Genomic DNA, 111,469 nt, shown 5'->3' on the forward strand with positions numbered 1-111,469 from the left:
CGTTCTGGCGGGTTCATGGGCATTTCGTTTGCCATTCCCATGGACGAAGCCACGCGGGTCAGCGATCAGCTGCGTGTCAACGGCCGCGTCACGCGGGGCCGGATCGGTGTGCAGATCGGTCCTGTCACCAAAGACGTGGCGGAGTCCATCGGGTTGGGCAAGCCCCAGGGAGCGCTCGTCACGGGCGTCGAATCGGGCTCGCCTGCAGACAAGGCCGGCGTCGAGGCGGGGGATATCATCACGCGCTTCGACGGCAAGCCGATTGACAAAGTAGCGGACCTCCCGCGTGCCGTCGGGAACACCAAGCCGGGCAACCGCAGCACGATCACCGTGTTTCGTCGGGGAGCCAGCAAAGACCTGAGCCTGACGGTGGCCGAAGTCGAACCCGACAAGCCGGTGGCCAAAGCGGCTGAGCGGGATGAGAAGCCCAAGGCCTCTGCCGCCGCGCAGCAACTGGGGCTGGCCGTTACGGAGTTGACCGAGGCTCAGCGCAAGGAACTCAAGATCCGCGGCGGTGTGGTGGTCTCGGCGGCGACCGAGGCTGCGGCACGGGCGGGCTTGCGTGAGGGCGATGTCATTCTCGGGATTGCCAACACTGAGATCGCCAACGTGAAGGAATTTGAGGCAGTGCTGGCCAAGGTGGATCGGAGCAAGCCCATCAACGTCTTGTTCCGCCGCGGGGACTGGGCGCAGTACGCCCTGATCCGGCCGTCGCGTTAAAGGGCTGCCTGCAGACCGGGCTTCAATCGATTCGATAGAATGATGCCCGGTCTTCCGACTAGCGGCTATTAGCGAGGCTTGATGCTTCGCATGGCGAAATGCAGTACGACGATTCACAGGTCTTGCACAGCGGGTCCACAAAGTCGTCCACAATTTGCTCTGTGTAGTGTGGATAAGTTGTGGATGATGCGGCAGGGCGATGCCTCGCGTTCCTTTCGCCAGCAGTTTCCAGAGCCTTGGGCGATCGGGCTTTTTGCCTACAATGAAGTCCCAACCATCGCAGTTGCCTCTGATTGTTGGTTCAGGGCGCGTCGCCACTCGACGCGCCCTTTTTTCTTGTGGAACGGCGCAGTTTTCTCTTTGTTTGAAGCGGTTTGCGGATGAAGCACATCAGAAACTTTTCCATCATTGCGCACATCGACCACGGCAAGTCGACGCTCGCCGATCGGCTGATCCAGCGTTGCGGGGGCCTGGCCGAGCGTGAGATGGAAGCCCAGGTTCTTGACTCGATGGACATTGAGAAAGAGCGTGGGATCACCATCAAGGCGCAGACAGCCGCGCTGCAATACAAGGCGCGGGATGGTCAGGTGTACAACCTCAACCTCATTGACACCCCGGGCCACGTCGACTTCTCTTATGAAGTGAGCCGATCCCTGTCGGCCTGCGAGGGTGCGCTTTTGGTGGTGGATGCGAGTCAGGGTGTGGAAGCTCAGACGGTCGCCAACTGCTACACCGCGCTGGACCTGGGTGTGGAAGTGCTCCCCGTACTCAACAAGATGGATCTGCCGCAGGCGGACCCTGACCGCGCCAAGGAAGAAGTGGAAGACGTCATCGGCATCGATGCGTCGGAAGCTGTGCCTTGCTCCGCCAAGACGGGCATGGGGATTGAGGAAATTCTCGAGCTGATTGTGGCCAAGGTACCCGCCCCGCGGGGCAACGCGCAAGCGCCGCTGCGCGCGATGATCATCGACAGCTGGTTCGACAGCTATGTGGGCGTGGTCATGTTGGTGCGCGTGGTGGATGGCAGCCTGCACAAAGGCGAACGCATCAAGCTCATGGCCACGGGGGCTGCGTACGAGGCGGGCAGTCTTGGCGTTTTCACGCCGGCGAACCAGCCGCGCGACGTGCTGCATGCGGGCGAGGTGGGCTACGTCATTGCCGGTATCAAGGAGCTCAAGGCCGCGAAGGTAGGCGACACCATCACCTTGGAGAAAAAACTCCCCAACAACCTGGGGCCTGCGTCCGAAGCGCTGCCGGGTTTCAAGGAGGTGCAACCGCAGGTGTTTGCCGGTTTGTATCCCACCGAGGCGAACCAATACGACGCATTGCGTGACAGTCTGGAGAAACTCCAGCTCAACGATGCGGCGCTGCGTTTTGAACCCGAGGTTTCGCAGGCGCTGGGCTTTGGTTTCCGCTGCGGCTTCCTGGGCTTGTTGCACATGGAGATCGTGCAAGAGCGCCTCGAGCGCGAGTTCGACCAGGACCTGATTACCACGGCTCCCAGCGTGGTGTACCAAGTGGTGCGCGGCGACGGCGAAGTCATCATGGTGGAGAACCCCTCCAAGATGCCGGAGCAAGGGCGGATCCAAGAGATTCGCGAGCCCATTGTGACGGTGCACCTGTACATGCCGCAGGACTACGTTGGCCCCGTGATGACGCTGTGCAACCAGAAGCGCGGGGTACAGCTCAACATGGCGTACCACGGTCGGCAGGTGATGCTGACCTATGAGCTCCCGCTGGGCGAGATCGTGCTCGACTTCTTTGACAAGCTCAAATCGGTGAGCCGCGGTTACGCCTCGATGGACTACGAGTTCAAGGAGTACCGTCCATCGGATGTTGTGAAAGTCGACATGCTGCTCAACGGCGAGAAGGTCGATGCGCTGTCGATCATCGTGCATCGTACGCAGGCCCAGTACCGCGGCCGCGCGGTGGCCTCCAAGATGCGCGAGATCATCTCGCGGCAAATGTTTGACGTGGCCATCCAGGCTGCGATTGGCGGCAATGTGATCGCGCGCGAGACCATCAAGGCGCTGCGAAAGAACGTGCTTGCCAAGTGCTACGGCGGTGACATCACCCGTAAGCGCAAACTGCTTGAAAAGCAGAAGGCGGGCAAGAAACGCATGAAGCAGATCGGGTCGGTCGAGGTACCGCAAGAGGCGTTCTTGGCCATCCTGCAGGTGGAGGATTGATGCAAGCAATGCAATGGTTGACGGCTGCCCTGCTGGCGGCTTTCGCGGGCTATCTGGGTGCCTGGTATCTCGGGATGCTGGAAGGCAACTTCGCGCTGCTGCTGTTCCTCGCAACCGTGGTCACTGGGGTTTACTGGCTGGCCGAGCGCTTGTACTTTTTGCCGCAGCGGCGCCGCGCCGCGCAGGCCTTGGTGGATGCGGCGGCCCAGCGCCGCGCAGAGCTGGACCGGATGGGCATCCAGAAAGTGGATGTGGATGTGGAGGATGGCCGTGCGCGTCTTCTTGCGCAGCCGTGGTGGCTTGACTGGACGGCGGGGTTGTTTCCGGTCATCGCCGCTGTGTTTGTGCTACGGTCGTTCCTGTTCGAGCCGTTCAAGATCCCGTCGGGCTCGATGATTCCCACCTTGCTGGTCGGTGACTTGATCCTGGTGAACAAGTTCACCTATGGGGTGCGTCTGCCGGTGATTCACACCCGCATCACGGAAGGCACGGCCCCAGAGCGTGGAGACGTGATGGTGTTCCGCTATCCGCCGCAGCCCAATATGGACTACATCAAGCGCGTGATTGGCGTGCCAGGCGATGAGGTGGCTTACCTGAACAAACGGCTCACCGTCAATGGCAAGCCGGTCGAAACCCAGGCACTGCCCGACTTCCTGGACGAGGGGACCATGCGTTACTTCAAGCAGTATGAAGAGCGTTTGGGTGACCGTACGCACCGCATCATCGTGAACCCCGAAGCACCGGCGTTTGTGCAAGGCGTGGCAGAGCACCCCCACCGCAATCTGTGCCGCTACAGCGTCGAGGGTGTGGTGTGCAGGGTGCCGGAAGGCCACTATTTCATGATGGGCGATAACCGGGATAATTCGCTGGACTCGCGCTACTGGGGCTTCGTGCCCGAGAAGAACATCGTGGGCAAGGCGTTTTTCGTGTGGATGAATTTCGGGGACCTGCGCCGCATCGGCCCGTTCAATTGATGGGCACCAGCGTCGCTTCCGGGGACGACATTCAAGGAGAGGGTTGAGGCATGACGATCAATCAATGGGGCAGCCGCGCGCGCCAGCGCGGCCTTTCTTTCATTGGCCTGGTGCTCATCGGCGTGGCTGCCGTTGCAGTGTTCGCCATCGGTGGGCAGTCGGTGCCCATGTTCATTGAATTCAACGCAGCCAAACGGGCCATCGAGAAGGCCAAACTGGCCGGTTCGGTACCTGAGATTCGCGCCCAGTTTGATCGCTCGGCTGCCATCGACGACATCAACTCCATTCGGGGGGCCGATCTTGAAATCGGTAAGGCTGGCGACAAGGTGATCGTCAAGTTCAAGTACTCGCGCGAGATCGCGCTGGCGGGGCCTGCGTTCCTGGTCTACCGCTTTGAAGCGCAGACGAAGTAGGTGCCTGTTCCTCCTACCCATGCCGAGCTGCAGCGCCGTCTGCAGCATGTCTTTGGCAGCACGGCTCTGTTGCAGCGTGCGTTGACGCACCGCAGTTTCTCTGCGGACCACAACGAACGGCTGGAGTTTCTGGGCGATTCGGTGCTCAACCTGGCGGTATCGGCCTTGCTGTACCAGCGGCTGACCAGCTTGTCGGAGGGCGAGCTCTCGCGTGTGCGTGCCAATCTGGTCAAGCAGGATACGTTGCACCAAATCGCCTTGCGACTGCAGTTGCCATCTCTGTTGCGGCTGGGCGAAGGGGAGACCCGTTCCGGCGGCGCGCAGCGGCCTTCCATCCTGGCCGATGCGCTGGAGGCCGTGATCGGTGCTGTCTACCTGGACGCCGGATACGCCGCCGCCGAGGCACTGGTCCACCGCCTGTACGACGGTGTGGACATCAACCCGCAGATGCAGGCGGCCACCAAAGATCCCAAAACGGCGCTGCAGGAATGGCTGCAGGGCCGCCGCCTGAAATTGCCGCAGTACCGCGTGGCCGCCACTGCGGGGGCGGCGCATCGCCAGACCTTCGAGGTCGAATGCGAGATCCCGGAGCTAGGCCTGTCCCAGCGCGGTAGCGGCGGCTCGCGCCGCGCAGGCGAGCAGGCGGCGGCAGCCGCCATGCTCGAAACCTTGAAAGCACAGCATCCATGAGCACCCAGCCCACCGACCCTCAGCCCGGCCCTGCGCCGGCCCAGACGCCCGACGAGATTGGCGCGATGCTGGCCGCCGCGAGCGGGCGCGTGGCACCTGTCGCCAGCGCTGCAGCGGCAGCCACCGGGCCGCAGCGTTGCGGCCTGATCGCCATTGTGGGCAAGCCCAACGTGGGCAAGTCCACACTGCTCAATGCGCTGGTGGGGCAGAAGATCAGCATCACCTCGCGCAAGGCGCAGACGACGCGCCACCGCATCACTGGCATTCGCACGCTGGGCGACACGCAGTTCGTATTCGTCGACACGCCGGGCTTCCAGACGCGGCATGCTACGGCGCTGAACAAGTCGCTCAACAAGACGGTCATGGGCGCGATCGGTGATGTGGACCTGATCCTGTTTGTGGTGGAGGCCGGCAACTTCACGCTGGCCGATGCGAAGGTGCTGTCGCTGTTCAAGCCCGGTATTCCCACGCTGCTGATTGCGAACAAGCTCGACACCGTGCACCGGCGCGCCGAGATCGCGCCCTGGCTCAAAAGCATGCAGGAGCGTCACCCGTTTGCCGAATTCGTGCCGATGTCGGCCAAGAACAAGGCCGACGTGGAGCGCCTGTACGCCATCTGCGCCAAGTACCTGCCCGAGCAGGCCTGGTGGTACGCCGAAGACGAACTCACCGACCGCAGCGAGAAGTTTCTGGCCAGCGAGACGGTGCGCGAGAAGCTGTTCCGCTTCACCGGCGACGAACTGCCCTACACCTCGACCGTGGTGATCGAAAAGTTCGAGGAAGAAGCGAGCAAGACGCATGCGCGCATGTTGCGCATTGCCGCGACCATCGTGGTCGAGCGCGACAGCCACAAGGCCATGGTGATCGGTGAGAAGGGCGAGCGCCTCAAGCGCATCGGCACCGAGGCGCGGCAGGAACTCGAAAAGCTCATGGGCGCGAAGGTGTTCCTGGAGCTGTGGGTCAAGGTGCGTTCGGGCTGGGCCGACGACGAAGCGCGCGTGCGCTCCTTCGGCTACGAGTGAGCCGCCAATCCGCGGGCGAATATGCAGCGCGCACGGTGCCCGGCATGAGCGCGGCGCGCATCGCACCGCGCCGTGTGGCCGACGAACCGGCTTTTGTGCTCCACAGCTACGACTGGAGCGAGACCAGTCTCATCGTCGAAGCCTTCACCCGCGCCCACGGCCGTGTGGCGCTGGTGGCCAAGGGGGCCAAGCGGCCCAGCTCGGGTTTTCGCCCTGTGCTGCTGCCGCTGCAGCCGGTACGGCTGGGTTACACCCCGGCACGCGACGAGTCCGCTGACATCCACACCCTCAAATCGGCGGATTGGGCTGGTGGCCATGTGATGCCTTCGGGCGAAGCCTTGCTCTCGGGCCTGTACCTCAACGAACTGCTGCTGCGCCTGCTGGCGCGCGGTGACCCACATCCCGTGCTGTTCGATGCCTACGCGGCCGTGGTGCGCGTGCTGGCGGATCACCAAGCGGCTGCGCTGGAGCCCGTGCTGCGCAGTTTCGAGCTGGTGCTGCTGCGTGAGGTCGGGCTGCTGCCCAGCCTAGACGTGCAGACGCTGACGCTCGCCCCTTTGCGCGGTGCCCAGCCCTATGTGCTGGTGCCCGAAGGCGGTCTGCGCGAGGCTGCCCCCAGCGACCGCGTGGCCTTGCCCGGCACGCAGTGGCACGCCCTGCAGCAGGCGCTGGACGCGCCCGAGGGCGGCTTTGCGGCCGTGCTGCGTGCCTGCGCGCCGGTGTCGGCCGAACTCAAACCCCTGCTGCGCACGCTGCTGCAATACCATTGCGGCCCGGCCCTGCTGCGCACGCGGCAGCTCATGAAAGACCTTCAAAGCCTATGACCCCGTCTTCCTCTGCGTCCGCGGCCTCCACCGCGCTGTCGGTCAACGTGAACAAGGTGGCGCTGGTGCGCAACACCCGGCACCTGGGCATTCCGGACGTGGTACGCGCCGCGCGCCTGTGCCTAGAGGCGGGCGCGCACGGTATTACCGTGCACCCGCGGCCTGATGAGCGCCACATCCGCTCGGGCGACGTGTACGACCTGGCGGCCCTGCTTGCGCAGTGGCCCGGGCGCGAATACAACATCGAAGGCAATCCGTTCCACAACCTCATGGACTTTGTGCGCGCCGTGCGGCCACAGCAGGCCACCTTTGTGCCCGACAGCACCGACCAGTTCACAAGCGACCACGGCTGGAACCTTGCGCAGGACAGCGAACGCCTGCGCCCGCTGATCGACGAATGCCATGCGCTCGGCGTGCGCGTGAGCCTGTTCATGGACCCGCTGCCCGACACCATGGCCGCGGCCCGCGCCGTGGGGGCTGACCGGGTGGAGCTGTACACCGAGCCCTACGCCGCCGCCTGGGGCACCCCGCAGGCCGCCGCCGAACTGGCCCGCTACCGCGCCGCCGCGCTGGCCGCGCAGGTCGTGGGCCTGGGTGTGAACGCCGGGCACGATCTCAACCGCGACAACCTGGGGCCCTTTGTGCACGAGGTGCCCGGTGTGCTGGAGGTCTCCATCGGCCACGCGCTGGTGGCCGACGCGCTGGAGTTGGGTTACGCCGCCACCGTGCGCGCCTACCTGGCCTGCCTGCCACCCTCGCCGCAGGCTGCCGCCTGACTTCTGCACTGCGCCACCCAGGCCCCATGATCTACGGTATCGGCACCGACATCTGCGACGTGCGGCGCATCCGCGCGAGCCTGGAGCGGCACGGCGAGCGCTTTGCCGCCCGCGTGCTGGCCGAGGGCGAATACCGCACCTGGCAGCAGCGCAGCGCGCGCTGGCCCGAACGCGGCGTGCGCTTTCTGGCCACGCGCTTCTCGGCCAAAGAAGCCTTCAGCAAAGCCATTGGCCTGGGTATGCGCATGCCCATGACCTGGCGGCATTGCGAAGTCGTCAACCTGCCCAGCGGCAAGCCGGGTGTGCGCCTGCACGGCGAATTGCAGCGCTGGTGCGAAGCCCGTGGCCTGCAGATCCACCTGAGCGTGACCGACGAAAGCGACTACGCGGCCAGCTTCTGCGTGGTAGAGACCATGCATCAAAATGGCAGCTCGTGCTTATCTCCGCTTGTTGAATAGCTATCAAATTAGTAGCAAATGACTGTGAACACCCCCCTGGAGCACGCCCCCGTCATCCTGGATGTGGCCGGCACCCAACTGACCGACACCGACCGCCGTCGCCTCCAGCACCCGCTGACCGGCGGCGTGATCCTGTTTGCGCGCAACTGGCAGCACCGCGCACAACTGCTGGAGCTGACCAGCAGCATCAAGGCCGTGCGCGACGACCTGCTGATCTGCGTGGACCACGAAGGCGGCCGCGTGCAGCGCTTTCGCACCGATGGCTTCACGCACCTGCCGCCCATGCGCGCTTTGGGTGCGCTGTGGGCCGACGACGGCCGTGGCAGCCGCGCCCGCGAGGGCAGTGGCGCCCTGCGTGCCACCAACGCCGCCACGGCGCTGGGCTACGTGCTGGGGGCCGAGCTGCGGGCCTGCGGGGTGGACTTCAGCTTCACGCCGGTGCTCGACCTCGACTGGCGGGACGGCACCACGTCGCGCAGCGGCGTGATCGGCGATCGCGCCTTCCATGCCGACCCCCGCGTGGTCGCCCTGCTGGCCAAGAGCGTGATGCACGGCCTGCTGCAGGCGGGCATGGCCAATTGCGGCAAGCACTTTCCGGGGCATGGCCACGTGCGGGCCGACTCGCACACCGAGGTGCCGGTGGACCCGCGCAGCCTGCGCGCCATCCTGCACGACGACGCAGCCCCGTACGGCTGGCTGCACACCAGCCTGACCAGCGTCATGCCCGCACACGTGATCTACCCCAAGGTGGATGCGCTGCCTGCCGGTTTTTCGCGCCGCTGGCTGCAGGACATCCTGCGCGAGCAACTGCGCTTTGACGGCGCCATCTTCAGCGACGACCTGAGCATGGAGGGCGCGCGCCGCCTGGGCGGCCGTGTGGTCAGCTACACCGAGGCCGCGGTGGCCGCGCTGGACGCCGGTTGTGACCTGGTGCTGCTGTGCAACCAGAGCCTGGGCGAGGGACGTGCGGTCGATGAACTGCTCGACGGCCTGGCGAAGGCCCAGGACGCAGGCCGCTGGAGCGCATCGCCCGCCAGCGAATCGCGTCGCCTGGCACTGCTGCCGCAGACCTTGCCCATGGCCTGGGACGACCTGATGGTGCATCCGGCGTATCTGCAGGCGCTGGAGTTGCTGCCCTCCGGCGGCTGAGGGGCGCGGTGGGTGCCTCCGGCAGGGGCAAGCACCGGGCCTGAATCGGGCTCAAGGGGTGCCACGGCAGGGCGCCCGCAGGCACCTTTGGCGGCCCGGGCAAGGCAGGCTGTTTGCGCATTCAGCAGCAGGTGGCCCTGGCTGGGCCGCCCCGATGCTGCTCTCGGAGTCGTCAGCCGCGCGGCGGCGGAGTGGGTGAATCGGCTGGCAGGGCAGGGCCGCCGCCCACCGGAGCGGCTACAGCCGGCGAAGTCGTTGCCGTGGGGGCCGCTGCCGCAGCGTCTGGCCCGCCCCCAGGGCCCGCCGTCTCGGAGGCTGCCGGGGTGGCGGCATTCGCCATGCCTGCCGCTTCAGGGCTGGGCCAGCGTCGCACCACGCGCTGGAAGATCAGCGCATTCGGAATCTGCAGCATGGGCGTGCCCGGGATTCCCATGTCCTGCAGTGTGGTGTAGAGCAGGTTGATGTCCACCACCAGGCCCTTGGCACCGGGCTTTTCGGCGGTGTCCAGCACCTCCACCACATCCCCGATGCGGTAGGGACGCACCGTGAGAATGAGCAGCGCGCAGAACAGGTTGGAGAGCACGCTCCAGGCCGCGAAGAAAGCCACGGCCGCCACGGTGGCAAAGCCGGTGAAGGCCGTCCACAACACGGTGGCCGACACGCCCAGGCGTTCGAGCACCAGCAGCACGGCCGCGGCCAGAATCGCCCAGCGCAGCACGGCCGACAGCGGCGCCAGCAGTTCGGTGGGCAGCTGGTAGCGGCCATTGACGCGGTCCATCACGCGCACCAGCAGGCGCTGCAGCAGCCAGGCGGCGATCAGAATGACCAGGATCTGCGTGCCGGGCACGATGATCTCCAGCCATTCCTGCAGCCAGTCGGGCAAACGGGTTTTCCACATGGCCATGAAACAGCTCGGTGGGCGGCAGAGCGGCAGCGTGCACGGCCGCTGCCGCCCAGGGTATCAAGCCTCGCGGCGCAGCGCGGGGAACAGGATCACGTCGCGGATGCTGGGGCTGTCGGTCAGCAGCATCATGAAACGGTCGATGCCGATGCCGCAGCCGCCGGCCGGCGGCATGCCGTATTCGAGCGCGCGCACAAAGTCGTGGTCGTAGAACATGGCCTCGTCGTCGCCGCCGTCCTTGGCGGCCACCTGGGCGTGAAAGCGTGCGGCCTGGTCCTCGGCGTCGTTGAGCTCCGAGAAGCCGTTGCCGAACTCGCGGCCCGTGATGTAGAGCTCGAAACGCTCCGTCACCTCGGGGCGCGCGTCGTTGGCACGCGCCAGTGGCGAAATCTCGGTCGGGTGCTCCATGATGAAGGTCGGCTGCCAGAGTTTGTCTTCCACTGTCTCTTCGAAATAGAGCACCTGCAGCCCAGCCAGCGTGCGGGTGGACAGGCGGTCTTTTTCTTCCGACAGGCCCAGCTTCTTGAGCGCGCCGATCAGCCAGGCTGCGTCGTCCACATGGGCGCCTGCTTCGGTGTACTGGTAGATGGCTTCGCGGATGGTCAGCCGCGCAAACGGCTGGGCCAGGTCCACCTCGCGGCCCTGGTAGGTGAGCTGCAGCGTGCCCACGGCCTTCATGGCGGCGTCGCGGATCAACTGCTCAGTGAAGCCCATCAGGTCCTGGTAGTTCCAGTAGGCCGCATAGAACTCCATCATGGTGAACTCGGGGTTGTGGCGGACCGAGATGCCTTCGTTGCGGAAGTTGCGGTTGATCTCGAACACGCGCTCGAAGCCGCCCACCAGGAGGCGCTTGAGGTACAGCTCGGGCGCAATGCGCAGGTACATCTCCTGCTCCAGCGCGTTGTGGTGCGTGACGAACGGCTTGGCGTTGGCGCCGCCTGGAATCGGATGGAGCATGGGCGTTTCCACCTCCAGGAAGCCATGGTCCACCATGAACTCGCGAATGCCGCTCACGGCGCGGCTGCGAGCCATGAAGCGCTTGCGTGCGGCCTCATCGGTCATCAGGTCCACGTAGCGCTGGCGGTACTTCACTTCCTGGTCGTGCACGCCATGGAACTTGTCCGGCATGGGCCGCAGGCTCTTGGTCAGCAGCCGCAACTGCGTGACCTTGACCGACAACTCGCCCGTCTTGGTCTTCATCAATGTGCCCTCGGCCCCCACGATGTCGCCCAGGTCCCAGTGCTTGAAAGCTGCGTACACGTCTTCGCCCAGCGCATCGCGCGTCACATACAGCTGAATGCGGCCCACGGCATCCTGCACCGTGGCAAAGCTCGCCTTGCCCATCACGCGCTTGAGCATCATGCGCCCGGCCACGCTGACCACGATGGTGGCGGCCTCCAGATCTTCGGCAGCGCGTTCCCCATAGGCCTGCTGCAATGCATCCGACCGGTGGTGTGGCTTGAAATCGTTGGGAAAGGCCACCGGGCCACCGTCCGCCTGCCGGGCGCGCAACGCCTTGAGTTTCTCGCGGCGCTCGGCGATGAGTTGGTTGTCGTCGTGGGCGGTCGAGCCCTGGGGAAGCGCGTTGGAGATGGTTTGTGCGGATTCGGACATACGAAGGGCGGGGCGCTTGTGGGTAAAGCCGCCGATTTTAGTTTCCTGGTTTGACTGCAGCTGAAAACCAGATAATTGACGCAATGTTCCTCAAGGCCGGCCTACTCTCACTCGGATTGCTGCTCGCGAGCCGAGTCCTCGGCCTGGCACGCGAATCGGCGCAGGCCGCTGCCTTTGGAACCACGGGCATGGCAGATGTGGCCGTGCTGATGCTGACGTTGCCGGACTGGATTGCCGGTCTTGCTCTTTCAGGCGCCATGGCCTATGTGCTGGTGCCGGCATGGGCCGGGCGGCCTGCCGAGGCGGTGCGGCGCCACCAGCGGGAGCTGGCCCGGCGGCTCCTGATTGGGGGGCTGGTGGCTGCGGTGGCCTTGGGCTGGTGGCGTGAGCCGCTGCGTGTCGTGCTGGCCGAAGGCCTGTCTACATCTTGGCACCAGGCGGCTTCGCAAGCCTTGCTGTGGAGTGCTGCCGCCCTGCCTTTGGCATTGCTGGCCTCGTTGTGGGCGACCCGTCTGCAACACGAGCGCGACTTCGTCGGGCTCTACGGTGCCAATCTGGTGGTGAATGCGGTGTTGATCGGCGGCATTGCCACTGCAGCCTATTCGGCTGATGCGGCTTGGGCGCTGTGCATGCTGGGGGGTGGGTTGGTGACAGCCATGTTGGCCCGGCTGTGGTGGCAATCTGTGCGCATCGACAAGGCTGTTGCGGCCGTTTCAACGGCTGATGTGGTCGCCCCACTGCCCACTGCGCATGAGCTTCGGCCTGGGCTGTCTGATTGGCTCTGGGCGATGGCCGCGGCAGGGCTGCCGCTGGCGCTGCCAGTGGTGGCCCGCTCGGTGGCGTCTGCACAGGGAGAAGGCGCACTGGCAGCCTTCAGCTACGCCTGGAAGCTGGTGGAGCTACCGCTCGTGCTGGCGATTCAGCTGGTGGCGGCGATGGCTTTTCCGCATGTGGCTGCGGCGGTCAAAAACGATGTGACGTCCGTCCGCACTGCCGAGACAGTCCGATCGGCACTGGCCTTGGCGTGGACGCTGGCGTGTGCGGCAGCCACCGCGTTGCTGGTCGCGTCGCCAGCCATCGCCCAGTTGCTGTTTGGGTGGGGGCGCATGGACGCCGCTGGTCTGGAGCGCATCGCCGCCTGGAGCGCAGCCGCGGCGTGGAGCTTGTTGCCGCAGGCACTCACCGCTGTCGCACTGACGGTGCTGGCCACCCAGAACCGCCTCAAACCCGTTGTCTTGGCGTACACCGCCGGCTTGCTGGCGGTCTTGTTGTTGCCGCGCCTCGGCCTGGACGATGGTCAGCAACTCATGTGGTCGCTCAATGCGGTGTACGGCCTGGTGGGCCTGGTGGCCTGGTGGCAACTGGGGAGGCCCGGCCTGGCATGGCTGCCCGTCAAGGAAATGGCGACGCCCATGCTGGTCATGCTCCTGGCGTGGGCATCGCGACAAGTCTGGCAGCCTGCGGCCGGCGCTCCGCTATCGCTTGCCTTGCTTGTGGGCTGTGCCGCCGCACTGGTGGTTGCAGGTGCTGGCTGGTTGGCCAGTGCCACCCTTCGCAAGGCTGTACGCGCATAATCCTCCGCGCATGATCGAACTCATTCAGATCACCAACGATCCAGACTTTGCGGCACGCTGCGATCGTCTGCCAGGCATGCGGCTGTTCGTGGACCTAGAGCGCCACGGAAAGGCCGAGCGCCAGGCCGGGCGGAGTACCTTTATCAGCAGCCATGTATTGGAGGATGTTGGGCGTGTCCGCGCGGTACTGCGCCAGTCACGCCTGATGGTGCGCGTCAATCCTTTGCACGAGCGCACAGCGGACGAGGTGGATGCCGTGCTGGAGCAGGGGTGTGATCTGCTGATGCTGCCTATGTTCGAACGGGCGGCTGCCCTGCAGGAGTTCTGCCGGATCGTCGATGGCCGCCGCCCTGTGGTGGCTTTGTTGGAAACGGCTGGGGCGCTGCATAGTCTGAACGATTGGATCGATGCCCGCGGGGTCGAAGAAGTGTTCATCGGATTGAACGATCTTCACTTATCGCTAGGACTTCGTTTCATGTTCGAGCCACTCGCTTCGGGCGTGGTCGAATCCGTTGCGCGGGCCGTCCACGCTGCAGGGCTCCGGTTGGGTTTTGGTGGGGTTGCGCGGCTTGATGAGGGGCTGCTGCCGGGTCGGCTGGTTCTGGCTGAGCACGTTCGTCTTGGCTCTCGGTCAGTGATCTTGTCGCGCACGTTTCATCGCGCTGACAGCGGTGAGTCCTTCGAGCAACAGGTGCGTAGCCTGCGAGAGGCAGAGCGCGTACTGGCAGCGCGCAGTACGCCACAAGTGCAGTTAGATACCAAGACCATGATTGCCAGCGTAGAACGTATCCGCGCTGAAATTGGGCTAGCGGCGTAATGGCTAAGCGCTTGGTGGACATCGCCGTAGCCCTGGCACTGCTTGCTATGCTGTCGCCCCTGCTGCTGGCGACCGCAGTGGCTGTCATGCTGGAAGATGGGCGGCCAGTGTTCTTCCGTCAGCAGCGCGTCGGTCGGTCGGGGCACGTATTCGGCATGTTCAAGTTTCGAAGCATGGTGAAGAACGCCGCTACGATCGGCCCTTACTTCACCGTCGATCACGATCCCCGTATCACCCGCATCGGTCGGGTTTTGCGCCGCACCAGCATTGACGAACTTCCGCAACTGATCAATGTTGTGCTGGGCGATATGAGTTTGGTGGGTCCGAGGCCGGACGTGCCAGCGCAGCGCAGCTTGTACACCGACGCTCAGTGGGCGCTACGCTGCTCAGTACGGCCAGGGATCACCGGCCTGGCACAGGCGCTGTTGCGGTCGGAGGGCACACAGCAGCAGCGCCTTGAACTAGACCTCCGCTACGTGCGCGAACACAATTTGCGCATGGATCTTCAGATCATGTACTGGACCGTGGGTCGTCTGTCAGGTAAGGGAGCCAACTGAGCCATGTGCGGAATCTTCGGTTATTGGGATCGCACGCTGAATGCCTTGTCGGACGATGTGCTCGGAGATATGGCGCGCACGCTCGTGCATCGGGGGCCAGATGACGAGGGAATTCACCATGACCGCGCGCGCGGTGTGGCGGTGGGCAACCGGCGGCTCTCGATCATCGACATTGCGGGCGGGCACCAGCCTTTTTTGTCGGACGACGGTCGGATCCGCGTGGTGCAAAACGGTGAGATCTTCAACCATGTCGAACTGGCAGCAGAGTTGCGCGCGCAGGGCATACGGCTGAACACGCAATCTGACACCGAGGTGATCCTGCGGCTTTACGAGCGAGAGGGGATCGCCTGCCTCAAGCGACTGAACGGCATGTTTGCGATTGCCATCGATGACGCGCGCGAGGATGCGTTGTTCTTGGCTCGCGACCGTATCGGCGTCAAGCCGCTGTACGTGCATGACGACGGACGTCGCATGGCGTTCGGTTCCGAAATGAAGGCGCTATGGCCCGCCTTGCGCCGCAAGCCAGACATGGATCTGGAAGCGATCCATCATTACCTGACCTTCAATTATGTTCCGCCGCCGTGGACCGCTTTCGAAGGCGTACGCCACGTCATGCCTGGAACCTGGCAGCGTTACACGCGATCGGGGCATGTGCATGTCCAGCGGTGGTGGACTTTGGCAGCGCAACGCGAGCAGGATCAGACTTATGAAGACTGGGCCGAGGAGTTCATGGCCTTGCTCGACGATGCGACGCGCATCCGTTTGCGTGCTGATGTGCCGTTTGGCGCCTTCCTCTCAGGGGGGGTCGATTCCAGCACTATCGTGGGCTTGATGGCGCGGCATGTGAAAGAGCCTGTCAAGACGTTCTGTATCGGTTTTGAAGATCCGCGCTACGATGAATCGGCTCACGCAGCGCAGGCGGCGCGGCGCTTTGGTTGCACCCACACAATGGAGGTTGCTGAGCTCAACATGCTGGGCCGTTGGCCTGAGGTGCTCTACCACCTGGACCAACCGCACGGCGACGCATCGTTCATGCCGACAATAAGGGTGAGCGAACTTGCTGCCCAACATGTCAAGGTGGTGCTGACCGGCGATGGCGGGGATGAGCTGTTTGCAGGCTATGACAAGTATGCGCAGTTCTTTGCGCGGCTCGATGCTGCCACCCTGTCGCAACACGCGTTTGAACGCGCCTATTTCGACAGCATCTCGCTTTTCACCCCTGCGGCAAAGATGGCGCTGTATCGGCCTGAAGTGCGCGCACAACTCATGCATATCGACAGCTTCAGTGCGGCGGCTGCGCCCTGGTTTGACGAGGCACGTCACTTCGATCGCATCAACCAGGCGCTTTATCTGGATATGCAACTGCTGCTGCCCGGGAACAATTTGGTCAAACCCGACCGGATGGGCATGGCGGTTGGGTTGGAGGCGCGAACACCGTTTCTGGACTGGCGGATGATGGAATTCGCCTTCCGCTCGCGCGGTGCTACAAAGCTTGCTGCCGATGGCGATAGGAAGCACTGGTTCAAGCGCGCCGCGGTGCCATTGATCGGCGAGGGTCTGGCCTATCGCAAAAAGCAGATGTTTACGGTGCCGATCGGCGAGTGGTTCCGTAAGGACAGGCACCTCTGGCTGGCGCAGGTGCTTGCACACGACGGCCTACAGCGGCTGTTCGACGCACGCGGTATCCAGGTCATGCTGTACGCGCACCGCGGTGGCGCCGCCAACCACACCCGCGAACTTCGCGCCCTGGCCGCGCTGGGCCTGTGGCTGCTGGATAATGCCTAATGGCCCAAGGAAAGCGGGTACTGTTCGTGAGCTACGGGGGCGGGCATGTCAGCATGGTCGTACCCGCAGCCTTGGCCTGTCGACGGCTCGGCATCGAGGATGTGCACGTGTTGGCGCTGACAAGCGCGGCGCCTGCTGTGCGTGCCGCAGGGCTGCGCACCTGGCAGTTCCGTGATTTCGTGACGACTGATGACGCCCAGGCACTGGCGTGGGGGGACGAGCTGGCCAATACGCTCGAACCCGGCGGCACTGTGGAGCCGGCCGAGACCCGTGCTTACTTGGGCCTGTCCTTTGCCGAGATGGTTCAGGACTTGGGTGAGGCCGCTGCGCGCGAGCGCTACCGCTTGTTTGGCAGGCACCAGTTCCTACCGGTGCGCGCGCTTGAACGCGTCCTGCACCGGCTCGCACCGGATGTGGTAGTGATTACCAACTCGCCGCGTGCCGAGCGGGCGGCCGGCATCGCAGCAGGTCGGCTGGGCATCCCGGCCCTGTGCATCAACAGCATGTTTGCCATCGACGAGATCGCGTGGCTGGGTGAGCCGGGCTTTTGCGACCGGTTGTGTGTACTCAATGAGGATGTGCGCCAACGCTTCATCGCTGCCGGTCGGGCGCCGCATGACGTGGTGGTAACGGGCAACCCCTCGTTCGACACGTTGTTCGCGCCTGAGCTGCGCGAGGCCGGACTGGCGCTGCGGGCGCGTTTGCCTGAGGGCACACGGCATGTCGTGCTGTGGGCATCTCAGCCCGAGTATGTGTCTCATCCTACAGCTCCAGGGCTGGTCGGCGACCCGGCGCTGCCGTTGCACATCCTGCGCGAGATGCTGGCCTGGGCCCAAGCGGGAGTCGGGCGCCACTTGATCGTTCGGCCGCATCCCAACGAACGGATCGAGGATCCGGGGCTGGCTTGCGCGACGCTGGTCACCGTCCGCGATTGCGACGTGGCCGTGACGCTGCATGCCTGCGATATCGTTTCGACTATGACCTCGACTGTGGCGTTGCAGGCCCATGCCCTGCGCTTGCCAGTGCTGCAGGTGCGAGGATCGATTTTCGACCATTCCATGCCGCTGGCGGCCATGGGCATCGCCACCGAATGTGCGGTGCCCGCCGTGGTGCCGACTCTGGAGCGGATGGTCGCCACGCCCGGCTTGCTGCGCGCGCTTGGTCCGTCGCCGGGCGGCGGCGCCGCCGACGCGGTCGCCGCCCAGGTTCTGCGGTTGCTCGCGGGGCAGGAGGCTGCGAGCTGCTAGTCTTGTAGGCCGCCCGTCAATTCATGGTACGTCCATTTTTCCCCTGTCCGTCATGAGTCCTGTTCTCGACACGTTGCGCTGGTGCTCCACCTGCCTGGCCATGTCCACCCGTCCGCGCATCTCGTTCGACAGCCGCGGTCTGTGCAACGCCTGCGTCTGGGCCGAGAAGAAAAAGTCGCTCGACTGGCTCGCGCGGCAGCGCGAGCTCGAGCGCCTGTTGGATAAGCATCGCGGCAGCGGCCCGTTCGACTGCGTGGTTCCGGTCAGCGGCGGCAAGGACGGCTCTTACGTGGCCTGGAACCTCAAGCACAAGTACGGCATGAACCCGCTGGCGATTACGGTGACGCCTGCTTTGTCACTGCCGCTGGGGGACCGCAACCTGCGTGCCTTCGTTGAGAGCGGCTATAACCACATGTCGATCAATCCGGCGCACGAAGCGATGCGCCGGCTCAACCGCGTGGGGCTGGTTGACATGGGCTTTCCATACTACGGCTGGCTTATCGCGATCCAGGCGGGCGTGGTCCGCATGGCGCAAAAGATGGGCATCGGCCTGATCTTCTATGGTGAGGACGGCGAGGTCGAGTACGGCGGCACCACCGAAACCGACAAAAACCCGATTTACGACACGCAGTACATGCGCCGCATCTACCTGGAGGGCGGCTACGATAAGGTGCTGGACGCCAGCGGCCTGTCCGAGAGTGACCTGTTCTTCTTCCGATTTCCCTCGGACGAGGAACTGCGCCGCAACCCGATCGAGATCACCCACTGGTCCTATTTCGAGAACTGGGATCCTTATCGCAACTACCTGGTCGCCAAGGAGCACTGTGGTCTGCAGGAGGCGGAGTCGTCCAACCACGGTACGTTCACCAACTTCGCGCAGAACGATCAGGCTCTGTACGCGCTGCATACCTACCTGATGTACCTGAAGTTCGGCTTCGGCCGCGCCAACCAGGATGCGTCCATCGAGGTTCGGCGCGGCGCCATGGACAGGGATCAGGCGGTGAATCTGGTGCGCCTGTACGACGGCCAGTATCCGCACGAGTTCCTGGAAACCTACCTCGACTATTACCGCATGGACCGCGCGACCTTCGACGCGGCACTGGACCGCTGGGCCAACCGCGAGCTGTTCGAAAAGCGGGATGGCTATTGGACGCCGCGATTCCAGGTGCGCTGACGGCCATGTACAGCGCTTACAGCGTCACCATCGTCGACTACGGCATGGGCAACCTCTGGTCGGTGGCTAACGCGCTGCGTTTCCTGGGGTGCGAGCCACGCATGTGTGGCGATCCGCAGCAGGTGTGCACCGCGCCGGTGTTGGTGCTGCCCGGCGTGGGCTCGTTCCGCCGGGCCATGCAGGCGCTGGACAGCCGCGGCCTGAGCGATGCGCTGCGTGAGGCGGTGCAGAAGCGCGACGCCAAGTTGCTTGGCATCTGCTTGGGCATGCAATTGCTGGCCGAGCGCGGCAGCGAGGATGGTGTGAGCGCCGGCCTGGGTCTGGTGCCCGGTCAGGTGGACCGCTTTGAGGCGGCTGGTATCAAGGTGCCGCATGTTGGCTTCAACAGCGTGCATCATTCCCCGGGCTCGCGCCTGTTTGCCGGCGTGGATAACCCTGCCGACTTCTACTTCGTGCATTCCTTCCGGCTGAGCGAGCGCAGCGGCCCCGGTCTGTATGCCAGAACAATTCATGGCGAAGAGTTCGTCTCCGCCTACGAACACGGTAACGTGTTCGGCACTCAGTTCCACCCCGAAAAGAGTCAGACCAATGGGTTGCGCCTGCTGCGCAACTTCCTGGCTGCCTGACCCGGCGCTTTCCGACATGCTCAAGAAGCGCCTGGTTTTCACGCTCCTATACGACGGTGGCTCGTTCATGCTCAGCCGCAACTTCCGGCTTCAGAAGGTGGGCGACCTGCGTTGGCTGCAGCGGCACTATGACTTCTCGCGCATCGCCTTCCACATCGACGAGCTGATTGTGTTGGACGTGACCCGCGGCGTGCGCGACCCGGTCCGCTTCTGCGACACGCTTAAGGCCCTGACTGAGGGCTGCTTCGTCCCGATCGCAGCCGGTGGGGGTGTTCGCAGCCTGGAGCATGCGCGGCAGCTGCTGCGCAGCGGCGCCGACAAGGTGGTAATTAACACCGCGCTGCACGAGCAGCCCGACCTGGCCGTTGAGCTGGCCGAGGACTTTGGTCAGCAGTGTGTCGTCGGTGCAGTCGACTTGCGTCGCGATGCCGACGGTCAGCCACGCGCATGGGTCGATAGAGGTATGCGGGCCTTGCCTGGCAGCGCACTGGATGCGATGGCATGGTTGCGCAAACCGCATATAGGTGAGCTCTATCTCAATTCGATGGACCGCGACGGCACCGGGCAGGGCTATGACATGGGCCTTCTCGACCTTGTCGCCCCGCATTGCAGCGTGCCGATCATCCTAGCCGGCGGCGTGGGCAACGCGTTGCACCTGCTGGCCGGTCTTGCCGACGCTCGGGTGGACGCCGCCGCCACGGCGCACCTGTTCAACTTCATCGGTGACGGGCTGGCGCGCGCCCGCCAGCAGATCGTCGCGGCCGGGCAAACCATGGCCAGTTGGCCGCCAGCATCGTCCCTCGGAGCCGCCGCATGAAGCGCGTGCTGGTGCATGGCCTTGGCAGCATCGGGCGGCGTCACCTGCGCGTGATCCGCGCCGCTGACGCTACCATCGAACTGGCGGCCCTGAGCGAGCATGGCAGCCAGTTGCACCCCGGCGAGAGCGGCGTGCCTGTGTTCCGGTCCATGGCGCAGGCGCAGGCATTCCGCCCTGAGGCCGTGGTGGTGGCCAATGCGGCTGTCGGGCATGTTGAATCGGCGATGGCTTGGTTGCGTGCCGGAGCTCATGTGCTGATTGAAAAACCGCTGGCCGCTGCGTTGGACGGTACGGCGGATCTGGCAGCGCTGGCGCAGGTCTGCGGGCATGTGGTCCAGGTGGGCTATAACCTGCGCCATTCACCGGGCCTGCAGCAGATGCGCGCCTGGTGTGGCGCGCGTCGTCTGGGGCGCGTCCATTCGGTGCGGGCCGAGGTGGGCCAACACCTGGCCACCTGGCGGCATGGTGCCGATCCGTTGCGCAGCGTGTCGGCCCGGCGGGCACTTGGCGGCGGCGTGCTGCTGGAACTGAGCCATGAGATCGATTACCTGCAATGGCTGCTGGGCCCGGTGGCGTGGGTTTCGGCACACCTGATGTGCCAGGGCGGATGGGACATCGATGTTGAAGACAGCGCGCTGCTCACGCTGGGCTTTGCCGGTACGGACGGCTGTGTCGCTGCGCTGCAGATGGATTTCGTGCGGCATGACGCCACGCGGCGCTGCACGTTGATTGGCGACGCGGGTAGCCTCCAGTGGGACGCACTGGCAGGCCGCCTGCAGGCGCGCCTGGCTGGGTCGGCCGACTGGGATCTGTTGCCGACGGAACCGGGCGGACGCGACGCCACCTACGCGGCGCAATGGGCTGGGTTTGTCACAGCGTGTGCCGGCCAAGGGGCGCCCGCGGTCACGCTGGCCGAAGGCGTTAGGGTGCTACGTGTGGTCGAGGCCGTGCGCCACTCCTCGATGCTCGGTGGACAGCGGGTGCCGGTGGAGGCTGCGCCATGAGTGGCGATGCGGTCGCTTTCATCTTCGCCCGGGGTGGCTCCAAGGGGCTACCGGGCAAGAACATCCGCCCGCTGTGCGGCAAGCCCCTGCTGGCCTGGTCCATCGGCCATGCAAAGGCGTGCCCAGGCATCCGCCGTGTGATCGTTTCCACCGATGACGTTGAGATTGCCGCCGTCGCGCGTGAGCATGGTGCTGAGGTTCCGTTCATGCGGCCGGTCGAACTGGCCCTTGATGCCGCACCCGAATGGCTGGCCTGGCAGCACGCGCTGCGCTGGCTGCAGGCGGACGAGGGTGACCTCCCTTATGCGATGCTATCGGTGCCAGCGACAGCGCCGCTGCGCACGCCACAGGACCTCGCGCAATGCCTGAACCGCTTCGCTGCGGGCGATGCCGACGTGGTGGTCACGGTGAGCGAGGCGCACCGTAATCCCTACTTCAACATGGTCACTCGCGGCACAGACGGTCTAGTGCAGGTCGTCACGCCTCTGCCAGCTGGCGTTTCGCGGCGACAGGATGCGCCTGCTGTGTTCGATATGGCGACCGTCGCCTACGTGGCACGGCCGGCCTATGTGCTGCAGGCCATGCGCCTATTCGACGGGCGTGTGGCGGCCGTCGAGTTGCCGCGCAGCCACTGTGTGGACATCGACACCCTTGAGGATTTCGAGTGGGCCGAGTACCTGATGCATCGGCGCCTGGAGGTAGCTTCATGAGTTGGATCGACGCGTTGCGGTTTGATGGTGGGCGTGTGCTGATCACCGGCGCCGCCGGTGGCATCGGCAGGTGTCTGGCCCGTGGCTTTGCCGAGCTGGACGCGCAACTTCTGCTGATCGATCGGCCCGGCAGCGACTGGGCGCCAGTGCATGCGGCGCTGGTGACGACCGGTGGCCGCGCACCGCAGATTATCGAGTGCGATCTCGAGGACCAGGCCGCGCGCCAACGCCTGATCGACGCTCAGTTCGCTGAGCCGGCGCCGCTGTCGGCACTGGTCAACAACGCCGCGTTTGTGGGCACTTCCGGCCTGCGCGGATGGGCGGTTCCCTTGGGGCAGCAGAGTGTGGACACGTTCCGCCGTGCGCTGGAGGTCAACCTGACTGCGGTCTTCCACCTGTGCCAAGGCCTGGCGCCTGCGCTGGCGCGCGCGCCGGAGGGTGGCGCCATCGTCAACATCGGCTCGATCTATGGTGCGCTCGGTCCGGACTGGAGCCTCTACGAAGGCACCACGATGAGCAACCCGGCCGCCTATGGCGCTTCCAAGGGGGGAGTGATCCAGCTCACGCGCTGGCTTGCGACCACGCTGGCGCCGGCGGTACGGGTCAACGCGGTGTCGCCCGGCGGCATCCTGCGCGGCCAGCCAGAATCGTTCGTGCGGCGCTACGAGCGGCGCACACCTCTGGGCCGCATGGGCACCGAGGACGACATTGTTGGGGCAGTGCTACATCTTGCGAGCGGCTGGGCGCGCTACACCACTGGCCAGCACCTGCTGGTCGATGGTGGCTGGAGCGCCTGGTAGGCCCGTCTGTGCCCCGAAACGACGCAAACACGAAAGGACCCGCCATGACCCGTCTGGACACAGAGAATGCCGCCTCGCTGCACCAGCAGCGCCAGCAGATGTACGAGGCCATCGACCGCTATCGCAATTCCTTCGTGGATCCGCTCACCGGACTGCTTCGCGCCGACCGGTTGGAGCAACGCGCGTGCCCGGTCTGTGGCGGCACTGCGCAGCAGCGGCTGTTCATCAAGAACGGCGGGCAGTACATGCGCTGTGGCGACTGCGCGATGGTATTCCTCAACCCGGTGTTCACGGATGCGGCGCTAGCCGACTACTACCGCCACAATAACGCTGCGCAGGCGATAGCGCACGAATCGGAGGCGGCCTTCTATCGCCGCATCTACGGTGTAGGTTTGGACTTGGTACAGCGTTATGTCGGCACCGGTGATGTGCTGGACATCGGTTGCTCGGGCGGTTTATTCCTGGACGTCGCCCGCGAACGCGGCTGGAAAACCTTTGGCATTGAGCTTAACGAACAGGAGGTTGTGATCGCACAAGGCAAGGACCATCAGGTTTGGAACTGCGAGATCGCCGATCTGCCCGTGGACCGCCGCTTTGCCTTGATCAGCCTGTGGGATGTTTTCGAACACATCAAGGACGGGGTGGGTTACTTGCGCATGCTGGCGGGCCTGCTAGCACCTGGAGGCCTGGTATTCATGCAGATCCCCAGCGCCGACTCGCTGGCCGCGCGCATCATGCGCGAGCAGTGCAACGTATTCGATGGCTTAGAGCATGTGAACCTGTATGGCGAGGTCACCATTGGCCGGACAGCCGAGCGCGCGGGCTATGAGATCGTGGCGGTCGAATCCGTGATCGACGAGCTGAAGCCGCTCATGAACTTCCTAGGCTATGAGCATCCCTATCAGGGCTCGTTCCAGCCGCAGCCTAGGCTGGATTTCCTCACGCCGGAAGTGCTCCATCACCGTAAGTTGGGTTACAAGTTACAGGTGCTGATGTGCCTACGATGACCGTTGCTACCCTATCAGCGGAGATCGAGTGCCGAAAGTTTTTGTAATCGCAGAGGCTGGCGTCAACCACAACGGCGATCTGTCCAAGGCCTTCGCGCTGTGCGATGTGGCCCGGGCCGCAGGCGCCGACGCGGTGAAGTTCCAGACCTTCCGCGCCGCCGATTTGGTGGTGCCCGGCGCGCCGATGGCCGAGTACCAGTCGCGCCAGACCGACGAACAGGACCAGTTCGCCATGCTGGAAAAACTGGAGCTCAGCGAGGTCCAGCACGAACAGATCCGCGACCACTGCGGGCGCATCGGCATCGAGTTCTTCTCAACGCCGTTCTCGGTTCCCGCGGTGGACCTGCTGCTGCGCCTGGGTGTGCGCCGGCTCAAGCTGTCGTCTGGCGAGCTCACCCACCGCCAGTTGGTGGAACACGCCGCAGCTACGCAACTGCCGCTGTTGTTGTCCACCGGCATGGCCACACTCGATGAGACCGCTGAGGCACTGGCCTGGGTGCGCGCCGCGCGCGGCCATCTGGATGAGGTGACCGTGCTGCACTGCACCTCGGCCTACCCGGCCGAGGACGCCGCCCTCAACCTGCGCGCCATGCAGCACATGGCCGATGTGCTGGGCGTGCCCATCGGCTACTCCGACCACAGCCTGGGCATCGAAGCGGCGCTGGCCGCCGTGGCCCTGGGCGCCACCGTGATCGAAAAACACCTTACGCTCGACTGCGGCCTGCCCGGCCCCGACCATGCCGCCTCGCTCGACCCCGCCGGCTTCGTGCAGATGGTGCAGGGCATCCGCCGCGTGGAGGCCATGCGGGGCGATGGCATCAAGGCGCCGCGCCCCGAAGAACGCGACACCGCCCGCGTAGCACGCCGCAGCGTGGTGGTGCAGGCCGACCTGCCCGCCGGGGCCACGCTGCAGGCAACGCAGCTGGCCTGCCGCCGCCCGGGCACCGGCATCGCGCCGCGCGATCTGGATGCACTGCCCGGACGCCGCTTGCGCCACGCGGTGACAGCCGGCACCGTGCTGCAGTGGTCCGACCTGGAACCGGAGAGCGGTGCATGAGCGCGGTGCGCCGCATCGCCTACCTCAGCGGTACGCGCGCCGACTTCGGCCTGATGTGCGAAACCCTGCGGCGCATCCACACCGACCCGGCGCTGGCGCTGTCCGTGATCGCCACCGGCACCCACCTCAGCGCCGCCCACGGCCACACGGTGGACGAAATCCGAGCCGCGGGCCTGACGGTGGCGGCTGAGATACCGGTGGATGTGCTGACCCGCACCCCCGCCAGCATGTCGCAGGCGATTGCGACTTGCCTGCAGCACATAAGCATCTGGCTGGAAGCCGAACGCCCGGACCTGCTTTTGCTGCTGGGCGACCGCGGCGAGATGCTGGCCGGCGCTCTGGCCGCGTTGAACCAGGGTGTGCCCACGGTGCACCTGCACGGCGGTGAACGCTCGGGCACGGTGGACGAACCGGTGCGCCACGCCATCAGCAAGCTCTGCAACCACCACCTGGTGGCCACCGAAGGCTCGCGCGAACGGCTGATCCGCATGGGCGAAGCGCCCGAACGCATCCATGTGGTCGGCGCCCCCGGGCTTGACGGTCTGACCGCACTGGCCGCAGGCGAACGCGCGGACGCCCTGCAGGCGCTGGGCCTGCCGGCCGGCCGGGCCTTTGTGCTGGTGGTGTTCCACCCGGTGGTGCAGCAGGCGGCCCAGGCCCGCGACCAGACCCTGGCCCTGCTGGACGCCGTGCAACGGCTGGCGCTGCCGGTGCTATGGCTCGAACCCAATGCCGATGCCGGCGCCCATGGCGTGCTGCAAGCGCTCGACGAACACCCCTTGCCCGCCGGCTCGCGGCGCATTGCTCACCTCGGACGACCGCTGTTCTCGCAGGCCATGCGCCACGCCGCGGTGATGCTGGGCAATTCCTCGTCGGGCATCATCGAAGCGGCGAGCTTCGGCACCCCGGTGGTCAACGTCGGCGACCGCCAGCGCCTGCGCGAGCGCAACCCCAACACCACCGATGTGCCGGTGGAGGCGAACGCCATCGCGACCGCACTGAAGCAGGCGCTGGACCACGGACACCACCCGCCCGACAACCGCTATGGCGATGGCCAGAGCGCTGCGCGCATCGTGCGCCTGCTGCGCGAGCTGCCGCTCTCGGCCGATGTGCTGGAGAAATGCAATGCCTACTGATGCCCTGCTGATCTTCGGCGCCGGTGGCCACGGCCGGGTGGTGGCGGACGCCGCACGGGCTGCGGGCGCCACCGGCCTGCTGGCGTCGGACCGCAACCCGGCTCTGTGCCAGGGCGAGCTGCTTCCGGGCATCCCGCTCCATCGGCCAGACGCCCCGACCCCCGCACAGGCCACGGCACTGCACGTAGCCATTGGCCACAACGCCGCCCGCGAACGCGAGAGCCTGGCGCTGGGCCTGCAGCGGTTGCACACAGTCTGCCACCCCGCGGCCTGTGTGTCACCCTTCGCGCAACTGGGCGCGGGTTGCTTCGTCGCGGCACAGGCCGTGGTGGCGCCGGGCGCGCGGCTGGGCCTGGGCGTCATCGTCAACCACGGCGCCGTGGTTGACCACGACTGCCGAATCGGCGACTTCGCCCACATCGCGCCCGGTGCAGTGCTCGGCGGCGACGTGCAAATTGGTCCTGGCGTTCTGATTGGTGCAGGCGCCGTGGTGCTGCCGGGCCGCTCGGTGGCCGCCGGCGCCGTCGTCGGTGCGGGCGCCGTGGTTTGCGACAACATCGATTTGCCGGGCTCCTGGGTGGGTGTGCCGGCCAGGAGGAAGGCATGAACCCCACCGATTTCCAGGCCCTGATGGTGGCTCCCGAACAGCCCTTGCACGAGGCGCTGCGGCGCTTGGACGGCACCGGGCGTGGGCTGCTGCTGGTGGTCGATCCCGAAGGCCGGCTGCTGCGCACCGTCACCGACGGTGACCTGCGCCGCGCCCGCCTGCAGGGTCTGCCCGACAGCGTCCCCGTTAGCCAGCTGCCGGGTCACCCCCCTCACGTGGTGTACGAAGACGCAACCGCTGCCGCCGTGCTTGCATTGATGGACCAGCACCAGATCGACCATATCCCTGTGCTCGACGCTACGCAGCGGCCGGTTGACCTGGTGTTCCGGCGCGAACTCACGCAGCGCATCTGGCTGTCCTCGCCCCACCTGGGCGAGGAAGAGACCGCCTTCGTCGAAGAGGCCTTTCGCACCAACTGGATCGCGCCACTGGGCCCGCACGTGGACGCTTTCGAGCGCGAGGTTGCGGCGGAGGTGGGTGTGGGCCATGCGGCAGCCCTGAGCTCGGGTACCGCCGCCATCCACCTGGGGCTGCAACTGCTGGGCGTGCAGCCCGGTGACACGGTGTTCTGTTCCTCGCTGACCTTCGTGGGCAGTTGTAACCCCATCCTGTACTGCGGCGCACGGCCGGTCTTCATCGATTCCGAGCCCGCGACCTGGAATATGTCGCCGGCCGCCCTGGAACGCGCCTTCGCCTGGGCCCAGGCCCAGGGCCGACTGCCGCGTTGCGTGATCATCGTCAACCTGTACGGCCAGAGCGCTGACATGGACGCGCTGCTGCCAATCTGCGAGCACTACGGAGTGCCGGTGCTGGAAGACGCGGCCGAGTCGCTGGGCGCCCGCTACAAGGGGCGTGCTAGCGGCAGCTTCGGCCACCTGGCGGTCTATTCTTTCAACGGCAACAAGATCATCACCACCTCGGGCGGCGGCATGCTGGTGGCCAACGACCCCACGCTGGTAGCGCGGGCACGCCACCTCTCAACCCAGGCGCGCGAACCGGCGCGCCACTACGAGCACACCGAGGTGGGCTACAACTACCGCATGAGCAATGTGCTGGCCGGCATCGGACGCGGCCAGCTGCGCGTGCTGCAGCAGCGCGTGATCCAGCGCCGCGCGGTGTTCGAGCGTTATCGCGACGCCCTGGCCGACCTGCCCGCCGTTCGCTGGATGCCCGAACCCGAAGGCCACCACGCGACCCGCTGGCTGACCTGCTTCACCCTGGTCGGCCCGCGCGCCAGCCAACGCTGCAATGCGCTTATGCGCTCTATGGAGCGGCACCAGATAGAGGCACGTCCCGTATGGAAGCCCATGCACCTGCAGCCCCTGTTCGCTGCGGCTCCCTACTTCGAGCACGCACTCGGCCACGATGTCTCGCGCCAACTGTTCGAGACCGGCATCTGCCTGCCCTCGGGCTCCAACCTAAGTCCTGAGCAGCAGGACCGGGTGATCGCCCACCTGCGCTTGGTGTTGGAGAAGGACGAGGTGAACCGTGCACTGGTCTAGGCAGGCCCTTCTCGCCGCGCTGATCGACTTGGCTCTGCTCGCCACCGCCTGGTGGCTCGCCTTCTGGCTGCGTTTTAACCTCGACATGCCCGATGATTTTCAGGCGATGATGGTGCACGCCCTACCGGTACCACTGCTGGCCTACTTCTTCAGTCTGCTTGGCTGGCGCGTGTATCGCCACATCTGGCGCTACACCAGCGTAGCGGAGCTGATTCGCTTGGTCTTTGGTGTTGCCATGGGTGGTTTGCTCGTTGCCGCTACCGTTCTCATGCTGCGCGTGCCAAATTTCCCGCGATCGGTGCTGCTCTTGCATCCCATGCTGGTGCTGCTGGCGCTTGGGGCCGTGCGGATACTTGCACGACTGCTGTTGAGTGGGGGTACTCAGAGCGCAGCGCAGGGCAAGCCGCTATTGCTCGTGGGGTCTGTCCAGGATGCTGCCATCGCATTGCCCGCTTTGCGCAGCGCTCACCAGTGGTCGGTGGTGGGTATCGTGAGTCCACTCGCAGTGGAGCGTGGGCGCTCGCTACAGACGGTCGAAGTGCTGGGTGCACTGGACGAGTTAGCCCGTATCGCGCGTGAGACTGAAGCTTCGGCCGCCTTGGTGGTCAGTGCGCCCGGTTCAGTTGCACGACGCGAGGCTTTGGTGGGCGCTAGCGAAGCAGGTTTGCCCTTGCTTACCATGCCTCGCCCGGATGAATGGCTCAGGGCGGAGGCAGGAACCCTGCGCAAGCTGGAGCTGGACGATCTGCTAGGCCGTGCTCCTGTGGCATTGGACGAAAAAGGTCTTTCGCAGTTGCTCGCCGGGCAGACGGTACTCATCACCGGTGCTGGGGGGTCCATAGGCTCCGAACTGTGCCGGCAGGTCGCCCGCTTTGGCGTTGCAAAACTGGTGTGCCTGGATGTTTCAGAGTACGCGGTCTACCAGTTGGAGCAGGAATTGCGCGCAGCCCACCCGCAGATGCGGGGGCTGTACTACACCGCCAACGTGCGTGAGCCGCAGCGGTTGCTGGCCATTGCGCAGGCGCATCTCCCAAAGGTGGTGTTCCATGCAGCGGCCTACAAGCATGTGCCCTTGATGGAAGACCTCAACGAGGTGGAGGCTCTGCGCACCAACGTGGAGGGTACGCTGAACGCGGCCCGTGTGGCAGGGCAGGTGGGTGCGTCGCGTTTCGTTCTGGTGTCCACTGACAAGGCGGTCAATCCGACGAATGTGATGGGGGCCAGCAAGCGTCTGGCAGAGCTTGTCATGCAGGGCGTTGCACGCATGCATGGCACGACGCAGTACGTGGCCGTTCGCTTCGGGAACGTCCTCGGATCGAGCGGCTCTGTCGTCCCGCTGTTCACGCAGCAGATTGCCCGTGGCGGTCCTGTGACCGTCACGCATCCGGACATCGTGCGCTACTTCATGACCATTCCGGAGGCGGCGCAGCTCGTGCTGCAGGCTGGCTTGATGGGGCAGTCGCGGCAGATTTTTGTGCTGGACATGGGCGATCCAGTCAAGATTGTGGACCTGGCGCGCATGATGATCCGGCTGTCGGGCAAGACGGAGGGGGAGATTCCGATCAGCTTCACGGGCTTGCGGCCCGGCGAAAAGCTGTTTGAAGAACTGCTGGCCGACGACGAAACGACGGAGCCGACGCCGCACCCGAAACTGCGGGTGGCCAAGGTGTCAGGGCTGCAGTCGGTTGATGTCGAGGCCGTGTGCCGCTGGATCGACAATGCGGGACCGGCCCCGGATGGAGCCGCCCTGCGCCAGTGGTTGCAGTCGCAGGTGCCCGAGTACCGGCCGCGCTAAGACCGATCTCTCCAGGCGTTCAAGCGGCCCGGGTCATGCTGAGATGCCCGACTGTGTCAGCACATCGCCGACCAGTTCCAGTCGCAGCAGGGGATTATCGAGTTCCAGCAACTGCTGCTTGATGGCCACGGGCAGGGGCAGCAGTTCGCACCATCGGTTGGCAAGCCAGCCGCAATCGCTCCACTGTGGGGGCGCGGTCGAAAGGGCAGTACTGGCCGCCTCAGCCGATTCCAGCTTCTTGAACAGATGGGCGAGCGCTTGGGCGGCGTTTTGCAGATCCTGCGGCACCGCGACGGATGCGTCGGCTGGCAGCAGTTCCACATCCGCCACCCACAGCCCGTGCTTGAGCTGCTCACTGCGCTGGATGCGAAAGCGCTGCCCACCGGCCACACGCACGAGCATCAGTCCGGGCTGGGGTGTTTCGGCGCTGGCGATCTGGGCCAGCGTTCCCACCGAGGCGATGCTCTCGGGTGCCGAGCCCGCCTGCCGCACCTCGTGGCCCTGGGTCAGTGCGACCACGCCGAACGGTGCGCCTGCCTTCAGACAGCGGCGGATCATGTCGAGATAACGCACCTCGAATACGCGCAAAGGCAGTACGCCGCCAGGAAAGAGCACGGTACCCAGCGGAAACAGCGGAAGGGATTGGAGCGTCAAAGGCACAGTCACGGTAGGGCCCAGAGATGTGGCCGCTATGATCGCATGAGCTCTCTTGCGCTTCAGGCCGCCAGTCATGTTTCAACAGATATTCACTCTGCTTCTCGATGTCGCCGGCGGCTTGCTCACCGGTGCCTGCCTGCTGCGTTTGTACATGCAGCGCCAGCGCATTCCATTTGCCAACCCCATCGGGCAGTTCGTCTTTGCGCTCACCGACTGGGTGATTCTGCCGCTGCGCAAGCTGGTGCCGCCGCTCGGGGCCTGGGATGTGGCCAGTCTGGTCGCAGCGCTGCTGGTGCAATTGCTGCAGTATCTGCTGCTGGCTTTGGTAATTGGTCTGGGTGTGGGGGGCTGGACCTGGCTGCCCTGGCTGGCCGTGTTTGGCATGGCACGGGTGGCGCTGTCGGGGATGATCGGGCTCATGATCGTGTATGCGGTCATCTCCTGGCTGCAGTCGCAGTCCCCGCTGGCCGATGTGATCGAGCGCTTGGTGGCCCCGGTGCTCAAGCCGTTTCGGCGCTTCATCCCACTGGTCGGTGGTATTGACTTATCGCCCCTGGCAGCGCTGCTGCTGATGCAGGTGCTGATGATCGTGCTGGGGCATCTGCAGGCGAGCGTGCTGGGCGCTGGCTTCTGAGCCTGACCCTGGCACCCGCACCGGCGGGCCTGGACGGACAGGCTCGCATGGTGACTGGCTCGCAGTGGGTTTGGATGTCAAAATGGCTGCTCGTGCTTGAAAGTCAAGCACGAGCAGCTATAAATTTGATAGCAAATTCGCGTGGTGCCGGCGCGCCCGTCATCCCTCGTAGGGCGCCGCCGCACTCCCTTGGCACCCTCGCTGCAGGCGAGGGCGTTGGAGCGATGGTGCTTTTTTAGCGTGCGGTCTGCCGCGAGCCCAGCAGCGCAGGGCCCTGTTGGCAGTGCGCCCGATCAGATCACCGCGTCGGCCGGCAGGCGCTGCAGCATGGCCAGGCTGCGTGCGACGGTGTTGCGCAGTTCACGGCGGTCGCAGATGAAATCGACGGCGCCTTTTTGTTGCAGGAATTCAGCGCGCTGGAAGCCCTCGGGCAGGGTCACGCGCACGGTGGATTCGATCACGCGGGGCCCGGCGAAGCCGATCAGCGCCTTGGGCTCGGCAATCACGATGTCGCCCATGAAAGCGAAGCCCGCGCTCACACCGCCCATGGTGGGATCGGTGAGCACGCTCACATAGGGCAGGCCTTTTTTGGCCAGCCGGGTGAGGGCGGCGTTGGTCTTGGCCATCTGCATCAGCGACAGCAGGCCTTCCTGCATGCGAGCGCCACCCGTGGCAGTAAAGCAGATGAAGGGCACCTTCTGCTCGATGGCGGTTTCCACGCCGCGCACAAAGCGCTCGCCTACCACGCTGCCCATGCTGCCGCCCATGAAGTCGAATTCAAAGCAGGCGGCCACCACGTTCACGCTCTTGACCGAACCGCCCATGACCACCAGCGCATCGGTTTCACCCGTGCTCTCCAGCGCTTCTTTCAGGCGTTCGGGGTACTTGCGGCTGTCCTTGAACTTGAGCGCGTCCACCGGCAGCACTTCCTGGCCGATCTCGTAGCGGCCTTCGGCGTCCAGAAACCCGTCGAGCCGCGCACGCGCGCCAATGCGGTGGTGGTGGCTGCACTGCGGGCAGACGTTCTGGTTCTGCTCCAGGTCGTTTTTGTAGAGCACCGTCTCGCAGCTCGGGCACTTGATCCACAGGCCTTCTGGCACCTGGCGGCGCTCGGTCGGGTCGGTCTGCTGGATTTTGGCGGGCAAGAGTTTTTCAAGCCAGGACATGCGGGTTCTCCTTGTGTCTGCGGCCGCCGCCCGGGTGGGGCGGCGCCGGGCAGCATTATGCGTCCAGTGCCTTGCGGATTCCGCGCAGGAAATCCACGGTCACCGGGACGACTTTCTCGTGCGGCTGGTCTTCGATCAGCTGGATGATGCGGCTGCCGATGACCACTGCGTCGGCCACGCGCCCGATGGCCTGCGCGGTTGCGGCGTCGCGGATGCCAAAGCCCACGCCTACCGGGATGCTCACATGCTGGCGGATGCGCGGCAGCATGGCCTCGACCGCGGCGGTGTCGAGCGCACCCGAGCCCGTCACACCCTTGAGCGAGACGTAGTACACGTAGCCGCTGGCCACGCGGGCCACCTCGGCCATGCGTGCGTCGGTGCTGGTGGGGGCGAGCAGGAAGATCAGGTCCATGTCGCGCTCGCGCAGGCGGGCGGCGAAGTCGGCGCACTCTTCGGGCGGGTAGTCCACGATCAGCACGCCGTCCACTCCAGCTTCGGCAGCGTCGCGCACAAACGCCTGGGTGCCATGCACCTGGTCGTAGCGCTCCACCGGGTTGGCGTAGCCCATCAGCACTACGGGCGTGCTCTGGTTGCGCTTACGAAACTCTTGAACACAGGCCAGCACTTCGCGCATGCCCACGCCCAGGGTCAGCGCCTTTTCGCCAGCGCGCTGAATGACCGGACCATCGGCCATCGGGTCCGAAAACGGCACGCCGAGTTCGATGATGTCGGCCCCAGCCTCGACCATGCCGTGCATCAGCGCAGGGGTGATGTCGGCGAACGGGAAGCCGGCCGTCACGTACGGAATCAAAGCCTTGCGGCCCTGGGCCTTGAGGGCCGAGAGGGTGGAGGCGATGCGGCTCATGCGGTCACCCCCTTGATCACGAACTCGCCGCCCTTGACGGGCTGGTTGCGGCAGCTTGGGCGGCAGTAGAAGTCGGCACCGCTGAGGTCGGCCACCGTGCCGATGTCCTTGTCGCCGCGCCCCGACAGATTGACGAGGATCGACTGATCGGCGCGCATGGTCTTGGCGAGCTTCATGGCGTAGGCAATCGCATGGCTGGATTCCAGCGCCGGGATGATGCCTTCGGTGCGGCACAGGTAGTGGAAGGCGTCGAGCGCCTCCTGGTCGGTCACACCCACGTATTCAGCACGACCGATTTCCTGCAGCCACGCATGCTCAGGCCCAACGCCGGGGTAATCCAGCCCCGCGCTGATGCTGTGCGTTTCGGTGATCTGGCCGTTGGCATCCTGCAGGATGAAGGTGCGGTTGCCGTGCAGCACGCCCGCGCTGCCGCGCTGCAGCGAGGCCGAGTGCTTGCCGCTGTCCAGGCCTTCGCCCGCGGCCTCCACGCCGATCAGGCGCGTGCCGGTGTGCGGGATGTAGGGGTAGAAAATGCCCATGGCGTTGCTGCCGCCGCCCACGCAGGCCAGCACGGCATCGGGCTGCTTTGCGGGCAGTTGCTGGGCCGCGAGCATGCCGGGCATCTGTTCCAGGCATTCCTGCCCGATCACACTCTGGAAATCGCGCACCATCATCGGATAAGGGTGTGGGCCTGCCACAGTGCCAATGATGTAGAACGTGTTGTCGACGTTGGCCACCCAGTCGCGCATGGCCTCATTGAGTGCATCCTTGAGCGTCTTGCTGCCCGACTCGACCGGCACCACCGTCGCGCCCAGCAGCTTCATGCGGTACACATTGGGGCTCTGGCGCTTGACATCCTCGGCACCCATGTACACGACGCACTCCAGGCCATAGCGTGCACAAATGGTGGCTGTGGCCACGCCGTGCTGGCCGGCGCCCGTTTCGGCGATCACGCGGGGCTTGCCCATGCGCTTGGCAAGCATGGCCTGGCCGATCACGTTGTTGATCTTGTGTGCGCCTGTGTGGTTGAGATCCTCCCGCTTGAGGTAGATCTGCGCCCCACCCATTTCGCGGCTCATGCGGGCTGCGTGGTACACGGGCGATGGACGGCCGACGAAGTGTTTGAGTTCGTATTGGAATTCCGCCAGAAACTCCGGGTCGTGCTGGTAACGCGCATACGCGTCGCGCAACTGCTGGATCGCGTGGGTGAGCGTTTCGCTCACGAAACTGCCGCCATAAGGGCCAAAGTGGCCGGCGGCATCAGGCTGCTGGTAATTCATCATGGGATTGCGGCACAAAAGGCATCGGCTGCACGCACGGCAGACACGAAGCGATGGATCTTGTCGGCGTCCTTGATGCCTTTGAGGGGACGCCCCTCGGCATCGTCGGCTTCCACGCCGGAGCTCACGTCAACGGCCAGCGTCTTGCAACGCGGCCGCAGCGTGGCAATGCCATCGGTCACGTTTGCAGGCGTGAGTCCACCAGACAAAACGAGGTGAGAGTCGACGCTTGGTGGAAGGAGTGACCAATTGAATGCCTTGCCGCCCCCGCCGTAACCGTCGACATGGGCGTCGAGCAGGATGGCCTGGGCTTCGGGATAACTAGCCGCATATTGTAGAAGGTCGAAGCGGGCGCCCGCCTCGCCCAGGGGAATGCGGGCAGCGCGCACATAGGCGCAGCCTGCGGCCTGGGCCCAGGTTGCGCATTGCTCCGGCGTTTCGTCCCCATGAAACTGCAGCAGCGCCCCAGGAACCGCGTGTGCCGACGCCAGCAACGCCTCTCGGGTCGGGTTGACGAACAGCAGCACGGGCGTGACAAACGGCGGCAGACGGCGCGAGAGCACCGCGGCCCGTTCGGCCGTCACCGCACGGGGGCTTGGTGGGTACAGCACGAAGCCAACCGCGTCGGCTCCTGCCGCAACGGCGGCGTCCACATCCTGCTCGCGCGTCAGGCCGCAGATTTTGATGCGCGTGCGGAGTGTCGCCTGCCCTGCGGAACTAGGGGCTGTGGCGGGGGCGTCGAGGCGGTGGAGAGCAGGGGGGGAACTCATGGTAACCAATCATACGCAGGCACCCGGGTGGGCAGCCCCCAGTGCGCGTCGTAGACTGGTCCGAGAAAATACAAGCCGTCCGGTGCGAACGTGGGGGCTGCCGCGTCGCGCGAGCGCGCCGCCAGCACCTCACGCATCCAGCCAGCCGGCTGGCTGCCCTGGCCGATGGCGATCAGGCAACCCATGATGTTGCGGATCATGTGGTGCAGGAAGGCATTGGCTTCGAACTCAAAACGCCAGTAGCAGGCATCGTCGTCCCCCATGGGGGTGGCCGGGCGGCGGCTGATGCGGATCTGGTGCATGGTCTTGACCGGCGTATGGGCCTGGCAGGCGGCCGCTCGGAACGACGTGAAGTCATGCTCGCCCAACAGCGTGGCCGCAGCCTGCTGCATGGCCGTTTCGTCCAAGGGCTGAAACACCCACCCGACGCGACCGGCCTCCACGCTGGGGCGCACGCGGGACTGCAGCAGCACGTACGCGTAGCGGCGCGCCACCGCGCTGGCGCGCGCATGGAACGCGTCTGGAACGACACGCGCCCACTGAACGGCTATGTCGGGCGGCAAAAACGTGTTGGTGCCACGCACCCAGGAGTTTTCTGTCCGATTCAGCGGCGTGTCGAAGTGCACCACCTGCATGAGCCCGTGAACGCCCGCGTCGGTGCGGCCTGCGCACAGCGTGCTCACGGGCTGCGCAGCAAACCGGCCGAGGGCCTTTTCCAGCTGGTCTTGTACGGTGTTGCCTGAAGGCTGGCTTTGCCAGCCGTGGTAGCGTGTTCCGCTGTAGCCTACGCCCAGGGCCACTCTCATGCCAATCGCTCCCTGCCGGGGCGCTGCGTTGGCAGGGGGACTTCGCCCCCGCAACGATCAGCCAAGTTCCGACAGCAGGCGCTGTGCCCGAGTGCGCAGCGCGCCCGTGGCTTCCGCAACCACCTCTTCCACCAGGGTGCGGGCCCCATCGGTATCGCCGATCGCGTTGAATTCCTCCGCCAGGGCCAGTTTGGTAGCCAACGGGTCCTCTGGTGCAGCCTCGGCGTCGTCGTCGCTGTCGACATCCAACGCAGGCTCGACGGCGGCGGCCGTGCTGAGGTCGGAGGGGACCGTCGGCATCGGTGCTCGGGCGGTGTTGAGGTCCAGCGACAAATCACCCAGGTCGAACTCCATGGGAGACGAGTCTGGCGGATCGGCCTGCAGCGGTACAGGCCCCGACGGCGCCATGCTCAGCTCGTCGGCGGTGGCCTGCATGCGGTCGAGCAGATCCACTGGTTCAGTGGGCGCAGGGGCCGAAGCGGAATCCAGCGACGGAAGGTCGAGATCCAGTGAGGGCTCGGGGGGCAGGGCGTTGGCTGCTGCAGCTGCCGCTGCTGCGAAGCTGCTGGGTGCTGGCGCCGGGGCTGGTTCGCTCAGGGCATCTCCTGGCAATTCCAGGTCCAGATCCAGATCCAGATCGGGCGGGAGGGCCTCGACCGACGGAGCCGCTACGGCTGCAGCAGCACCGACGCCCACCGCTGCCGCCACGGCCACCCCAGGACGCCCACCGGGTTGGTAGAGCGGGTTGCCACTGTCGATGTCTCGTCCAAGTTCTACCACACGCGCCCAGTCAGGACCTTCCCCTTGCGTGAGCTTGAACACTTCGCCTGCCACGACTTCCAGCGCCTTGCGGTCCTGGCGCTTGGCATAGATTTCTGCCAGCTTGACATGGATGGACACGCGTGCCGGGTTGTGGCGAACGGCTTCCTTCAGGATTTCCTCAGCCTGGAGGTCACGTCCATAGGCCAAGTACACGTCGGCCTCGGCAACCGGGTCCACGTCTCCTCCAGCATCGAGCTGGCTCGGCGAATAGGCCATGGACGAGCCTGTGGTCATGTCACTGCCAGACGTATCCACGCGCTGGCCACCGCTGGAGCCGAAGAAGGAGTCCGGCTGGATACGGCTTTCCATGAAGGAACTGTCCACGCCTGCGCCCGCGCGGCGTCGCTGCACCACACGGTAACCGCCGTAGCCGATCAGAGCCAGCAGAGCCAATCCCAGACCGCCGAGCATCATCGGATCTTCCGTCAGGGTGTCGAGGAAGCTGGGCTCTTCGACAGGGGCTGGCGGAACCACCGGAGGCCGCGCCGGTGCGGAGGCCGCAGCCGCGGGGGCCGCTGCAGGTGCGGCTTCTGCTGCGGGAGCAGAGGCCGCCTCAGCGGGCACGGAGGCCGGAGTCTCTGGCGCCGACACCACGGGTGCGCTGGCTTCCACGGCCGGGGCCGGTGTGCTGGCGGGCGCCGATGCGGCCGGAGGTGTTGCCACAGCCACGGGGGCCGCGATGCCCGGCGCAGCAGGCGCACTTGCGGCGGCCGGGGTGCCCGCCGGTGCAGAGGCAGCCCCCAGCTTATTCAGGTCGGAAATATTCTTCGACAACTCGGCCATGCGGGACGCATTGTCCTGGGCCTGCTTGTCCTTGGCGATCTGGTCTTCGGGCGCTTTCTGGCCCTGCACCGCGCCTTTGGACAGCGTCAGCCGATCGGGCGCGGCGGTTGCCGGTTTGCGATCTTCGACCCGAGCCTGCACCTTGCCGGCGGCGCTGCGGTCTGCACCTGCCACCTCGGGCGTGGGGGCTGCACCTGCGAGATTGCGTCGGAAGGCGTTGAAGTCGCGGCTCTGGGCGGCCAAGATCTGCCGTGCCTCCGGCGCTGGGGTGGCCTGCGCGGCGCTCTCGTCGGGCATCTGCAGGACGGCCCCAGCCTTGAGCCGGTTGACATTGCCCTGGATGAACGCGTCCGGGTTGGCTCTGAGCATCGCGACCAGCATCTGGTCGAGCGAAACGCCGGACGGACGGTAAGCATTGGCCAGCTTTCCTGCCGTGTCTCCGCTCTGCACCACCACGCCGCCTGCTGGGGCCTGGGCCGCTGGAGCCGCCACACGCGGCGCTGCGGCAGGACGAGCGGCCGCAGGCGCAGGCTCAGCCCGAACAGCAGGTGGCGCCACCACGGCCGGTGCACTCGGTGGCGGCAGTTGTGCTGCAGCAGTCACTGCGGGAGCGGGGCGGCGCAGCGCTGGCGGATCGAACAGCATGGTGTAGCTGCGCGTAATACGCCCCGTGCCCCAGTTGGCTTCCAGCACGAAGTCCACGAAGGGTTCGTTGACGGGGCGATCGCTGCTCAGCCGCAGAAACGCTGTACCGTCGGCACGGCGCTGCAGTTGCACCTGCAAGCCATTGAGTGCCGACGAGTAGTCCATGCCTTGGGCTTTGAAGACTTCAGGCGCTGCAGGGGCGACCTTGAGGGTGTCGGCCTCTGCGGCGGTGATTTGCGGCACATCGATTTCGGCGCGCAGCGGCTCGCCCAAGGCCGACTGGACAGTGATGCGCCCCAGCGCCAGAGCGGCGGCATCCCCGGAGTAAAAGCCGGCGGATGCGACGGCTGCGGCCGCCAGCACAGAAAATTTCCAACGATGCATGTGCGCGATGAGCTGAAGAGGTTGGCCGGCGCGGTCGAGCGGTCGTGTTGTTCTCATGGTGTGATGTCCCCGCCCCGGCCGTGAAAATATGTAAAAAGCACCATAGCAGCAATGTTTTGCACTGACAAGCTGAGGTGCCACGGAAGCTTTGGCGAACCCGGCTGCGCCCCATCTTGGTGCAAGTTGCTGTTGTCTGCCGACAACGACCGGTAACCGGCTGTATCGGTTCTGTTCCAGCAAAAACGCACCGCCGGGGCGGTGCGTTTTTGCCTTGCGAGACGTGCGGATCAGGCGTCCAGCAGGATGCGCAGCATGCGGCGCAGCGGCTCGGCGGCGCCCCACAGCAGCTGGTCGCCGATGGTGAAGGCGCCCAGGTATTCCGGGCCCATGGCCATCTTGCGCAGGCGGCCGACGGGAATGCTGAGCGTACCGGTCACGGCCACGGGCGTGAGGTCGCGGATCGTGGCTTCGCGGGTGTTGGGAACGACCTTCACCCACGGGTTGTCGGCGGCAATCATGGCCTCAATGTCGGCCAGCGGTACGTCCTTCTTGAGCTTGAAGGTCAGTGCCTGGCTGTGGCAGCGCATCGCGCCAATGCGTACGCAGAAACCGTCCACCGGCACGGCGGGCGAGCCAAAGCCTTCGCCCTGGCCCAGGATCTTGTTGGTTTCGGCCATGCCCTTCCACTCTTCACGGCTCACGCCGTTGCCCAGGTCCTTGTCGATCCAGGGGATCAGCGAGCCGCCCAACGGCACGCCGAAGTTCGCGGTTTCAGCATCGCTCAGGCTGCGCTGCTTGGCGATGATCTTGCGGTCGATTTCGAGAATGGCGCTCTTGGGGTCGTCGAGCAGCGCCTTGACCTCAGCGTTGAGCGTGCCGAACTGCTTGAGCAGCTCGCGCATGTGCTGTGCACCGCCGCCGCTGGCGGCTTGGTAGGTTTGGGTGCTCATCCACTCTACGAGCCCCGCCTTGTACAGCGCACCCACGCCCATCAGCATGCACGAGACGGTGCAGTTACCGCCCACCCAGTTCTTGCCTCCCTTGGCCAGCGCGTCCTTGATGACGGGCATGTTCACCGGGTCGAGGATGATGACGGCGTCGTCCTTCATGCGCAGCGTGGACGCGGCGTCGATCCAGTGGCCGTTCCAGCCCGCTGCCCGCAGCTTGGGGAACACTTCGGTCGTGTAGTCGCCGCCCTGGGCGGTGATGATGATCTCGCAGCGCTTGAGCTGCTCGATGTCGAACGCGTCCTTCAGGGTGGTTTCGTTCTTGGCCATCGAAGGGGCGGCGCCGCCCGCGTTCGAGGTGGAGAAGAACATCGGCTCGATGAGGTCGAAGTCCTTTTCCTGCACCATGCGGTCCATCAGGACCGAGCCGACCATGCCGCGCCAGCCGACCAACCCTACCAACTTGCTCATTTCAACGCCCTTTCAAGTAAAGAAACAGTGCCCGACCGGCCTGTTTGCCCCGGCTCGTCAGGGCCAGGGAGGGCGCACGACGATCCGGAGCTGGTTCAGCCCTTAATAATGGTCGTGGTTTTGGTGGTGATTGCGCGCGCGGCCACGCCTGCCAGGGCGGCAGAGGCGGTGTTCAGGGCGAACGGGCGGGCGGCAAACATAGCCGTGCAGTATAAAACAAAAGGCCCGGAGCAGGTCAGGGCCTTGCGGAGTGGGCCGGGGCCTGCGGGTGGCCGGCACTCCCGCGTCGCCCAAAAGAAAAGCGGCCCGCAGGCCGCTGTCTTGGACGAGGGCGTCGGCCTGGCCGTCAGGCGGCCAGCGCCTTCACCACCGCGTCGCCCATCTGCGCCGTGCCCACCTTGGTGGTGCCTTCGCTGTAGATGTCGGGCGTGCGCAGGCCCTGGGCCAGCACCTTCTGCACGGCAGCCTCGATGCGCTGGGCCGCGGCTTCCTGGTTCAGGCTGAAGCGCAGCATCATCGCGGCGCTCAAGATGGTGGCCAGCGGGTTGGCCACGCCCTTGCCCGCAATGTCCGGCGCGCTGCCGTGGCTGGGCTCGTACAGGCCCTGGTTGCTGCTGTTGAGGCTGGCCGAGGGCAGCATGCCGATGGAGCCGGTGAGCATGGAGGCCTCGTCGGACAGGATGTCACCGAACATGTTGCCGGTCACGATCACGTCGAAGGCCTTGGGCTTTTTCACCAACTGCATGGCCGCGTTGTCCACGTACATGTGCTCCAGTTCCACGTCCTGGTAGTCCTTGTGCACGTCGGTGACCACGTCCTTCCAGAACTGGAAGGTCTCCAGCACGTTGGCCTTGTCCACGCTCGTGACCTTCTTGTTGCGCTTGCGGGCGGCTTCAAAGGCCACACGGGCAATGCGCTCGATCTCGGGGCGCGAGTAGCGCATGGTGTCGAAGGCTTCGTCGGCACCGGGGAAGTGGCCGTCCACCGCCGTGCGGCGGCCGCGCGGCTGGCCGAAGTAGATGTCGCCCGTGAGCTCTCGGATGATGAGGATGTCCAGACCGGCCACGAGTTCGGGCTTGAGGCTGGAGGCATGCGTGAGCTGCTCGTAGCAGATGGCCGGACGGAAGTTGGCAAACAGGCCCAGGTGCTTGCGCAGGCCCAGGATGGCCTGCTCGGGGCGCAGCGGGCGGTCGAGCTTGTCGTACTTCCAGTCGCCCACAGCGCCGAACAGGATGGCGTCGGCCTCCTTGGCAAGCTTGAGCGTGGACTCGGGCAGCGGGTGGCCGTGCGCCTCGTAGGCGGCACCGCCCACCAGGGCGGATTCCATCTCCAGCTTCAGGTCCAGGGCGCGCAATACCTTGACGGCTTCGGCCACGATTTCGGTACCAATGCCATCGCCTGGCAGGACTGCAATTTTCATGTAATGCTCTTATTTTGATAGCTGCTCGTGCTTGATTTGTAAGCACGAGCCAGGGATTTCATGCTGGGTTCAGCCCACCATGGTGTGGGCCAGCCAGGGCTTGGTGGCCAGGCGCTGGGCTTCGAAGGCGCGGATCTTGTCGGCCTGGCGCAGCGTCAGGCCGATGTCGTCAAAGCCGTTGAGCAGGCAGTACTTGCGGAATGCCTGCACCTCGAACGGGATCTCTTCGCCCTGTGGCCGCACGATGACCTGGCGCTCCAGGTCGATGGTCAGGCGGTAGCCGGGGAAGGCGTGCACTTCGTCGAAGAGCTGCGACACCGTGGCTTCGGGCAGCACGATGGGCAGCAGCCCGTTCTTGAAGCAGTTGTTGAAGAAGATGTCGGCAAAGCTCGGCGCGATGATGGCGCGAAAGCCGTACTGGTCGAGCGCCCAGGGGGCGTGCTCACGGCTGGAGCCGCAGCCGAAGTTCTTGCGCGCCAGCAGGATGCTTGCGCCCTGGTAGCGCGGCTGGTTGAGCACGAAGTCCGGGTTGGGCTTGCGCTGGCTTTCGGGGATGCCGGGTTCGCCCTTGTCGAGGTAGCGCCACTCATCAAACAGATTGGGGCCGAAGCCGGTTTTCTTGATCGACTTGAGGAACTGCTTGGGGATGATGGCGTCGGTGTCGACGTTGTCCCGGTCCATGGGCGCAACCAGCCCCTGGTGGATGGTGAATTTCTGCATGGCGAGGGTCTTATTTGTTGGCGGCGCGCTCGATGGCGTTGCCGGCTTTCTGCACGTCTTGACCCACACCCTTGACGGTGTTGCAGCCGCTGAGCAGCAGCGCGAAGGCGACGGCGATGAGGGCGGTGAGCTTGTTCATGGCAGGTTCTCCTTGGGGTGGGTCAGGCAAACTGGCGGATGTCGACAAAATGGCCGTGCACCGCGGCCGCGGCGGCCATGGCGGGGCTGACGAGGTGGGTGCGCCCACCCGCGCCCTGGCGGCCTTCGAAGTTGCGGTTGCTGGTGGAGGCGCAGCGTTCGCCGGGCTCCAGGCGGTCGGCGTTCATGGCCAGGCACATGCTGCAGCCGGGTTCGCGCCATTCAAAGCCCGCGGCCTTGAAGACTTCGTGCAGGCCCTCGCGCTCGGCCTGTTCCTTCACCAGGCCCGAGCCGGGCACCACCATGGCGAGCTTGACGTTGCCTGCCACCTTGCGGCCCAGGCGCTTGACCACGGCGGCGGCTTCGCGGATGTCTTCGATGCGGCTGTTGGTGCACGACCCGATGAACACCTTGTCCACCGTGATGTCGTGGATCGGCTTGCCGGGCTGCAGGCCCATGTAGGTCAGCGCCCGCTCGATGGCGCTGCGGCGGGTGGCGTCCTTTTCCTTGTCGGGGTCGGGCACGCGTGCGTCCACGCCCAGCACCATCTCGGGCGACGTGCCCCAGGTCACCTGCGGCACGATCTGGGCCGCGTCGAGTGTGACCACGGCGTCGAACACCGCGTCGGCATCGGAGTGCAGCGTGCGCCAGTAGGCCACGGCCTGCTCCCATTCGACGCCCCCGACAAACTGGCCGGTCTGGCGGTCGGTGCCGGGGGCCATGGGGCGGCCCTTGACGTAATCGATGGTCTTGTCGTCCACCGCCACCAAGCCGGCGCGTGCACCGGCCTCGATGGCCATGTTGCACACGGTCATGCGACCTTCCATGCTCAGGCCGCGGATGGCCGAGCCGGCAAACTCGATGGTGTAGCCGGTGCCGCCGGCCGTGCCGATCTTGCCGATGATGGCCAGCACGATGTCCTTGGCCGTCACGCCGCGGGCCAGCGTGCCCTCGACCTTGACCAGCATGTTCTTGGCTTTCTTGGCCAGCAGCGTCTGCGTGGCCATCACATGCTCGACCTCGCTGGTGCCGATGCCGTGCGCCAGGGCGCCAAAAGCGCCGTGGGTGGAGGTGTGCGAGTCGCCGCAGACCACCGTCATGCCCGGCAGGGTGGCACCGTTTTCGGGGCCCACCACGTGCACGATGCCCTGGCGCTTGTGCATGAACGGGAAGAACGCCGCCGCGCCAGTCTGGGCGATGTTGGCGTCGAGCGTGGTGATCTGCTCCTTGCTGATCGGGTCGGCAATGCCGTCGTAGCCCAGTTCCCAGCCGGTGGTGGGGGTGTTGTGGTCGGCCGTGGCCACAATGGAGCTCACACGCCACACCTTGCGGCCTGCCTGGCGCAGGCCTTCAAAGGCCTGCGGGCTGGTCACCTCATGGACCAGGTGCCGGTCGATGTAGAGGATGGACGTGCCGTCCTCTTCGGTGTGGACGACATGCTCGTCCCAGATCTTGTCGTACAGGGTGCGTCCCATGGGGCGTTCTCTTTCAGGTGGGGTGGTGCGATTCTAGGGTTGGGGTGCGGGGCTTGGCAGCAGGTGTTCCACGAGCAGCCGGGCAGTGGTGGGCAGGGCGTCGAAGTCGCGCGCGACCAGGTGCAGTTCACGGTGTGCCCAGTCGTCCGACAGGGCCACCGCACTCAGACGGCCCATGCCGCGCATCAGCGCGAACGCACGGTCGGGCACCAGGCCCACGCCCAGGCCGTTGTCGATCATGCGGCACATGGCATCCAGGCCCGTGACCTGAATGCGCTGGTGCAGCGCCCGGCCCGCGGCGGCCGCGGCGGCCCGCATGGCCAGGCTGATGCTGCTGTGTGCATGCAGGCCCACGATGTCCCAGTCGAGCGCTTGCTCAAATGCAATGCACGCCTGCTGCGTGAGCGCGTGGCCCTCGGGCGTGACCAGCACGAGGCGGTCACTGCGGTACAGGCGGTGCTGCAGCGCAATGCCTGCCAGGGCGGTGGAGCCTGCGTCGCATATGCCGAGGTCGGCCGCGCCTTCCTGAACCGCGTGCACGACTTCGCTGCTGAGATGTTCTTGCAGATCGATCTTGATCTGGCCGTAGCGCCGCGCGAATGCGCCCAGGTCTTCAGGCAGAAATTCGACGATGGCCGAGATGTTGGCGTGCATGCGCACATGGCCGCGCACGCCGTCGGCGTATTCGCCCAGCTCGGTCTGCATGCGCTCCAGGCCAAACAGCACGGCGCGCGCATGGTGCAGCAGGCTCTCGCCCGCCGGGGTCAGCGTCACGCCGCGGCTGTGGCGGTAGAGCAGAGGGGTGTCCACCGCCGCCTCCAGATCGGACAGGCGTTTGCTGATGGCCGAGGCCGCAATGAACTCCCGCTCCGCCGCTCGGCCGATGCTGCCCAGCTCGCACACCGCCACGAAGAGCTGGAGCGAGGTGAGGTCGATGCGGCGCGCAAAACTGCGCTCGGAGCTTTTCATGTGGGGAGAATGGGGCTTCGTTTTTCGCGATGGCGACCTATTTTGGTTTGAATTATCGCCCCTTGTCATCGCGAAACGCGAATGCTCTGCTGCCCGCAAGGCATTGCGTGGCCCATCTGCACCGCGATGCAGGGGGCTGGCGGCTTCCCAGGGCCTGCCGTGCGCTTCAGAGCACGACCACGCCGTCGTGCTCGGGCACGGTGGCTTGGCAGTGCAGTTCGTGCTCAATGCGCTCGCGCATGTGGTCGGCAGCGCCCATCTCACCGTGCACGACAAACACCCGCCGTGGCCTGTGGCGCATGCTGCGCAGCCAGGTCAGCAACTGCGCCCCGTCGGCATGTGCCGACGCCGAACCCAGCCGCACCACCTCAGCCCGCACATCCACATCTTGCCCATGGATGCGGATGCTTTTTTCGCCGTCGGCCAGGCGCGCGCCGCGCGTGCCGGGCGCCTGGTGGCCTGTGAGGATGATCATGTTGCGATGGTCGCCCGCATGCAGCGCCAGATGGTGCAGCACACGGCCACCGGTGGCCATGCCACTGGCGGCCAGGATCACCATAGGACCATGCAGCCGGGCAAGTGCCTTGGATTCGTCGGTCGTCTGCACCATGGTGGCTGTGTGCGTGAGCTTTTGGACTTCGCGGGCGCTCAGACGCAGTGCGTCCAAGTGGTGCTGAAGCAGCCCTGTGGTGTTGACTGCCATCGGGCTGTCGAGGAACACCTTGAGCGATGCAGGAATCTCGCCGCGCGCTTTCAGCTGTGCAATGGCGTGCAGCATGACCTGGGCGCGCCCCACGGCAAACACTGGCACCACCGCAATCCCTCCACGCGCAGCCAGGCGCTGCAAAGCGGGGCCCAGTTCGGCCAGCACATCGACTTCGGGGTGCAGGCGGTCGCCGTAGGTGGATTCCAGCAGGACGGTGTCGGCATCGGGCGGCGCTTCGGGCGGGTTCATCAGCAGATCGTCCGGGCGGCCCAGGTCGCCTGAGAACAGGATGCGCCGCCCCGCCACTTCCAGCAGCACACTGGCTGCGCCCAGGATATGCCCGGCGGGCGAGAAGGTTACGCGCCAGCCCGGCAGCGGCTCGAAGCTCTTGCCAAATGCATGCACCTGAAACTGCTTGAGGCAGTGCAGCGCATCAAGCCGCGTGTACAGCGGCAGGGCCGGGTTGTGCTGACTCAGCTGGTGGCGGTTCAGGTACGCGGCGTCTTCCTCTTGCAGATGGCCGCTATCGGGCAGCAGGATCGCGCACAGGTCGCGCGTGCCCGGCGTGCTGTGGATCTTGTGGGCAAATCCGTCGCGCGCCAGCAGTGGCAGATAGCCGCTGTGGTCCAGGTGGGCATGGGTGAGCACGACCGCGTCGATCTGGCCCGGCGCCAGCGGCAAGGGTTGCCAGTTGCGCAGGCGCAGCGGCTTGTAGCCCTGGAACAGACCGCAGTCCACGAGCAATGAGCGGCCATTGTGTTGCACCAGGTATTTGGAGCCGGTGACGGTGCCGGCACCGCCCAAGAAGCGAAGCGTGAGATCCATGTGTATGTCCAGGCCCAGAAGGCAGTCCGTGGGAGCGACGGGTGGCACTGTCACCCATCGTAGCCCTGTGCGCCCTTGATGTCTGTCAAAGAATTGCTGTGGGCCGCACGCAAGTGCCCAGACCATGAAAAAGGCCCGCTGTTGCGGGCCTTGGAGTGCGGAGCCATACCGCTCAGGTGAAGAAGTTCTTCAACCGGTCGGTCCAGCTTTCACCGCTGGGCGAGTGGCGCGATCCGCCTTTCTTGAGCGAGTCTTCCAGTTCGCGCAGCAGCTTGCGCTGGTATTCGGTGAGCTTGACCGGTGTTTCCACCACGATGTGGCAGTACAGGTCGCCGGGGTAGCTGGAGCGAACCCCCTTGATGCCCTTGCCGCGCAGTCGGAACTGCTTGCCGGCCTGCGTGCCTTCCGGAATGTCGATGGCCGCCTTGCCCTGCAGTGTGGGCACTTCGATCTCACCGCCCAGCGCAGCCGTAATGAAACTCACCGGCACCTGGCAGTGCAGGTCGTCGCCGTCGCGCTCGAAGATGTCGTGCTTCTTGAGCCGGATCTCGATGTACAGGTCGCCCGGGGGGCCGCCGTTCATGCCGGGCTCGCCGTTGCCGGTGCTGCGGATGCGCATGCCGTCGTCGATGCCGGCCGGAATCTTCACTTCCAGCGTCTTCTGCTTCTTGATCTTGCCCTGGCCGTGGCAGCTGGTGCAGGGCTCGGGGATGATCTTGCCCGTGCCGCGGCAGTGCGGGCAGGTCTGCTGCACGCTGAAGAAGCCCTGGCGCATCTGTACCGTGCCCGTGCCCTGGCAGGTGCCGCAGGTCTTGGCGCTGGTGCCGGGTTTGGCGCCGCTGCCATGGCAGGTGTCGCAGCTTTCCCACGAGGGGATGCGGATTTGCGCATCTTTGCCGCGCGCCGCTTCCTCCAGCGTGATCTCCATCGCATAGCTCAGGTCGCTGCCGCGGTACACCTGCCGGCCGCCACCTCGCCGTCCCTGGCCGAACATGTCGCCAAAGATGTCGCCGAAAGCCTCGGCAAAACCGCCAAAGCCTTCTGCGCCCGGGCCACCTGGGCCGCGCATGTTCGGGTCCACGCCCGCATGGCCGTATTGGTCGTAGGCCGCACGTTTCTGGCCGTCCGACAGCATCTCGTAGGCCTCCTTGGCCTCCTTGAACTTCTCTTCGGCCTGCTTGGCGGCATCCCCCTGATTGCGGTCAGGGTGGTACTTCATGGCCAGCTTGCGGTAGGCCTTCTTGATGTCCTCGTCCGAGGCGTTCTTGGGAACGCCCAGCACTTCGTAATAGTCGCGTTTGGACATGGTTTGGATGGTGCCCTGTTGGAACGGGAACGCCGCGCGAGCCCCACGAGGAGCCCGGCGCGGCGGATGGCGTCACCGGATGGGGATCAGCCCTTCTTGACTTCCTTCACCTCGGCGTCGACCACGTTGTCGTCGTCGGCCTTGGCCGAGGCGCCCGCGCTGGCTCCAGCCCCCGGGGCTGCGCCCGCGGCCGCACCCGCGGCTGCCTGCTCGGCCTGGGCTTGGGCGTACATTTTTTCGCCCAGCTTCTGGCTGGCAGCCATCAGCGCATTGGTCTTGTCGTCGATGGCGGCCTTGTCGTCGCCCTTGAGCGCTTCTTCCAGGGCCTTCACGGCGGCGGTGATGGCGTCCTTCTCGCCGGCTTCGAGTTTGTCGCCGTGCTCGGCCAGGCTCTTGTTGACGCTGTGCACGGCCGCTTCGCCCTGGTTGCGAGCCTGCACCAGTTCGAGTTTCTTCTTGTCGTCGGCGGCGTTCAGCTCGGCGTCTTTCACCATCTTCTGGATCTCTTCCTCAGAGAGGCCAGAGTTCGCCTTGATGGTGATCTTGTTTTCCTTGCCCGTGCCCTTGTCCTTGGCGCTCACGTGCAGAATGCCGTTGGCATCGATGTCGAATGCCACTTCGATCTGCGGAACGCCGCGTGCGGCCGGCGGAATGCCTTCGAGGTTGAACTCGCCCAGCAGCTTGTTGCCGCTGGCCATTTCACGCTCGCCCTGGAACACCTTGATCGTCACGGCCGGCTGGTTGTCGTCGGCCGTCGAGAAGGTCTGTGCGAACTTCGTCGGGATGGTGGTGTTCTTCGTGATCATCTTGGTCATCACGCCACCCAGGGTCTCAATGCCCAGCGACAGCGGCGTCACGTCCAGCAGCAGCACATCCTTGCGGTCGCCCGACAGCACCTGGCCCTGGATGGCAGCGCCCACGGCCACGGCCTCGTCCGGATTCACGTCCTTGCGCGGCTCCTTGCCGAAGAATTCCTTGACCTTCTCCTGCACCTTGGGCATGCGGGTCATGCCGCCCACCAGGATCACGTCGTGGATGTCAGAGACGCTCACGCCAGCATCTTTGATGGCGGTGCGGCAGGGGGCGATGGTGCGTTCGATCAGTTCTTCGACCAGGCTTTCCAGCTTGGCGCGCGTGAGCTTGATGTTCAGGTGCTTCGGGCCCGAGGCATCGGCCGTGATGTAGGGCAGGTTGATGTCGGTCGCTGCCGAGCTCGACAGCTCGATCTTGGCTTTCTCAGCGGCTTCCTTCAGGCGCTGAAGGGCCAGCACGTCTTTGGACAGGTCCACGCCCTGTTCCTTTTTGAACTCGCTGATGATGTAGTCGATGATGCGCTGGTCGAAGTCTTCCCCGCCGAGGAAGGTGTCGCCGTTGGTCGACAGCACTTCGAACTGTTTTTCACCATCCACATCGGCGATCTCGATGATGGACACGTCAAATGTGCCGCCGCCCAGGTCGTACACCGCAATCTTGCGGTCGCCCTTTTCCTGCTTGTCCAGGCCGAAGGCAAGGGCCGCAGCGGTGGGCTCGTTGATGATGCGTTTGACGTCCAGTCCAGCGATGCGGCCTGCGTCCTTGGTCGCCTGGCGCTGGGCGTCGTTGAAGTAGGCCGGCACCGTGATCACGGCCTCGGTCACGGGTTCGCCCAGGTAGTCCTCGGCGGTTTTCTTCATCTTGCGCAGCACTTCGGCGCTGATCTGGGGCGGAGCCAGCTTCTTGCCGCGCACTTCCACCCAGGCGTCGCCGTTGTCGGCCTTGCTGATGCTGTAGGGCATCAGGTCGATGTCTTTCTGGACTTCTTTCTCTTCGAACTTGCGGCCGATCAGGCGCTTGGCGGCGTAGATCGTGTTCTTGGGGTTTGTCACGGCCTGGCGCTTGGCCGAGGCGCCGACCAGGATCTCGCCGTCTTCCTGGTAGGCAATGATCGACGGCGTGGTGCGCGCACCTTCGCTGTTTTCAATCACTTTGGTGGTGTTGCCCTCCATGATGGCCACGCAGCTGTTGGTGGTTCCGAGGTCAATGCCGATGATTTTTCCCATATGAGTTCTCCGCGATGCTGAAATTGGTTGGAATGGTCCGTAACTGAGGTTGCTGCGCCGGGCTTCAAGCCCCTGTCTGCGAGGTGGGCTTTACTTCGGGGCGGCCACCGTCACCAGGGCGGGCCGCAGCACGCGGTCGGCGATCAGATAGCCTTTTTGCAGCACGGCCACCACGGTATTGGCCTCCTGCTCGGCGGGCACCATGCTGATGGCCTGGTGTTGATGGGGGTCGAACTTTTCGCCCGCAGCCGGCTGGATCGCCAGAACCTTGTTGCGCTCCAGGGCCGACTGCAGCTGGCGCAGCGTGGCGTCGGCGCCCTCGCGCAGCTGCTGGGGCGTGGCTTCCTTGATGGCCAGGGCCGCGTCCAGGCTGTCGCAGACCGGGAGCAGGCTTTCTGCAAAGCTCTCGATGCCGAACTTGCGTGCCTTGGTTACTTCGTCTTCGGCGCGGCGGCGGGCGTTTTCGGCTTCGGCCTTGGCGCGCAGGTACTGGTCGGCCAGTTCCGCGCTCTTGGCCTTCAGCTCGGCCAGTTCAGCGTTCAGACGCTCCAGTTCGTCCTGCGCGTTGGCGGCCATGGCGGCTTCGACAGCTTCGGGTGCCGTATCGGCGGACGGTGCGTTGGCGGGGTGTTTGTCGGACATATTGGAATGCATGAAAAGACCTGACGCGCGGCAGCTGGGGGCATCCCTGCCGATTTCAAGGCGCCGGGCAGGGATTTGCGCTGCAGCGCGCCGCAGTGTACACGCGCCCCTCGGGCTGCTATACTCTCGCGCTTTGCCTTGCCGCACTGCTTGCGACGCAGCGGGCGGCTTTAACCAAAAGGAGTATGCATGCGTCATTACGAAATCGTCCTGTTGATTCACCCGGACCAGAGCGAGCAGGTTCCGGCCATGCTTGAACGCTACAAGGGCATGATCACCCAAGGCGGCGGCAAGATCCACCGCGTGGAAGACTGGGGCCGCCGTCAGCTGGCCTACATGATCAACAAGCTCGCCAAGGCCCACTACCTGTGCGTGAACATTGAGGCTGACCAGGCCGTGATGGCCGAACTGGAGCACGCCTTCAAGTTCAACGACGCCGTGCTGCGCCACCTGACCGTGCAAAAGAAGAAGGCCGAAACCGGCGCTTCCTCGATGATGAAGACGGTTGAGCGCGAAGAAGCCCGCAAGGCCAACCAGGCCGAGGCTGCCGCCGCAGAGCGCTGATCAGCGCCCGGTGGACATCGGAGCGTGGACAACCGCGTCGCCCTGACCGCCTGCCTGATCGAAGCGCAAGCCTTGCGCTTCACACCCGGGGGGGTGTCTGCCCTCTCGGTGCTGCTGGAGCATGAATCCCGGCAGCAAGAGGCAGGACAAGAGCGCCAAGTGCGCGCTGTGGTCAAGGCGGTGGCGTTTGGCGAAGTGGCTGAACGTCTCGCGCGGCTTCCGGTGGGCAGTGTGCTGACCCTGCAAGGGTTTCTGGCCACACCGCGCAACGGCAAGCACCCGGTGGTCCACATCCAGGAATATCAACACGACTAATTTTCAAGGGGTCCGAAATGGCCACGTTCAAGAAGTTCAACAAAGACAAGCGTCCCAAGCGCAACACCCAGTCGCTGCTGTTCAAGCGCAAGCGTTTCTGCCGTTTCACGGTGGCCGGTGTGGAAGAGATCGACTACAAGGACGTCGACACCCTGCGTGACTTCATCGCCGAAAACGGCAAGATCATCCCCGCGCGCCTGACCGGTACGCGCGCCATCTACCAGCGTCAGCTGAACACCGCCATCAAGCGCGCCCGCTTCCTGGCCCTGGTGCCTTACAGCGACCAGCACAAGATCTAAGGAGCCCCAGCATGCAAATCATCCTCCTCGAAAAGGTTGTAAACCTGGGCAACCTGGGTGAAATCGTCAAGGTCAAGGACGGCTACGCCCGCAACTTCCTGATCCCGTCGGGCCGCGCTCGCCGCGCCACCGAAGCCGCCAAGGCTGAGTTCGAAGCCAAGCGCGCCGAACTGGAAAAGGCTGCTGCAGCCAAGCTGGCAGAAGCCCAAGCCCAGGGCGAGAAGCTCGGTGGCACGACGCTGAAGCTGACCCAGAAGGCCGGCGTGGACGGTCGTCTGTTCGGTTCCGTGACGAACCACGACATCGCCGAAGAGCTGAACAAGCAAGGCTACAAGGTCGTGAAGTCGCAGATCCGCCTGCCCAATGGCCCGATCAAGATGGTCGGTGACAGCACCGTGGCCGTGGCTCTGCACACGGACGTGGTGGTCGAAGTGACCGTGTCGGTCTACGGCGAAACCGCCTGATCGACGCCTCCTCGGGCTTCAGCCCCACACAAGGCCGCCTCCGGGCGGCCTTTTGTTTTGGGGCATGCCAAGGGCGGCCGATGAGAGTTCCGCTCCGGCCGGCGGCCCAGTATTTCCCACTGGCCATCCCCGCACCGCCCACAACTTGTCCACAGCCTTGTGCAATGACGGCCACCGCGCACGCCGCTAGCATCCAGGGTTTCGCCTGAAAGAACCGCATGTCCACCGTGTTTCCGCAGATCGACGACGGCTTCACCCCCGTGCCCGACCGCGAGGTGGCGCAACTGCGCGTGCCGCCGCATTCCATCGAGGCCGAATCGAGCGTGATCGGCGGCCTGCTGCTCGACAACCAGGCCTGGGACCGTGTCGGCGACCTGCTGGTCGATGGTGACTTCTACCGGCATGAGCACAAGCTGATCTATGCCGCGATTGGCGGTCTGATCAACGCCAGCAAGCCGGCCGATGTGATCACGGTGTACGAGCACCTGCAGAGCCTGGGCAAGGCCGAGGAGATTGGCGGGCTCGGTTACCTCAACAGCCTGGCGCAGTACGTGCCCAGCGCGAGCAACATCCGGCGCTACGCCGAGATCGTGCGCGAGCGCGCCATCTTGCGCAAGCTGGTGACGGCCAGCGACGACATTGCCACGGCGGCTCTGAACCCGCAGGGCCGGCCGGTGGACAAGATTCTGGACGAGGCGGAGCAGAAGATCTTCAACATCGGCGAGGAAGGCTCGCGGATGAAGCAGGGCTTCCAGTCGATGGACACCCTGGTGGTGGACCTCCTCGACCGCGTGCAGGAGATGGCCGACAACCCGAACGACATCACGGGCGTGCCCACGGGCTTCATCGACCTGGACCGCATGACCTCGGGCCTGCAGGCGGGCGACATGGTGGTGCTGGCGGCCCGCCCGTCCATGGGCAAGACCGCGTTTGCGGTGAACATCGCCGAGCATGTGGCGCTCAATGAAGGCCTGCCCGTGGCCATCTTCTCGATGGAAATGGGCGCCGCGCAGCTGGCAGTGCGTATCGTGGGTTCGATCGGCCGCATCAACCAGGGCAATTTGCGCACCGGCAAGCTCACCGACGACGAGTGGCCGCGCCTGACCGAAGCGATTGAAAAGCTGCGAACGATTTCGCTGCACATCGACGAGACGCCAGGCCTCACACCCAGCGAACTGCGCGCCAATGCCCGCCGCCTGGCCCGCCAGTGCGGCAAGCTGGGCCTGATCGTGGTCGACTACCTGCAGCTCATGAGCGGCTCCTCCGGATCCGAAGGCGAAAACCGCGCCACCGAGCTGGGCGAAATCTCGCGCGGGCTGAAGATGCTGGCCAAGGAGTTGCAGTGCCCCGTGATCGCGCTGTCGCAGCTCAACCGCAGCGTGGAGCAGCGCACCGACAAGCGGCCCATGATGTCCGACCTGCGCGAATCGGGCGCCATCGAACAGGATGCGGACTTGATCATGTTCATCTACCGCGACGACTACTACAACAAGGACAGCAAAGAGCCGAACATTGCCGAAATCATCATCGGCAAGCAGCGCAATGGCCCCACGGGCACCGTCAAGCTGTTCTTCCAGAAGAACCAGACGCGCTTCGAGAACCTCGCCATGGGGGGCGGGGACGACTTCTAGGCTTTAAGCCGAAATGGCTTCTCGTGCTTATAAATCAAGCACGAGCAGCTATTAAATAGATAGCGTTTGGTCGGCGGGTACCGCCGCTGGCCCTACCAGGATGGCTCAGCCGCGCAGCACCACCCACAGCCAGGGCAGGGTGGCGGCCACGCCCAACGCTGCCACGGTCCATACCAGCCGCTGCTGCCGGCGGCGCAGAGCGTCCACCGCCCGCACCACCTGGGCGTGCTGTTCCGCCAGCCGTTCGATGAGCTGTGCCGAAGCGGCAAGCTCCTGTTCCAGCTGGGCCATGCGCCGCTCCGCCTGCTGCTGCGGTGTCTCGGCCCCTGCCGCGTTGGTTGTGGCCGCGCTGCCCATCAGCCGCCGGGCAGCCTGCACCACCTGCGGCGTGGCCTCGATCACGTCGGCCCAGGGGACGAGCTTGAGCGCGGCGATCCAGCCAGCGGCCATCGTCAGAGCACCTCGCTTGCGAAGTCGGCCAGGCGCGAGCGTTCACCCCGCGCCAGCGTGATGTGCCCGCTGTGCGGCCAGCCCTTGAAACGGTCCACGGCGTAGGTCAGGCCGGACGAGCCTTCGGTGAGGTAGGGCGTGTCGATCTGCGCGAGGTTGCCCATGCAGATGATCTTGGTGCCCGGGCCTGCGCGCGTGATCAGCGTCTTCATCTGCTTGGGCGTGAGGTTCTGCGCCTCGTCGATGATCACGTACTTGTTCAGGAAGGTGCGGCCGCGCATGAAGTTCATGCTCTTGATCTTGATGCGGCTGCGGATCAGCTCGTTGGTGGCTGCGCGCCCCCATTCGCCCGCATTGCCGCCGTCGCCCTTGGCCAGAAACTCGAGGTTGTCGTCCAGCGCGCCCATCCAGGGGCCCATTTTTTCTTCTTCGGTGCCGGGCAGGAAGCCGATGTCTTCGCCCACGCTCACCGTGGCGCGGGTCATGATGATTTCGGTGTAGCGGCGGTCGTCCAGCACCTGCGTGAGCCCTGCGGCCAGGGCCAGCAGTGTCTTGCCCGTGCCGGCGGTGCCAGTGAGCGTGACGAAGTCCACGTCCGGATCCATCAGCAGGTTGAGTGCGAAGTTCTGCTCGCGGTTGCGGGCGGTGACGCCCCACACGGCATTGCGGCCCGAGCCATAGTCCTTGAGCGTCTGCAGCACGGCCGTTTTCTCGCGAATCTCGGTCACGCGCGCGAACAGGCTGGGCTCGCCCGGGGCCTCGAAGTACACGAACTGGTTGATCATGAACTGCGGCACCACCGGCCCGCCCACGCGGTAGTAGGTGTGCGCGCCGTTCTGCCAGCTCTCGACGTTCTTGCCGCTCTTGGTCCAGAAGTCCGGCGGCAGCGCGAGAGCGCCCGAATACAGCAGATCGCCGTCTTCGAGCGTCTTGTCGTTCTGGTAGTCCTCTGCGGCCAGGCCCAGCGCCCGGGCCTTCACGCGCATGTTGATGTCCTTGGACACCAGCACCACCTCGCGCGGCGCATGGCGCTTGCGCAGGGCCTCGACTACGCCCAGGATCTGGTTGTCGGCCTTGCCAGGCGGCAGGCTGGTGGGCAGTGCGTAGTCCAGCGCCTCGGTCTGGAAGTACAGGCTGCCACCTGCGGCACGCTGGCCCGTGGCGTCCAGGCGCAGGCCGCGCGCGATGTCCGCACCTTGGGCAGCGGCCAGGGCGTCGAGTGTGCGGCTGGCCTGGCGGCCGTTGCGCGCCACTTCGGTCATGCCTTTTTTGTGGCCGTCGAGCTCTTCCAGCACGATCATGGGCAAGAAGATGTCGTGCTCTTCAAAGCGGAACAGGCTGGTCGGATCGTGCAGCAGCACGTTGGTGTCCAGCACGAAGAGCTTGGTTGGCCCGCTGGCTTCGCTCTTGCGCCGGCCATTGCGGGTTTTGGTCGCGGTGGATGCGATGGTCGGTGCCGCGGGGCTTGAGGCCGCAGCAGCGGTGGGTACGGCGGTGGGCTCGACGCTCTTGCGACGACGGGGGGCCGTAGCGGGCGCTGCCGGGGCGGCTGCCGCCGCAACGGCAACGGGCGATGCGGCGGGCGCCAACAGCGCCGCACGGGGCGCTGCAGCGCCACGGCGGGAGGTCTGAGGAGCGGGCGCAGCGGTGGCCGTACCCGCAGCGGTGGCGCTTGCGGCGGGCGGATCATCGCCCGGAGCCGCAGTGCGGCCACGGGCCGTGCGGCTGTGCGACGCGTCAAAAGCTTCGGGGGGCAGAACAGCCGCACGGCGGCTGGGGGCGGGGGGCAGGGGCATGGAGCAGGCCTCGCGGAACGGGAGCTTCAGAAACGAAAAAGCCGCCTGGAGGCCGAGGCGGCTTGGTTCGAGGAGAGGGGGCGGCGGAAGGTACGCGTCGCTGTCATTGCCCCCATTATGCCCACGCCGACCGGCGCGTCTGTGTCAGCGTGCGTGCTGTCGCGGGCATGCCGCAGACAGTGCGCCCGGGCCGTGGTCAGGCGGCCTTTTTCAAGGCCTTGATGGACTTCACGGCCTTGAGGACTTCGTCCACATGGCCCGGCACCTTCAGACCGCGCCATTCCTGCAGCAGGATGCCGTCGGGGCCCACCAGGAAGGTGCTGCGCTCAATGCCCTTGACCTTCTTGCCGTACATGATCTTGTTCTTGACCACGCCGAACATGTGGCACATTTTTTCTTCAGTGTCGGCGATCAGCTCGAACGGCAGTTCCAGCTTGGCCTTGAAGTCGTCGTGAGACTTCATGTTGTCGCGCGACACGCCGAACACGGCGGCGCCGGCCTTCACGAAATCCTTGTACTTGTCACGGAACTGCATGGCTTCCGTGGTGCAACCCGGGGTGTTGTCCTTGGGGTAGAAGTAGAGAATCAGGATCTGGCCGAGGTGGGAGGTGTTGGAGACCTTGATCCCGCCAGTCGCGTTGGCTTCGAATTCTGGGAGGGGTTTGTTGACAACGATCGCCATAGCGCTTGAGTCTCTCCGGAGGTAGTCGTTGGTGCGTCGGGGAGTAGGGTGTTATGGCTTTTGTGCGCTCCCGACCGAACCCCTAATTTTACTCCGGAAATGTGTCGATCGCCTTTGCGGCGTGCCGGGCGACCCGCATTGTCGGGGGCATTGGCGGGTGCTTTTGTGTAACCAAACGCGACGCTGGCGGCATGCCCCACAGGGCTTGCACGCGCCGCGGTGGGCCATAAGGCGCCAACGCAAGGCGGCAGAATCACGCGGCAGATGCGGGGGGCGATTCAAGCAGCAATGCGGCCACTACGGTGCGGCCTTCCCCCGCCAGGATGTTGTAGGTGCGAAAAGCCGCGGCCGTGTCCATGGTTTCGAGGCCGATGCGCCGCTCGATCAGGGGGCGAAGCCAGGCCGGCGGCACAAAGCGGTTGCGCAGGCCACTGCCAAACAGCACGACCTCTGCATCAAACCGCGCCAGCAGCGCGAAGTGTTCGGATGTCAGGTCTTCAAAGCGCTGGCAGTTCCATACCTCGCGCGTGCCCGACGAACTCAGGACCAGGCTGGTGGTGTAGCGGTCGGCGTCCACGCTGAACCAGCCAGGGCCGAAGCCGGTGATGGTGGGCGCGCTGGATCGGTCGGGCTGGAATTTCATGGTGCGGGTGTCGGGGGCGGGCAGGCCGGCGGTGGTCGGCGCCCTGCGGGAGCCCCCACGAACTGTGGTCAAATTATAGGTTTCGCCAAGGTAACCCCCTGGTGCCCCGTGCCATCCCTGCCAGGCTCCGCGCATGAAGACCGTCCGCAAATCCGCCAAGCTCGCCAACGTTCTCTACGATGTCCGGGGCCCGATCGTGGACGCGGCCAAGCAGATGGAGGACGAGGGGCAGAAGATCATCAAGCTGAACATCGGCAACCTGGCGCCGTTTGGTTTCGATGCGCCCGAAGAAATCCAGCAGGACATGATCCGCAACCTGCCGAACTCGGCCGGTTACTCCGACAGCAAGGGCATCTTTGCGGCGCGCAAGGCCGTGATGCACTACACCCAGCAGCAGGGCGTGGTGGGCGTCACCCTCGACGACATCTACCTGGGCAACGGTGCGAGCGACCTGATCGTCATGGCCACCACGGCGTTGCTCGACGACGGCGATGAACTGCTGGTACCTGCGCCCGACTACCCGCTGTGGACGGCCGCGGCCAGCCTGGCCGGCGGCAAGCCTGTGCACTACCTGTGCGACGAGGCCAACGGCTGGATGCCCGACCTGGACGACATCCGCTCCAAGATCACGCCGCGCACCAAGGGCCTGGTGGTTATCAACCCCAACAACCCCACGGGTGCGCTGTATTCCGACGAACTGCTGCGCGCGCTGGTGCAGATCGCACGTGAGCACGGCCTGGTGCTTCTGGCCGATGAGGTGTACGACAAGGTGCTGTACGACGGCGTGCGCCACACAGCGCTGGCCAGCCTGTCCACCGATGTGCTCACGCTCACCTTCAACTCGCTGTCCAAGGCCTACCGCTCCTGCGGTTACCGCGCGGGCTGGATGGTGCTGTCGGGCGACAAGACGGTGGCGCGGGACTACATCGAAGGCCTGAACATGCTGGCCAACATCAAGCTCGGCTCGAATGTGCCCGGGCAGTGGGCCATCCAGACGGCCCTGGGCGGCTACCAGAGCATCAATGACCTGGTCAAGGAAGGCGGCCGCCTGCGCCGCCAGCGCGACCTGGCGTACGAGCTGATCACGGCGATTCCGGGCGTGACCTGCGTCAAGCCCAAGGCGGCGCTGTACATGTTCCCACGGCTCGATCCGGCCCTGTACCCGATCGAGGACGACCGCCATTTCTTCATGGAGGTGTTGCGTGCCACGCGCGTGATGCTGGTGCAGGGCTCGGGCTTCAACTACCCCGACCACCAGCACTTCCGCATCGTGTTCCTGCCGCACGAAGACGATCTGCGCGAGGCCATCGGCCGGCTCGCAGCCTTTCTTGAGCAATACCGCAAGCGCCACAGCGCGCTCGCGGCCTGAGGCGGCGGGCCGCTGCGTCCATGGGAGTGGGAGCCGTGTCCTGTGGTTCGTGGCGGCGGGCCGTGCTGGCTTGTGCTTTTGCGGCCGCCAGCGCCGCAGTCCACGCGGGGCCAGACGAGGGTTTTCTGCACAAGGACTGGTTCCTGCGCTGCGACAACACGCGCACCTGCCGTGCAGAGGGCTACCAGGCCGAAGGCGGTGAGTCACCACCCGTGTCGCTGCAGCTCACGCGTGCTGCCGGGCCGGGCACGCCGGTGCAGGCCCGCCTGCAGGTGTATGCCGATGACGCTGTACCCGGCGTTGTGCGCCTGCAGGTCGGCAGCCTGGTCATTCCGAAACTCGACTTGGGTGCCCCGCAGATCCCGCAGGCCGAGGTGCCGCCGCTGCTGCAGGCCCTGCTGCGCGCCGACGAGGCCACGGTGACGGCAGGCAAGACCACCTGGCGCTTGTCGCTGGCCGGTGCCAATGCAGTGCTGCTCAAGATGGACGAACGCCAGGGCCGCGTAGGAACCTCCGGTGCGCTGGTGCGCAAGGGGCCACGCGACGAAGCCTCTGTGTTGCCACCGCTGCAGGCCCCCGTGGTGCGTGCTGTGGTGCCGGTGCCTACACGCAAGGCCGATGCGGCCCTGGTGGCCCCGCTGCTCGCAGCCCTCGATCGCAGCGCGGTCGAAGGTGAGTGCGGCGGCAACCCGATGGACCCGGCCGGCGTACGCGTGCACCGCCTGACCGAGCGCCGCGTGCTGCTCGAGCTGCCCTGCCTGATGGGCGCCTACAACGCGGGCAGCCTGCTGTTCATGGCCAACGACCGCCCGCCCTACCAGCCTGTGGTGGTGGCCGATGTGGACGGTGAGTTCGACCCCTCCACCGGCACGGCCACCGCGTCCATGAAAGGCCGAGGCCTCGGCGATTGTTGGTCGGTGCGCGAATGGCGCTTCAACGGCCAGGGCTTCACGCTCTCGGCCGAACGGGCCGATGGCATGTGCCGCGGCTTTCCGGGCGGCGCCTGGCAGACGCCGGTGTACGTCTCGCGCTAAGGCCCCCTTGTTTCGTTTTATCAGTCTCCCAAGTTCATCCGAATCATGACCATGAAACCCATCCAAGTAGGCCTGCTGGGCATCGGCACCGTCGGCAGCGGCGTATTCAACGTGCTGCAACGCAACCAGGAAGAAATCCGCCGCCGTGCGGGCCGCGGCATTGAAGTGGCCATGGTGGCCGACCTCGACGTCGAGCGCGCGCGCAGTGTGGTTGGCAGCCAGGCCCGCGTGGTGGCCGATGCGCGCGAGGTCATCGCCAACCCCGATATCGACATCGTGATCGAGCTGATTGGCGGCTATGGCGTCGCCAAGGCGCTGGTGCTCGAAGCGATTGCCGCGGGCAAGCACGTGGTCACGGCCAACAAGGCCCTGCTGGCCGTGCATGGCACCGAGATTTTTGCGGCCGCGGCCGCCAAGGGCGTGATGGTGGCCTTCGAGGCCGCCGTGGCCGGGGGCATCCCGATCATCAAGGCGCTGCGCGAAGGCCTGACGGCCAACCGCATCCAGTGGATCGCCGGCATCATCAACGGCACCACCAACTTCATTCTGTCGGAGATGCGCAGCAAGGGGCTGGACTTCGACATCGTGCTCAAGGAAGCCCAGCGCCTGGGCTATGCCGAGGCCGACCCGACCTTCGACATCGAAGGCGTGGACGCCGCGCACAAGGCCACCATCATGTCGGCCATCGCGTTCGGCATTCCGGTGCAGTTCGACAAGGCGCATGTCGAGGGCATTACCAAGCTGTCGGCCGCCGACATCCGCTATGCCGAGCAGCTCGGCTACCGCATCAAGCTGCTGGGCATCACCAAGCGCACCGACAAGGGCGTGGAGCTGCGCGTGCACCCAAGCCTCGTGCCCTCCAAGCGCCTGATCGCCAACGTGGAGGGCGCGATGAACGCCGTGGTGGTGCAGGCCGACGCCGTGGGCACCACGCTGTACTACGGCAAGGGCGCGGGCTCCGAGCCCACGGCCAGCGCCGTGATTGCCGATCTGGTGGACATCACCCGCCTGAACACGGCCGACCCTGAGCACCGCGTGCCCTACCTGGCCTTCCAGTCGCACACGCTCAGCGAAGCCAAGGACCAGCTCCCCGTGCTGCCCATGAGCGAAGTGGTCACCAGCTATTACCTGCGCTTGCGCGTGGCCGACGAGGCCGGCGTGCTGGCCAAGGTCACGGGCATCCTGGCCGGTGCGGGCATCAGCATCGACGCCGTGTTGCAGCGCGAGGCCGACGAGGTGGGCGGCGCGGCCACGGGTGCCGACGGCGCCCCGGCGATTGCGCAGACCGACCTGATCATCCTCACGCACGACACGCGCGAAGGCACGATGGACGCCGCCATGGCCGAAATGCAGGCCCTGCCCACGGTGCTGGCCCCGATCACGCGCATCCGCAAGGAAGAGCTGGCCTGAGGCCGCTCTCGCCCCATCCGCGATGCATCTTCGCCCTGCGCTCCATGCCCACGCTGATTGCGGCCCTCACGCTGTCGGCGCTGCTCAAGCTGGCGCACATCGACTTCCCGCGCTGGCACCTGGCCTTCTGGTTCGGGCTGCTGGTGGGGTTGGCGCTGCGCGGCCATCTGTCGCTGGGCGAGGCCGCGCTCAACGGCCTGGGCAGCTTTGCCGCGGCCTGGGCCTACTTTGTGGCGCTCGAGCGCACCGACCACCGCGCGGCACGCCTGGCGCACTGGGCCATCCTGATCGGGGGCTTTGCGCTGCTCGTGGGCACGCGCCTGCTGCTCGACATTCGCCACTACGGCATCAGTTTCTGACCGATTGCACCCACAAGGGGGTTCCCCAATGAAGTACCTGAGCACCCGCGGCCACGCCGACCGCAAGCGTTTTTGCGACATCCTGCTCGAAGGCCTGGCCCCGGACGGCGGCCTGTACATGCCCGAGCACTACCCGCAGGTGGACGACGCCACGCTCACCCGCTGGCGCAGCGTGTACCACGAGCAGGGCTATGCCGAACTGGCGTTTGCCATCCTGTCGCTGTACATCGACGACATCCCGGCCGACGACCTGCGCGCCCTGTGCCGCAAGACGTACACGGCCGAGGTGTTCGGCACGGGCGAGATCGTGCCCCTGCGCCACCTGGACGACGGCCTGTGGCTCGAAGCCCTGTCCAACGGCCCCACGCTGGCCTTCAAGGACATGGCCATGCAGCTGCTGGGCAACCTGTTCGAGTACGAACTGGCGCGCCGCGGCGCAGAGCTGAACATTCTGGGTGCGACCAGCGGCGACACCGGCAGCGCTGCCGAATACGCGATGCGTGGCAAGCAGGGCATCCGCGTGTTCATGACCAGCCCGCACGGCCGCATGAGCCCCTTCCAGCAGGCGCAGATGTTCAGCCTGCAGGACGCCAACATCCACAACATCGCCATCGAAGGCGTGTTCGACGACTGCCAGGACATCGTCAAGGCGGTGAGCAACGACCTGGAGTTCAAGCGCCGCTACAAGATCGGCACCGTCAACTCGATCAACTGGGCGCGCCTGCTGGCGCAAGTGGTGTACTACTTTGCGGGCTACATCCAGGCCACCGAGCACAACACGCAGAAGGTCAGCTTCACCGTGCCCAGCGGCAACTTCGGCAACGTGTGCGCCGGGCATGTGGCGCGCATGATGGGCCTGCCGATCGACCGCCTGGTGGTGGCCACCAACGAGAACGACGTGCTCGACGAGTTCTTCCGCACCGGCGTGTACCGCGTGCGCGGCAGCAGCGACACGCACGAGACCTCGAGCCCCAGCATGGACATCAGCAAGGCCAGCAATTTCGAGCGCTTCGTATTCGACCTGCTGGACCGCGACACCGACCGCGTGCGCGCGCTGTTCGGTGAGGCCGTGCCGCGCGAAGGCCGGTTTGACCTCAGCGCCGACCCGCGTTTTGCGCTGGCCGCCACGCGCTACGGCTTTGCCAGCGGCCGCAGCACCCACGCCGACCGCCTGGCCACCATCCGCGACAACCATGCGCGCCACGGCGTGGTCATCGATACCCATACGGCCGACGGTGTGAAAGTCGCGCGCGAACTGCGTGGCCCGCTCGATGTGCCGATGATCGTGCTCGAGACGGCGCTGCCCATCAAGTTCGCCGCCACCATCGTCGAAGCCCTGGGCCAGCCGCCCGAGCGCCCGGCGAAGTTTGCGGGCATCGAAGACCTGCCCAAGCGCGTGCAGGTGATGCCCGCCGACGTGCAGCAGGTCAAGGACTACATCGCCCGCCACTGCGCGTGAGCCCCGCAGCACGACCAAGGCAGAAAATGCCTTGTCGTGCTTGAAATTCAAGCACGAGCAGCTATCAAAAAGATAGCATGAGGAGTTCTGGATGAAGGTTGTCGGCTTTGCCGGGTTCTCTGGCAGCGGCAAGACCACGCTGGTCGAGCAGCTCATTCCCGAGCTGCGCAGCCGCGGCTTGCGCGTGTCGGTGGTCAAGCATGCGCACCACAGCTTCGACATCGACCACCCGGGCAAGGACACCTACCGCCACCGCACAGCGGGTGCGTTCGAAGTGGTGGTCGCGTCCAGCCAGCGGCTGGCGCTGATGCGCGAGTTCGAGCAGCCCGCAGAGCTCTCCGTGCACCACCTGCTGGCCGAGCTGTACGACGGCGTGGACTGGGTGCTGGTGGAAGGCTTCAAGGACAGCGATCTGCTCAAGGTTGAAGTCTGGCGCCCCGCCGAGCCCGGCCAGCCGCCGCGCCCGGTGCGCTATCCCGAAGACGACTTCATCGCCGCGATTGCCACCACCGCGCCCGAAGCCCTGCCCGTGCCCACGGGCCTGCCCTGCCTGGACCTGAACCAGCCCGCCCAGGTGGCCGACTGGCTGCTGGCCCAAGCCGAACGCTTCGATTACGACTGGGAACTGCACGGAGAACGCTGAGATGCGCCCCCCGCTCAAAAGCCTGGACGACGCGCTGGCCGAACTGCTGGCCCACGCCCAGCCCCTGCCCGCCACCGAGCGCGTGGCCACCTTCGATGCGGACGGCCGCGTGCTGGCCGAGGCGCTGCAGTCGGCCCTGCATGTGCCCCCGCAGGACAACAGCTCGATGGACGGCTACGCCGTGCGCGTGGCCGACGTGACGGCACCCGGCACGGTGCTGCCCGTGTCGCAGCGCATTCCGGCGGGCAGCGCGGGCGCGCCGCTGGCCGCTGGCACGGCGGCGCGCATCTTCACCGGCGCACCCGTGCCCGCAGGGGCCGACGCCGTGCTCATGCAAGAAGACTGCGAGGCGCTGGACGACGGCTCGGTGCGTATCCAGGCCGTGCCTGCGCTGGGGCAGTGGATTCGCCGCGCAGGCGAAGACATCACCCGCGGCGCCACCGTGCTGGCCGCGGGCACCCGCCTGGGCCCGGCCGAGCTGGGCCTGGCCGCGAGCATCGGCGCGGCGCAGCTCGCCGTGGCCGCGCGCCCGCGCGTGGCCTTGTTCTCGACCGGCGACGAGCTCGTGATGCCTGGCGAGGTGCCGCCCGAGCAGATGCGCCCCGGCGCCATCTACAACAGCAACCGCTTCTTCTTGCGCGCGCTGCTGCTGCGCCTGGGCTGCCAGGTGACCGACTTTGGCATCGTGCCCGACCAGCGCGAAGCCACGCTGGCCGCGCTGCGCAGCGCGGCCGAAGCGCACGACCTCATCCTGACCAGCGGCGGCGTGAGCGTGGGCGAGGAAGACCACATCAAGCCCGCCGTGCAGGCGCTGGGTCGGCTCGACCTGTGGCAGATCGCCATGAAGCCCGGCAAGCCCTTTGCGTACGGCCAGGTGGGCGCGGCCCACTTCATGGGGCTGCCGGGCAACCCGGTGTCCAGCTTTCTGACCTTTGCGCTGCTGGTGCGGCCCTTTGTGCTGCGCCTGCAGGGCGTGGCCCACGTGGCCCCGCGCGCCTGGGCGGCCACCGCCGGCTTCGACTGGCCGCGCGCCGACAAGCGCCGCGAGTTTCTGCGCGTGCGCCAGGGGGCCGATGGCCGCCTGGAACTGTTCGCCAACCAAAGCTCGGGCGTGCTGACCTCCGCCGCCTGGGGCGATGGCGTGGTGGACAACCCCGCCGGGGCCACTGTCCACGCGGGCGACACGGTGCGCTACCTGCCGTTTTCCGAGCTGCTGTCCTGACCGCGCCCGCCCCGTTGTTGCCTCACCCTTCGCCTGTGGCCATGAAGACCCTCACGCTGCGTTACTTTGCCTCCATCCGCGAGGCCCTGGGCACCGGTTCCGAGCCCTGGCAGACCAGCGCGCCCACGCTGGGCGCGCTGCGCGACGAACTCATCGCCCGCGGCGGCCCGCACGCGGCCAGCCTGGCGCGCGGCCGCGCGGTGCGCATGGCCCTCAACCAGGTGATGGCCCACGACACGACCGCGCTGCCCGACGGCGCCGAGGTCGCGTTCTTCCCGCCCGTCACGGGCGGCTGAGCCCGGCCACGGCGCGCAGGCGTTCGGCCAGCGCAGGCGTGGCGGGTTGCATGGGGGGGCGCAGTGTGTCGTGCATCCACCCGGCCTGGGCCAGCAGGGCCTTGAGCGGGGCGGGGTTCGGCTCGGCAAAGCAGGCCTCTACCCAGGGTTGCAGGCGCTGCCACAGTGGCCGCGCGGCTTGCAGATCGCCCGCGCGCAATTGCCCCACCAGCGCCACAAAGTCGGCCGCCTGCCAGTGGGCGCTGGCTGCAATCGCGCCCGCGCCGCCCAGGGCGAGGGTGCTGAACATCTGCGCGTCTTCGCCCGCCAGCACCTGCAGCCGGCCGTCGGCGATCAGCGCCTGTGTCTTGGCGGGCTGCCCGCCGCAGTCCTTCACGGCCTGGATGCGCGGGTGGGCGGCCAGCTGCAGCAGCGTGGCGGTGTCGAGCACCGCGCCCGTGCGGTACGGAATGTCGTACACGATGAGCGGCACCGCGCTCGCGTCGGCCAGCGTGGTGAACCACTGCACCAGCCCGGCCTGCGACGGCCGGATGTAGTGCGGCGGCGGCACCAGCAGCCCGGCCAGCGGGCGGCGCGCCAGTGTCTGCACCCACTCCACCGTGTGCCCCAGGTGGTAGCCCGACAGGCCCATCACCACGGGCAGGCCCTGCGCGGCCGCCAGTACGGTGTCCAGCACCGCGAGTTGCTCGGCCTTGTCCAGCGCCGCGGCCTCGCCGGTGGAGCCGCAGGCCACAAAGCCCGTCACGCCCTGCTGCGCGAGCCGGGAGGTCATCGCCGCCAGGGCGGTGTGGTCGATGGCCCCGTCGCAAAACGGGGTGACGAGGGGAATCCACAGCCCGCTGAAGTCGGTGCGGTGGGAAGCAGGGCGAGAAGCCGGTGTCATGTTGTAGGTCCTGAGGTTCGACCGAGGGTGAACCGCCACAGAAGCGCTGCGGAAGGACTGGGGCCCGCAGGGGGCCAGGGAATCGGGTGATGCCGTTGCCAGGGTTCCGTCGCTCATCTGGGACGGAACCACGCAGCTCCGGTCAGATGAGCTGGGGTTTGGGGGCTTTGGTGGTCATGACCGCGCACTGCGAAGCCGCCGCCTGTGCAGCAGTGAGGGCGATGGGGGTGTGCATGGCCATGCGGCGCAGTATAGCCAGGCGCGGAGTTCTGCGGCCTGCTGCGCGAGCCCCGTTCACGCCACTCGGCCCATGCGCCATGCGCGGTTTCAGCAGGCGTTGCCCGAACGGGTGGTTCAGGCCGCGGGCGCTGGCTCGCTCGGGGGCACGAGTTCGGGGCAGGGCCAGTTCAGCAGCTCGGCCAGGCGCGTGACGATCCAGCCCGCCTCGGCCGGGGCGACCCCGGACTCCGGCATGCACAGCCCGGCATGGATGCGCCGCAGGATGCCCGACTCGGACGGGGCCTGCACGTGGTAGAGCGTCTGCGCCTGCTCGACCAGGTGGTGGGCCAGATCCTCGCAGAGTTCGTAGCGGGCGCGCACCACGGCGGCGGGCTCGCGCAGGCGCTGGCGCGCATCGGCGTACAGCGCGGTGAACGAAGGGGGCACAAGGATCTGGTTGTCGTCGTCCATGGCGTGGTGGAGGGGCGGCAGGGCGGTGGGGGCTCGGCGGGATCAGTCGGGGGTGAACAGGCGCTCGAAGCGGGCCCGGTCGGCCTCCAGCTCAAAGCTCACGAGCTGGCCCATCTTGCCGTCGGCGCGGCGGTGTGCGGCAAACAGCGTGTACTTGCCCGCCAGGTCCATCGCGGGCAGGTCGATCAGCGCGTAGGGGTAGGGCACGAAGACCTGGTGCTCGAACACCACGCGGTGCTGGTTCTGTGGCGAAGGGTAGAGCTGGTACAGCTCGGTGGTGATGGTGGGCGTGGCCATGGCGGGGCGATGCGGCAATTGGGCAGCGCCGGTTGGCGCAAAGCGCTGATCGTAGCGACAATCGGGCCTGACTCCGGCGGTGGCCTGCCTGCGCCGCCGGTCCTGCATTCTTTTGTACCTCCTGCATGGCAAAACCCAAGAGCGAATGGCCCACCAAGGTGATGGCCCTGGTGCGCAGCGGCAATATTCCGGCTGCCATTGCGCAGATCAAGGTCGCGCCCACGCTGGGCGACCTCACGCGGCTGCAAAAGCTCATTGAGCCCCTGCCCGTGACGCCCACCCACACCCACCTGCGCCAGGTGGTGGCCGAAGAGCACGCGCTGCTGTCGGCTCCGCGCCTGCACCGCGCGCCCTGAATGGCTTTGCCCCGTCCCGACCTGCCATGACCCTGCCCCGCGTTTCCATCCAGACCCAGGACTTTGACCTCAGCGCCGAGGTGGCTGCCCTGCGCGCCGGGCAACCCGGTGTAGGCGCCGTGTGCAGCTTTGTGGGCACGGTGCGCGACCGGAACGAAGGCGATGCCGTGGCGTCGATGGAACTCGAGCACTACCCGGGCATGACCGAAAAGGCCATCGAGGCCATGGTGGACGAAGCCTTTCGGCGCTTTGACATCCTGGGCGCACGGGTGGTGCACCGCGTGGGCCTGCTGCAGCCCTGCGACCAGATCGTGCTGGTGGCCGTGACCAGCGCGCACCGGGGCCAGAGCTTTCAGGCCTGCGAGTTTTTGATGGACTACCTCAAGACCCAGGCCCCGTTCTGGAAGAAGGAGCAGACGCCCCAGGGCGCCCGCTGGGTGGACGCCCGCGTGAGCGACGACGCCGCGCTGGCCCGCTGGGGCATTGCAGCGGCCAACGCCTGAGCCGCTGCACGCCCCGAGTGGCCGCTGTCGTGATTTGTCGTGATTTCAAGCCAAATGGGCCTCTGAATCAGCAAATTCAAGCACGAGCAGCTCACTTTTTGATAGCGAGTGCCGTGCCTGCGGCTCGGCAGCAAACCTGCACTGCCGCCAGGGTCTCTTGAAATCCGACGTCGCCTCCCTACCTGCGAGGCAGTTCGGAGGATTTCTCATGCGTCTCGACAAGCTCACCACCAAGTTCCAGGAAGCCCTGAGCGATGCCCAGAGCATTGCGCTCGGTCACGACCACGCTTACATCGAACCCGTGCATGTGCTGCTGGCCATGCTGCGCCAGGACGACGGCCCCAAGGCGCTGCTGCAGCGCGCGGGCGTGAACGTGCCGGGCCTGGCCCAGGCGGCCGAAGCCGCTGTCAAGCGCCTGCCGCAGGTGCAGGGGCACGACCAGGTGCAGGGCGGCCCCGAGCTGGGCCGCGTGCTGCAGGCCACCGAAAAAGAGGCCATCAAGCGCGGCGACCAGTTCATTGCGAGCGAACTCTTTTTGCTGGCCCTGACCGAGAGCAAGGGCGAGGTCGCGCAGATCGCCAAGGACAATGGTCTTACGCGCAAGAGCCTGGAAGCCGCGATCGACGCTGTGCGCGGTGGCCAGAAGATGGACAGCGCCGAGGCCGAAGGCCAGCGCGGCGCGCTGCAGAAGTACTGCCTGGATCTGACCGAGCGCGCCCGTGCGGGCAAGCTGGACCCGGTGATCGGCCGCGATGACGAGATCCGCCGCGCCATCCAGGTGCTGCAGCGGCGCAGCAAGAACAACCCGGTGCTGATCGGCGAACCCGGCGTGGGCAAGACCGCGATTGTGGAAGGCCTGGCCCAGCGCATCATCGCGGGCGAGGTGCCTGAAAGCCTCAAGGGCAAGCGCGTGCTCTCGCTCGACATGGCCGCGCTGCTGGCCGGGGCCAAGTACCGTGGCGAATTCGAAGAACGCTTGAAGACCGTGCTGAGCGAACTGGCCAAGGACGAAGGCCAGACCATCGTCTTCATCGACGAGCTGCACACCATGGTGGGCGCGGGCAAGGGCGAAGGCGCGATGGACGCGGGCAACATGCTCAAGCCGGCGCTGGCGCGGGGCGAGCTGCACTGCGTGGGCGCCACCACGCTCGACGAATACCGCAAGTACATCGAAAAAGACGCAGCGCTGGAGCGGCGCTTCCAGAAAATTCTGGTGGACGAGCCCACGGTGGAGGCGACGATCGCCATCCTGCGCGGCTTGCAGGAAAAGTACGAAGTGCACCATGGCGTGGAGATCACCGACCCGGCCATCGTGGCCGCGGCCGAGCTGAGCCACCGCTACATCACCGACCGCTTCCTGCCCGACAAGGCGATTGACCTCATCGACGAGGCGGCGGCCAAGATCAAGATCGAGATCGACTCCAAGCCCGAGGCCATCGACAAGCTCGACCGCCGCCTGATCCAGCTGCAGATCGAGCGCGAAGCCGTGCGGAAGGAAAAGGACGAGGCCTCGCAAAAGCGCCTGGCGCTGCTCGAAGAAGAAATCGACAAGCTGCAAAAAGAGATTGCCGACCTAGAGGACGTGTGGACGGCCGAAAAGGCCCAGGCCCAGGGCAGCCAGCAGGTGCGCGAGCAGGTCGAAAAAGTGAAGCTGCAGATCGAAGACCTCAAGCGCAAGGGCGACTTCAACAAGGTGGCCGAGCTGCAGTACGGCAAGCTGCCCGAGCTGGAAAAGCAGTTGCGCGAAGCCCAGGCCAAGGAAGAAGGCAAGGACGGCGCGGCCCAACCCAACCGCCTGCTGCGCACGCAGGTGGGGGCCGAAGAAATCGCCGAGGTGGTGAGCCGCGCCACGGGCATTCCCGTGGCCAAGATGATGCAGGGCGAAAAAGACAAGCTGCTGCAGATGGAAGGCAAGCTGCACGAGCGCGTTGTGGGCCAGGACGAAGCCATTGCCGCCGTGGCCAACGCCATCCGCCGCTCGCGCTCGGGCCTGTCGGACCCGAACCGGCCCACGGGCTCGTTCCTGTTCCTGGGCCCCACGGGCGTGGGCAAGACCGAGCTGTGCAAAGCGCTGGCGGGCTTTCTGTTCGACAGCGAAGAGCACCTCGTGCGCATCGACATGAGCGAGTTCATGGAGAAGCACTCCGTGGCCCGCCTGATTGGCGCGCCGCCCGGCTACGTGGGCTATGAAGAGGGCGGCTACCTGACCGAAGCCGTGCGCCGCAAGCCGTATTCTGTGCTGCTGCTCGACGAGGTGGAAAAGGCCCACCCCGACGTGTTCAACGTGCTCCTGCAGGTGCTGGACGATGGACGCCTGACCGACGGCCAGGGCCGCACCGTGGACTTCAAGAACACGGTGATCGTGATGACCAGCAACATCGGCTCGCACCTGATCCAGGCGATGGTCGGCCAGGACAAGGACGACATCAAGGACGCGGTGTGGGGCGAGCTCAAGCAGCACTTCCGGCCCGAGTTCTTGAACCGCATCGACGAGACGGTGGTGTTCCACGGTCTTGACGCGCAGCACATTGCCGCGATTGCCCGCATCCAGTTGCAGGCGCTGCAGGCGCGGCTGGCGCGCATGGACCTGTCGCTCGACGTGTCGGAGGCGGCGCTGGCCGAGCTGGCCAAAGTGGGCTTCGATCCGGTGTTTGGTGCCCGTCCGCTCAAGAGGGCCATTCAGCAACGGATTGAAAATCCCCTGTCCAAACTTCTGCTCGAAGGGCGCTTTGCACCCAAGAGCGTGATCGGCGTGGGGGTGGACCCGGTGCGCGAGCCCGGCGTGTTCCACTTTGACGCACGTACGGACGCCGAGATGGCGTCCGCTTGACCCCCCCGCCTGCAGGCTCCACGGCCCGCAGGCACTTTGCACAGAAAGGCAGGCACAGGCTTTGAACGACGCGATGGCATGGGTGTTTCGCTGGCTGCTGCGCATGGCGCTGCTGCTCATGGGCGCGGTCTTTTTCGTGAGCCTGCTGGCCGCGGCGGCCGTGCTGGCGGTGGTCTGGGGCCTGCGCCTGGGCTGGGCGCGGCTCACCGGCCGGCCCGTGGCACCGTTCGTCTGGCGGGTGGACCCGCGCAACGGTTTTGCGGGCATGGCCCGCGCGGCCGAACGCTGGGGCCCTGCGCGCCGCACCGACACCGAGGCGTCGCGCCGCTCCGGCGTGCTGCCCCAGGACGTGACCGACGTGCCTTCGCGCGATCTCTGAGCGCTGCACCGGCCGCCCCGCCTCGGCCCGGGGCCACTGCGCGCCGCCCTATCATGGGGCCATGACCCCTGCCGACATCCCCTCCCTGTTCCAGGCCCAGTACGACGCCAGCCGCGCGCAGGTGGACGTACCTCTGCTGCTGCGCCAGGAGCGCCTGCTGCGCGTGCGCAAGCTGCTCGTCGAGCATGGCCCGCAACTGGCCGCCGCCGTGCAGGCCGACTTTGGCATGCGCTCGCCGCGCCTGACCGAGGTGGCCGACTTCTTTGTGCTGCACACCCTGCTGTCGCACACGCTCAAGCACCTTCCGCGCTGGGTGCGCCCGCAGCGCGTGCGCACGCCGTTCTACCTGCAGCCCGCCCGGGCGCGCATTGAACGCCAGCCGTTGGGCGTGGTGGGCGTGATTGCGCCTTGGAACTACCCGGTGCAGCTCGCGCTGGGCCCAGCCATCACCGCATTGGCCGCGGGCAACCGCGTGATGCTCAAACCCAGCGAACTCACGCCCCACACCTCGGCCCAGTTGGCGGCCCTGGTCGGACAGTTTTTTGCGCCGGACGAGTTCTGCGTGGTGCAGGGCGATACGCACACCGCAGCACTGTTCGCCTCGCAGCCGTTTGACCATCTGGTGTTCACCGGCTCCACCGCCGTGGGCCGCAAGGTGGCGCAGGCCGCGGCGGCCAACCTCACGCCCACCACGCTGGAACTGGGTGGCAAGTCGCCCTGCATCGTCGGCACCGATGCCGACCTGGAGGACGCCGCGCTCAAGATCGCGCACGGCAAGCTGCTCAACGCCGGGCAGACCTGCATCGCGCCCGACTACGTACTGCTGCCGCGCGGGCGCGAAGCAGCGTTTGCCCAGGCCTACCGCGCGGCGGTACAGCGGCTGTTTCCGACCATCGAGGGCAACGGCGACTACGCGTCCATCATCACGCCGCGCCACCACGGCCGCCTGCGCACCATGCTGCGCGAGGCGCAGACCCAGGGCGCCGAGGTCATCGTGATCGACCCGGCTGAAGGCCGCAGCGCTCCGGCCACGCAGGGCACGCTGGGCGACGGCGTAAGCCGCCAGCTGTTGCCCGCGCTGGTGCTCGGGGCCACGTCGTCCATGCAGCTCATGCAGGAAGAAATCTTCGGTCCCATCCTGCCCGTGCTGTCGTACGACCGGCTTGACGACGCGGTGGCCCTGATCAACTCCGGCCCGCGCCCGTTGGCCCTGTACTGGTTCGGCCGCAGCGAATCGGTGCGCGACGACGTGCTGCGCCGCACCGTGAGCGGCGGCGTGACGGTGAACGACACCCTGCTGCACATTGCCCACGACGGCCTGCCTTTTGGCGGCGTGGGCGACAGCGGCTGGGGGGCGTACCACGGGGAGTCGGGCTTTCTGCGCTTTTGCCACCAGAAGTCGGTGCTGGTGCAGTCGCGCTGGTCGCTGGGGGCCACGCTGTACCCGCCGTACGGCCCGCGGTTTGACCGCATGATGGGCCTGCTGCGCAAGCTCATCGGGTAACGCAGGCACAGCGCGTGCCGCGGCCGGTTCAGCCCGGTCCGCGCCGCCGAAGCGCCGGACCCAGCAACTGGGCCATCGCATCGCGCAACTGGCCGGTGGAGACCGGCTTGTGCAGCAGCAGGGCCGAAGTGCTTTGCGCATCGCGCAGCCGCTGGGGCGAGGTGTCGCCCGTGAGGATGATGGCCGGCACGCGTACGCCCAGGTAGGCGCGCAGCGCCTCCAGCACTTGCTTGCCGGTTTCCTCGTGCCGCAGGCGGAAATCGGTGATGATCAGGTCGGGCTGGCGGTCGTCCAGCACCTCCTGGGCTTCGAGCGCTGCCAGCGCGTCGGCACTCGATTCGGCCGTCACGCAGCGGCAACCCCAGCTCTCCAGCAGCGACTGCATGCCCAGGCGTACGGCCTCGTCGTCGTCGATGGCCAGCACATACAGCCCGTCAAATCGCAGATCGGGGGCCAGCGGCGCGGTGTCGTCCTGCAGCGCGCCGTCCCAGGCGTCGATCCAGAGGCGAAACACCGAGCCCCGGCCGGGGCGCGAGCGCAGCTCGACCGTGGTGTGCATCTCGCGCACCAGCCGCTGCACGATGGCCAGGCCCAGGCCCAGGCCCTTGCGGCGGTCGCGCTCGGGGTTGCCGAGCTGGTGAAACTCGCGGAACACCTCGTCCCACTGGTCTTCAGGAATGCCCACACCGGTGTCCCAGACCTCGAGCGCCAGGCGCCGGCCGCGGCGGCGGCAGGCAATCAGCACGCCACCGCGCCCGGTGTAGCGCAGCGCGTTGGAGATGAAGTTGTGCATCACTAGGCCCACCAGCGAGCGGTCTGCAAAAGCCGCGCTCGTGGTTTCGCGCGTGCGGTACACCAGCCCCGCGTTGTCGGCCTGCACGCCGAATTCCTGTTCGAGCGCGGTGAGCAGCGGTTGCACGGCAAACGGCGCCGGGCGCACCTTGACGACGCCGGCCTCCAGGCGCGAGTAGTCCAGCAGCGTGGTCAGCATCTCGGCCGCAGCGCCCGATGCCGCGTGGGCATGGCCCAGCACGGTGCGCTGCTGCTCGGTCAGGCGGCTGCGCTGCAGGGTCTCCAGAAACAGCCCCATGGCGTGCAGCGGCTGGCGCAGGTCGTGGCTGGCCGCAGCCAGAAAGCGCGATTTGTCGCGGTCGGCGCGCTCAGCAGCCTCTTGTGCCGCCAGGGCGCGCCGAGATTCGGCGCGCAGCTCTTCCACCAAGCGCTCGTTCTCCAGCTTGAGCGCAATGCTGCGCAGTGTGGCCTGCTCGCCGGTGTGGGCCTGCATGCAGGTGAGGGCAAAGTACACCGTGGTCAGGATCAGAGCCGGCCACATCACCGGCCCGCCACCCATGGCCACTGCCAGCAGCACGCCGCCCACGGCACAGCCCAGGTAGGTGACATACGCCCGGTACAGCGGCGCGCCCAGGCCCAGCGCGCCTGAGGACACGGTGCTCACGATGCCGATGGCGTAGATCACCGCCTCTGCGTTGCCGCGGTGCAGCACCACATGCGCGAGGCTGCCCCAGCTCACCCCCATGGCCGCCATGCAGACGAAAAGCTTGCGTGCGGCGGCCTGGACTGGGTCGGTTGCGGGTTCGATGCTGCGCACCAGCAGGTAGACGCCGCTGACCACCAGCACATGCGACAGCACCCACAGCGACACCATGGTGGCGTCGGCCACGCGCGCCATGACCCACAGCGTGCCCACGGCCGTGGCCAGCGAGGCCAGCAAGGTCATCGGAAAGTTGCGCCGCAGCAGCGCCACTTGCTCGCGCAGGATTTCGTCGTGTGCGTGGCGCTGCCAGAACGGCCCTGCCGCGGGGGCGTCAGGCAAGGTCATGCGCGGGAGGCAGTGCCAGACCCAGCCGCTGGGCGGCCAGCAGCGCGGCGCTGCGGCTGTTGACGCCCAGCTGGGCAAAGATGGCGGCTACATGCACGCGCACGGTGTTTTCGCTCAGCCCCAGGTCGCGGGCGATCACCTTGTTGGGCTTGCCTGCGCACAGCAGGGCCAGCACGTCGAGCTGGCGCGCCGTCAGGTTGGGGGCATCGGGCGCGCGCGCTGCGGCGGCGGCCGCAGCCACCGTGCCCAGCACCGGAAACACCGGCCGGCCGTCCAGCGCACAGCCGATGGCCTCCATGATGTCTTCGCCGCTGGCCGACTTGGGCAAGAAGCCGTCGGCCCCGCGGTTGCGGGCCTCCTGCACGGCGTCGGGGGCCACGCTGGCCGATACGAGCACGATGCGCGCCTGCGGATAGGTCTGGCGCAGCGGGCGCATGCCATCCAGGCCGTTCATGCCGGGCAGCTGGATGTCGAGCAGGATCAGGTCCAGTCGTTCCAGGCGCAGCTCGCAGGCCTGGGCGATGGAGCCGGCCTCGGCGATGTGGGCCACCTGGGGGTGGTCCTGCACGATCAGGCGCAGGCCGGTACGGAACAGGGTGTGGTCGTCAACGAGCAGCAGGCGGGCAGACATGGCCGGCAAGTATTGCGCACAAACAGCGCTTGCGCGACTAATCCATTTGTGCGATGGACGGGCCGCAGACCGGTTTCTAGACTTGGCTTCCATGACGGCCCTTCGGGGCCACCGACCCCGCACCGCGCGGCGGCCGGTTGTCTGAAACCTCCGACGCACAAGGTTTGCCATGCCCTCCAGTTCCGTAAGCCTGTCTCCATCCGCCGCCAGCGCCCTGGGCGGCCGCAGCATCGCCCAGATCCTGCAGCACAACTGCCCCGACCTGCATGTGGTCACGGCCGTGGTCATCGAGTACCTGGACGCCCAGGTCGGCACCTGGCAGTGTTCGATCGACGCTGGGCAGACTTGGCGTGCCGTGCGCACCGACATCATCAACCGCCCGGGCAGCATGGGGCTGGCGCTCGACCGCGACGCGCTGCTGCGGGTGTTGCCCTTTGTGGGCCAGCGCGCCACCGGGGCACGCCTGCGCCTGCACCCGGTGCCCTACCGCCACGGCCCGGGCAATGGCAGCTACCGGGCGTATGCGGTCGAAGACCGCGAGGAGGGCTCGCCCACCCTGACCCTGGTGCTGCCGCTGTCGGCCATCAACGGCGTGCCGCCGGCCGTGCGCGCGCCGCGCCCGCGCAACAAGCGCGCGCTGCTGCAGGCCAAACTGGCCGCCGAGCAGGCCGCCCAAGTGGCGGTGCAGCGCGCCATGGCCTGAGCGGCGCGCAGCCCCGCACATTGCGCATCCCTTGGTATTCCGGGGGTGGCACCGGCGTGCTGGAAGTGAAAAACCGTGTTCGGCGACAATGCCGCTCCTTTTTGTTGTTTCACTTTTTGTTTCGTTCGGTTTTTCCATGTCCAGTATCCAGGTTCGTCCCGCCACGCTTCGCGATGCCAAGGCCATCGCCCAGATCCATGCCGCGGCTGCCCAGGCCGCCTACAAAGGTCTGGTGCCCGACGAGCAACTGAAGGCCATGACCTCGGTCGAAAAGCGCCAGGCGTACTGGCGCGAGGCCATTGAGTATTGCGAGCCCCAGGTCCAGGTGGCCATTGAGGGCGACAAGATCGTCGGTTTTGTCGGTTACGACCGCTCGCGCGATGAGAAATCCCGCCCCACCACGGGCGAAATCTGGGCCATCTATGCAGCCCCTACGCACTGGAGTCAAGGTGTTGGCGTGGCCCTGTGGGACGCAGCCCGCGACGGTCTGTCGGAAGAAGGCTGCACCAACGTGACGGCCTGGGTGCCGTTGCGCAACGAGCGCGCCCTGCGTTTTCACGAAATGGCGGGCTTCAAGCGCGAGCTGTCCACGGCCAAGACGGCCGTGATCGGCGGCGTGAAGATTGAAGAGGTGCGCCTGAAGCGTCCGCTGAACTGACCGTCCTGCATCCTCGGTTCGCCGTTCCTACAGCGCCACATGACCGCCGTCCCGGCCCACACCCTGCCCGACAGCCCCCTGGTGCTGCGCTGGGCCGTGGGCGAGACCGAGCACACGGCGCTGTGGCGCAGTGAGGCCGGTGTGCCGCCGCCCGCGCGCGTGCTGCCGGTGGACGACACCGTGCGCGCCGACGCCGCCTACCGCGCCATTTGCGAGGGCGCAGCCCTGCTGTGGCAGGGCGATTTTCACAACGCCCGGCAGCTTTTGAGCGCGCTGGCCCGGCGGCTGGAGCGGCGCCCGGCGGCCCGGGGCCGCGCGGCGGCGGCTGCGGGCAGTCCGGCCGATGCGGCACAGGCCTTCTACCGCCACCGGCAGGAGCAGGGCCGGCGCGCGCGCGTGCTGGCCGCCGTGCTGGTGCCGCTGGAGGGCGACTACGCCATTGCGCTGCGCCGTGCGCCCGACTGGCGTGCGGCCTGCGCGCAGGCCTGGGGCCCTCCTGGTGGCCAGCCCAGCGTGGTGAGCCTGCGCGAGCTGCTCGGGCTCAACGGCGCTTTTGAATGGCGACGCAAGGGCGTGCCGGTGCCTGCCCTCGGGCCTGAGGCGCGCATTCACCCGCACTACGGCGTGTTCTCGCCGGTGCGCGGCGAGTACATCGACCTGGTGGCCCAGGCGCCGCTGCCTGCGGCGCTGGCAACCCACCCGGTGGCAGTCGATCTGGGTGTGGGCACGGGCGTGCTCAGTGCGGTGCTGGCGCAGCGCGGCGCGGGCCGCGTGCTGGCCACCGACCTGGACCCGCGCGCCCTGGCCTGCGCGGCCGAGAACCTGGCACAGCTCGGGCTGTCGGCACGGGTGCAGCTGCTGCAGGCCGACCTGTACCCGCCGGGTGTGCAGGCAGGCCTGGTCGTGTGCAACCCGCCCTGGCTGCCTGCAAAGCCCAGTGCTCCGGTGGAGCGCGCGGTATACGACGAAGGCAGCCGCATGCTGCGCGGCTTTCTGGCCGGGCTGCGCGCGCACCTCGCGCCTGGTGGCGAGGGCTGGCTCATCCTCTCGGACCTGGCCGAGCACCTGGGCCTGCGCACGCGGGCCGAGCTGCTGGCCTGGGTGCAAGCAGCTGGCCTGCGGGTGCTGGGCCGCATCGACACGCGGCCGCGCCACCCCAAGGCGCAGGACGCCAGCGACCCGCTGCACGCCGCCCGTGCGGCCGAGCGCACGTCGCTCTGGCGCCTGGGCGCGGCCTGATTGTTCCCGGCGGCGGCGCGCGGGTCAGGCGGGCTCCAGCGCAGGCTCGGCTCCGGCCGGTTCCTGCCGCCAAGTGGCGGTCCATCCGCCGTGCGGCCACAGCGCGGCCAGTTGTGCACCGAGTGACAGCGCCCGTTCCGGCCCTGCGTGGGTGGCCACGTCGCGCAACAATGCGCAACCCACGGCCAGCATGCCCGCCTCGTCCCGTGCGGCGCGCAATGCGTCGCGGTAGTGGGCGGCCAGGGCAGGGTCCCGGCGGGCGAACAATCGCTCGCACAGGTCGAACAGGTGCATGCGTGCCCCGGCCAGCGAACGGCCCGCGGCGCTGGCGGCGGGCGGTGCGGGGGCGGTGGGGGCATGCTGTGCGATCGGGGCCGTCACGGCCTCGGGCAGTGGCTCCAGCGAGGGCGGCATGCTGTCGCTGGCCAGTGGTCGCGGCGGCTCGGTGCCCAGATAGCCCTGTTGGCGCAGCTGCTCGACCATCTGCGCGCCTGCGCCGTGGTACAGCGCATTGAGCTGGGCGAGAGGCGTGCCTTCGGCCAGCAGCAGCAGCGAGCGCTCGCGCAGGCTCAGGGTGCGCACGCCGGGTGACAACTCCCAGCGGGCTTTCTCGGTCTTGTAGAGCAGGATGTCCATGGCCGGTCAGGGCAGGGGCAAGGTCGGCAGCAAAGGTCCGTCGCCATGCAGCAGCGACAATGCCCACCATTGCAGCAGCCCTGCGTGACGGCTTGATGACCCGGCGCTGTGCGTCTGTACATTGCCCAGCCCCGCACGGCGGTGGAACGTTGTTTTGCTATTGATTTGATAGCTGTTCGTGCTTGATTTCTAAGCACGATCGGCCAATTTGGCTTGAAAGATGATGGAGACTCCCCAGGCGTTGCAACCTGCTGCGGCCCCGGCCCCGGCCCCGGCCCCGGCCCCGGCCACAGCGTCGCGGCCCCCGCTGCTGCTCGCACCCATGGAGGGGCTGCTCGACTTCGTGCTGCGCGATGTGCTCACCCGCGTGGGGGGGGCCGACCGCTGCGTGTCGGAGTTCATCCGCGTGACCGGCACGCTGCTGCCCGACCGGGTGTTCCTGCGCTACATGCCCGAGCTGGCCCACGGCAGCCGCACGGCGGCGGGCGTGCCGGTGCGTGCGCAACTGCTGGGCTCCGACCCGGCCTGCCTGGCCGAGAACGCGGCCCGCCTGGCCGAACTCGGGGCCGAGGGCATCGACCTGAACTTTGGCTGCCCGGCCAAGGTGGTCAACCGGCACGGGGGCGGCGCGGCCCTGCTGCAGGAGCCCGAGCGCATCGCCCATATCGTGGCCGCTGTGCGCCGCGCGGTGCCAGCCGCGCTGCCGGTGTCGGCCAAGATGCGCCTGGGCTACCGCGACCGATCGCTGGCTGTGGCCTGCGCCCAGGCCATGGAGGCCGGTGGCGCCTGCGAACTGGTGGTGCATGCGCGCACCAAGGAAGACGGCTATCGCCCCCCGGCGTACTGGGAGGAGATTCCCGCCATCCGCGCGTCGGTGCGACTGCCGGTGGTGGCCAACGGTGAGATCTGGACGGTGCAGGATGCCCAGCGCTGCCGCGCCCAGGCGGGCACTGCCGCGCTGATGCTGGGCCGTGGCATCGTGGCCGACCCGGGGCTGGCGCGCGCAATCCGCGCCGCCGACGCGGGCCAGCCCGGCACCGACGACGTGACCTGGCCCATGCTGCTGCCGCAGCTGGGTGTGTTCTGGCAGCGGGTGTGCGAAGGCCTTACGCCCAACCAGCGGGCGGGCCGGCTCAAGCAGTGGCTGAACCTGCTGCGCCGCCGCTACCCCGAGGCGCAGCACGCCTTTGACACCGTGCGCACCATGACCGACCAGCGCGCCATCACGGCCTGGCTGGGCACCTTGCCCGGCGTGGACTTCAGCGCGCCGTCGCTGGTGGCCACGCCTGCCGGCTAGGGAAGCTCTGCAGACCGCAGGGCGTTCTGCAGGGCTTCCCTGGCACGCCCGGCTACAGCAGGTGCTCGGGCGCGAGCGGGCCCAGCACACGCAGCAGCAGGCGCAGCGGCAGGCTGGCGTCGGGCTCGGTGGTGCTGTCTTCCAAGTCGCTGCCCTCGGGTGCGCGCCACACCAGGCGGCCGCGCTCGCTGCGCTTGACCTTCCAGGCTGCATCTTCCATGGCCTTGGCGATCTGTGCGGTAGCCCCGCGCCCCAATGTGCCGCTGCGGATCAGCAGCGCGATTTCGGTGTTCTGCCTGTGTGAGCGCATGTCCAGGTTCATGGAACCGATGGCCACCAGCCGCTCGTCCACTACCAGCAGCTTGGAATGCAGCATGGCCCGCGAGGCACCCGCCGTGCCGCCACTGCCAGCGCCCAGCGCACTGCGCAGTCCGCGTTGCTCGCTGCGCAGTTCGTACAGCTCCACCCCCAGGTCCAGCAGGGCTGGCCGATAGCGCGCGTAGCCTGCATGGGCGATGGGCGCGTCGTTGGAGGCCAGCGAGTTGGTGAGCACGCGCACACGCACGCCGCGGGCGCGGGCCTGGGCGAAGGCGTCCAGAATGTCGCGCCCGGGCACGAAGTAGGGCGACACGACGGTCAGGTCGCGCTGGGCCTGGCGCATCAGGGCCAGCAGTCCATCCACCACCGTCTCGGCCGACGGGTCTTCCGCGGGGGGAACGGCTGGGTCGTACACCGCAGGCAGTCCGGCAGCGGCCGCAGGGCGGGTGGCCGGGGGCCCGGGCATGGTCTCCAGGGCTGCCGATGCCGCCAGCGCAGCGGCCGACGTCGGTGCGGCAGCACCGTGGCCCTGCGCGCCTGGTGACGCCGTACCGGGCGCAGCAGGGTCGGCTGGAATCTTCGCGGGCTGGTCCACCAGCACCGCTGCGGGCGCCCAGACATAGCGCAGGCTGCGCAGGTCCAGCGGCTGCTGGTCCCAGACGCGTGCGCGCCGCTCCGCTGCTGCCGCGTTGTCGTCTGCCGGGGACGTCACGCCGGCGGTCGGCTGTGCGGGGCGCGTGTCGGCACTCACCGCGGCGTGGGCGGCTGCAGAGCGCTGCGCGCCCTGCGGGCCATGCCGCCACAGGTCCAGGTCCTCGGGCCGGATCAAGGCCTGCACTGGGTAAGAGCGCTCGTCGTTCCAGTACCAGTCGAAGGTGGCCGAGAGCTGCCGCACCACCGCGCCGATGGCCAGCACGTCCACATCGACAAAGTTGCCCGCCTCGTCGTGCCCGAAGTAGGCGTCGCCCAGGTTGCGGCCGCCCGTGACGGCCGCCACGTTGTCGGCAATGAACAGCTTGTTGTGCATGCGCTGCTGCGCGCGCGAGAAATCGGCCAGGGTGCTTAGCATGCGGCCCATCTTGGAGCTGCGGATGCCCGCCACCGGGTTGAACATGCGCATCTCAATGCCCGGCTCGAAGGCCAGGCGCATGACCTGCGCGTTCTGCCCGGCGCTGTGGAAGTCGTCGAGCAACAGGCGCACGCGCACGCCGCGCCGTGCAGCGGCCACGATGCCGGTCAGCAGGCGCTCGGTGCTTTCGTCCGCGTGGATCGCGTAATACTGCAGGTCCAGCGTGTGGCGCGCGGACTCGACCATGGCCAAACGGCTGCCATACGCAACAGCAGGCCCGCTGATCAGCGCAAAGCCCGACGCGTGCCGCGTGGTGGTGGCGCTGCGCTGCTCGGCCACCCAGCGCACCAGCGGCGCATCGGGCGCGGGCACCTGCGCGGTGCTCACGGGGCGCTGCACCTGCGCAGGCAGGCTGCTGCATCCGGCCGCGAGCAGGGCCAAGCAGACCCAGGCCAGGACGAGGGCCCAGCGAAGGGGCTGCGGCCATGCCGTGGCAGTCCAGTGACGCCCAACAGAACTGGGGAAGCTCTGCATAAAGCCCTGCGGTCTGCGCGGGCGCGGCCTCGGGCGGTCCGCTGCGTTGTTTTTCTTGTCCATCGCGCGGCTAGGGGCTGCCAAACGCGCTTTGCGGACCATCCCGAACCGCACCCGCACATCCTCGCCAGGGTGATGCAGAGCGTCCCTCGTCATCGTCTGCTCTTCAGAACGGGCCGCACGCCATGGTCGCGGTGCGTCCATGGCAGCAGCGTACAGGGCCGGGCGGATGCTGTCTGTCGGGCCCGAGGCCGTGCCCAGCAGCGGCCCGCACGAGCGCAAACGCGTCGCGGGCTGGTGGCCTGCAGCGCTGGGGCGCACAAGGGGCTCAGAGGGCTCGGGCGGATTCGCATACGGCTGTGGCCAGGCCGGGCAGGCTGGCATCGTCGAGCAGCGCTGCCGTCACCTGGCGGCGCTGGCCCCAGGCATGCAGATGGCTTCGGTGCCCCCGCTCGTACAGCGGGTCGTAGTGCAAGGCCATCAACTCGCCAAACAAGGCGGGCAGCGCGCCCGCCAGCGCCCAGGCCTGCCAGCGTGCTACGACCGCGCGGCCGTGCAGTTCGCGCAGCGCCTCCAGGCGCCTTGCCAGGCCTTGCGGGTCGTACCCGAGGTGCGCGTAGTCGCGCAGCAGAAATGCCAGCCGCTCGGCTTGCGGTGCCACGATCTCGATGCAGGGGCTGGCGCGCAGCCGGGCGAGCAAGGCTGCAGGTACGCGCAGTCGGCCGATCATCGCGCTCTCGGCCTCGATGAACACCGGTCGCGTGGTGTCCAGACTCTCGATCTGGTCGGCCAGCAGGGTTTCAAAGGCCGTCTGCGACGGCTGCGGCACACCCGGCAGATCGCCCAGCAGCGACCCCCGGTGGCGCGCCGCACCTTCCAGGTCGATGACCTGCTCGCCCTGCGCGGCCAGGGCCTGCAGCACGCGTGTCTTGGCGCTGCCCGTGGGGCCGCAGACCACCCGCAAGTCCAGCATCGGGCCCATGCGCTCGATCACCTCCATGGCATGGCGGCGCCAAGCTTTGTAGCCACCGGCCAGTTGCTGCGCGTCCCAGCCCACGAGGCGCATCCAGGTCACCATCGATCCGCTGCGCATGCCGCCGCGCCAGCAGTACACCAGCGGCTTCCAGTGCGCAGGCGCATCGGCAAAGCGCTCGCGCAGGTGGCGCGCCAGGTTGGCTGCCACCATGGCGCCGCCCACGCGCCGGGCCTCGAAAGCGCCCTGCTGCTTGTAGAGCGTGCCCACGATGCGGCGTTCTTCGTCGTCGAGCACCGGGCAGTTGATCGCGCCGGGCAGGTGGTCGAGCGCAAATTCGGCCGGCGAACGCGCGTCGATCAGCGTGTGAAAGCCGTGGCGGTCTTGCACGCGCACGGGGCCACGGTGGCTCATGCGGCACCCCTGCGCGGCGCAGGCCCCGCTGGCACAATCCGCCCCACCATGACGCCTGCTGCTGATCCTTCGATTCGTCTCACCCAGTTCTCCCACGGCGGCGGCTGCGGCTGCAAGATCGCGCCTGGCCTGCTGGCCGAGATTCTGTCACGCGCCCCGCAAGGCGTGGTGCCGCCGCAGCTGCTGGTGGGCACTGAAACCAGCGACGACGCAGCGGTGTACCAGCTCAACGCCACGCAGGCGCTCGTGGCCACCACCGACTTCTTCACGCCCATCGTGGACGACGCGTACGATTTCGGCCGCATCGCGGCCACGAATGCGCTGTCCGACATCTACGCCATGGGCGGCACACCCATTCTGGCGCTGGCGCTGGTGGGCATGCCCATTGCCAAGCTGCCGCCCGAGGTGATTGGCCGCGTGCTGGAGGGCGGCGCAGCGGTGTGCCGCGACGCGGGTATTCCGATTGCAGGTGGGCATTCCATCGACGTGCTTGAACCCATCTATGGCCTGGTGGGCATCGGCTTGGTGGACCCGCGCCATGTGCGCCGCAATGCCGACGGCCAGGCGGGCGACTGTCTGGTGCTGGGCAAACCGCTGGGCGTGGGCATTCTGTCGGCCGCGCTCAAGAAGGGGCAGCTCGACGCCGCAGGCTATGCGCAGATGGTGGCGGTGACCACGCAGCTCAACCGCGTGGGCGGTGACCTGGCGCGCATCGACGGCGTGCACGCCATGACCGACGTGACCGGCTTCGGCCTGGCCGGGCATTTGCTCGAAATCTGCCGCGGCTCGCAGCTGGCGGCCACGCTCGATTGGCCCGCCGTGCCCGTGCTGCCCGTGGCCCGCCACTGGGCCGACCAGGGCGTGGCCACCGGGGCGTCGGCGCGCAACTGGGCGGCCTACGGGGCCGAGGTGGCGCTGGCGGCCCCGCGCAGCGCGGCCGACCAGGCCCTGTTGACCGACCCGCAGACCAGTGGTGGCCTGCTGGTGTCGTGCAGCCCTGCGGCCGTGCCCGCCGTGCTGCAGGCCTTTGCCGCGGCGGGCTTCGGCGAGGCCGCGGCCATTGGCCGGCTGCACATGGCCGAGGGGCCGGTGCGCTTGCACGTGGCCTGACGGCCCAGTGCCACTGTCACGCGGCCTGCAGTTGCAGCGCGCCCTTCAGGCCGCAGCGCGGCTGCGCCCGGCCAGCGACACGGCCTGCAGCGACAGGCCGTCGATCTCGTGGGTGATGCCCGACAGCACGTTAGCCACCACGGCAAACTCGCGCCCGTGCTGGCCGGCGCGCGCGGCCATGACCTGTGCGTTGAAGCTCACCACCTTGGCCTCGCGTGCCACGGTCTGGATCGAGGCCACGATGGCGCTGAGCTCGCGCATCATCGAATCGGACCGTGCGCGCGTGATCTGGTCGAAGGCCGAGGTGGCCTTGTTCAGCGCTTCCAGCACCGGGTCGGTGCTGTCGACCAACGTGGACAGCGCCTCTTCGGTGCGCGGGCTGCGGCGTTCGGCCAGCTCCAGCGTGCGGTCTGCCTGCTGCACAAAGGCGTCGATCATCGGCCCCACGCCCTGCGGGCCGGTGTAGACGGCGCGAATCGTCTGCGCGGCCGCGCTGTCAAGGTGTTCGGGTGTGGACTGCAGGCGCTGCTGGCTGTCGCGAAACAGTTGCAGGGCGCTGCGCGCGGCCTCCAGGTGCTTGGTGCTGCCTCCCGCAGCCAGCACGGTCTGCAGCACCAGCCGCTGGCTCAGCATGCGCTGGCGTGCGGCGATGTTGACCAGGGACATGTCGCCGTCGCGCGCAGGCGCAGTGGCGCGGTGGGCGGCACCGTGGTGGGCCGAGGACGATGGTGTGGTCATGGATCCCCCTGCGTTGAACCGGTGATGGACACCGTCAAGCAAGCACCGCGCCAGCGCGCGGCACGGGGGCATCAGCCGTGGCGGCGCTCAGCCACAGCAGTGTCGGGCAGTGCCACGGCGGACACGCCGCGCACCACATCGCCCACCACGATCACCGAGGGGCTGCCCAGTTGCGCGGCCGCCAGCGTGGGCAGCAGGGTACCCAGCGTGCACACGGCATGGCGCTGTGTGGGCAGCGTGGCGTTCTGCACCACGGCCACGGGCGTGGCCGGGGGCAGGCCACCGGCCAGCAGCTCGTGCTGGATGTGGGCGGCACCGCTCACGCCCATGTAGATCACGAGCGTGAGCTTGGCGTCGCGCGCGGTGGCGGCCAGTTGCCGCCAGTCGGTGCCTGCGTCGCCCGGCTTGGCATGGCCGGTGATGAATACCACGCCATGCGCATGGTCGCGGTGCGTGAGTGGCGCGCCCAGCGACGTCATGCCCGCGAGGCCCGCGGTGATGCCGTTGACCACCTCGACGTGCACGCCGGCCGCGCGCAGGTGCTCCACTTCTTCGCCACCACGCCCGAAGATGAACGGGTCGCCGCCCTTGAGGCGTACCACCTGCTCGCCCGCCTGCACGGCGCTGAGCATGAGCTTTTCGATGAAGGCCTGCGGCGTGCTTTTACAGCCGCCGCGCTTGCCCACGTACACGATGCGCGCTGTGGGCGCGGCATAGGCCACGATGGCGTCGCTCACCAGGTCGTCCACCAGCAGCACGGTGGCCGCCTGGATGGCCTTGAGCGCCTTGAGCGTGAGCAGTTCCGGGTCGCCCGGGCCTGCGCCCACCAGGGTGCACCGGCCCGGTGCGTGCGTTGCGGCCAGGGAGGAGGGAGTCTTGGTCATGGCGGGTCTTTCAGGCCGTCAGGCAGCGGAGGCGACGGTCCGGGTGGCAGGGATCTGCCCGGCCAGTCGCACGATGTAGGCCACTTGGCGGGCAATGGCCTCGGGCACAGGCAGGGTGCCGTCGAGCACGGCGCGGGTGTAGGCGGCGGTGCTGTCCACGTCGATGGCGCTGGGCAGGCCCGGCACTTCGCTCGCGGTGCCGGGCTGCTGGTCTTGCCAGGTGTCGGCCACACCTCCCACAAAGGCGTCGTAGCGCGGCGTGCGACGCGGGTCTGCGGCCACTTCACCTTCAAGCCCGCGCGAGAGCAGCGCATTCAGGCCCCACTGCGCGCAGGTGCGGCACAGCATGTCGAAGTATTCGGGGTGGGTGTAGCTCGTGACCAGCAGCGACGGCCCCGCACAGGGCGCTAGCAGCTTGACCACGCTGTGCCCCGGGTTGCGCAGACCCACCACCTCGCGCACGGCCAGCAGGCGGGCCAGCCCCGGTGCCAGCTGCGCGGTGTGCACATGGGCCACTTCGCCCGGCTGCAGGGCACGCAGCGGTGCGCCCTCGGGCCAGGCGGGCACGCCCAGCGCCTGAAGCACGTCGCTGGCCAGCACGCGGCGGGCTTCGGTGCGCATGCCGTGCAGCAGCACGGGCAGACCCGCGCGCGCCACCAGCAGGGCGAGCAGTGGCGTGAGCACGGGCAGCTTGCGCGCGCCGTTGTAGCTGGGCAGTACGACCACAGGCCGGGTGCTGGCGGGCAGGCGGGCGCTGCGGGCGTGCAGCGCGTCGAGAAAGCCGCACATCTCGTCGGGCGTTTCGCCCTTGATGCGCATGGCCAAGCAGAAGGCGCCGATTTCAAGGTCGGTCACCTGCCCGTCGAGCACCTGGCCGAACAGGTCGGCCGCCTGCGCGCGCGACAAGGGCTTGGCCCCGCGGGCGCCGCGGCCGATTTCCTTGATGTACTGGCTAATGCCCATGCTGTGAGTGCGCTGGAGTCCGTGATTGCGGTTTGATTGTGAAGCAATCGTGAGAACTTTTGGTTATAAGCTGAGCGCCGCCGACACCGCACCTGCTGGGGCCGTGCTGCGCACCAGGCGCTTGAGTTCGGGCACGCACGAGCCGCATTGCGTGCCGCAGCGCAGCTGTTGCTGCAGCTGCGCCAGGCGCTCGGCATCGTTGCCCGGGCTGCGCGCGAGGCAAGCCGTGATGGCGTCGGCCCCCACGTTGAGGCAACTGCACACCGCGGCCGCCCGGGGCGGCGGTGCGGCGCCTTCGGGCGGAGCGCTGCGGGCTTGCAGCAGGTGGCGCCCGAAGGGCGCGGCCGGTGCCTGCGACAGCAGCAGGCCGCGCAGCCAGGGGCCTGCCTGCGTATCGCCTGCGAGCACAAAGGCGTCGAGCGCCGCATCGGCCGTGGGCAGCGCCCCCGGCGCGGCCTGCAGGCGCAGCGCGCGGTGGTGGCCGGCGGCCGGGTCGGTGTAGCGCAGCGCCTGGGCATGGCGCAGGCCCAGCAGGCCTTCGATGGCGGCGAGCTGCGCAGCTGGCGGCGCGCTGGCGTCGGCCGCGCGCAGCAGCACGCCGTGGCGCGCCTGGCCGGCCTCGGCCAGCGGGGTGTCGCTGGCAAAGGGCACGCACACGGCATAGGCCCAGTCGGCCAGGTGCGCGGCCAGCGCTTCGCGCACACGCAGCACCTCAGCCTCGGGCAGCCAGGCCATGGCCCACAGGCCCCAGGGCAGGTCCACCGGGTCGATGCGCACGGCCGTGTGCTTCAGTTCGGGCTGCTTGGAGCCCGGGCAGAAGGCCGGTGGCGTGAGCGCGTTCACACCCGCCAGCGGCTGGCCGTCGGCGCTGCGGCCGCCCAGGTATTCGCTGCCCCAGTGCATGGCGATGAAGGCCTGCGTGGGTGCCACGCTGGTGCTGGCCTGCACCGGCAGCACCACGCTGCCGCGCGCGCTGCGCACCTGCACGAGCTGGCCGTCGTGCAGGCGGCGGCGTTCCAGGTCTTGCGGGTGCACTTGCACGCAGGGCTCGGGTACATGGGCGAACAGGCGGCCCAGGGTGCCGGTGCGGCTCATGCCGTGCCACTGGTCGCGCAGGCGGCCCGTGGTCAGGCTGAAGGGGTAGCGTGCGCTGCGCGGCTCGGCCACGGGGCGCCAGGCCACGGCGGCAAAGCGGGCGCGGCCGTCGGACGTGGGGAACACGCCGTCGGTGTACAGGCGGGCGGCACCCACCACGGGCTGCCCCGCGGGCGCGGGGCTGGTGGGTTCGGGGCAGGGCCATTGCTGCGGGCCGTGGCGATCGAGCGTGGCCCAGCTCAGGCCCGTGATGTCGAGGTCGCGCCCGCGCGTGGTTTCGCGGTGTTCGTTCCAGATGGCCTCGGCCCCGGCGTCGGCGTTGGCCGTGTCGTAGGGGAAGAGCGTGGGCAGGCCGGGGCGCAGCCGCGCTTCGAGCCGCTGGGCCAGTTGCGTGGCGATCACCCAGTCGTGCCGCGCCTCGCCGGGCGCGGGCAGGGCGGGGCGCACGCGCGAGATGCGCCGTTCGCTGTTGGTGACGGTGCCCGTTTTTTCGGCCCAGGTGGTGGCGGGCAGCAGCAGGTCGGCATAGCGGGCGGTGGCCGTGGTGCCAAAGGCCTCTTGCACCACCACGAATTCAGCGCGTTCGAGCGCGCGGCGCACGGTGGCCTGGTCGGGCATGCTTTGCGCGGGGTTGGTGCAGGCGATCCACAGGGCGCGCACCGCGCCGTCGGCGGCTGCTTCGAACAGCTCTACGGCCGTCTTGCCCGGCGTGGCGGGCACGCTGGGCACGCCCCAGAACGCGGCCACCTCGGCGCGGTGGTCGGGGTTGGCCAGGTCGCGGTGGGCCGAGAGCAGGTTGGCGAGGCCGCCCACCTCGCGCCCGCCCATGGCGTTGGGCTGGCCGGTCAGCGAAAACGGCCCCGCCCCAGGCCGCCCGATCTGGCCCGTGGCCAGGTGCAGGTTGATGAGCGCGGCGTTCTTGTCGGTGCCGCTGCTGCTTTGGTTCAGGCCCTGGCAGTACAGGCTCAGCGTGCGGCCGCCCGTGGGCTGGCCGTCGGCGTCGCGCCCCGCAAACCAGCGCGTGGCGGTGAGCAGGTCGGCCTCGGCAATGCCGCACACGCGGGCCACCTCGGCCGGGGTGCAGTCGCGCACCCGGGCCTTGAGCGCATCGAAGCCCGTGGTGTGGGCGGCGATGTAGGCGTTGTCGGTCCAGCCTTCCCAGAGCATCAGGTGCAGCATGCCGTTGAACAGCATCACGTCGGTGCCGGGCTGGATGGCCAGGTGCAGGTCGGCCTGCTCGGCGGTGTCGGTGCGGCGCGGGTCCACCACCACCATGCGCTGGCCGGGGCGGGCGGCGCGCGCCTGTTCGATGCGGCGGTACAGCACCGGGTGGGCCCAGGCGGTGTTGCTGCCGGCGATGAACAGGCAGTCGGCATGGTCCACATCTTCGTAGCAGGCCGGGGGGGCGTCGGCACCCAGCGTGGCCTTGTAGCCGGCCACGGCGCTGCTCATGCACAGGCGCGAGTTGGTGTCGATGTTGTTGGTGCCCAGTAGGCCCTTGGCCAGCTTGTTGAAGACGTAGTAGTCCTCGGTGAGCAACTGGCCGCTGACGTAAAAGCCCAGCGCATCGGGGCCGTGGGCCTGGGCAATGTCGGCCAGGCGCGTGGCGGCCTGGTCGAGTGCGGCGTCCCACGCGAGCGGCGTGCCCGGGCCCTGGCGGCCTGCGCGCCAGCGCGGCTGCAGCAGGCGGGCCTGCTGCAGCACCGCCGGGGTGGCCGTGAGGTGCAGGGTCGAGCCCTTGGTGCAGAGGCGGCCGTGGTTGGCGGGGTGCTCGGGGTCGCCGCGCACGCCGGTGATGTGCGCGCCGTCGGTGTCGATCAGAACGCCGCAGCCGACGCCGCAGTATGGGCAGGTGGATCGGGTGGTGGCCATGGGCGTCAGGGTTTCAAGCCAAATCGGCTGCTCGTGCTGATTTATCAAGCACGAGCAGCTATTAAATCAATAGCAAATGCTGCCACAAGCAAGCTCATGGCGCAGGCGCGTCTGCAGCCTGCGCACAGGCGCTGCGCCGCGCCGGGCCGGCCACGGGGCGTGTGAGGTCGGTGGCCACGGTGGCCAGCTCCTGCGTGTTCAGGTGCACGAGGCCGCCCTCCACCCGCACGGTAAAGCGCGGTGTGCAGCCCTCGTCGGGCGCACTGGCCTGGCCGTCGCACAGGCCGATGGTCCAGTTGTGGAGCGGGCAGGCCACCTGCGTGCCGAACACGATGCCCTGCGACAGCGGGCCGCCCTTGTGCGGGCAGCGGTCGAGCAGTGCAAACACCTGGTTTTGTTCGTTGCGGAAGATGGCCACATCCAGCCCCTGCGGGCGGCTCACGCAGCGCGCGCCCAGCACGGGGATGTCGTCGATGCGGCAAATCGGTTTCCAGTCGGTCATGGTGGGCTCCCTCGGGGTCAGGCGGTTTGGGCGGCGTACAGGCCGGTCACGCGGTCCAGGCTGGTCAACAGGTTTTCGCTGGCGGTAAAGACCTCGGCAATCTGCCGCGCGGCCTGCGCGCCGGGTTGCAGGCGCTGCAGCGCCGCGTCGAAGAACACCCACTGGCCCTGGGCCAGTTGCAGTTCCTCGCGGATGCGGTCGGTGGCTTGGGGCGCGGTGCGCAGTTGCTCGAGCGCGGCCAGGAATTCGGTGCGGGCCTTGGCAATTTCGGCGGTGGCCACCTGCTCTTGCACCGGCAGCAGCGCGGCCAGGTAGAACTTGGCCATGCGCTGGCTCAGCATGCGCTGGCGGCCGGCCACGTTGACCAGTATGGCCACGGGCTTGCCCGCGGCGGCTTCGTACTGCACCGTGCCCTGGTGTGCCAAGGCGAGCACGCGGGCGTCGGCGGCCAGCAGGGTTTCGGCACCGCTCTTGGCGGGCACGCTGCCCACCAGGGCCAGCTTGTGGGCGCTCCAGGCGGCTTCGAGCTGGGCGTAGGTGCCCTGGATCTGCGCGTTGGGCGCAAAGGCCTTGAGTTCGACCAGCTGGCGGTCGAACAGGGCCATCGATTGGTCGAGCACGGCGCGGGCGCTGTCGTTGCCCGGCTTGTGCACGAGCGCCAGCCAGGCCTTGCCCATGCGCTGGCTGAGCATGCGCTGGCGGCCGGCCTTGTTCACGGCGTCGTTGAAGTCACGGACCTGGGCATGGGTGGTGCCGGTGCTGGCCACCAGGGTGGCGGCCAGGCCGTGCAGCAGGGTGCGGCGGTGCATGGTGCGGCTCCTTGTGCAGTGGGGATGGCTCAGGCGGGCAGGGGACTGAACTGGCGCGTGTCCACGGCTGCCTTGTCGAACTCGAACCATGGGTCGGGTTCGCCGTCGAGCGCGAACTGCAGACGCTCCCACAGCGCCTTGCGTCCCGCGGCGTCGTCGAGGATGCGGCGCTTGACGTAGTCCATGCCTACGCGGCCCACGTAGTGCACGGTGCGTTCGAGGTACCAGCCCTCTTCGCGGTACAGCTGCATGAACGCGCCGGTGTACTCCATCACCTCATCGGCGGTCTTGAGCTTGACGAGGAACTGCGCGACCTCGGTCTTGATGCCGCCGTTGCCCGCGATGTACATCTCCCAGCCCGAGTCCACGCCGATGATGCCCACGTCCTTGATGCCCGCCTCGGCACAGTTGCGCGGGCAGCCGCTGACGGCGAACTTGACCTTGTGCGGCGCGTACATGCGCCACATGGCGCGCTCCAGGTCCTTCCCCATCTGGGTGCTGTCTTGCGTGCCCATGCGGCACCATTCGCTGCCCACGCAGGTCTTCACGGTGCGCAGCGCCTTGGCATAGGCATGGCCGCTGGGCATGCCGATGTCGCGCCACACGGCGGGCAGGTCTTCCTTCTTCACGCCCAGCAGGTCGATGCGCTGGCCGCCCGTGACCTTGACGGTGGGAATCTGGTACTTGTCCACCGCGTCGGCAATGCGGCGCAGCTCGGCCGCCGTGGTTTCGCCGCCCCACATGCGCGGGATCACGCTGTAGGTGCCGTCTTTCTGGATGTTGGCGTGCGCGCGTTCGTTGATGAAGCGGCTTTGCGGGTCGTCTCTCGCCTCCTTGGGCCAGGTGCTGATCAGGTAGTAGTTGACGGCCGGGCGGCAGGTGGCGCAGCCGTTGGGCGTGCGCCATTGCAGGTGGCGGAATACTTCGCCAATCGTCAGCAGCTTGCGCCCATCGGGCAGGGGCGTGCGGATGGCCTCGCGCACGGCGGCGTGGCCGTGGTCGGTGCAGCCGCACAGCGCCTTGGTCTTGGGCGTGGCGCTGTAGTCGCCACCGGCCGTGAACATCAGGATCTGCTCGACCAGACCCGTGCACGAGCCGCAGCTTGCGCTGGCCTTGGTGTGCTTGCGCACTTCATCGAGCGTGAACAGGCCCTTGTCCTTGATGGCCTTGCAGATCGCGCCCTTGGTCACGCCGTTGCAGCCGCAGACTTCGTCGGAATCCTGCATGGCCGAGGCCTTGCTCTGGCCCTGGTGGCCCACGTCGCCGATGTTCGATTCGCCAAACATCAGCTTGTCGCGGATGTCCTTCACGCTGCGGCCCTCGCGCAGCAGCTTGAAGTACCAGCTGCCATCCACCGTATCGCCGTACAGGCACGCGCCCACGAGCTTGTCGTCCTGGATCACGAGCTTTTTGTACACGCCGCCGAAGGGGTCGCTCATCACGATTTCTTCGGTGCCTGCGCCGCCCTGGAAGTTGCCGGCCGAGAACAGGTCAATGCCCGTGACCTTGAGCTTGGTCGAGGTTTGCGAGCCCTGATAGCGGCCGATGCCGAATTCGGCCAGGTGCGTGGCCAGCACCTTGGCCTGCTCGAACAGCGGCGCCACCAGCCCGTAGGCCACGCCGCGGTGCGCTGCGCATTCGCCCACGGCATAAATGCGCGCGTCGGTGATGGTCTGCAGCGTGTCGCTCACCACGATGCCGCGGTTCACGTGCAGGCGCATCTTCTCGGCCAGAGCGGTGTTGGGGCGAATGCCCACCGCCATCACGACAAGGTCGGCCGGGACTTCGCTGCCGTCCTTGAAGCACACGGCACGCACGCGGCCCGCAAGTCCGTCCTCGCCCTCGCCGCGCAGCGATGCGGTTTGCGCCTGCATCAAAAAGCGCATGCCGCGCTCGGCCAGCGACTGCTGCAGCAGCTTGCCCGCCACGTCGTCGAGCTGACGTTCCATCAGCCATTCGCTGGCGTGCACCACGGTCACGTCCATGCCGCGCTTCATGAGGCCATTGGCAGCTTCCAGGCCCAGCAGTCCGCCGCCGATGACCACCGCATGGCGGTAGCGTGCGGCCGCGTCGATCATGGCCTGCGTGTCGGCGATGTCGCGGTAGGCGAGCACACCTTCCAGGTCGCGCCCTGGCAGGGGCAGCATGAACGGGTTGGAGCCCGTCGCCAGGATCAGCCGGTCGTACGGCGCTTCGACCACCGTGCCATCGGCCTGCTGGCCGCGCACCACGCGGCGCGTGCGGTCCACATCCGTCACGGTGTAGCCGGCATGCAGCGTGATGCCGTGCTCCTCGTACCAGGCCCAGTCGTTGAGCACGATCTCGTCCAGCGTCTGCTCGCCCGCCAGCACGGGCGACAGCAGGATGCGGTTGTAGTTGGGGTGCGGCTCGGCACCGAACACGGTGATCTCGTACAGATCGGGCGCGATCTTGAGCAACTCTTCCAGGGCGCGCACACCGGCCATGCCGTTGCCCACCATCACAAGCCGGGACTTCTTCATCGCAACCTCCGCGGGTGAATCGGAAAACAAAAAAGGCGTCCGCACCACGAGCGCTGGCTGTGCCAGCCCCAGGGTGGGGACGCCTTTGTCCTTGTGCGGTGCAGCGCGCCCTTGCGCTGCACCATGCAGGGGACCGTCTTCGGTCTTGCCCATACGGTTGCAAACCCCGTGCCAACTTGCTGACAACCCGTGTGTCGGACCCCCGCAGATGCCATTCACGTCCGAAGGTGTCCTTCGGACCCCGGGGAGCGGCCCCTGCACTCCAGACGATTGACCCAGATCAAGCGCACGCACAAATCGCTTTGCAAGCGCAACATTTGGTAGCACTCTAGGCTCATGAGCAAACGGCCACGCCGACACCGGGTGTGTCGATGGTCAGAAAGGGTTTGCGAAGCGTGGGGCGTACAGCCCTCGCAGCGTTGTCTGTTGGTCCTGTGTCCAAGGAGTCCTGCATGCGCGTCAACCATCCCGTCGTTCCGCACGAGTACCCGTTTCCTCCGGGCGAGACCCTGGTCTCCACCACCGATCTGCAGGGGCGCATCCTCTACTGCAACCCGATGTTCATCGAGGTGAGCGGCTATGAGCGCGAAGAGCTGCTGGGACAGCCCCACAACCTGATTCGCCACCCCGACATGCCAGAGGAGGCGTTTCGGGACATGTGGGAGACCATCGCCAAAGGCATTCCGTGGTCGGCTCCGGTGAAGAACCGCCGCAAGGATGGTTCGTACTACTGGGTGATGGCGAATGTCACGCCCTTGATGCAGGGCGAGCGACCCGTGGGCTACATGTCGGTGCGCACAGAGGCCACCCGTGCGCAGATCCAGGAGGCCGAGCAACTCTATGCCCGCATGCAGGAGGAAAAGTCGTCCGGGCGCATGGTCCACCGGCTGCTGGCAGGGCGGGTGGTGCGCGACACCGTGGCAGGGCGGCTCGCCGAGCGGATGCGCCTGCACCCGGCCTACAAGCTTGTGCTGGGCATGCTGCTGCTGGTGGCGCTGGCCGCGGGCGCGGCCACACTGAGCGGTCAGCCCTGGACATTGACCGCCGCACTGGCCTGGCTGGCAGTGGTGGCCGGTGCACTGGGCATGGCCTGGTACCTGCATGGCATGACGCTGGGGCCCATCGCGCAGATGCTGGGCTGGGCGAATCGCATGGCCGCAGGAGACCTCACGCAAAAGATCAGCGCCAGCCGAGACGATGCGGTGGGCTATCTGCAGAAGGCCTTGGCACAGCTCAATGTGAACCTGCTGTCCATCGTGCGCGACGCGCGCAACGAGAGCGAGCGCATGCAGTTGTCCACCCGCGAGATAGCGCAGGGCAACCAGGACCTCTCATCGCGCACCGAGGCGCAGGCCAGCAACCTGGAGCAGACGGCGGCTTCGATGGAGGAGATTACCGGTACGGTGCGCCAGACGGCGGAGTCTGCCCGCAAGGCCACCGAGCTGGCTTCGCAGGCCGCTGAAGTGGCCGAGCGCAGCAGCAAAGCCGTGAACGGCGTGGCCGATACCATGCAGCAGATCCAGAGCGCTTCGGCCAAGATCGGCGAGATCACCCAGCTCATCGACAGCATCGCCTTTCAGACCAACATCCTGGCGCTGAACGCTGCGGTGGAAGCGGCCCGTGCAGGCGAGCAAGGGCGCGGCTTTGCCGTGGTGGCCGCCGAGGTGCGGGCCTTGTCGCACCGCACGCTTTCAGCAGCCAAAGAAATCCGGCAACTCATCGAAGACTCGGCCCACAAGGTCGATGACGGGCAGGGCAAGACCGCGCTGGCTCAGAAAACCATGGGCGAGTCTCTGGAACTGGTGCGCCGCGTGAATGCGCTGATGGCGGAGATCCACGGTGCGGCCAACGAGCAGCTCAGCGGCATCTCGCAGGTCAATGCCGCGGTGGCCCAGATGGACACCATCACCCAGCAGAACGCTGCCCTGGTGGAAGAAAACGCGGCATCGGCCATGGCGCTGGCCTCTCAGGCCCAGGCGGTCACGGAAACCGTGCAGGTGTTCCGCATCGATGACACGGCTGCCACATCACAGCCCGACGCCGTGGCACTGCGCCGGTCGATGAAGGCGCTGCGCGTCAGCACGCCTCAGGTGCACTGAGCCAGCCTGGGCCACTGGCCTGCCAGGGCGGAGCGGGCGCGCGTCAGCTGCTTTCGCGCACCATCAATTCAAAGCCCAGATCAACGCTGGGCTGCGCGACCGGCTCGCCCCGCATCAAGGCCAGCAGCATGTGTGCGCTGGCTTCCCCGATGGCTGTACGGGGCGTGCGCACCGTGGTCAACGGCGGCACCATCTGGTCACTCCCCGCCAGATCGTTGAAGCCCGCAATGGCCAGCCGCCCGGGCACCGCCACCTGCAGGCGCTGTGCGGCCAGCAGGCCGCCTTGTGCCAGATCGTCGTTGCAGAAGAAAACGGCATCCACTTCGGGGCGGGTGCGCAGCAACTCGTCCAGCAATTCGGCCCCGAGACGGATGGACGATGGCGCGGGGCTCAGCAGCTCCAACCTCGCGTCATAGCGGCCGGCTTCGCGCAGGCAGCGCCGGTAGCCTTCAGCACGCTGCAGGGTGCGCGGGTCCAGCTGCGCCGCCACAAAGGCAATGCGCTGATAGCCCCGGTCGAGCAGGTGTGCGGTCATCGTGAACGCTGCCTGCTGCTGTGAAAAGCCCACGCTGTGCACCCCGGGCGCGGTGGTCAGTTCCATCAGGTGCACGCAGGGCACGCCGCTGCCTGCGATCAGCTGCCGGGCTGTCTCGGTGCGGTCGAAGCCGGTCACCAGCAGGCCGGCGGGCCGATGGGCAAGATACGTGCGCAGCAGTTGTTCTTCTTCCTGCGGGTCGTAGTGCGTCACTCCAATCAGGGCCTGATAGCCCAGCGGAAACAGCGTGCGGTGCACGGCCTCCAACACATCGACGAACAGTGCGTTGGACAGCAGTGGTACGAGCACGGGCACCACGGCGCTGCGCTGCGATGCCAAGGCCCGCGCGGCGGGGTCTGGCACGTAGCCCAACTGCGTGGCCGCCAGCTTGACCCGTTCCACCAATTCGGCGGCGACCCCGCGCTCGCCCCGCAGGGCGCGCGATGCGGTGATGGGGCTGACCTCGGCCAGGCGGGCGACGTCGCTCAGGGTGGTACGGCCGGTGGACCGGCGGCGGGGTTCGGAACGGCTCAAGGGTTTTCCCGGGGGTGAGTCTGGCATTCTGGACGTAGGATAGCGCTGTCCTGAGGCTGAAACAAGCGCAGAAGCGGCCGGTATGGTGGCTGTTGCGCCGCTATTTCATCAGTCTAGAAGAGTTTTGGAGCACGCCCCTTGCGGCGTGTTTTTTTGAATGTGTTGGATAGCGCTACCAAGCCTATGAATGTCTCGTCTGAGCCTCTGTTTGTGGTGGTGATGGGTGTGGCGGGCTGTGGAAAGTCCAGCCTCGGTGCCGCGGTGGCCCAGGCCGAGGGTTTGCCGCTGATCGAAGGCGACGACCACCACAGCCCCGCCAGCCGCGACAAGATGCGCCGCGGCGTGCCGCTGACCGACGCCGATCGCGAGGGCTGGCTGACCACCCTCGGCGAGCAGTTGCAGGCGCATCCGCGCGGTGCGGTGCTCACCTGCTCGGCACTCAAGCACGCCTACCGGCAACGTCTGCGCACGGCTTGCCCGGCCTTGCGATTCCTGTTTCTGGACATCGACCGTCCGCATGCCGCCGAACGGGTGGCCGCCCGCGCCCATGCGCATTTTTTCTCCAGCAGCCTGGTGGACAGCCAGTTCGCCACGCTGCAGTCCCCGGTGGGTGAACCCGGTGTGCTGCGCCTGGACGCCTTGCTGGACATTCCTACCTTGCAGGCGCGTGCCAGCGCCTGGCTGCATCTCCCGGAGGCCGCATGAGCACCGAGTCCTCGTCCTTTGCGACCAAAACGAGTCATCCGTGGATGCGTGTTGCCGAAGGGGCCATGGCCATCTGTCTGGGGCTGATGGCGGTGGCCGTGTTCGTCAACGTGGTGCTGCGTTACGGTTTTGGCAGCGGCATTGTGGCCAGTGAGGAGTTGTCGCGCCTCTTGTTTGTGTGGATGGTGTTCATCGGCGCTGCCGCCGCGTACCCGCGAGGGGAGCACATGGCGTTCACAAGCCTCGCAGCCAAGCTGGCGCGCCGGCCGCGCGCGTTTGCGCTGCTCACGGCCCTGGTGCGTCTGCTGGTGGTCGCTGCCTGCGCCATGCTCGCCTGGGGCGCTTGGCAACAGGTGCTGGTGGGCATGGGCAGTCGCTCCGTGGTGCTGGGCTACCCGGCTGCGCTGCTGCCGTTGCCTGCACTGCTGTGCGCCCTGGCCATCGGGCTGATGGCTTCTGTCGAACTGGTGCGGCGCACGCCGCTGGACCTGGGCCACAGCGCGGAGGTGGAGTGATGTGGGGCATGACTGCGGAGGCGCAGGCCTTCATCGTGTTTTCGGTGGGCATGCTGGTGCTCATGGGCACCGGCATGAACATGGGCCTGGCCCTGGTGCTGACGGGCGCTGGCATGGCCTGGGTGCTCGACTTCTGGGACGCCCAGTTGCTGGCACAGAACCTGGTGGCCGGTGTGGACAGCTTTCCCCTGCTGGCGGTGCCATTCTTTGTGCTCGCAGGCGAGCTGATGAACTCGGGCGGCATCAGCCGTCGCATCATCGAGATGGCGCAGGCCTGGGTGGGCCACATTCGGGGCGGGCTGGGCTATGTGGCCATCGGGGCGGCGGTGCTGATGGCGAGCATGAGCGGCTCGGCCCTGGCCGACACGGCGGCGCTTGCCACGATCCTGCTGCCCATGATGCGCCAGCAGGGCTACCCGATGAACACCTCGGCCGGGCTGATTGCGTCTGGCGGCATCATCGCGCCCATCATTCCGCCGTCCATGCCGTTCGTGATTTATGGCGTGACGACCAACACCTCGATCTCGGCGCTGTTCCTCTCAGGCATCGTGCCCGGCTTGCTGATGGGCGTGGGGCTGATCTTCGCCTGGCGCTGGGTGCTGCGCGGTCTCAACCTTGCGCAAGGCCAACCGCTGCCGATGCACGAACGGCTGCGGGCCACAGCCCGAGCCTTCTGGGCTTTGCTCATGCCCATCATCATCATTGGGGGCATGAAGTCGGGGGTCTTCACCCCGACCGAGGCGGCTGCCGTGGCAGCGTTCTACGCCCTCGGCGTGGCCTTGTTCGTGCACCGTGAAATGCGGGTGCGGGACATCGGCGGTGTGCTGGTGCGCGCTGCGCGCACCACGGCCATCGTGATGTTCCTGTGCGCCGGTGCCCAGGTGGCCAGCTACATGATCACCCTGGCCGACCTGCCCAACCTGCTCACCGCTTGGCTGGGGCCGCTGGTAGAGAACCCGCGCCTGCTCATGGCCGTGATGATGGTGGTGCTCGTGCTTATCGGCACGGCACTGGACCTCACGCCCACCATCCTGATCTTCGCGCCGGTGATGCTGCCCATCGCCGTCAAGGCGGGCATCGACCCGGTGTACTTCGGGCTGATGTTCGTGCTCAACGGCGCCATCGGGCTCATCACGCCGCCCGTGGGCACCGTGCTCAACGTGGTGGCCGGGGTGGGGCGCATTTCCATGCACTCGGTCATCCGGGGCGTGAACCCGTTCCTGTTCACCTACGTGGCCATTCTGGCCTTGCTGGTGGTGTTTCCGCAGATCGTCACCGCACCGGTGGCGTGGATGCGCTGACCAGGCCTCGTGCCCGAGGCCTTTCGCCTGTTCTTTCCCAACGACTGGAGACTCTCATGAAAACCCTTCGCCGCACGCTTTTGGCCGCCTTGTCGGTGGCTGCACTGACCTGTTCGTTCCAGGCCGCAGCGCAAGACATCAAGCCGCGCATCATCCGTTTTGGCTATGGCCTCAACGAAGTGTCCAACCAGGGGCGCGCGGTCAAGGTGTTCGCACAGGAAGTCGAGAAGGCGTCGGGCGGCAAGATGAAGGTGCGTGCCATTGGTGCGGCGGCGCTGGGCACCGACGTACAGATGCAGCAGGCGCTGATCGGCGGCGCGCAGGAGATGATGGTGGGCTCCACCGCCACGCTCGTGGGCATTACCAAAGAAATGGCGATCTGGGACACGCCCTTCCTGTTCAACAACGTGCGCGAAGCCGACGCCGTGCTTGACGGCCCCGTAGGCCAGAAGGTGATGGACAAGCTGCAGGACAAGGGTCTGGTCGGCCTGGTGTACTGGGAAAACGGCTTCCGCAACCTCACCAACAGCAAGCGCCCCGTGAACAAGCTCGAAGACATGGACGGTATCAAGCTGCGCGTGATGCAGAACAACGTGTTCCTCGACAGCTTCAAGACCCTGGGCGCCAATGCGGTGCCGCTGCCGTTCTCCGAGTTGTTCACCGCACTTGAGACCAAGACGGTGGACGGACAGGAAAATCCCTACAACACCATCCTGTCGAGCAAGTTCTACGAGGTCCAGAAATACCTGACGGTGACCAACCACGTGTACAGCCCCTGGATCGTCACCGTCAGCAAGAAGTGGTGGGACGGCTTGTCCAAGACCGAACAGGGCATCTTGATGGACGCCGCCAAGAAGAGCCGCGACTTCGAACGCCAGGACACGCGCGCCGAGGCCGACAAAGCGCTGGCCGAACTCAAGGCCAAGGGCATGCAGGTCAACGAGCTTTCGCCCGCAGAGGCCAACCGCATGCGTGAAAAGCTGAGCGCCGTGAACGCCAGCATTGCCGCCCATGTGGGCGAGGCCTTGTGGAAGGAAACCCAAGCTGCCGTGGCGCAGGCCCGCGGCAAGTAAGCGGCAGCCCAGCGCTTCGTTGGCGCAGGGTACCCTGACACAAAGCACAAAGGGCTCCCGAGGGAGCCCTTTGTGCTTTGACAAGCGTCTTGCGACGTCTTGCCTCATCGTGCAGCGTGGGGACACCAGTGCGCCCAAGCGCCCGCCCCCCACCAGCAGCAGGCCGCCAGGCCTGCACCCGCTTACATCTTCAGGCCGACTTCACCGTAGGAAATCTGGCCCGTGCGCACCGCATCGGCCGCCTGGGCGCGCACTGCAGCGCGGTCCGCGCTCGACTGCGCCGACAGCACGCGGGAGCCAGCAGGCTCCTGGCTGCGGGTCGCGGCCACCGTAGCGGCCTCGGCTTGCACTTCGGCGCGGGTGCGGTTCGTCTCGGCCTGCAGCGCAAACTGCGAACCATCGGCCTCATCGGCCTGTGCACCAAACGAAGCCACAGCGGCCAGGGCAGCGATCGAAAGCATACGGGAAACGTTCATGATGGGACTCCTCAACAACAGAAGAAAACAGGACTGAAAAAAGGGTTCAAAGACAGCGCAACGGCGGGCGATCAGCCCAGCTCACCCGAGCGGATCTGGCCCGTGCGCACGGCATCGGCGGCCTGGGCGCGCACCGCAGCGCGGTCGGCGCTGGACTGCACCGACAGCACGCGAGAGCCTGCGGGCTCCAGGCTGCGGGTCGCGGCCACCGAAGCGGCCTCGGCTTGCACCTCGGCGCGGGTGCGGCTGGTCTCGGCGTTCAGGGCGAACTGGGAGCCATCGGCCTCATCGGCGTGGGCGCCAAAAGAAGCGACAGCGGCGAGGGCGGCGATGGAAGCGATACGAGCGAAGTTCATGATGCAGGTCCTTGTCAAAAAGCGTCTTACAGAAAGCCGCAGAAGCGGGACGCGTGGCCCTGGGACTGCGGGTTCGGTGAGTCGCCTTGCGGTTCGGCTCATCGATGGGATGAACTGTACGCCGACCCCGTTCAGAGAAAAACCACTCAGTCGCGAACTGACTGTTTCGGTTATGAGAAGAATCAAAACGTTAAAAACCTGCGTAGCAACTCCCTACGGCAATAATGGGATTGGGGTAAACCCGCGTCAGGCTTGCGTTTTTGCGCCGTTGTGGTGCACGCCTCAGCTTGGTGCATCAGCCCTTCGGTTTACGAGTTGTTGCAAATGGCTGCGCGCATCGGGGGTGCCTTCCGTTGCGGTGGAGGGCGCCTTGGGCTGAAATGGGGATGTGCCTTTTGCACCGATCGGAGGAACGTTTCATGACCGCGGTTTCCGACATTCTTCGCACCAAGCAGGGTGCTCCAGTGCATGCCGTGGCCCCGCACGATTCAGTGCTGACGGCGCTGCAGCGCATGGCCCAGTACGACGTGGGTGCGTTGCTGGTGATGGAAGGCGAGGCCGTGGTCGGCATCGTCAGCGAGCGCGACTACGCCCGCAAGGTTGCGCTCATGGGGCGCACATCATCGGACACGTTGGTACGCGACGTGATGAGCTCTCCGGTGTTTTTTGTGCGCAGCCACCAGAGCATCGAGCATTGCATGCATGTGATGACCACACACCGCCTGCGCCACCTGCCGGTGGTGGACGATGGCGAGCTCAAGGGCATGGTCTCCATTGGCGACCTGGTCAAGAGCATGATGTCCGAGCAGCAGTTCATCATCGAGCAGCTCGAACAGTACATCGCCGGGGCGCGCTGAAGGCGCCTCAGGCGGCGCCCACCGCGGTGCGCGGTGGGCACGGGCAGGCCGTGGCGTTCAGGCCGCTTTCTCGACGTGTCCCTGGCGCGTGTACAGAAAGTCGATCACCGCCTTGCGGCAGTGTAGGTACTGCGGGTTTTCGGCCAGTTCCACGCGGTTGCGGGGGCGTGGCAGGGGCACGTCGAGCACTTCGCCGATGGTGGCAGCAGGGCCGTTGGTCATCATCACGATCTTGTCGGACAGCAGCACGGCCTCGTCCACATCGTGCGTGACCATGACCACGGTGCTTTGCGTGCGGGCCACGATCTCCAGCAACTCGTCCTGCAGCTTGGCGCGTGTGAGCGCATCCAGTGCGCCGAAGGGCTCGTCCATCAGCAGCACCTGCGGCTCCATCGACAGCGCGCGTGCAATGCCCACGCGCTGCTTCATGCCGCCCGAGATTTCGCCCGGTCGTTTGTGCGCCGCGTGCGACAGGCCCACGAGAGCGAGCGCCGCTTCGGTGCGCGCTTTGAGCTGGGCGCGGCTTTCCCGCCCGCCAAACACCCGCTCAACCGCCAGGTAGATGTTGCCCTCGCAGGTCAGCCAGGGCAGCAGTGAGTGGTTCTGAAAAACCACTGCGCGCTCGGGCCCCGGGCCCTTGATTTCCTTGTTGGCGCACAGCAGGGCCCCGGCGGTGGGGGTGGTCAGGCCTGCGATCAGGTTCAGCAGCGTGGACTTGCCGCAGCCCGAATGCCCGATCAGCGCCACGAACTCGCCCTTGCCGATGGTCAGGTCGATGCCCTGCAGTGCCGTGAACAGGCCCTTGGCCGTGCGGAATGTTTGCTGCACGCCCTGCACCTCGATGAACTTGGCCTGGGTGGCTGCTGCGGCAGCGGTGGAAGCGACGGCAGGCGTGTTCATGATTTCACCTCTTCGAATGTGAAGGCCTTGGCCAGTTGGATCAGGGCCAGCTCCAGCAGCAGGCCGACGATGCCGATCACGAAGATCGCGATCAGGATGTTCTTGACGTTGAGGTTGTTCCACTCGTCCCACACCCAGAAGCCGATGCCCACGCCGCCCGTGAGCATCTCGGCGGCCACGATCACCAGCCAGGCCGTGCCCACCGCCAGGCGCACGCCGGTCAGCATGTAAGGCAGCACGGCCGGGAACAGGATCTTGGTGGCGATCTTCCACTCGCTCAGGTTGAGCACGCGGGCCACGTTCATGTAGTCCTGCGGTACGCGCTGCACGCCCACCGCGGTGTTGATGATCATGGGCCAGATCGAGCAGATGAAGATGGTCCAGATGGCCGCCGGGTTTGCGCCCTTGAACACCAGCAGGCCGATGGGCAGCCAGGCCAGCGGTGACACCGGGCGCAGCAGGCTGATGATGGGGTTGAACATGCGCGAGAGGAACGCAAAGCGGCCAATGAGGAAACCCGCCGGAATGCCCACCAGCGCCGCGAGCCCAAAGCCCACAGCCACGCGCTGCAGGCTCATGAGCACGTTCCAGCCCACGCCCTGGTCGTTGGGGCCGTTGCGATAGAACGGGTTGCTGAACACCTCCACCGCCTGTGCCCAGGTTTCGCGCGGGGTGGGAATGCTTTGGCCCGTGGTAGCGGCCACCAGTGCCCACACCCCCAGCAGCAGCCCGAGGCCGCACACCGGCGGCAGCACGGCCAGCCAGAGTGCGCGCGAGCGCTGGGCCCAGTCGATGCCGGTGGCGGGCGTTGCAGCGGGGGCCGGCCGAGGCCGGGCCGGTGTGTTGGCGGCAGGGGATGTCATGGCGGAAGCGGCAGAGGCGCTCGTGGCCGCAGCGGGTGCTGCGGGCGCATCCAGCGGGGTGTGAAAGACGGCACTGACCATGGGAGTCTCCAGCAGTGGGCGGGGTGGGGCAGACGCCTGGGCTCAGGCCTTGATCTTGAAACCGTCGGCGTACTGGGCGGGGTTCTTGCCGTCCCAGGTCACGCCGTCGATGAACTTGTGGGTGCGCAGCTCGCTCTTGGGCAGCGGCACCTTGGCGGCGGCGGCGGCCTGCTTGTAGATGTCGATGCGGTTCACCGCCTTGGCCACGGCCAGGTAGTCCGGGTGGTCCTTGATCAGGCCCCAGCGCTTGTGCTGGGTCAGGAACCACATCGCATCCGACAGGTACGGGAAGTTGACCGAGCCCTCGTTGTAGAACTTCATGTGGTTCGGGTCGTCCCAGGTCTTGCCCAGGCCGTCCTGGTAGCGGCCCAGAATGCGCTGGTTGATCGCATCCACGCTGGTGTTGACGTAGGCCTTGCCCGCAATGGTTTCGGCCATCTTGTTCTTGTTCGACAGGCTTTCGTCGATCCAGCGGCCCGCTTCGAGGATGGCGGCCGTCACGGCGCGGGCCGTGTTCGGGTACTTCTGCACGAACTCGGCCGTGGTGCCCAGCACCTTCTCCGGGTGGTCTTTCCAGATGTCCTGCGTGGTGGCGGCCGTGATGCCGATGCCGTCCATGATCGCGCGGTGGTTCCAGGGCTCGCCCACGCAGAAGCCGTCCATGTTGCCCACACGCATGTTGGCCACCATCTGCGGCGGCGGCACGGTGATCACCTTCGCGCCCTTCATTGGGTCCACGCCGTGCGCGGCCAGCCAGTAGTACAGCCACATGGCGTGCGTGCCGGTCGGAAAGGTCTGCGCAAAGGTGTATTCGCGCTTTTCGCTGGCCATGAGCTTGGCCAGGCTCGCGCCATTGACGGCACCCTTGTCGGCCAGTTTCTTCGACAGCGTGATGGCCTGGCCGTTGTGGTTGAGGTTCATGAGCACAGCCATGTCCTTCTTGGGGCCGGCCGTGCCCATGTGCACGCCATACACCAGGCCGTAGAGCACGTGGGCGAAGTCCAGCTCGCCATTGACGAGCTTGTCGCGCACGCCGGCCCAGCTGGCCTCCTTGCTGGGCACGATGGTCACGCCGTACTTCTTGTCGATGCCCAGCACCGAGGCCATGACCACGCTCGCGCAATCGGTCAGCGGAATGAAGCCGATCTTCACTTCCTTCTTCTCGGGGGCATCCGAACCCTGGGCATGCACCAGGGCGCGCAGCGCGGGGCTCACGCCCACGGCGCCCACGCTGGCGGCCTGCAGCACGGTGCGGCGGTTGAGGCTGGTTTTCAACAGATCGGTCATGGGGCTCCCCTGGTGTGCATGAAAAACAAAAAAGGCGTCCTCACGCCGCGCGACGGGCCTTGGGCCTGCATGCGCACGGGTGGGGACGCCTTTGTCCGGAAGGGCCTTGGAGGTTCCGCCATTGGAACCCTTGGGTGCCCAGGCACAACCAGCCTTGGCTGTGCGCACGACAACTTGCAAGGCCCGTGCCAGATACTGCTTGCTATTACTTTGATAGCTGCTCGTGCTTGATTCATAAGCACGAGCAGCCTATTTTGTGCAGATGCCTGCCGCCTGACGCAGCTACGATGGCCACGGGCAGGTGCCATGCAAGAGGGCGGACGCAGACCGTAGGCACCCGGCGTGCACCGGCTTTGTGCGGCGCACCATCCGTGCGCAGGGCGTGCCCGGCGCGATCCGCGCGACGGCCGTCAGCCCAGCAGATCGGCCACGTCCAGGATGCGCTGGGCCACGTCCACGAGCTTCAGGCCCTTGTCCATGGCCGTCTTGCGCAGCTTGTCGTAGGCCTGTTGCTCGGTCAGGCCCTGGCGCTGCATCAGCAGGCCCTTGGCGCGGTCGATGGTTTTGCGGCCCTGCAGCTCGCTGCGGGCATCGGCCAGTTCGGCGCGCAGCGCCTGCTCGTGCTGGAAGCGGGCCATGGCCACATCCAGAATCGGGCGGATGCGCTGCGGCGCAAGCCCGGCCACGATGTAAGCCGTCACCCCCGCGGCCACGGCGTCCTTGACGTGCGAGGTGTCCTCGTCGTTGGTGAACATCACGATCGGGCGGCGCTCCTCGCGCGTGGCCATCACCACATGCTCCAGCGCGTCGCGGGCCTCGCTTTCGGCGTCCACAATGATCAGGTCGGGCTGCAACTGCGCAATGCGGTCGCTCAGAAACACATCGGCCGGCAGCGTGGCGATGAGGTTGAAGTCGTTTTCCAGCAGGCCGATGCGCAGAGCCTTCGAGCGCTCGGCCTGCTGGCGGGCGTGGTCGTCGTCCGGGTCGGTCACGGCCAGGTCGGGGGCCACCACCACAATGCGCAGGGACTCGGTCATGCCCACAGGGCAAGCAATAAATACGCCACAGGGACATGTCGGGCTGGCCAAATCACCCCCACCCAAGGCCGGGGGGGTGCAGCGCCAGCCCCGGCGCAGGGCTTTTGGGGTCTGAAACTTGCTAATGTCCGGGGGCGCCCACGGGCATACCCGCTAGCGGTTCCACCATCCGTCTTATATACATCCGGACACTTTTTCTCTTTCCTGGAGTTTCGAGCATGAACCATCACTTTGTCCGACGCCGTTTTGCCCTGGCCACCGTGGCGGCCTGCATCGCGTCGGCCGGCCTGCTCAGCGGGTGCAGCAAGGTGCCTGACACCATCAAGATCGGCGTGGCGCAGCCCCTATCGGGGCCGCTGGCGTCGCTGGGGCAGGATCTGCTCAACGGCGTGCAACTGGCAGTGCAGGAGCTGAACCAGAGCGGTTTCTCGGTGGACGGCAAGCGCGTCACGCTGGAAGTGGTGTCGGTGGACGACAAGGCCGACGCCGCCACCGGCAAGGCTGTGGCCCAGCAACTGGTGGATGCCGGTGTGGTGGCCGTGATCGGTCACCTGAACTCGGGCGTGAGCATCGAGGCCGCGCCCGTGTACGCCGCCAAGAACATCGCGCAGATCGCGATCTCGACCAACCCGCGCTTCACGCAGCTGGGGCTGCCCACCACGTTCCGCATGGTCGCCAACGACACCCTGCAGGCGCGTGCCATCGGCTCTTTTGCGGCCTCCCAGCTCGGGGCCAGCCGCTATGCGGCGCTGGACGACGGCACCCCCTACGGCAAGGGGCTGGCCGATGGCGCAGCCGAGCAACTCAAGGCTGAAAAGAAGGAAGTGGTGGTGCGCAAGTCGTTCGACGACAAGACCACCGCATTCGACGAGTTGGCCGCCGAGCTCAAGGCTGCCAACGTCGAGGTGATCGTCTCCACGCTCAATGATTTCCAGGCGCTGGCCTTGCTGGAAGCGCTGCGCAAGGTGGGCCACACCAAGGTCAACCTGCTGGGCGGCGACACCATCAAGACCACCGACATGGCCAAGGCCACAGGCATGGTCGATGGCGTGTTCGCCACCTCGCCCGTGCTCGAAGCCCGGGAATTCACGGCCGGCAAGCCCTTCCTGGAGAAGTACATCGCCGCCTACAAGAAGCCCCCGGCCTACGGCGGCCACTACAGCTACGACAGCACCTACGTGCTCTCGGCCGCCATCCAGAAGGCCAAGTCGGCCGACCCGGCCGATGTGACCAAGGCGCTCAAGTCCATCAACGGCTACGCGCCTGTGACCGGCACCATGACCTGGGACGACAAGGGCGAGCAGCGCTACGGTGCCGTGGGCGTCTACCAATTGCGCGGCGGTGCCTGGGAGCTGCGCATGCGCTCCGACCGCTGGTAAGCCCACTGCCGGGCAACGGGAGCCACCGGGCGACCGGCTGGCCTGTGCCCACAGCCCCCGATGACCTGCCGGGGCCAGGCCTGCGCCGTACACTGCGCGCATGAGTTTGCTGATCCTCGGAATCGAGTCCTCGTGCGACGAAACGGGTGTGGCGCTGGTGCGTGTGCCCGACACCGCACCGGGCGCTGCGGCCTTGCCGGTGCCCCAACTGCTGGCCCATGCGCTGCACAGCCAGATCGACATGCACCAGGCCTATGGCGGCGTGGTGCCCGAGCTGGCCAGCCGCGACCACATCCGCCGCGTTCTGCCCCTGACCACCCAGGTGCTGGCGGATGCCGGTGAGCCGCTGTCGGCCGTGGACGTGGTGGCCTACACGCGCGGCCCCGGGCTGGCCGGTGCGCTGCTGGTGGGCGCGGGCGTGGCCTGCGCCTTGGGCGCGGCGCTTGATGTGCCCGTGCTCGGCGTGCATCACCTGGAGGGGCACTTGCTGTCGCCGTTTTTGAGCGCCGACCCGCCCGAATTCCCCTTTGTGGCCCTGCTCGTGTCGGGCGGGCACACCCAGCTCATGCGGGTGGACGGCGTCGGCCGCTACGCCATCCTGGGCGAAACCATCGACGACGCTGCGGGCGAGGCGTTCGACAAATCCGCCAAGCTGCTGGGGCTGGGCTACCCGGGCGGCCCCGCGCTGTCGCGCCTGGCCGAGCAGGGCGATGTGGCGGCCTTCAAGCTGCCCCGGCCCCTGCTGCACAGCGGCAACCTGGACTTTTCGTTCGCGGGCCTCAAGACCGCCGTGCTCACCCAGGCCCAAAGGCTGGGCGACGCGCTGGAAGCCCGCAAGGCCGACCTGGCGGCCAGCACCGAGGCGGCGATTGTGGAGGTGTTGGTCAAAAAGACGCTTGCGGCACTCGACGCCACTGGCCTGCGCCGTGTGGTGGTGGCCGGTGGCGTGGGCGCCAACCGCCGCCTGCGCGAGCAGCTCAACGCCGCCTGCCAGCAGCGCCGCGTGCGCGTGCACTACCCCGAACTGCACCTGTGCACCGACAACGGCGCGATGATCGCCCTGGCCGCCGCGATGCGCCTGCAGGCGGGCCAGCAGCAGGCCGGGCGCGACTACGCGTTCGACGTCAAGCCGCGCTGGCCGCTCGATGCCATCGTGGCCGCGGCTTGAGTGGCACGGCCGCCTGCCTCCCGGCAACCTGCCCACGAAAAAGCGCCCCGCGGGGCGCTTTTTGCATGGCGTGCGGATCGCGCCGCCGCAGCGACTTACTCCACCGCCAGCGTGGTGCCGCGCGGCTCGGGGGCGCGCTGCGCCAGCGTGAGCGTGAGCACGCCGTGCTCCAGCTTGGCGCGGCTGGCCGTGGCGTCGATCTCGTGGCCCAGGTCAAAGGCGCGGTGCAGGCTGCGGGGCGCGCCTTCCACGCTGCGCAGCGTGACGGTGCTGCCCTCGATGCGCACGTCGATCTGTTCGCGCGCCAGGCCCGGCACATCCACACTGAGCGTGGTGGCATTGGCGTCCTGCTGTACCGTGCAGCCCCCGGCGGCCCGCGCGGCGGGCGTCAGGGTGTCGGCCAGAAAGCGCTGCAGCGCGCCATCCAGGGCGCGGGGCGTGGGGGCGACGTAGGTGGCGCGGCGGATCACGGGGGCGAAGATCATGGAAAAGGCTCCTATACACTGCGCGGCGCCTGACAGCGGTCACCGCATGGTCACGAGCTATGTCCGGTGTCCGGTTTTTTCAAGGATCTGACGATGAATCGATTTTTCCAAGGGGCGCACGCCGTGCGCACGGGGGCGCGCCGCGCCTGTCTGGGGGCCGTAGCCGGTGCCCTGCTGGCCTGGGCCCTGCCGGCCGCAGCGCAGCCGCAGTCGCCCGCATCGGCACCCGCCGCCCAGCCCGCGGTGCGCCCGATCAAGCTCGCACTGGTCGAAAGCCTCTCGGGCACCTTTGCCAACACGGGCGAGGCGGTGTTCCGCAACCTGCACTGGGCTGTGGAGCGCGTGAACGAGCGTGGCGGCGTGCCCCAGCCCGGCGGTGCGCGCCCGCTGGCGCTGGCCCGTTTTGACAGCAAGGGCCAGAACGAAGAGGCGCTGTCGGCGCTGCGCGCGGCCATCGACGACGGCGCGCAGGTGATCCTGCAGGGCAATTCGTCCTCCACCGCGGCGGTGCTGATCGAGGCCATCAACAAGCACAACGAGCGTGAGCCGAACAAGCGCGTGCTGTTCCTCAACTACTCGGCGGTGGACCCGATCCTCACCAACGAAAAGTGCAGCTTCTGGCACTTCCGCTTCGATGCGCACGCCGACATGCGCATGGCTGCGCTGATGGAGGTGATGCGCGAGGACAAGGCGCTCAAGAGCGTGTACCTGATCGGCCAGGACTACAGCTTTGGCCAGGCCGTGCTGCGCGAGGCCAAGAAGCAACTCGCCGCCCAGCGCCCCGACGTGGCCGTGGTGGGCGAAGAGCTGCACCCGATCGGCCGCGTGAAGGACTTTGCGCCCTACGCGGTCAAGATCAAGGCCAGCGGCGCGCAGGCCGTGGTCACGGGCAACTGGGGGAACGATCTGACGCTGCTGGTGAAGGCCGCGCGCGAGGTGGGCTACGAGGGCAGCTTCTACACCTTCTACGGCAACGCGCTGGGTGCGCCCGCGGCCATTGGCGATGCGGGCATTGGCAAGGTGGTGGCCGTGGCCGACTGGCTGCCCAACGTGCCCACGCGTGAGAGCGAAGCCTTCTACCTGGCCTTCCGCGAGCGCTTTCCCAAGCCGCAGGACGACTATGTGCACATGCGCATGCAGCTCATGATCGAGGCGCTGGCCCAGTCGATCGAGCGCGCGGGCAGCACCGATGCCGTGGCCGTGGCGCGGCAGCTCGAAAAAGCCAGCGTGCAGCTTGCGGGCCAGTCGGGCAGCATGCGCGCGGCCGACCACCAGTTCCAGCAGCCGCTGGTGGTGGGCGTGATGGACAAGAAGGGCGCGCCCGGCGTGAAGTTTGACGTGGAAGGCTCGGGCTACGGCTTCCGCGTGGTGCGCCAGATCAGCGCGGCCAAGGCGCAGCAGCCCCACAGCTGCCAGATGCAGCGGCCCTGAACCGCTGGCCAAGGCCCCGTCATCGGCCGGTGCGCCGGTGGCTGGCTTGCTATAAAAAGCAGAGCGGCTCGTGCTTGATTGGCAAGCACGAGCCGTTGTTTTTGGTATGAAGCCCGGAGGCTCTCTGCAGGCGGTTTCAGCGCGCGGCGCGGGCGGCGGTCACTTCGCGGCCCAGGTCGATCACGGCCATGGCGTAGTAGCTCGACCAGTTGTAGCGCGTGATCGCATAGAAGTTCTCGGTGCCCGCCACAAAGGTCGGGGGTTCGGTGCCGTTTTGCAGCTCCACGAGTGCCAGCGGGCCGCTGTGGGCCTGGCCGTCGGTATCGAGCACCGCTCCCAGGGCCTGCATGCGCGCCGCCGTGAAGGTCGGCAGGATGTCGGGTGCAAGCAGTTCGTCAAGCTTGAGCCGCTCGGCATCGAAGCGCACCGCGAAGTGCGTGGGCATGCCGGGCGTCCAGTTGTGGGCCCGAAAGTACTGGGCCACCGAGCCGATGGCATCTGCCGGACTTTTGAACAGGTCGATGCGGCCGTCGCCGTCGAAGTCGATCGCGTGGCGCACCCAGCTTGACGGCATGAACTGCCCCAGGCCCATGGCCCCGGCAAAGCTGCCGCGGGGCTCGAACGGGTCGGTGCCGGTGCGGTCCATCAGGCTCAGGAACTGCTCCAGCTCGCGCCGGAAGAACGCCTGCCGCTCGGCCGCACGCGGGTGGGCCGCCGGGAAGTCGAAGGCCAGCGTGGTGAGCGCATCCATCACCCGGAAGTTGCCCATCTGCTGGCCGTAGATCGTCTCCACGCCGATGATGCCCACGATGATCTCGGCGGGCACGCCGAACTCGCGCTCGGCGCGGGCCAGGGTGTCGGCATGGGCGTCCCAGAAGCGCACCCCGGCGCGGATGCGCACCGGGTCGATGAAGCGCCCGCGGTAGGCGCGCCAGTTCTTGGGCGTGCCTGGGGGCGGCGGCAGCACCAGGCGCGGGATCTGGGGCAAAAACCGCGCCTGCCCGATGGCCTGGCGCACCCATTCGCGGTCCAGGCCCCGGCGCTCGGCCAGGTCGTCGGCCAGGGCCATGGCGTCGGGGCGGCTGGCGTACAGCACAGCGGCAGCGGT

107 protein-coding genes (2 of these 107 cut by a window edge) are annotated in these 111,469 nt (G+C 66.9%); 60 read left to right on the top strand and 47 right to left on the bottom strand.

The window, feature by feature from the left end; genetic code table 11:
- The 10 genes from ABD866_RS13600 to nagZ all read left to right on the top strand — a co-directional run.
- Window positions 1-720 carry the end of a DegQ family serine endoprotease gene (locus ABD866_RS13600; RefSeq protein WP_345066142.1) on the top strand. 738 nt of this gene lie to the left of the window's left edge, so the window shows 720 of its 1,458 coding nt (coding positions 739-1,458); the start codon falls outside the window, past its left edge; its stop codon occupies window positions 718-720.
- A 380-nt stretch (window positions 721-1,100) separates the two neighbouring features.
- Window positions 1,101-2,909 carry a translation elongation factor 4 gene (gene lepA / locus ABD866_RS13605; RefSeq protein WP_345066145.1) on the top strand — a complete coding sequence of 603 codons (1,809 nt, stop codon included), beginning with the start codon at window positions 1,101-1,103 and terminating at the stop codon, window positions 2,907-2,909.
- Window positions 2,909-3,883 carry a signal peptidase I gene (gene lepB, locus ABD866_RS13610; RefSeq protein ID WP_345066148.1) on the top strand — a complete coding sequence of 325 codons (975 nt, stop codon included), beginning with the start codon at window positions 2,909-2,911 and terminating at the stop codon, window positions 3,881-3,883. Before lepA ends, lepB begins: the two co-directional genes overlap by 1 nt.
- A 50-nt stretch (window positions 3,884-3,933) precedes the next feature.
- A complete protein-coding gene (locus tag ABD866_RS13615; protein WP_345066151.1) occupies window positions 3,934-4,296 on the top strand; it encodes a DUF4845 domain-containing protein in 363 nt (120 codons plus the stop codon).
- Window positions 4,297-4,986, top strand: coding sequence for a ribonuclease III (gene rnc / locus ABD866_RS13620; protein WP_345066154.1), 690 nt, complete (start codon window positions 4,297-4,299; stop codon window positions 4,984-4,986).
- Between the two features lie 65 nt (window positions 4,987-5,051).
- A complete protein-coding gene (gene era, locus ABD866_RS13625; RefSeq protein ID WP_345066847.1) occupies window positions 5,052-6,008 on the top strand; it encodes a GTPase Era in 957 nt (318 codons plus the stop codon).
- Window positions 6,009-6,052: 44 nt separating this feature from the next.
- On the top strand, window positions 6,053-6,832 hold the full coding sequence (gene recO / locus ABD866_RS13630; protein WP_345066850.1) for a DNA repair protein RecO: 780 nt from the start codon (window positions 6,053-6,055) through the stop codon (window positions 6,830-6,832).
- Window positions 6,829-7,608: a pyridoxine 5'-phosphate synthase gene (locus ABD866_RS13635; protein WP_345066157.1), complete on the top strand. Its 780-nt coding sequence runs from the start codon at window positions 6,829-6,831 to the stop codon at window positions 7,606-7,608. The genes recO and ABD866_RS13635 overlap by 4 nt, the downstream gene beginning before the upstream one ends.
- Before the next feature lie 26 nt (window positions 7,609-7,634).
- Window positions 7,635-8,066, top strand: a complete 432-nt coding sequence (gene acpS / locus ABD866_RS13640) for a holo-ACP synthase (RefSeq protein WP_345066160.1) — start codon at window positions 7,635-7,637, stop codon at window positions 8,064-8,066.
- A gap of 18 nt (window positions 8,067-8,084) precedes the next feature.
- Complete coding sequence (gene nagZ / locus ABD866_RS13645) at window positions 8,085-9,215, top strand: beta-N-acetylhexosaminidase (RefSeq protein ID WP_345066162.1); 1,131 nt, start codon at window positions 8,085-8,087, stop codon at window positions 9,213-9,215.
- A gap of 172 nt (window positions 9,216-9,387) precedes the next feature.
- On the opposite strand, the gene ABD866_RS13650 is transcribed toward nagZ, so the two are convergent.
- Both ABD866_RS13650 and lysS read right to left on the bottom strand, forming a co-directional pair.
- Entirely contained in the window at window positions 9,388-10,119 is a 732-nt protein-coding gene (locus tag ABD866_RS13650) for a mechanosensitive ion channel family protein (RefSeq protein WP_345066164.1), read from the bottom strand.
- 57 nt (window positions 10,120-10,176) lie between these two features.
- Entirely contained in the window at window positions 10,177-11,730 is a 1,554-nt protein-coding gene (gene lysS / locus ABD866_RS13655; RefSeq protein ID WP_345066166.1) for a lysine--tRNA ligase, read from the bottom strand.
- An 83-nt stretch (window positions 11,731-11,813) separates the two neighbouring features.
- Between lysS and ABD866_RS13660 the strand changes: the two genes are divergently transcribed.
- From ABD866_RS13660 to ABD866_RS13740, 17 genes are read left to right on the top strand one after another with little or no spacing between them, the layout of a single operon-like run.
- Window positions 11,814-13,304 carry a lipid II flippase MurJ gene (locus ABD866_RS13660; protein WP_345066168.1) on the top strand — a complete coding sequence of 497 codons (1,491 nt, stop codon included), beginning with the start codon at window positions 11,814-11,816 and terminating at the stop codon, window positions 13,302-13,304.
- A gap of 10 nt (window positions 13,305-13,314) precedes the next feature.
- On the top strand, window positions 13,315-14,121 hold the full coding sequence (locus tag ABD866_RS13665; protein WP_345066170.1) for an aldolase/citrate lyase family protein: 807 nt from the start codon (window positions 13,315-13,317) through the stop codon (window positions 14,119-14,121).
- 14 nt (window positions 14,122-14,135) lie between these two features.
- Window positions 14,136-14,678 carry a sugar transferase gene (locus tag ABD866_RS13670; protein ID WP_345066853.1) on the top strand — a complete coding sequence of 181 codons (543 nt, stop codon included), beginning with the start codon at window positions 14,136-14,138 and terminating at the stop codon, window positions 14,676-14,678.
- 3 nt (window positions 14,679-14,681) lie between these two features.
- Window positions 14,682-16,463, top strand: a complete 1,782-nt coding sequence (gene asnB / locus ABD866_RS13675) for an asparagine synthase (glutamine-hydrolyzing) (RefSeq protein ID WP_345066173.1) — start codon at window positions 14,682-14,684, stop codon at window positions 16,461-16,463.
- On the top strand, window positions 16,463-17,710 hold the full coding sequence (locus ABD866_RS13680) for a hypothetical protein (RefSeq protein WP_345066176.1): 1,248 nt from the start codon (window positions 16,463-16,465) through the stop codon (window positions 17,708-17,710). The genes asnB and ABD866_RS13680 overlap by 1 nt, the downstream gene beginning before the upstream one ends.
- 52 nt (window positions 17,711-17,762) lie before the next feature.
- A complete protein-coding gene (locus tag ABD866_RS13685) occupies window positions 17,763-18,884 on the top strand; it encodes an N-acetyl sugar amidotransferase (protein ID WP_345066179.1) in 1,122 nt (373 codons plus the stop codon).
- A gap of 5 nt (window positions 18,885-18,889) precedes the next feature.
- A complete protein-coding gene (hisH, locus tag ABD866_RS13690; protein ID WP_345066181.1) occupies window positions 18,890-19,510 on the top strand; it encodes an imidazole glycerol phosphate synthase subunit HisH in 621 nt (206 codons plus the stop codon).
- Between the two features lie 16 nt (window positions 19,511-19,526).
- The gene (locus ABD866_RS13695; RefSeq protein WP_345066184.1) at window positions 19,527-20,327 is read left to right on the top strand and encodes a HisA/HisF-related TIM barrel protein; all 801 of its coding nucleotides are present in this window, start codon (window positions 19,527-19,529) and stop codon (window positions 20,325-20,327) included.
- Window positions 20,324-21,331 carry a Gfo/Idh/MocA family protein gene (locus ABD866_RS13700; RefSeq protein ID WP_345066187.1) on the top strand — a complete coding sequence of 336 codons (1,008 nt, stop codon included), beginning with the start codon at window positions 20,324-20,326 and terminating at the stop codon, window positions 21,329-21,331. Before ABD866_RS13695 ends, ABD866_RS13700 begins: the two co-directional genes overlap by 4 nt.
- Complete coding sequence (locus ABD866_RS13705; RefSeq protein ID WP_345066190.1) at window positions 21,328-22,041, top strand: acylneuraminate cytidylyltransferase family protein; 714 nt, start codon at window positions 21,328-21,330, stop codon at window positions 22,039-22,041. Before ABD866_RS13700 ends, ABD866_RS13705 begins: the two co-directional genes overlap by 4 nt.
- Entirely contained in the window at window positions 22,038-22,841 is an 804-nt protein-coding gene (locus tag ABD866_RS13710; protein WP_345066193.1) for an SDR family oxidoreductase, read from the top strand. The genes ABD866_RS13705 and ABD866_RS13710 overlap by 4 nt, the downstream gene beginning before the upstream one ends.
- Window positions 22,842-22,885: 44 nt before the next feature.
- The gene (locus ABD866_RS13715) at window positions 22,886-23,848 is read left to right on the top strand and encodes a class I SAM-dependent methyltransferase (protein WP_345066196.1); all 963 of its coding nucleotides are present in this window, start codon (window positions 22,886-22,888) and stop codon (window positions 23,846-23,848) included.
- 28 nt (window positions 23,849-23,876) lie between these two features.
- Window positions 23,877-24,905 (top strand): N-acetylneuraminate synthase, encoded by a 1,029-nt coding sequence (gene neuB / locus ABD866_RS13720; RefSeq protein WP_345066198.1) that lies wholly within the window; start codon window positions 23,877-23,879, stop codon window positions 24,903-24,905.
- Window positions 24,902-26,041 (top strand): UDP-N-acetylglucosamine 2-epimerase, encoded by a 1,140-nt coding sequence (neuC, locus tag ABD866_RS13725; protein ID WP_345066200.1) that lies wholly within the window; start codon window positions 24,902-24,904, stop codon window positions 26,039-26,041. Before neuB ends, neuC begins: the two co-directional genes overlap by 4 nt.
- Window positions 26,031-26,648 (top strand): acetyltransferase, encoded by a 618-nt coding sequence (locus tag ABD866_RS13730; RefSeq protein WP_345066202.1) that lies wholly within the window; start codon window positions 26,031-26,033, stop codon window positions 26,646-26,648. The genes neuC and ABD866_RS13730 overlap by 11 nt, the downstream gene beginning before the upstream one ends.
- On the top strand, window positions 26,645-28,150 hold the full coding sequence (locus tag ABD866_RS13735; protein WP_345066203.1) for a DegT/DnrJ/EryC1/StrS family aminotransferase: 1,506 nt from the start codon (window positions 26,645-26,647) through the stop codon (window positions 28,148-28,150). Before ABD866_RS13730 ends, ABD866_RS13735 begins: the two co-directional genes overlap by 4 nt.
- A 28-nt stretch (window positions 28,151-28,178) precedes the next feature.
- Window positions 28,179-29,945, top strand: a complete 1,767-nt coding sequence (locus tag ABD866_RS13740; RefSeq protein ID WP_345066206.1) for a polysaccharide biosynthesis protein — start codon at window positions 28,179-28,181, stop codon at window positions 29,943-29,945.
- 33 nt (window positions 29,946-29,978) lie between these two features.
- On the opposite strand, the gene ABD866_RS13745 is transcribed toward ABD866_RS13740, so the two are convergent.
- Window positions 29,979-30,611, bottom strand: coding sequence for an LON peptidase substrate-binding domain-containing protein (locus tag ABD866_RS13745; protein ID WP_345066209.1), 633 nt, complete (start codon window positions 30,609-30,611; stop codon window positions 29,979-29,981).
- Window positions 30,612-30,675: 64 nt separating this feature from the next.
- Between ABD866_RS13745 and ABD866_RS13750 the strand changes: the two genes are divergently transcribed.
- Complete coding sequence (locus ABD866_RS13750) at window positions 30,676-31,236, top strand: YggT family protein (RefSeq protein WP_345066212.1); 561 nt, start codon at window positions 30,676-30,678, stop codon at window positions 31,234-31,236.
- A gap of 293 nt (window positions 31,237-31,529) precedes the next feature.
- Here the strand turns inward: ABD866_RS13750 and accD are convergent, their stop codons facing one another.
- The 16 genes from accD to grpE form a co-directional block, all read right to left on the bottom strand.
- Window positions 31,530-32,402 (bottom strand): acetyl-CoA carboxylase, carboxyltransferase subunit beta, encoded by an 873-nt coding sequence (gene accD, locus ABD866_RS13755; RefSeq protein WP_345066215.1) that lies wholly within the window; start codon window positions 32,400-32,402, stop codon window positions 31,530-31,532.
- Between the two features lie 55 nt (window positions 32,403-32,457).
- The gene (gene trpA / locus ABD866_RS13760; RefSeq protein WP_345066218.1) at window positions 32,458-33,267 is read right to left on the bottom strand and encodes a tryptophan synthase subunit alpha; all 810 of its coding nucleotides are present in this window, start codon (window positions 33,265-33,267) and stop codon (window positions 32,458-32,460) included.
- Window positions 33,264-34,550 (bottom strand): tryptophan synthase subunit beta, encoded by a 1,287-nt coding sequence (trpB, locus tag ABD866_RS13765; RefSeq protein WP_345066221.1) that lies wholly within the window; start codon window positions 34,548-34,550, stop codon window positions 33,264-33,266. The genes trpA and trpB overlap by 4 nt, the downstream gene beginning before the upstream one ends.
- Entirely contained in the window at window positions 34,547-35,317 is a 771-nt protein-coding gene (locus ABD866_RS13770) for a phosphoribosylanthranilate isomerase (RefSeq protein WP_345066224.1), read from the bottom strand. Before ABD866_RS13770 ends, trpB begins: the two co-directional genes overlap by 4 nt.
- Window positions 35,314-36,123, bottom strand: coding sequence for a tRNA pseudouridine(38-40) synthase TruA (gene truA / locus ABD866_RS13775; RefSeq protein ID WP_345066227.1), 810 nt, complete (start codon window positions 36,121-36,123; stop codon window positions 35,314-35,316). The genes ABD866_RS13770 and truA overlap by 4 nt, the downstream gene beginning before the upstream one ends.
- Window positions 36,124-36,180: 57 nt before the next feature.
- The gene (locus tag ABD866_RS13780; protein ID WP_345066230.1) at window positions 36,181-38,757 is read right to left on the bottom strand and encodes a motility hub landmark protein FimV; all 2,577 of its coding nucleotides are present in this window, start codon (window positions 38,755-38,757) and stop codon (window positions 36,181-36,183) included.
- Between the two features lie 287 nt (window positions 38,758-39,044).
- Entirely contained in the window at window positions 39,045-40,175 is a 1,131-nt protein-coding gene (asd, locus tag ABD866_RS13785; protein ID WP_345066233.1) for an aspartate-semialdehyde dehydrogenase, read from the bottom strand.
- A 346-nt stretch (window positions 40,176-40,521) separates the two neighbouring features.
- Complete coding sequence (gene leuB / locus ABD866_RS13790) at window positions 40,522-41,595, bottom strand: 3-isopropylmalate dehydrogenase (RefSeq protein ID WP_345066236.1); 1,074 nt, start codon at window positions 41,593-41,595, stop codon at window positions 40,522-40,524.
- A gap of 69 nt (window positions 41,596-41,664) precedes the next feature.
- Complete coding sequence (gene leuD, locus ABD866_RS13795; RefSeq protein WP_345066239.1) at window positions 41,665-42,315, bottom strand: 3-isopropylmalate dehydratase small subunit; 651 nt, start codon at window positions 42,313-42,315, stop codon at window positions 41,665-41,667.
- 10 nt (window positions 42,316-42,325) lie between these two features.
- On the bottom strand, window positions 42,326-42,454 hold the full coding sequence (locus ABD866_RS13800; RefSeq protein ID WP_345066242.1) for an entericidin A/B family lipoprotein: 129 nt from the start codon (window positions 42,452-42,454) through the stop codon (window positions 42,326-42,328).
- Window positions 42,455-42,476: 22 nt separating this feature from the next.
- Window positions 42,477-43,928 carry a 3-isopropylmalate dehydratase large subunit gene (leuC, locus tag ABD866_RS13805; RefSeq protein WP_345066245.1) on the bottom strand — a complete coding sequence of 484 codons (1,452 nt, stop codon included), beginning with the start codon at window positions 43,926-43,928 and terminating at the stop codon, window positions 42,477-42,479.
- A gap of 33 nt (window positions 43,929-43,961) precedes the next feature.
- Complete coding sequence (locus ABD866_RS13810) at window positions 43,962-44,897, bottom strand: LysR family transcriptional regulator (RefSeq protein WP_345066248.1); 936 nt, start codon at window positions 44,895-44,897, stop codon at window positions 43,962-43,964.
- Window positions 44,898-45,063: 166 nt separating this feature from the next.
- The gene (locus ABD866_RS13815) at window positions 45,064-46,428 is read right to left on the bottom strand and encodes an MBL fold metallo-hydrolase (protein WP_345066251.1); all 1,365 of its coding nucleotides are present in this window, start codon (window positions 46,426-46,428) and stop codon (window positions 45,064-45,066) included.
- 172 nt (window positions 46,429-46,600) lie between these two features.
- A complete protein-coding gene (dnaJ, locus tag ABD866_RS13820) occupies window positions 46,601-47,734 on the bottom strand; it encodes a molecular chaperone DnaJ (RefSeq protein ID WP_345066254.1) in 1,134 nt (377 codons plus the stop codon).
- Between the two features lie 86 nt (window positions 47,735-47,820).
- Window positions 47,821-49,773, bottom strand: coding sequence for a molecular chaperone DnaK (gene dnaK, locus ABD866_RS13825; RefSeq protein WP_345066257.1), 1,953 nt, complete (start codon window positions 49,771-49,773; stop codon window positions 47,821-47,823).
- A 90-nt stretch (window positions 49,774-49,863) separates the two neighbouring features.
- Entirely contained in the window at window positions 49,864-50,415 is a 552-nt protein-coding gene (gene grpE, locus ABD866_RS13830; protein ID WP_345066260.1) for a nucleotide exchange factor GrpE, read from the bottom strand.
- Window positions 50,416-50,604: 189 nt separating this feature from the next.
- Here grpE and rpsF point away from each other — a divergent pair, with 189 nt between their 5' ends.
- From rpsF to dnaB, 5 genes are all read left to right on the top strand, one after another.
- Entirely contained in the window at window positions 50,605-50,979 is a 375-nt protein-coding gene (rpsF, locus tag ABD866_RS13835) for a 30S ribosomal protein S6 (protein WP_345066263.1), read from the top strand.
- Between the two features lie 24 nt (window positions 50,980-51,003).
- Window positions 51,004-51,294, top strand: coding sequence for a primosomal replication protein N (priB, locus tag ABD866_RS13840; protein WP_345066266.1), 291 nt, complete (start codon window positions 51,004-51,006; stop codon window positions 51,292-51,294).
- A 17-nt stretch (window positions 51,295-51,311) separates the two neighbouring features.
- Window positions 51,312-51,593, top strand: coding sequence for a 30S ribosomal protein S18 (gene rpsR / locus ABD866_RS13845; RefSeq protein ID WP_011794373.1), 282 nt, complete (start codon window positions 51,312-51,314; stop codon window positions 51,591-51,593).
- A gap of 11 nt (window positions 51,594-51,604) precedes the next feature.
- Entirely contained in the window at window positions 51,605-52,057 is a 453-nt protein-coding gene (gene rplI / locus ABD866_RS13850) for a 50S ribosomal protein L9 (protein ID WP_345066270.1), read from the top strand.
- A 218-nt stretch (window positions 52,058-52,275) separates the two neighbouring features.
- On the top strand, window positions 52,276-53,688 hold the full coding sequence (dnaB, locus tag ABD866_RS13855; protein WP_345066272.1) for a replicative DNA helicase: 1,413 nt from the start codon (window positions 52,276-52,278) through the stop codon (window positions 53,686-53,688).
- Window positions 53,689-53,793: 105 nt separating this feature from the next.
- On the opposite strand, the gene ABD866_RS13860 is transcribed toward dnaB, so the two are convergent.
- From ABD866_RS13860 to ABD866_RS13875, 4 genes are all read right to left on the bottom strand, one after another.
- The gene (locus ABD866_RS13860; RefSeq protein ID WP_345066275.1) at window positions 53,794-54,138 is read right to left on the bottom strand and encodes a nucleotide exchange factor GrpE; all 345 of its coding nucleotides are present in this window, start codon (window positions 54,136-54,138) and stop codon (window positions 53,794-53,796) included.
- 2 nt (window positions 54,139-54,140) lie between these two features.
- Entirely contained in the window at window positions 54,141-55,934 is a 1,794-nt protein-coding gene (locus ABD866_RS13865; RefSeq protein WP_345066278.1) for a PhoH family protein, read from the bottom strand.
- A gap of 196 nt (window positions 55,935-56,130) precedes the next feature.
- The gene (locus ABD866_RS13870; RefSeq protein WP_345066281.1) at window positions 56,131-56,616 is read right to left on the bottom strand and encodes a peroxiredoxin; all 486 of its coding nucleotides are present in this window, start codon (window positions 56,614-56,616) and stop codon (window positions 56,131-56,133) included.
- A 253-nt stretch (window positions 56,617-56,869) separates the two neighbouring features.
- A complete protein-coding gene (locus ABD866_RS13875; RefSeq protein WP_345066284.1) occupies window positions 56,870-57,259 on the bottom strand; it encodes an Mth938-like domain-containing protein in 390 nt (129 codons plus the stop codon).
- A gap of 133 nt (window positions 57,260-57,392) precedes the next feature.
- On the opposite strand from ABD866_RS13875, the gene ABD866_RS13880 reads away from it, so the two are divergent.
- The 8 genes from ABD866_RS13880 to ABD866_RS13915 all read left to right on the top strand — a co-directional run bounded on the left by ABD866_RS13880 (window position 57,393) and on the right by ABD866_RS13915 (window position 65,051).
- Window positions 57,393-58,628, top strand: a complete 1,236-nt coding sequence (locus ABD866_RS13880) for a pyridoxal phosphate-dependent aminotransferase (protein ID WP_345066287.1) — start codon at window positions 57,393-57,395, stop codon at window positions 58,626-58,628.
- A 62-nt stretch (window positions 58,629-58,690) separates the two neighbouring features.
- The gene (locus ABD866_RS13885; protein ID WP_345066290.1) at window positions 58,691-59,662 is read left to right on the top strand and encodes a DUF1176 domain-containing protein; all 972 of its coding nucleotides are present in this window, start codon (window positions 58,691-58,693) and stop codon (window positions 59,660-59,662) included.
- Window positions 59,663-59,713: 51 nt separating this feature from the next.
- Window positions 59,714-61,072 (top strand): homoserine dehydrogenase, encoded by a 1,359-nt coding sequence (locus tag ABD866_RS13890; RefSeq protein ID WP_345066293.1) that lies wholly within the window; start codon window positions 59,714-59,716, stop codon window positions 61,070-61,072.
- Between the two features lie 44 nt (window positions 61,073-61,116).
- Entirely contained in the window at window positions 61,117-61,431 is a 315-nt protein-coding gene (locus ABD866_RS13895; protein WP_345066295.1) for a response regulator, read from the top strand.
- Between the two features lie 28 nt (window positions 61,432-61,459).
- On the top strand, window positions 61,460-62,890 hold the full coding sequence (gene thrC / locus ABD866_RS13900) for a threonine synthase (protein WP_345066298.1): 1,431 nt from the start codon (window positions 61,460-61,462) through the stop codon (window positions 62,888-62,890).
- A 91-nt stretch (window positions 62,891-62,981) separates the two neighbouring features.
- Window positions 62,982-63,533 (top strand): molybdopterin-guanine dinucleotide biosynthesis protein B, encoded by a 552-nt coding sequence (gene mobB / locus ABD866_RS13905; protein WP_345066301.1) that lies wholly within the window; start codon window positions 62,982-62,984, stop codon window positions 63,531-63,533.
- A 1-nt stretch (window position 63,534) separates the two neighbouring features.
- Window positions 63,535-64,755 carry a molybdopterin molybdotransferase MoeA gene (locus ABD866_RS13910; RefSeq protein ID WP_345066304.1) on the top strand — a complete coding sequence of 407 codons (1,221 nt, stop codon included), beginning with the start codon at window positions 63,535-63,537 and terminating at the stop codon, window positions 64,753-64,755.
- Between the two features lie 41 nt (window positions 64,756-64,796).
- Window positions 64,797-65,051 carry a MoaD/ThiS family protein gene (locus tag ABD866_RS13915; protein ID WP_345066306.1) on the top strand — a complete coding sequence of 85 codons (255 nt, stop codon included), beginning with the start codon at window positions 64,797-64,799 and terminating at the stop codon, window positions 65,049-65,051.
- On the opposite strand, the gene dapA is transcribed toward ABD866_RS13915, so the two are convergent.
- From dapA to ABD866_RS13930, 3 genes are all read right to left on the bottom strand, one after another.
- Window positions 65,038-65,934 (bottom strand): 4-hydroxy-tetrahydrodipicolinate synthase, encoded by an 897-nt coding sequence (gene dapA, locus ABD866_RS13920; protein WP_345066309.1) that lies wholly within the window; start codon window positions 65,932-65,934, stop codon window positions 65,038-65,040. The genes ABD866_RS13915 and dapA overlap by 14 nt on opposite strands.
- 354 nt (window positions 65,935-66,288) lie before the next feature.
- Window positions 66,289-66,624, bottom strand: coding sequence for a hypothetical protein (locus ABD866_RS13925; RefSeq protein ID WP_345066312.1), 336 nt, complete (start codon window positions 66,622-66,624; stop codon window positions 66,289-66,291).
- Window positions 66,625-66,666: 42 nt separating this feature from the next.
- A complete protein-coding gene (locus tag ABD866_RS13930) occupies window positions 66,667-66,921 on the bottom strand; it encodes a hypothetical protein (protein WP_345066315.1) in 255 nt (84 codons plus the stop codon).
- A 125-nt stretch (window positions 66,922-67,046) separates the two neighbouring features.
- On the opposite strand from ABD866_RS13930, the gene ABD866_RS13935 reads away from it, so the two are divergent.
- The 5 genes from ABD866_RS13935 to ABD866_RS13955 all read left to right on the top strand — a co-directional run bounded on the left by ABD866_RS13935 (window position 67,047) and on the right by ABD866_RS13955 (window position 72,493).
- Window positions 67,047-67,277 carry a hypothetical protein gene (locus tag ABD866_RS13935; protein WP_345066318.1) on the top strand — a complete coding sequence of 77 codons (231 nt, stop codon included), beginning with the start codon at window positions 67,047-67,049 and terminating at the stop codon, window positions 67,275-67,277.
- A gap of 26 nt (window positions 67,278-67,303) precedes the next feature.
- Window positions 67,304-67,780 carry a molybdenum cofactor biosynthesis protein MoaE gene (locus tag ABD866_RS13940; protein ID WP_345066321.1) on the top strand — a complete coding sequence of 159 codons (477 nt, stop codon included), beginning with the start codon at window positions 67,304-67,306 and terminating at the stop codon, window positions 67,778-67,780.
- Between the two features lie 208 nt (window positions 67,781-67,988).
- Window positions 67,989-70,610 carry an ATP-dependent chaperone ClpB gene (gene clpB, locus ABD866_RS13945; RefSeq protein ID WP_345066323.1) on the top strand — a complete coding sequence of 874 codons (2,622 nt, stop codon included), beginning with the start codon at window positions 67,989-67,991 and terminating at the stop codon, window positions 70,608-70,610.
- A gap of 73 nt (window positions 70,611-70,683) precedes the next feature.
- On the top strand, window positions 70,684-70,989 hold the full coding sequence (locus tag ABD866_RS13950; protein ID WP_345066326.1) for a hypothetical protein: 306 nt from the start codon (window positions 70,684-70,686) through the stop codon (window positions 70,987-70,989).
- A 61-nt stretch (window positions 70,990-71,050) separates the two neighbouring features.
- On the top strand, window positions 71,051-72,493 hold the full coding sequence (locus tag ABD866_RS13955) for a coniferyl aldehyde dehydrogenase (RefSeq protein ID WP_345066329.1): 1,443 nt from the start codon (window positions 71,051-71,053) through the stop codon (window positions 72,491-72,493).
- Between the two features lie 28 nt (window positions 72,494-72,521).
- On the opposite strand, the gene ABD866_RS13960 is transcribed toward ABD866_RS13955, so the two are convergent.
- Both ABD866_RS13960 and ABD866_RS13965 read right to left on the bottom strand, forming a co-directional pair.
- Window positions 72,522-74,333, bottom strand: a complete 1,812-nt coding sequence (locus ABD866_RS13960) for a hybrid sensor histidine kinase/response regulator (protein ID WP_345066332.1) — start codon at window positions 74,331-74,333, stop codon at window positions 72,522-72,524.
- Window positions 74,320-74,964 (bottom strand): response regulator, encoded by a 645-nt coding sequence (locus ABD866_RS13965; RefSeq protein WP_345066335.1) that lies wholly within the window; start codon window positions 74,962-74,964, stop codon window positions 74,320-74,322. The genes ABD866_RS13960 and ABD866_RS13965 overlap by 14 nt, the downstream gene beginning before the upstream one ends.
- Window positions 74,965-75,133: 169 nt before the next feature.
- Here ABD866_RS13965 and ABD866_RS13970 point away from each other — a divergent pair, with 169 nt between their 5' ends.
- The 3 genes from ABD866_RS13970 to ABD866_RS13980 all read left to right on the top strand — a co-directional run bounded on the left by ABD866_RS13970 (window position 75,134) and on the right by ABD866_RS13980 (window position 77,564).
- Window positions 75,134-75,667, top strand: a complete 534-nt coding sequence (locus tag ABD866_RS13970) for a hypothetical protein (RefSeq protein WP_345066338.1) — start codon at window positions 75,134-75,136, stop codon at window positions 75,665-75,667.
- Window positions 75,668-75,803: 136 nt separating this feature from the next.
- Window positions 75,804-76,325 carry a GNAT family N-acetyltransferase gene (locus ABD866_RS13975; RefSeq protein WP_345066340.1) on the top strand — a complete coding sequence of 174 codons (522 nt, stop codon included), beginning with the start codon at window positions 75,804-75,806 and terminating at the stop codon, window positions 76,323-76,325.
- A gap of 39 nt (window positions 76,326-76,364) precedes the next feature.
- Complete coding sequence (locus ABD866_RS13980) at window positions 76,365-77,564, top strand: methyltransferase (protein ID WP_345066343.1); 1,200 nt, start codon at window positions 76,365-76,367, stop codon at window positions 77,562-77,564.
- A gap of 24 nt (window positions 77,565-77,588) precedes the next feature.
- On the opposite strand, the gene ABD866_RS13985 is transcribed toward ABD866_RS13980, so the two are convergent.
- On the bottom strand, window positions 77,589-78,200 hold the full coding sequence (locus ABD866_RS13985; RefSeq protein WP_345066346.1) for a hypothetical protein: 612 nt from the start codon (window positions 78,198-78,200) through the stop codon (window positions 77,589-77,591).
- A gap of 322 nt (window positions 78,201-78,522) precedes the next feature.
- Here ABD866_RS13985 and ABD866_RS13990 point away from each other — a divergent pair, with 322 nt between their 5' ends.
- Window positions 78,523-79,497 carry a tRNA dihydrouridine synthase gene (locus tag ABD866_RS13990; protein ID WP_345066856.1) on the top strand — a complete coding sequence of 325 codons (975 nt, stop codon included), beginning with the start codon at window positions 78,523-78,525 and terminating at the stop codon, window positions 79,495-79,497.
- A 52-nt stretch (window positions 79,498-79,549) separates the two neighbouring features.
- Here ABD866_RS13990 and ABD866_RS13995 read toward each other — a convergent pair whose 3' ends face one another.
- Both ABD866_RS13995 and mnmH read right to left on the bottom strand, forming a co-directional pair.
- Window positions 79,550-81,418, bottom strand: a complete 1,869-nt coding sequence (locus ABD866_RS13995; RefSeq protein ID WP_345066349.1) for a phospholipase D family protein — start codon at window positions 81,416-81,418, stop codon at window positions 79,550-79,552.
- Between the two features lie 328 nt (window positions 81,419-81,746).
- A complete protein-coding gene (gene mnmH, locus ABD866_RS14000) occupies window positions 81,747-82,805 on the bottom strand; it encodes a tRNA 2-selenouridine(34) synthase MnmH (protein WP_345066352.1) in 1,059 nt (352 codons plus the stop codon).
- 48 nt (window positions 82,806-82,853) lie between these two features.
- On the opposite strand from mnmH, the gene selD reads away from it, so the two are divergent.
- Complete coding sequence (gene selD, locus ABD866_RS14005) at window positions 82,854-83,915, top strand: selenide, water dikinase SelD (RefSeq protein ID WP_345066354.1); 1,062 nt, start codon at window positions 82,854-82,856, stop codon at window positions 83,913-83,915.
- A 45-nt stretch (window positions 83,916-83,960) separates the two neighbouring features.
- Here the strand turns inward: selD and ABD866_RS14010 are convergent, their stop codons facing one another.
- The 7 genes from ABD866_RS14010 to nirB all read right to left on the bottom strand — a co-directional run bounded on the left by ABD866_RS14010 (window position 83,961) and on the right by nirB (window position 93,279).
- Window positions 83,961-84,653: a type IV pili methyl-accepting chemotaxis transducer N-terminal domain-containing protein gene (locus tag ABD866_RS14010; protein ID WP_345066357.1), complete on the bottom strand. Its 693-nt coding sequence runs from the start codon at window positions 84,651-84,653 to the stop codon at window positions 83,961-83,963.
- Window positions 84,654-84,724: 71 nt separating this feature from the next.
- Window positions 84,725-85,537, bottom strand: a complete 813-nt coding sequence (cobA, locus tag ABD866_RS14015) for a uroporphyrinogen-III C-methyltransferase (RefSeq protein WP_345066360.1) — start codon at window positions 85,535-85,537, stop codon at window positions 84,725-84,727.
- A gap of 18 nt (window positions 85,538-85,555) precedes the next feature.
- The gene (gene ybiB / locus ABD866_RS14020; protein ID WP_345066363.1) at window positions 85,556-86,500 is read right to left on the bottom strand and encodes a DNA-binding protein YbiB; all 945 of its coding nucleotides are present in this window, start codon (window positions 86,498-86,500) and stop codon (window positions 85,556-85,558) included.
- Window positions 86,501-86,563: 63 nt separating this feature from the next.
- The gene (locus ABD866_RS14025) at window positions 86,564-89,467 is read right to left on the bottom strand and encodes a nitrate reductase (protein WP_345066366.1); all 2,904 of its coding nucleotides are present in this window, start codon (window positions 89,465-89,467) and stop codon (window positions 86,564-86,566) included.
- A gap of 94 nt (window positions 89,468-89,561) precedes the next feature.
- Window positions 89,562-89,969, bottom strand: coding sequence for a nitrite reductase small subunit NirD (nirD, locus tag ABD866_RS14030; RefSeq protein ID WP_345066369.1), 408 nt, complete (start codon window positions 89,967-89,969; stop codon window positions 89,562-89,564).
- A gap of 17 nt (window positions 89,970-89,986) precedes the next feature.
- Window positions 89,987-90,778 (bottom strand): type IV pili methyl-accepting chemotaxis transducer N-terminal domain-containing protein, encoded by a 792-nt coding sequence (locus ABD866_RS14035; RefSeq protein WP_345066372.1) that lies wholly within the window; start codon window positions 90,776-90,778, stop codon window positions 89,987-89,989.
- Window positions 90,779-90,807: 29 nt separating this feature from the next.
- A complete protein-coding gene (gene nirB, locus ABD866_RS14040; RefSeq protein ID WP_345066375.1) occupies window positions 90,808-93,279 on the bottom strand; it encodes a nitrite reductase large subunit NirB in 2,472 nt (823 codons plus the stop codon).
- Window positions 93,280-93,731: 452 nt separating this feature from the next.
- On the opposite strand from nirB, the gene ABD866_RS14045 reads away from it, so the two are divergent.
- The gene (locus ABD866_RS14045; protein WP_345066378.1) at window positions 93,732-95,378 is read left to right on the top strand and encodes a methyl-accepting chemotaxis protein; all 1,647 of its coding nucleotides are present in this window, start codon (window positions 93,732-93,734) and stop codon (window positions 95,376-95,378) included.
- 43 nt (window positions 95,379-95,421) lie between these two features.
- On the opposite strand, the gene gntR is transcribed toward ABD866_RS14045, so the two are convergent.
- Window positions 95,422-96,474 carry an HTH-type transcriptional regulator GntR gene (gntR, locus tag ABD866_RS14050; protein WP_345066381.1) on the bottom strand — a complete coding sequence of 351 codons (1,053 nt, stop codon included), beginning with the start codon at window positions 96,472-96,474 and terminating at the stop codon, window positions 95,422-95,424.
- Between the two features lie 156 nt (window positions 96,475-96,630).
- Between gntR and ABD866_RS14055 the strand changes: the two genes are divergently transcribed.
- Genes ABD866_RS14055 through ABD866_RS14070 form a run of 4 tightly spaced genes read left to right on the top strand, consistent with a single transcriptional unit; the run spans window position 96,631 to window position 100,041 of the window.
- Complete coding sequence (locus ABD866_RS14055) at window positions 96,631-97,152, top strand: gluconokinase (RefSeq protein ID WP_345066384.1); 522 nt, start codon at window positions 96,631-96,633, stop codon at window positions 97,150-97,152.
- Complete coding sequence (locus ABD866_RS14060) at window positions 97,149-97,667, top strand: TRAP transporter small permease subunit (protein WP_345066387.1); 519 nt, start codon at window positions 97,149-97,151, stop codon at window positions 97,665-97,667. The genes ABD866_RS14055 and ABD866_RS14060 overlap by 4 nt, the downstream gene beginning before the upstream one ends.
- Window positions 97,668-97,675: 8 nt before the next feature.
- Window positions 97,676-98,968 (top strand): TRAP transporter large permease, encoded by a 1,293-nt coding sequence (locus ABD866_RS14065; protein ID WP_345066390.1) that lies wholly within the window; start codon window positions 97,676-97,678, stop codon window positions 98,966-98,968.
- A gap of 56 nt (window positions 98,969-99,024) precedes the next feature.
- Window positions 99,025-100,041 carry a TRAP transporter substrate-binding protein gene (locus tag ABD866_RS14070; protein ID WP_345066393.1) on the top strand — a complete coding sequence of 339 codons (1,017 nt, stop codon included), beginning with the start codon at window positions 99,025-99,027 and terminating at the stop codon, window positions 100,039-100,041.
- A 182-nt stretch (window positions 100,042-100,223) separates the two neighbouring features.
- Here ABD866_RS14070 and ABD866_RS14075 read toward each other — a convergent pair whose 3' ends face one another.
- A complete protein-coding gene (locus tag ABD866_RS14075) occupies window positions 100,224-100,517 on the bottom strand; it encodes a DUF4148 domain-containing protein (protein ID WP_345066396.1) in 294 nt (97 codons plus the stop codon).
- Window positions 100,518-100,588: 71 nt separating this feature from the next.
- Window positions 100,589-100,873 (bottom strand): DUF4148 domain-containing protein, encoded by a 285-nt coding sequence (locus ABD866_RS14080; RefSeq protein ID WP_345066398.1) that lies wholly within the window; start codon window positions 100,871-100,873, stop codon window positions 100,589-100,591.
- 419 nt (window positions 100,874-101,292) lie between these two features.
- On the opposite strand from ABD866_RS14080, the gene ABD866_RS14085 reads away from it, so the two are divergent.
- Complete coding sequence (locus tag ABD866_RS14085) at window positions 101,293-101,730, top strand: CBS domain-containing protein (protein WP_345066401.1); 438 nt, start codon at window positions 101,293-101,295, stop codon at window positions 101,728-101,730.
- A gap of 57 nt (window positions 101,731-101,787) precedes the next feature.
- On the opposite strand, the gene ABD866_RS14090 is transcribed toward ABD866_RS14085, so the two are convergent.
- The 4 genes from ABD866_RS14090 to ABD866_RS14105 all read right to left on the bottom strand — a co-directional run bounded on the left by ABD866_RS14090 (window position 101,788) and on the right by ABD866_RS14105 (window position 105,898).
- Window positions 101,788-102,630, bottom strand: a complete 843-nt coding sequence (locus tag ABD866_RS14090; protein WP_345066404.1) for an ABC transporter ATP-binding protein — start codon at window positions 102,628-102,630, stop codon at window positions 101,788-101,790.
- On the bottom strand, window positions 102,627-103,574 hold the full coding sequence (gene ntrB / locus ABD866_RS14095) for a nitrate ABC transporter permease (RefSeq protein WP_345066406.1): 948 nt from the start codon (window positions 103,572-103,574) through the stop codon (window positions 102,627-102,629). The genes ABD866_RS14090 and ntrB overlap by 4 nt, the downstream gene beginning before the upstream one ends.
- A 42-nt stretch (window positions 103,575-103,616) precedes the next feature.
- A complete protein-coding gene (locus tag ABD866_RS14100) occupies window positions 103,617-104,861 on the bottom strand; it encodes a CmpA/NrtA family ABC transporter substrate-binding protein (protein ID WP_345066409.1) in 1,245 nt (414 codons plus the stop codon).
- A 410-nt stretch (window positions 104,862-105,271) separates the two neighbouring features.
- Complete coding sequence (locus ABD866_RS14105; protein WP_345066412.1) at window positions 105,272-105,898, bottom strand: ANTAR domain-containing response regulator; 627 nt, start codon at window positions 105,896-105,898, stop codon at window positions 105,272-105,274.
- A gap of 218 nt (window positions 105,899-106,116) precedes the next feature.
- Between ABD866_RS14105 and ABD866_RS14110 the strand changes: the two genes are divergently transcribed.
- Both ABD866_RS14110 and tsaD read left to right on the top strand, forming a co-directional pair.
- Window positions 106,117-107,277: a branched-chain amino acid ABC transporter substrate-binding protein gene (locus ABD866_RS14110; protein WP_345066415.1), complete on the top strand. Its 1,161-nt coding sequence runs from the start codon at window positions 106,117-106,119 to the stop codon at window positions 107,275-107,277.
- A gap of 100 nt (window positions 107,278-107,377) precedes the next feature.
- Window positions 107,378-108,445 carry a tRNA (adenosine(37)-N6)-threonylcarbamoyltransferase complex transferase subunit TsaD gene (gene tsaD / locus ABD866_RS14115; RefSeq protein WP_345066419.1) on the top strand — a complete coding sequence of 356 codons (1,068 nt, stop codon included), beginning with the start codon at window positions 107,378-107,380 and terminating at the stop codon, window positions 108,443-108,445.
- Between the two features lie 95 nt (window positions 108,446-108,540).
- Here the strand turns inward: tsaD and ABD866_RS14120 are convergent, their stop codons facing one another.
- Window positions 108,541-108,930 (bottom strand): Hsp20/alpha crystallin family protein, encoded by a 390-nt coding sequence (locus ABD866_RS14120; protein WP_345066421.1) that lies wholly within the window; start codon window positions 108,928-108,930, stop codon window positions 108,541-108,543.
- Between the two features lie 93 nt (window positions 108,931-109,023).
- Between ABD866_RS14120 and ABD866_RS14125 the strand changes: the two genes are divergently transcribed.
- A complete protein-coding gene (locus tag ABD866_RS14125) occupies window positions 109,024-110,361 on the top strand; it encodes a branched-chain amino acid ABC transporter substrate-binding protein (RefSeq protein WP_345066424.1) in 1,338 nt (445 codons plus the stop codon).
- A 136-nt stretch (window positions 110,362-110,497) separates the two neighbouring features.
- Here ABD866_RS14125 and mltB read toward each other — a convergent pair whose 3' ends face one another.
- On the bottom strand, window positions 110,498-111,469 hold the 3' portion of the coding sequence (gene mltB / locus ABD866_RS14130) for a lytic murein transglycosylase B (protein WP_345066427.1). 147 nt of this gene lie beyond the right edge of the window; 972 of the gene's 1,119 nt are visible here — the last part of the coding sequence; its start codon lies off the right edge, out of view; its stop codon occupies window positions 110,498-110,500.

The sequence above is a fragment of the Acidovorax lacteus genome (genome assembly GCF_039540375.1).
In the GTDB taxonomy this organism is placed as follows: domain Bacteria; phylum Pseudomonadota; class Gammaproteobacteria; order Burkholderiales; family Burkholderiaceae_C; genus Acidovorax_G; species Acidovorax_G lacteus.

Bases quoted from the DNA above. Each gene is read 5' to 3' on its own strand.
- lepA (WP_345066145.1), top strand. From the start codon at position 1,101: ATGAAGCACATCAGAAACTTTTCCATCATTGCGCACATCGACCACGGC.
- lepB (WP_345066148.1), top strand. From the start codon at position 2,909: ATGCAAGCAATGCAATGGTTGACGGCTGCCCTGCTGGCGGCTTTCGCG.
- ABD866_RS13615 (WP_345066151.1), top strand. From the start codon at position 3,934: ATGACGATCAATCAATGGGGCAGCCGCGCGCGCCAGCGCGGCCTTTCT.
- era (WP_345066847.1), top strand. From the start codon at position 5,052: ATGCTGGCCGCCGCGAGCGGGCGCGTGGCACCTGTCGCCAGCGCTGCA.
- recO (WP_345066850.1), top strand. From the start codon at position 6,053: ATGAGCGCGGCGCGCATCGCACCGCGCCGTGTGGCCGACGAACCGGCT.
- ABD866_RS13635 (WP_345066157.1), top strand. From the start codon at position 6,829: ATGACCCCGTCTTCCTCTGCGTCCGCGGCCTCCACCGCGCTGTCGGTC.
- acpS (WP_345066160.1), top strand. From the start codon at position 7,635: ATGATCTACGGTATCGGCACCGACATCTGCGACGTGCGGCGCATCCGC.
- nagZ (WP_345066162.1), top strand. From the start codon at position 8,085: ATGACTGTGAACACCCCCCTGGAGCACGCCCCCGTCATCCTGGATGTG.
- ABD866_RS13650 (WP_345066164.1), bottom strand. From the start codon at position 10,119: ATGGCCATGTGGAAAACCCGTTTGCCCGACTGGCTGCAGGAATGGCTG.
- lysS (WP_345066166.1), bottom strand. From the start codon at position 11,730: ATGTCCGAATCCGCACAAACCATCTCCAACGCGCTTCCCCAGGGCTCG.
- ABD866_RS13660 (WP_345066168.1), top strand. From the start codon at position 11,814: ATGTTCCTCAAGGCCGGCCTACTCTCACTCGGATTGCTGCTCGCGAGC.
- ABD866_RS13665 (WP_345066170.1), top strand. From the start codon at position 13,315: ATGATCGAACTCATTCAGATCACCAACGATCCAGACTTTGCGGCACGC.
- asnB (WP_345066173.1), top strand. From the start codon at position 14,682: ATGTGCGGAATCTTCGGTTATTGGGATCGCACGCTGAATGCCTTGTCG.
- ABD866_RS13680 (WP_345066176.1), top strand. From the start codon at position 16,463: ATGGCCCAAGGAAAGCGGGTACTGTTCGTGAGCTACGGGGGCGGGCAT.
- ABD866_RS13685 (WP_345066179.1), top strand. From the start codon at position 17,763: ATGAGTCCTGTTCTCGACACGTTGCGCTGGTGCTCCACCTGCCTGGCC.
- hisH (WP_345066181.1), top strand. From the start codon at position 18,890: ATGTACAGCGCTTACAGCGTCACCATCGTCGACTACGGCATGGGCAAC.
- ABD866_RS13695 (WP_345066184.1), top strand. From the start codon at position 19,527: ATGCTCAAGAAGCGCCTGGTTTTCACGCTCCTATACGACGGTGGCTCG.
- ABD866_RS13700 (WP_345066187.1), top strand. From the start codon at position 20,324: ATGAAGCGCGTGCTGGTGCATGGCCTTGGCAGCATCGGGCGGCGTCAC.
- ABD866_RS13705 (WP_345066190.1), top strand. From the start codon at position 21,328: ATGAGTGGCGATGCGGTCGCTTTCATCTTCGCCCGGGGTGGCTCCAAG.
- ABD866_RS13710 (WP_345066193.1), top strand. From the start codon at position 22,038: ATGAGTTGGATCGACGCGTTGCGGTTTGATGGTGGGCGTGTGCTGATC.
- ABD866_RS13715 (WP_345066196.1), top strand. From the start codon at position 22,886: ATGACCCGTCTGGACACAGAGAATGCCGCCTCGCTGCACCAGCAGCGC.
- neuC (WP_345066200.1), top strand. From the start codon at position 24,902: ATGAGCGCGGTGCGCCGCATCGCCTACCTCAGCGGTACGCGCGCCGAC.
- ABD866_RS13730 (WP_345066202.1), top strand. From the start codon at position 26,031: ATGCCTACTGATGCCCTGCTGATCTTCGGCGCCGGTGGCCACGGCCGG.
- ABD866_RS13735 (WP_345066203.1), top strand. From the start codon at position 26,645: ATGAACCCCACCGATTTCCAGGCCCTGATGGTGGCTCCCGAACAGCCC.
- ABD866_RS13750 (WP_345066212.1), top strand. From the start codon at position 30,676: ATGTTTCAACAGATATTCACTCTGCTTCTCGATGTCGCCGGCGGCTTG.
- accD (WP_345066215.1), bottom strand. From the start codon at position 32,402: ATGTCCTGGCTTGAAAAACTCTTGCCCGCCAAAATCCAGCAGACCGAC.
- trpA (WP_345066218.1), bottom strand. From the start codon at position 33,267: ATGAGCCGCATCGCCTCCACCCTCTCGGCCCTCAAGGCCCAGGGCCGC.
- trpB (WP_345066221.1), bottom strand. From the start codon at position 34,550: ATGATGAATTACCAGCAGCCTGATGCCGCCGGCCACTTTGGCCCTTAT.
- ABD866_RS13770 (WP_345066224.1), bottom strand. From the start codon at position 35,317: ATGAGTTCCCCCCCTGCTCTCCACCGCCTCGACGCCCCCGCCACAGCC.
- truA (WP_345066227.1), bottom strand. From the start codon at position 36,123: ATGAGAGTGGCCCTGGGCGTAGGCTACAGCGGAACACGCTACCACGGC.
- ABD866_RS13780 (WP_345066230.1), bottom strand. From the start codon at position 38,757: ATGCATCGTTGGAAATTTTCTGTGCTGGCGGCCGCAGCCGTCGCATCC.
- asd (WP_345066233.1), bottom strand. From the start codon at position 40,175: ATGAGCAAGTTGGTAGGGTTGGTCGGCTGGCGCGGCATGGTCGGCTCG.
- leuB (WP_345066236.1), bottom strand. From the start codon at position 41,595: ATGAAAATTGCAGTCCTGCCAGGCGATGGCATTGGTACCGAAATCGTG.
- leuD (WP_345066239.1), bottom strand. From the start codon at position 42,315: ATGCAGAAATTCACCATCCACCAGGGGCTGGTTGCGCCCATGGACCGG.
- ABD866_RS13800 (WP_345066242.1), bottom strand. From the start codon at position 42,454: ATGAACAAGCTCACCGCCCTCATCGCCGTCGCCTTCGCGCTGCTGCTC.
- leuC (WP_345066245.1), bottom strand. From the start codon at position 43,928: ATGGGACGCACCCTGTACGACAAGATCTGGGACGAGCATGTCGTCCAC.
- ABD866_RS13810 (WP_345066248.1), bottom strand. From the start codon at position 44,897: ATGAAAAGCTCCGAGCGCAGTTTTGCGCGCCGCATCGACCTCACCTCG.
- ABD866_RS13815 (WP_345066251.1), bottom strand. From the start codon at position 46,428: ATGGATCTCACGCTTCGCTTCTTGGGCGGTGCCGGCACCGTCACCGGC.
- dnaJ (WP_345066254.1), bottom strand. From the start codon at position 47,734: ATGTCCAAACGCGACTATTACGAAGTGCTGGGCGTTCCCAAGAACGCC.
- dnaK (WP_345066257.1), bottom strand. From the start codon at position 49,773: ATGGGAAAAATCATCGGCATTGACCTCGGAACCACCAACAGCTGCGTG.
- grpE (WP_345066260.1), bottom strand. From the start codon at position 50,415: ATGTCCGACAAACACCCCGCCAACGCACCGTCCGCCGATACGGCACCC.
- rpsF (WP_345066263.1), top strand. From the start codon at position 50,605: ATGCGTCATTACGAAATCGTCCTGTTGATTCACCCGGACCAGAGCGAG.
- rpsR (WP_011794373.1), top strand. From the start codon at position 51,312: ATGGCCACGTTCAAGAAGTTCAACAAAGACAAGCGTCCCAAGCGCAAC.
- rplI (WP_345066270.1), top strand. From the start codon at position 51,605: ATGCAAATCATCCTCCTCGAAAAGGTTGTAAACCTGGGCAACCTGGGT.
- dnaB (WP_345066272.1), top strand. From the start codon at position 52,276: ATGTCCACCGTGTTTCCGCAGATCGACGACGGCTTCACCCCCGTGCCC.
- ABD866_RS13860 (WP_345066275.1), bottom strand. From the start codon at position 54,138: ATGGCCGCTGGCTGGATCGCCGCGCTCAAGCTCGTCCCCTGGGCCGAC.
- ABD866_RS13865 (WP_345066278.1), bottom strand. From the start codon at position 55,934: ATGCCCCTGCCCCCCGCCCCCAGCCGCCGTGCGGCTGTTCTGCCCCCC.
- ABD866_RS13870 (WP_345066281.1), bottom strand. From the start codon at position 56,616: ATGGCGATCGTTGTCAACAAACCCCTCCCAGAATTCGAAGCCAACGCG.
- ABD866_RS13875 (WP_345066284.1), bottom strand. From the start codon at position 57,259: ATGAAATTCCAGCCCGACCGATCCAGCGCGCCCACCATCACCGGCTTC.
- ABD866_RS13880 (WP_345066287.1), top strand. From the start codon at position 57,393: ATGAAGACCGTCCGCAAATCCGCCAAGCTCGCCAACGTTCTCTACGAT.
- ABD866_RS13890 (WP_345066293.1), top strand. From the start codon at position 59,714: ATGAAACCCATCCAAGTAGGCCTGCTGGGCATCGGCACCGTCGGCAGC.
- ABD866_RS13895 (WP_345066295.1), top strand. From the start codon at position 61,117: ATGCCCACGCTGATTGCGGCCCTCACGCTGTCGGCGCTGCTCAAGCTG.
- thrC (WP_345066298.1), top strand. From the start codon at position 61,460: ATGAAGTACCTGAGCACCCGCGGCCACGCCGACCGCAAGCGTTTTTGC.
- mobB (WP_345066301.1), top strand. From the start codon at position 62,982: ATGAAGGTTGTCGGCTTTGCCGGGTTCTCTGGCAGCGGCAAGACCACG.
- ABD866_RS13910 (WP_345066304.1), top strand. From the start codon at position 63,535: ATGCGCCCCCCGCTCAAAAGCCTGGACGACGCGCTGGCCGAACTGCTG.
- ABD866_RS13915 (WP_345066306.1), top strand. From the start codon at position 64,797: ATGAAGACCCTCACGCTGCGTTACTTTGCCTCCATCCGCGAGGCCCTG.
- dapA (WP_345066309.1), bottom strand. From the start codon at position 65,934: ATGACACCGGCTTCTCGCCCTGCTTCCCACCGCACCGACTTCAGCGGG.
- ABD866_RS13925 (WP_345066312.1), bottom strand. From the start codon at position 66,624: ATGGACGACGACAACCAGATCCTTGTGCCCCCTTCGTTCACCGCGCTG.
- ABD866_RS13930 (WP_345066315.1), bottom strand. From the start codon at position 66,921: ATGGCCACGCCCACCATCACCACCGAGCTGTACCAGCTCTACCCTTCG.
- ABD866_RS13935 (WP_345066318.1), top strand. From the start codon at position 67,047: ATGGCAAAACCCAAGAGCGAATGGCCCACCAAGGTGATGGCCCTGGTG.
- ABD866_RS13940 (WP_345066321.1), top strand. From the start codon at position 67,304: ATGACCCTGCCCCGCGTTTCCATCCAGACCCAGGACTTTGACCTCAGC.
- clpB (WP_345066323.1), top strand. From the start codon at position 67,989: ATGCGTCTCGACAAGCTCACCACCAAGTTCCAGGAAGCCCTGAGCGAT.
- ABD866_RS13950 (WP_345066326.1), top strand. From the start codon at position 70,684: ATGGCATGGGTGTTTCGCTGGCTGCTGCGCATGGCGCTGCTGCTCATG.
- ABD866_RS13955 (WP_345066329.1), top strand. From the start codon at position 71,051: ATGACCCCTGCCGACATCCCCTCCCTGTTCCAGGCCCAGTACGACGCC.
- ABD866_RS13960 (WP_345066332.1), bottom strand. From the start codon at position 74,333: ATGACCTTGCCTGACGCCCCCGCGGCAGGGCCGTTCTGGCAGCGCCAC.
- ABD866_RS13965 (WP_345066335.1), bottom strand. From the start codon at position 74,964: ATGTCTGCCCGCCTGCTGCTCGTTGACGACCACACCCTGTTCCGTACC.
- ABD866_RS13970 (WP_345066338.1), top strand. From the start codon at position 75,134: ATGCCCTCCAGTTCCGTAAGCCTGTCTCCATCCGCCGCCAGCGCCCTG.
- ABD866_RS13975 (WP_345066340.1), top strand. From the start codon at position 75,804: ATGTCCAGTATCCAGGTTCGTCCCGCCACGCTTCGCGATGCCAAGGCC.
- ABD866_RS13980 (WP_345066343.1), top strand. From the start codon at position 76,365: ATGACCGCCGTCCCGGCCCACACCCTGCCCGACAGCCCCCTGGTGCTG.
- ABD866_RS13985 (WP_345066346.1), bottom strand. From the start codon at position 78,200: ATGGACATCCTGCTCTACAAGACCGAGAAAGCCCGCTGGGAGTTGTCA.
- ABD866_RS13990 (WP_345066856.1), top strand. From the start codon at position 78,523: ATGGAGGGGCTGCTCGACTTCGTGCTGCGCGATGTGCTCACCCGCGTG.
- ABD866_RS13995 (WP_345066349.1), bottom strand. From the start codon at position 81,418: ATGCAGAGCTTCCCCAGTTCTGTTGGGCGTCACTGGACTGCCACGGCA.
- mnmH (WP_345066352.1), bottom strand. From the start codon at position 82,805: ATGAGCCACCGTGGCCCCGTGCGCGTGCAAGACCGCCACGGCTTTCAC.
- selD (WP_345066354.1), top strand. From the start codon at position 82,854: ATGACGCCTGCTGCTGATCCTTCGATTCGTCTCACCCAGTTCTCCCAC.
- ABD866_RS14010 (WP_345066357.1), bottom strand. From the start codon at position 84,653: ATGACCACACCATCGTCCTCGGCCCACCACGGTGCCGCCCACCGCGCC.
- cobA (WP_345066360.1), bottom strand. From the start codon at position 85,537: ATGACCAAGACTCCCTCCTCCCTGGCCGCAACGCACGCACCGGGCCGG.
- ybiB (WP_345066363.1), bottom strand. From the start codon at position 86,500: ATGGGCATTAGCCAGTACATCAAGGAAATCGGCCGCGGCGCCCGCGGG.
- ABD866_RS14025 (WP_345066366.1), bottom strand. From the start codon at position 89,467: ATGGCCACCACCCGATCCACCTGCCCATACTGCGGCGTCGGCTGCGGC.
- nirD (WP_345066369.1), bottom strand. From the start codon at position 89,969: ATGACCGACTGGAAACCGATTTGCCGCATCGACGACATCCCCGTGCTG.
- ABD866_RS14035 (WP_345066372.1), bottom strand. From the start codon at position 90,778: ATGCACCGCCGCACCCTGCTGCACGGCCTGGCCGCCACCCTGGTGGCC.
- nirB (WP_345066375.1), bottom strand. From the start codon at position 93,279: ATGAAGAAGTCCCGGCTTGTGATGGTGGGCAACGGCATGGCCGGTGTG.
- ABD866_RS14045 (WP_345066378.1), top strand. From the start codon at position 93,732: ATGCGCGTCAACCATCCCGTCGTTCCGCACGAGTACCCGTTTCCTCCG.
- gntR (WP_345066381.1), bottom strand. From the start codon at position 96,474: ATGCCAGACTCACCCCCGGGAAAACCCTTGAGCCGTTCCGAACCCCGC.
- ABD866_RS14055 (WP_345066384.1), top strand. From the start codon at position 96,631: ATGAATGTCTCGTCTGAGCCTCTGTTTGTGGTGGTGATGGGTGTGGCG.
- ABD866_RS14060 (WP_345066387.1), top strand. From the start codon at position 97,149: ATGAGCACCGAGTCCTCGTCCTTTGCGACCAAAACGAGTCATCCGTGG.
- ABD866_RS14065 (WP_345066390.1), top strand. From the start codon at position 97,676: ATGACTGCGGAGGCGCAGGCCTTCATCGTGTTTTCGGTGGGCATGCTG.
- ABD866_RS14070 (WP_345066393.1), top strand. From the start codon at position 99,025: ATGAAAACCCTTCGCCGCACGCTTTTGGCCGCCTTGTCGGTGGCTGCA.
- ABD866_RS14075 (WP_345066396.1), bottom strand. From the start codon at position 100,517: ATGAACGTTTCCCGTATGCTTTCGATCGCTGCCCTGGCCGCTGTGGCT.
- ABD866_RS14080 (WP_345066398.1), bottom strand. From the start codon at position 100,873: ATGAACTTCGCTCGTATCGCTTCCATCGCCGCCCTCGCCGCTGTCGCT.
- ABD866_RS14085 (WP_345066401.1), top strand. From the start codon at position 101,293: ATGACCGCGGTTTCCGACATTCTTCGCACCAAGCAGGGTGCTCCAGTG.
- ABD866_RS14090 (WP_345066404.1), bottom strand. From the start codon at position 102,630: ATGAACACGCCTGCCGTCGCTTCCACCGCTGCCGCAGCAGCCACCCAG.
- ntrB (WP_345066406.1), bottom strand. From the start codon at position 103,574: ATGGTCAGTGCCGTCTTTCACACCCCGCTGGATGCGCCCGCAGCACCC.
- ABD866_RS14100 (WP_345066409.1), bottom strand. From the start codon at position 104,861: ATGACCGATCTGTTGAAAACCAGCCTCAACCGCCGCACCGTGCTGCAG.
- ABD866_RS14105 (WP_345066412.1), bottom strand. From the start codon at position 105,898: ATGACCGAGTCCCTGCGCATTGTGGTGGTGGCCCCCGACCTGGCCGTG.
- ABD866_RS14110 (WP_345066415.1), top strand. From the start codon at position 106,117: ATGAACCATCACTTTGTCCGACGCCGTTTTGCCCTGGCCACCGTGGCG.
- tsaD (WP_345066419.1), top strand. From the start codon at position 107,378: ATGAGTTTGCTGATCCTCGGAATCGAGTCCTCGTGCGACGAAACGGGT.
- ABD866_RS14120 (WP_345066421.1), bottom strand. From the start codon at position 108,930: ATGATCTTCGCCCCCGTGATCCGCCGCGCCACCTACGTCGCCCCCACG.
- ABD866_RS14125 (WP_345066424.1), top strand. From the start codon at position 109,024: ATGAATCGATTTTTCCAAGGGGCGCACGCCGTGCGCACGGGGGCGCGC.